The organism is Dolomitihabitans soli (assembly GCF_022213955.1).
Classification (GTDB): Bacteria; Actinomycetota; Actinomycetes; order Streptosporangiales; family Streptosporangiaceae; genus Streptosporangium_A; species Streptosporangium_A soli.
In genome coordinates this window covers 1-102,816 of sequence record NZ_JAKNTW010000038.1, presented here as the reverse complement: position 1 = coordinate 102,816, position 102,816 = coordinate 1, and the positions used below count along the sequence as shown (strand labels likewise).

Sequence of the window (102,816 nt, the reverse complement as noted above, 5' to 3'; positions counted from 1 at the left end):
CCGCCTCGATCACCGCCCGCGCGAACCCCGCGTTCTCCGCCAGAAACCCATAACCAGGATGAACCGCATCAGCACCCGACCGCCGCGCCACATCCAGCAGCTTCTCGACCGACAGATACGACTCCGCCGGCGTCCGCCCACCCAGCGCGTACGCCTCATCGGCCATGGTGACGTGCAACGCGTCGAGATCGTCCACCGAATAGACGGCGACACTGCCGAGGCCGGCGTCCCGGCACGCGCGGATCACGCGCACCGCGATCTCACCCCGGTTGGCGATCAGCACCTTACGCAGCGGCTGGGGGTTGCTCACTGGAGCCCTCCGAGGTTCCGTCAACGCAATCCTTGAGACTGAGTTTCATATGAACGATACTTAGTACCAGCAGGCCGTACAAGCCGCGGATCCGGGAGAATGGCCAGATGCCCAGATCGCCCGTCAGCCGGCGCCTCGCCGAGGCCGCGGTCGCGCTGTTCGGCGAGCGCGGCTACGACGAGACCACCGTGGACGACATCGCGGCGCGGGCGGGGGTGAGCCGGAGCACCTTCTTCCGGCACTACCGGTCCAAGGAAGACGTGATATTTCCGGATCACGATGCGTTGCTGGCGAAGGTGGACGCGCGGCTGCGGGCGTCCACCGCCGACACGGCGATCGTGGCCGTGTGCGACGCGGTCCGCATCGTGCTCGCGCACTACGTCGAGGACGCCGAGGTGTCGCTGCGGCGTTACCGGCTGGTCGGCCAGGTGCCCGCGCTGCGCGACCGCGAGATCGTCAGCGTCGCCCGGTACCAGCGGCTGTTCCGGGAATTCGCCGGCGACTGGCTGGCCGGCTCGCCCGACGCCCCGCTCCGCGCGGAGCTGATGGCCTCCTCGGTGGTGGCCGCGCACAACCAGGTGCTGCGGGGCTGGCTGCGGGCGAACGGCCGGCATGACCCCTTCGCCCCGCTCGACCGCGCCCTGGAGTACGTCATCACGACGTTCCGCCACCTGGAGAAGCCGCGCGACGCCGCCGAACAGGTCGTCGTGGCCACCTTCGCCCGCTCCGCCTCGCCCGACGCCGTCATGGACGCCATCCGCACGCACCTCGAAGAGCGTTAGGCGGCGCGCAGCCCTTCCAGGGTGAGGGTCAGCAGGCGGTCTCCCCTGCCGAGGTCGCCCGCCGCCAGCGAGATGCCGTGGACCAGCTGGAAGAGGTCGTCGACGGTCAGGTCCCGCCGGACGGATCCCGCCTCCCCGGCGCCGGCGAGCAGGCCGGAGGCGGCGGCGGCCATCAGCGCCGAGCAGTCGAAGCCGGACTCCTGCTCGGTGAGCATCATGGTGGCGCCCAGGCCGCGGTCGGTCACGGCGTGTGCCAGCAGTTCGTGCAGCCACGCGGTGAGCGCCTCTCCCGGCGGGAGTTTCGCGGCCAGGTCGCCGGCTCGCGCGCAGAGGGCCTCGATCCTGGTCCTGAACACCGTGGTGAGCAGCGACTCGCGGGTGGGGAAGTGCCGGTAGAGGGTGCCCGGCCCCACGCCGGCCCGGCGGGCGATCTCGTTGAGGGACGCCTCGGGACCTTCCTCGGCGATCACGTCGGTGGCCGCCGCCACGAGGTGGTCCCGGTTACGGCGTGCGTCGGCCCGCATCATCTGGTTTCCAATCGGAGAGCTTCTCCGTATTATAGGCGCAAGTTATCCGGAGACCTTCTCCGGATCATCTTTCAAGGAGACGGCGTGACGAACGTGGAACTCGGGCGTGTGGGCATCTGGACCTTCGCGCTCGACGGGCAGCCGGCCGCCCGGGTGGGCGAGGCCGCGGCCGAGATCGAGGAACTGGGCTACGGGACGCTGTGGTTCGGCGAGGGCTTCGGCCGCGACAGCGTGAGCCAGGCGTGGCTCACCCTGACGGCCACCCGGCGGCTGACGGTGGCCGCCGGGATCGCCAACATCGCCCTGCGCGACCCGATCGCGATGGCCGCCGCCGAACGGTCGATCAACGAGGCCCACCCCGGCAGGTACCTCCTCGGGCTCGGCGGGCACCGGGTGAGCGACACCCCCATCCAGATGAACGGCTATGTCATCCCGAGCCGGGGCAAGGCGGTCGCCACGATGGGCGCCTACCTCGACGCCATGGACGCGATCCCGCTGGACTCCGCGGCCCCCGCGCACCCCCCGCGGCGGATGCTCGCCGCGCTCGGGCCGAAGATGCTGGAGCTCGCCGCGCGGCGGACCCTCGGCGCCCACCCGTACTTCGTGCCGGTGGAACACACCCGGCGGGCGCGCGAGGCGATGGGAACCGGCCCGCTCCTCGCCGTGGAGCAGGCCGTGGTCCTGGACGCAGACCTCGGGAGGGCCCGCGAGGTCGCCCGGCGGCACGTCGGCTTCTACGCCGAGGCCGCCCCGCACCAGGAGGCCAGCCTGCGCAGGCTCGGGTTCGGCGACGCCGACCTCGCGGGCGGCGGGAGCGACCGGCTGGTCGACGCGATCGTGGCGTACGGCGACGCCGGCGCGATCGAGAAGCGGGTCCGCGAGCACTTCGAGGCGGGCGCCGACCACGTGTGCCTCCAGGTCCTGACCGCCGATCCGGCCGCGCTCCCGCTTCGCGAATGGCGCGAACTGGCCTTCCTGGCCGCCTGACGCCGATCGCCGGCCCGCCCGCGTCGCTCTCCGCCACGAGGAACGCGCGGGTACGGCGGGCCACGCGCGGGCGGCCCGCCGTACGAGGGTCAGCGGTAGACGCCGAACTCCCACAGCGAGTAGCCGTAGGCGGTGCCGCGCTGGGTCAGGTTGAGCCGGACGTATCTGGCGGAGGCGGTCAGGTCGAGTCCGTCGAAGCCGCCGTCGCCGGCGGTGACGGTGTGGGCGGTGGTCCAGGATGAGCCGTCGGCCGAGGTCTGGAGCTGGTACGCCTTGCCGTACGCGCCCTCCCAGCCGAGCTGGACGTGCTTGATCGGGGTCACCTGGCCGAGGTCGACCTGAATCCACTGCGGGTCGGCCCACTCGCTGGCCCAGCGGGTGGTGTGGTTCCCGTCGGTGGCCTTTGACGGGAGGAACGGGCCGCCGTCGCCGGTGGGCTGGTAGGAGGAGGCGGTGGTCGGTTTGCCGATCGCCACGTTGACGCCGTCGGGCACCGGCGGCACGACGCGGAACGAGCGCTGCTCGATGCCCACGTTGCCCTGGCCGTCGAAGGCGTAGACGTAGATCTTCCACACGCCCATCTGCTGCGGCGCGGTCACCGAGAACCTGCCGGGCCCGGTCTGGGTGAACCTGACGTGGTCGAAGCCGCGGTTGCCGTTGACGTGCTTGTTGCTCGCCATCAGGTTGTAGCGGACCGGGTCGCCGTCCGGGTCGGACACGGTGGTCGTCACGGTGAACTGCCCGCCCGCGGGGACGCTCGTCTGCGAGCCGACGGTCATCGCGGTGATCTCGGGCGGGGTGTTGGCGGACGCCTGGCCGGAGTACGCCTTCTTCAGCGCGTGGTAGCCGTGCCTGCGCCAGCCGCCGGTGAGGGTGTTCAGCCACACGCCGCCGAAGTCGTTCTCCAGCCCGTAGTGGAACTCGGTGGCGCCGAGCGCGACCCCGGGATGGCCCTTGATCGCGTTCCAGCTCGCCGTGTACTGGTCCCGCTTCTCCAGGTCGGACGGCTCGTCCGGCACCCCGTTCACGTCGTCGGGGACCTCCCACTCACCGTCGGGACCGCCCTCGGTGATGATGTACGGCTTGCCGTACCCGCCGTCGATCCACGCCTGCCTGACCCCGCCGATCGCGCCGTAGGCGTTGACCGCGAGCAGGTCCAGGGCCGGGGAGTGCGCCTTGTAGTAGGACCACGCGCCGGTCCAGGCGTCGGTCGAGGTGACCGGGTGGCCGGCGTCGGCGGCGTGGATGGCCTGGGTGACCTCGTTGACGAACTTGGCGTAGGCGACGCGCCGCTGCTCCACCACGTCGGCGGGCAGGCCGTGGTCCTGCATGGTCAGCAGGACCTCGTTGCCCACGTCCCACATGAGCACGCCCTGGCGTCCCTTGAGCGCGTTGACCCTGGCGACGATCTCGTTCTTGACGTTGGTCTTGTAGGCGGTGTCGTTGACGTAGTCGGCCCCCTGGTTCAGCCAGTGCCCGACGATGACCTTGATGCCGTGCCGCGCGGCCTGGTCCAGCAGCGCCGGGGTGTGCGTGTCGTCCACGCCCCAGATGCGGATGGTGTTGACGCCCATGGCCTTCAGGTCACGCAGGTAACCGTCGCCCGCCGCCTGCGGCGGCCCATAGGTGAGCCCCTTGATCTCGTACGGCGAGCCGTTCACGGTGAGCTGCCAGTTTCCCTGCCCGCCGGTGACCCTGACCGTGCTCGGGCCGGCGGGGACGGGCGGATCGGTCATCGGCGCGGGCGTGGCGCCCTGCCTCCGGGACACCGTGACGGAGTCCACGCTGAGGACTCCGCCCGAGGTGGTGGCCGCCGCGGGCGTGGTGGATCCGGCCACGGCGTTGGGCAGCGAACCGCCGATCGCCAGGTCGAGCCGCAGGTAGAAGCCATGGTGGACGGCGGCCCGCCAGGCGGCGACACCGACCTGGCTCTGCCGTACCACCCAGGTCTGCCTGCCGTCGAGGTAGAAGCGGATCTCCTCGTCGGTCTTCGTCCTGTCGATGATCTGGGTGTACTCGTGGTAGCCGGTCTGGCAGCCCTCGCAGGTGGCCAGGCCGCTGGTGCGGCCGTTGTACTCGTTGCACACGCCGTCGGGGGCGGTGCCGCAGTGCAGCGTGTTGGAGAGCTGGTCGCGGCCGTTGACGTCGGTCATGATGTCGGTCTCGCCGACGCCCGGCCAGTTGTTGTAGTCGCCCCGGTAGGCCGCCCCCGTCGCGCGGAAGCCGGGCCAGTAACCCAGGGGGTTGGCGACGGAGGGCTGCTTGAGCACCGCGCTGAACCTGAGCTGCTCTCCCGGCCGGGGTTCGAAGTCGGTGCGCTGGGTCTCGATCCGGCCCGAGGTCCAGTTGCCCGCGCCGTCCCTGATGGCCTTGATGGAGAGCTTGCCGGTGCCGTCGAGTGAGACGTTGGCGGGGGCGGCGCTCATGGTCTCGACCTCGCCGGTGCCCCAGTTGGCCGGGCCCCCGGGGTACTGGGTGCCGGTGCGCAGCAGCCAGTTCGCGCCGGCGGGCGAGGTGCCCGCCGCGCCGGTGAAGTCGTCCTTCCAGACCTCGGTCCAGTCGCCCGGCCCGGAGTCGGTGCCGGTGTTGACGGCGAACTCCCAGAGGGAGTAGCCGTAGCCGTTGGCCCTGGCCGTGCCGTACATGCGCACGTAACGGCCGCTGCCGGTCACCGCCAGGGTCTGCGTGCCGCCGGGGCCCGTGGTCGTGGAGTAGACGTCCGACCAGGACGATCCGTCGTCGGAGAGCTGGATCTTGAACGCCTTGCCGTACGCGGCCTCCCAGGTCAGCACCACCTGGCAGACCTGCTGGACCGACCCCAGATCCACCCGCAGCCACTGCGGGTCGGCGAACGCGCTCGACCACCGGGTGCCGGCGTCCCCGTCGACCGCCGCCGCGGCGGGAGTGCCCGCTCCCTCCACCGAGGAGGCCGTCACCGGTCTCCCCGCGGCCGCGTTCACCACACCACACGCGGCCGCCGACGCCGGCGGCTGGACCGCCACCAGCGCCGACGCCACTAACGACAGAACAAGCAGGACAGGACTTCGACGTGGACGCACGGGTCTCTCCTCGGAACGGGGGGTGTGGGAGAGCGCTCTCCCGTGCAGCCTGTCCTGCCGGATCGACGGTTGTCAAGACCCGGAAACCTGCCGGAAACGTGGGTTCGGCCGCCATTGACACGTGGGGGGCCCAGCGCTGACCCTGGGTCAGGGAGAGCGCTCTCCCAGACAAGGGGAACCTGACGTGACCGACGAAGATCTCGACCACCTCGTGGAGAAGCTGGACCTGGAGCGGAAGGTGCGGCTGCTCGCCGGGGCGACGGTGTGGCGCACGCACGCCGAGCCGGACATCGGCCTGCGCGCCATGCTGACCTCCGACGGCCCGATCGGCGTACGCGGCGAGGGCTGGGACGAGCGGCGCACCTCGCTGGCGCTGCCCTCCCCCACCGCCCTCGCCGCGACCTGGGACGAGGAACTGGTCGAGCGGCTCGGCGCCCTGCTGGCCGCCGAGGCCAGGCGCGTGTCGGTGGACATCCTGCTCGCGCCCGCGCTCAACCTGCACCGTTCCCCGCTCGGCGGCCGGCACTTCGAGTGCTACTCCGAGGACCCGCTGCTGACCGGCCGGATCGGCGCGGCCTACATCCGGGGGGTGCAGGCGGGCGGGGTGGCGGCGACCGCGAAGCACTACACCGCGAACGACTCGGAGACCGAGCGGCTGACACTCGACGCGCGGGTCGACGAGCAGACCCTCCGCGAGGTGTACCTGGCTCCCTTCGAGGCCGCCGTCGAGGAAGGCGTCTGGGTGGTGATGTCCGCCTACAACGGGGTGAACGGCACGACCATGTCCGAGAGCCCGCTGCTGGACGAGCCACTCAAGGGCGAATGGGGCTTCGACGGGGTGGTGGTCTCCGACTGGGGCGCGATCCGCTCCACGACGGCCTCCGCCAGGGCCGCCCAGGACCTGGCCATGCCGGGCCCCAACGACCACTGGGGGGACGCGCTGGTCGCCGCCGTCCGCGCGGGCGAGGTGCCGGAGAGCGCCATCGACGACAAGGTCCACCGCCTGCTCCGCCTCGCCGTCCGGGTCGGCGCCCTCAACGCCCCGGCCGACCAGCCCCCGCCCGACGGCCCGACGCGGGCCGGCGACACGACGCGGGCCGGCGACGACCTCGCGTTGCTGCGGCGGACCGTGGCGACCGGGAGCGTTCTGCTGCGGAACGAAGGCGGGCTGCTCCCCCTCTCCCCGCCGGACCTGCGGCGGGTCGCGGTGATCGGCCCCAACGCGGCCGTCGCCAGGATCCAGGGCGGCGGCAGCGCCGGGGTGTACCCCGAGGGGGTGGTGTCGCCCCTCGACGGCATCCGCGCCGCCCTCGGGGACACCGCCGAGATCGCGCACGCGCCCGGAGTCACCACCTCCGACCGGCCCACCCCGCTCGACCCGGCCTACGCGGTGAACCCGCGCACCGGCCGGCCCGGCGTCCTGGTCCGGCTGCTGGACGCCGATGGCGCGGAACTGCACGCCGAGCACCGGCTGACCGGCCGCATCCTCGAACCCGCAATGATCGACGGAGCGGTCACGGTCGAGATCAGCGCCCGGCTGCGCCCCGCCGTGGACGGCCGGTGGAACCTGGCCGTCGCCGGCTGGGGCCGGGTACGGCTCGAAGCCGACGGGGAGGTGCTGGTCGACGAGGAGGTCGAGCGCGACACCGACGATCCGGCCACGGTTCACCTCTCCCCGCCCTACCGCCGTGTCCCGCTCCCCCTGACCGCGGGCCGGGAGATCGAGGTGCTCGCGCGGCGCCGGCTCGATCCGGGCTCGGGGCGCGCCTCGGTGCTGGCCGCCGATCCGCCGAAGGCCGACGACGAGACGGGCATCGCCACCGCCGTCGAGCTCGCCCGGACCTGTGACGTCGCCGTCGTGGTGGTCGGCACCACGGAGGAGATCGAGAGCGAGGGCTACGACCGGGTCACCCTCGACCTGCCCGGACGCCAGGACGAGCTGGTCCGCGCCGTGGCCGCGGCCAACCCGAGGACCGTCGTGATCGTCAACTCGGGCGGGCCGGTCACCCTGCCGTGGCGCGAGGAGGTGCCGGCCGTACTGCTGAGCTGGTTCCCCGGCCAGGAGGCGGGGCACGGGCTGGCCGACGTCCTGTTCGGCGTCGCCGAGCCCGGCGGGCGGCTGCCGACCACCTGGAGCGACACGGCCACGGTCGGCACCGCCCCCATGGACGGCAGGCTCGACTACGCGGAGGGCCTGGACCTCGGGCACCGGGCCTGGCTGCGGCGCGGCGACCGCCCGGCCTACTGGTTCGGGCACGGCCTGGGCTACACGTCCTGGTCCTACGAGGCCGTTTCGGCGCCCGAGGAGATCGGGCCGGACCAGCCCTTCCCGGTCCGCGTACGGCTGCGCAACACCGGGGCGCGAGCGGGCCGCGAGATCGTCCAGGTCTATCTCGCGAGGCCGGACTCCACGGTGCGGCGGCCGGTGCGATGGCTCGCGGGGTACGCGCCGGTCGAGGCCGGGCCGGGCGAGGCGACCGAGGTGGAGGTGGAGATCCCGGCGCGGGCCCTGCGGCACTGGGCGGACGGCGGCTGGCGGACCGAGCCGGGGAATCTGACGATCATGGTTGGCCGCTCCGCCAGCGATCTCCCCCTGACTCTGGGGAGAGCGCTCTCCGGTCGTGCTATAACAACCGTATGACTGGTTCCCCGACGCTGGAGGACGTGGCACGGGCGGCCGGCGTCTCCCGCGCCACCGTCTCCCGCGTGATCAACGGCATCCGCAACGTCGATCCCGTGATCCAGGAGACGGTCCGGGAGGCGCTCGCCAGCACCGGCTACGTCCCCAACCAGGCGGCACGCTCCCTGGTGACCCGCCGTTCCGGCGCGATCGCCCTGGTCGTCTCGGGCGCGGGCGGCGACAGCGAGGAGCACCCCTTTCCCAGCAAGGTCTTCGCGGACCCGTTCTTCGGTCGCGTCGCCGACGGGATCGTGGGGTTCCTGCGCCCGCTGGGCATCCATCCGATCCTGATGTTCGCCGAGACGGCGGAGGCGCGCGGCCAGGTTCTGACCTACCTGCGACAGGGCAACGCGGACGGGGCCGTGCTCGTCTCGACCCATGCGGACGACCCGCTGCCGGGGCTCGTCGTCGAGGCGGGACGGCCCGCCGTGCTGTTCGCGCGGCCGTTCGAGCCGATCCCGATCAGCTATGTCGACGTGGCCCACCGGACCGGCGCGAAACTGGCCGCCGACCACCTGATCGCCCGGGGCCGCACCCGGGTGGCGACCATCTCGGGCCCGCTCGACGTCCCGGCCGGGCAGGATCGGCTGGCGGGGTTCAGGGACGCGATGGCCACGCACGGTCATCCCTACATCCCCGCCGCCGAGGGCAACTTCACCCGCGACAGCGGCGAGGCGGCGATGGAGCGCCTGCTCGCCGAGGATCCCGGCCTCGACGGGGTCTTCGCCGCCAACGACCTGATGGCCCAGGGCGCCCTCCAGGCCCTGCGCCACCACGGCAGGCGGGTGCCCGACGACGTCGCGGTGGTCGGCTTCGACGACAGCAGCGCGGCGCTGGCCTGCCGCCCCGCGCTCACCACGGTCCGCCATCCGGTGGAGGACATGGCGGCGGAGATGGGCCGGCTGCTGCTCGCCCACGTCGAGGAGCCCGGCCGCCGGGTGACCTCGATCATCTTCGAGCCGACCCTGGTGGTCAGGGACTCCTCCTGAGCCACGCCCAGCACCGGGTCGGCTCCGGGACCTCGGCGAGAGCCGCGAGGATCTCAGCACCGCCGGCCGACCTCGGCGAACCGGTCGATTCTCGGTCTCCGCGCCCGGCCCGACAGAGGTCCATGCGTCCGAATCCGCGCTGACCGGCACGCGATCTTCGTGCCGTGGAACGCGGCCCCCTACGGCGGGCCGCACCCCCTGCGCATTCCCGATCGACGGAGAGCGCTCTCCGAACGATTCGGCGGAGCGCCGCGACGGGAAACGGTTCTCGATCGCCGCCATCTCACAGCGATGCGGATGAGCATTGACACTCCGGACAGGCCGGGGCACTCTCACTGGAGAGCGCTCTCCCACCCACCGTCCCGAGGAGCCGCCCGTGCGTCCCCCCAGAAGCCCGAAGCCGGCCAGGCCATGACGTATCGCCGCCAGCCGGTGAAGACGACCTCCGCCGGCGTCGCGCTGGCCCTGCTCCTCGCCCAGGGATGCGCGACGGCGCCTCCGGACCCCGCCGTCACGACCCCATCCATAGCGGCCCCGAACGCCCCCGCCCAGACCCCCTCCCTCGCGACCCCGGACACCCCGCCCCAGACCGTCCCGAGCGTCGCCGGCCCGCGAAAGGGCTTCAACGGCACCGACGTCGCCTGGCTCCAGCTCACGATCGCGATGGACGAACAGGCCCTGCTCCTGTTCGACCTGGCCACCGAACACGCCACCGAACACGCCACCGAGCGCGCCGCCGACCCCGCGATCCGGCGGCTGGCCGTACGGCTGCGCGAGGAGCACGCGACCGGGCTCGTCAAGCTCCGGCGAGCGCGCGACCGGGCGGGACTGGACGCGACGAACCCGCACGAGGGACACCTCATGCCCGGCATGGTGACCGCCGCGAACCTGGCCACCCTCCGCAAGGCGACCGGCACCACGTTCGACCGCCTCTTCCTGAAAGCCCTGCGCGACCACCTCGCCCAGACCGCCCTGCTCGCGGGTTCCGCACGAAAGGCGGGCCAGGGCGTGCGAACCCTCGCCAAGGCCGTGGAACGCGAGCGGCGGCACGCGACGACCCTCCTGCCCGGCTGATCCGCACACCCTTGACCTCCCACATACTCGGGTATAAACAAAGGAGAACCAACACGAAACGGTGGTGAAGCCACACCATGTACGCCGAGGAGCGGCAGCAGGAGATCCTGCGCCAGGCGCGGGGCAGCGGCCGGGTCGACGTGGTGACCTTGGCGGAGGAGTTCGCCGTCACCACCGAGACGATCCGCCGCGACCTGACCGCTCTGGAGCGTGCGGGCGTGCTGCGCCGGGTGCACGGCGGCGCCATCCCGGTGGAGCGGCTCGGCTTCGAACCCGCGCTGGCCGCGCGCGACGAGGTGCTGACGGCCGAGAAGGAGCGGATCGCCAAGGCCGCGCTCGGCGAACTGCCCGAGGACGGCGCGATCATCATCGACGCGGGCTCGACCATGGGCCGGTTCGTCCAGGCGCTGCCGATGGACCGCGAACTCACCGTCATCGTCAACTCCCCGCCGCTCGCCACCGCGCTCGCCACCAGGGCCAACCTCAGCGTGATCATGCTGGGCGGCCGGGTGAGGGGCAGGACCCTGGCGACGGTGGACGACTGGGCTCTCCGGCCGCTCGCCGAGTTGCACGTCGACGTGGCGTTCATGGCGACGAACGGCTGCTCGGCCGCCAAGGGGCTGACCACCCCCGATCCCGCCGAAGCGGCGATCAAGCGGGCGATGATCGACGCGGCGGAGCGCAGCGTGCTGCTCGCCGACCACACCAAGTTCACCAACACCTACCTCGCCCGTTTCGCCGCACTGTCGGAGATCGACGTCGTGATCAGCGACGACGGGCTCGATCCGGCCCTCGCGGCCGAGCTGACGGCGGCCGGCCCGGAGGTGCTGCGCGCATGATCCTCACGCTGACGCTCAACCCGAGCCTCGACCGCACGATCGAGGTGAGCGCGCTGAGGAGAGGGGCGGTGATCAGAGCGGGGGCGGCGCACCTCGACCCCGGCGGCAAGGGCGTCAACGTCTCCCGCGCGCTGCTGGCCAACAAGGTCAGGTCGTGCGCGGTCGTGCCGTACGGCGGAGACGAGGGGCGCAGGCTGATCAGCCTGCTGTCCGGCGAGGGCATCGACATGATCACCGTGCGGGTCGCGGGCGTGACCCGGTCCAACATCTCGCTGGCCGAGCCCGACGGGACCGTGACGAAGATCAACGAGCCGGGCACCGCGCTGTCCGCGGCCGACCTGGACACGGTGGCCGAGGCGGTACTCGGCGCGGCCCGCCACGCCGACTGGGTGGTCGCCTCGGGCAGCCTTCCGCCGGAGGTGCCCGCCGACGTCTACGCCCGGCTGTGCCGGAGGTTCGCCGGCGCGGGCATCCACGTCGCGATCGACACCAGCGGGCCGGCGCTGGTCGCGGCGGTGGCGGCGCGGCCCGCTCTGATCAAGCCGAACCGCGAGGAACTCGCGGAGGTCACCGGATCGCCGATCACCTGTCTCGGCGACGCGATCGCGGGGGCGCGCACGCTGCGGGCGATGGGCGCCGGCACCGTGCTCGTCAGCCTCGGCCCCGACGGCGCCGTGCTCCTCCAGGACGAACGGGTCAGTTACGGCAGGTGTCCCGTTCCCGAGCCGCGCAGCACGGTCGGGGCGGGTGACGCCATGCTCGCCGGGTTCCTGGCGGCGGGCGCACGCGGGGAATCCGCACTGGTGGAAGGGCTGGCCTGGGCGACCGCCGCGGTGGGCCTGCCGGGCAGCCGGATGCCGTCGCCCGCCGACATCCATCGCGATCGGGTCCGCATCACACCGGTGGACCCGGCACTGCCGTTGCGGTCCGGGGGCTGACAACGGCGTACCACCCCCCGTCCTCACCCCGGAAGGAGCGCTTCAGATGGCCAACGGCTACACCCCCACGGTCCAGGGGACCGGAACGAAGGCCACCATCCAGCGGATCGGCGGACATCTCGCCGGCATGATCATGCCCAACATCGGCGCGTTCATCGCCTGGGGTCTGATCACCGCGTTGTTCATCCCCACCGGATGGCTGCCGAACGAGTCGTTCGCCGCGCTGGTCGACCCGATCATCAAGTTCCTGCTGCCCATCCTGATCGGCTACACCGGCGGCCGGATGGTCCACGAACAGCGCGGGGCCGTCGTCGGCGCCGTGGCCACCATGGGCGTGATCGTGGGCGCGGACACCCCGATGTTCCTCGGCGCCATGATCATCGGCCCGCTCGCCGCCTACCTGCTGAAGCGGATCGACGCCCTGACCGAGGACCGGATCAAGCCCGGGTTCGAGATGCTGGTGGACAACTTCACCGCCGGCATCGTGGGAGCCGCGATGGCCCTGCTCGGCGCCTGGGGCATCGGGCCGATCGTCAGGACCATCACCGAGGTGGCGGGGAACGGCGTCGACTGGCTGGTGAGCAACCAGCTGCTGCCGGTGGCGTCGGTGCTGATCGAGCCGGCCAAGGTGCTGTTCCTGAACAACGCCATCAACCACGGCGTACTGGGGCCGCTCGGCGTGGCACAGGCCGCGGAGACCGGCAAGTCGATCCTGTACATGCTGGAGTCGAATCCCGGCCCCGGGCTCGGGCTGCTCCTGGCCTACCTGTTCTTCGGCCCCCGCCCGCTGCGTCCCAGCACCCCGGCCGCGATGATCATCCACTTCTTCGGCGGCATCCACGAGATCTACTTCCCCTACGTGCTCATGAAGCCGCGACTGATCCTCGCCGTGATCGCGGGCGGCGCCGCAGGCGTGTTCGTGTTCCTGATCACCGGCTCCGGCCTGGTCGCCACCCCGTCGCCCGGAAGCATCTTCGCCTTCCTGGCGGTCACCCCGAGGGGCGGCTGGCTCGGTGTCATCGCCGGCATCCTCGTCGCCACCGGGGTCTCGTTCCTGGTCGCCGCGGCGCTGCTCGGCTTCGGCCGGGGCGCCAGGCAGGAGGCCCAGGACGAGACGGCAGCGGAGACCGACGCCCAGCAACCCGTCACCAAGGAGGCATGACCCTCATGGCCAGCATCGAGAGCAAGGACATCCGCAAGATCATCGTGGCCTGCGACGCGGGCATGGGCAGCAGCGTGATGCTGGCCAGCCAGGTGCGCAAACAGCTCAAGGGAACGCAGATCCAGGTCGAGCACACCCCCGTGAACTCCATCCCCGACGACGCCGACGTGATCCTCTGCCACGTCGGCCTGGCCGACCGGGCCCGCAAGAGCGCGCCGGGCAGGGTGCTCGTGCCGTTCCAGGTCTTCATCGGCGACCCGGCGGTCACCAAGCTGATCAGCACCATCAAGAGCGGCGGCACCGTCGATGCCTGAGACGGCGCCGCTCCCGCTCGATCCGAGGGCCGTCCGGCTCGACGAGACGGCGGCGGACCGCGACGACGCGATCCGCCAGTGCGGCCGTGCCCTGCTGGAGACCGGCGCGGTCGCCGAGCCGTACATCGCGACCATGCTCGACCGTGAGCGGTCGATCTCCACCTACGTCGGCGAGGGGGTGGCGATTCCGCACGGCACCCTCGCCGGCAAGGACGTCGTGCACCACGACGCGATCTGCGTGCTGCGCTTCCCCGGCGGGGTCGACTGGGACGGCGAACGGGTGACGGTGTGCGTCGGCATCGCCGCCAAGGGCGACGGCCACGTGCGCCTGCTCTCGGAGCTGGCCCGGATCCTGCTCGACCCCGGCAGCGCGCGGGCACTGCGCGCGGCCACCGAGGTCGGCCAGGTGCTCGAACTGCTGCTCCCCACCGCCGGAGAGGACACCGAGAAATGAAGGTCGCCCGTTTCCACGCGCCCGGCGACATCCGCGTGGAGGACGCCCCCGAGCCGGTCGCGGGCCCCGGCGAGGTCAAGATCCGGGTCCGCGACTGCTCCACCTGCGGCACCGACGCCAAGATCTACAAGCACGGCCACCATCACATCAGGCCGCCGAGGGTGATGGGGCACGAGATCGCCGGAGAGGTCGTCGCGGGCCCCGCGGGCTGGCGTCCCGGCGACCGGGTCCAGGTGATCGCCGCCATCCCCTGCGGCCGCTGCGGGGAGTGCCGCCGGGGCCGGATGACGGTGTGCGAGAACCAGGAATCGATGGGCTACCACTACGACGGCGGCTTCGCCGAGTTCATGGTCGTGCCGGCCAAGGTGCTCGCCGTCGACGGCCTCAACCGGATCCCCGAGGGGGTCGGGTTCGCGGAGGCGTCGGTGGCCGAGCCGCTGGCCTGCGTGCTCAACGGCCAGGAACTGGCCGGCGTCGGCACGGGCGACGACGTGGTGATCATCGGCTCCGGCCCGATCGGCTGCCTGCACGTACGGCTGGCCAGGGCGCGCGGCGCGGCGCGGGTCTTCCTGGCCGACATCAATCCCGAGCGGCTGGCCATGGCCGCCGACCTGGTCGCGCCGGACGAGGCGATCCGCGGCGACCAGACCGACGTGGTGGAGGCGGCGCTGAAGCTGACCGGCGGCAAAGGCGCGGACGTGGTGGTCACGGCGGCGGCCTCGGGCGCCGCCCAGCAGCAGGCGATCCAGCTGGCCGCCCGCCGGGGCAGGATCAGTTTCTTCGGCGGTCTGCCCAAGGACGCGCCGATCATCGAGCTCGACTCCAACCTGGTGCACTACCGGGAGCTGATGATCATCGGTGCGAACGGTTCGAGCCCGTCGCACAATGCCCGGGCACTCCAGCTCATCGCCACGGGAGCCGTGCCCGTGGGCGACCTGATCACTCACCGCCTCCCGCTGGAGCAGGTCCTCGACGGGATCGGCATCGTCAGCCGCGGCGAGGCGATCAAGGTCACCGTCGAACCCTGAACCCTCTGGAAGGGAAGTCGCCATGCCGACGAGAACCGTTGCCATCGCCTCCAGCAGCGGCCTGCACGCCAGGCCCGCCAAGATCTTCGTCAGGGCGGCGGCGAAACACGAGGTCGCCGTCCGGATCCGGGTGGGCGACGGCGACCCGGTCCCGGCCAACAGCATGCTCGCCGTACTCGCGCTGGGCGCCACGCACGGCGCGGTCGTGACGCTCGACGCCGAGGGGCCCGGCGCGGAGGAGGCCCTGGCCGCCCTCGCCGACCTGCTGGCCAGGGATCTCGACGCGGGAGAGCCGGCGGGCGCCTGACCCCGGCCTGGTCCGGCTCTCCGTCCGGATTGACCATACTTCGCCGCACGAAGTATGGTCGGCGGTATGGCAAAGGGATCACCTGCCGTCAGCGAGCCGACGTTCTTCATCCTGGCGGCTCTCCTCGACGGCCCGCTGCACGGGCACGGCATCATCAAACAGGTCCTCGCGCTGTCGGAGAACCGGGTGAAACTACCCGTCGGCACGCTGTACGGGGCGCTCGACAGACTGGCCGCCAACGGGCTGATCGCGGTGGAACGCGAGGAGGTCGTCGACGGCAGGCCCAGGCGTTACTTCCGGCTCACCGACGAGGGCGGCACCCTGGTCGCCGCGGAGGCGCTGCGGATGCAGCAGGCCGCCTCGGTGGTGACCGGGCGCACGCTTCCCGGATCGGCGTTCGCGTGACCGTCGGGACGACTTCATCCGCCCGTGTGCTCGAACGGCGCTACCGGCGACTGCTCGTGGCCTACCCGCCGGACTACCGTTCCGGGCACGGCGAGGAGCTGATCGCCACCCTCATGGAGACCGCCGAGCCCCTCCGCTCCGCGCCCTCCCCCACCGAGTCCGCGGCGCTGGTCGCCGGCGGGCTGCGGACCCGTATGATCCAGGCCGCGCGGGGGCCCGCCTGGGACGACGGGATCCACCTCGGTGTCACCGCGCTCGCCGTGGCGTGCTTCGCGTCGCTGGTCCCCTATGCCGGCTCGATCCCGTTGTGGGTGGCGTTGTCGGGGGTCACCACCTGGGCCGTCATACGCGGGCGGGTACGGCTCGCGCTTCCGCTCGTCGTGCTCGTCGCGACCAAGGTGTGCGCCATCGCGGTGGGTTACCCGTGGCTGGACGAGACCCTGTTGCCGATCTTCCCCGACTCGGTCTGGGGCGGTCCCGCGCTGTTCGCCGGGGGTGGTCCCATCGCACCGGTGGCCGCCTACGCGGTGATCTTCCTCGGCCTGGCGACGCTCGCCGTACGGGCGGGGCCGTCGCCGAAACGCTCGTGGCGGTGGTGGCCGGCGGTGCCGCTGCTCGCGGGCGCGAACACGGAGACCTGGTCCGTCGCGGAGCCCACGGGCACGCCGGGCAGGATCGCCCTGGAGATCACACTGCTGCTCCTGGCCGTCTGGGCCGCTCACGTCAACGGCGATCCGCGCTGGGCGATCGCCGCCGGGGTCTACCTGGCGGCGGAGTTCGCCGAACTCGCCGAGGGCCTCGCCTACGCCACCCGCCAGGACCTGGCGCACTGGGGCCTGCTCGTCTTCCTGACCGCCGCCGCCGTCGCGGTGACCCACCGGGCCCGGCGGCACATCCTGCTCTGACCCTTCTCGGACACGGGCGGCGCCGGCACCTCCGGCGCGCCCTTTCACACCCCTGCCCACGAACCGAGGTTTCGCATGCCCAAAATCCCCCTGGCACTGGCACTGGCCGTGGCGTTGCTCGGCCTGCTCACCGCCTGCGGAAACACCGCCACGCAGGCCGGCCGGGAGCCCTCGCCGACCGGACAGGAACCCGAGCGCCGCATCGAGACGATGATCGCCGACTGCATGAAGGAGCAGGGCTTCAAGTACGTCCCCTACGTCGAGCCGTTCTTCGAGGGGACCGACGAGTCGCGCAGGCGGAGCAACGGCGACTACGAGGCGATCAAGAGGTTCCGGGAGAAGAACGGTTACGGGATCTACGCGATCTACGTCTACCCGCAGGAGTTCCACAATCCCATGGTCGAGCCGGACGAGACGGCCAAGCCGAAGGTCGTGAACCCCAACTTCAAGATCCGATCTTCGCTGTCGAAGACCCAGACCCTCGCCTACGAAGACGCGCACGATCGCTGTTACGTCAAGGCCGTGAAGAAGGTGCTGGGCAAGGACGTCAAATCGATGATGGACCGCTTCGAGCAGGCCGACGCGAGGGCGAAGCAGCTCGTCGCCCGGGAGCTCGACGGCGAGCCGCGGCTCGCCGAACTGGCCGCCGCGATGGGATCCTGCCTGAAGGCCAAGGGCTACACGATCGGCTCGACCAAGCCGACCGCGATGGCCGGGCGCGGCCCGAAGCGGTTCAACGACGAGAAGGCGCCGCTCGGCGAGAAGATCCCCGAGGACACCCGCAAGCGGCTGGAGCAGCCGGAGGGCGCACGCTACGAACCCGACCTGAACGCCGACCAGGCCAGGCCGTACCTCGCCAGGGAGATCAAGGACGCCCTCGACGACCTGGAGTGCGGCAAGGAGTTCTACCTCGCATTCCTGCCCGCGGAGCTCAGCGTGCAGCAGCGCGCCTACCGGGAGTTCGGCATGGGGTTCCGGAATTGAGGTCCCCACGCCGGGTGCTCGGCGCCGTCGTCGCCGGCGTGGTGGTGATCGCCGGGGCGGGATGGGCCCTGGGCACGCGACTACGCTCCCCTGCCGACGAGGCCGCGCTCCGCCAGGCCCCCGTGCCCTCCCTCGTCACCGCGCCGGTCGTCAAACGCAAGCTGACCAGCACGGTCGCGGTCAACGGCGCCCTGGAGTACGGCTCGCCGGTGGCGATCTCGCTCGCCGGGGTGGTCGGCGGCGGCTCGGCCACCGGAACGTCCGCCGGCCCGGCCCTCCAGCGGGTCACGCGAGCGCCACGCCGAGGGACGGTCACCGAAGGCAAGGTCCTGATGGAGGTCAACGGCCGGCCGGTGTTCACGCTGCGGGGTTCGGTGCCGATGCACCGGACGATCGGGCCGGGCGCCAGCGGCGCCGACGTCCGCCAGCTCCAGCGGGCACTGCGCAGGATGGGGTACGGCGGGCCCGCGTCGGGTGTGTTCGACGCCGCGACCGCCGCGGCCGTCCAGCGCTGGTACGGCAAGCGGGGTTACCGGGCGCAGGAACCCGATCTGGCCGCCCGGCAGACCCTCGACCAGCTGCGCCAAGCCGTACAGACCGCGGAGGAGGACCTGCTCACCGACCGCAGGGCGCTGGCCGCCTCGAAGGACGTCAAGTTGCTGAAGACGAAGCTCGGCAACGCGCGTGCCGAGTTGCGCACCGCCGAGGCCGACCTCGACGAGGCCGAGGCGCTGGAGGTCGCCCCCGAGGACGCCCGCCAGTTCGAGGAGCTTGGCCGGGCCCTGCGCGGCGCCGAGGAGGAGCTGGCCGCCGCCGAGCAGGCACTCGCGGCGGCGAAGCCGGAGGACGACAAACGGCTGCTGGAGCTGAAGGTGTCCAACGCCAGGGCGAACCTGGCCGCCGCGCGGGCAAGCCTGGAGCTCTTCGCCGAGCAGGCGGCCGATGCCAGGGGCGAACGGCTGGAGGAGCTGCGCACGGCCGTGCGGACCGCGAAGGAGGCGGTGCTCACCGCCGATCAGGCGCTGAAGCAGGCCCGCGAGACCGCCCCGCTCCGGTTGAAGATCGTCAACGGCGGGAGGAACGTGGCGCGCGCCAAGGCGAACCTGGCGGAGTACCGCGAGTCCTACGGCGTCAGCGTCCCGCCCGGCGAGATCGTCTTCCTGCCGAAACTACCCGCCAGGCTCGACCGGACCTCGGTGCAGGCGGGCGCGGCCGTCGGGGGTGCCGTCGGCACGGTGACCAGCTCGACCTTCGCCGTCACCGGGTCGGTCGACGACCAGGAGGCCGAGCTGCTGCGCACCGGGATGAAGGCCGTCATCGAGACCGAGCAGGACAAGCGGTTCCCGGCCAGGCTGACCGCGTTCGGTCCCGGGGCCGAAACCGGTGCGGAGGAGAAGAAGGAGGACGAGGAGGACTCCGCCGATCTCGGATCCGTCCCCGTCCTGCTCACGCCTGCCGCCGCCAAGGGCCTGCGCGCCCTGGCCGGCGTCCCGGTCACCGTGCGGATCTCCGTGGGCGAGACGGACGGCGAGGTGCTCACCGTCCCGGTGGCCGCCGTGGTCACCTCCGCCGACGGCCGGCCCCGCGTGCAGGTGGAGTACGCCACCGACCGCACCCGCGACGTCGAGGTCCGCACCGGCCTGACCGCCGACGGCCAGGTCCAGATCACCGGCGACCTGCGGGAGGGCGACCGCGTCGTGATCGGCAATGGGTGACGCGGTCATCGCGCTGCGGGACGTGTCGCGGGTGTATCCGGCCGAACCGCCGGTACACGCCCTGTCGGAGGTCTCCCTGAGCGTGGGGCGGGGTGACTACGTGGCCATCGTGGGCCCCTCGGGGTCGGGGAAGTCCACCCTGCTCAACACGCTGGGCCTGCTGGACCGGCCCACCTCGGGCTCCTACTTGCTCGACGGGATCGAGACCACGGCGATGAAGGAGGGGGCGCGGACCCGGCTGCGCGGGAGCCGGATCGGGTTCGTCTTCCAGTCCTTCCACCTGCTGCCGCAGCGCACGGTCGTGGAGAACGTGATGCTGGCCGAGATCTACGGGCGGCACCGGCGGCGAGGGCGGCGCGGCCGGGCCGTACAGGCGCTGGAGAAGGTGGGGCTGGGGCACCGCCTGGAGTTCCTGCCCGACCGGCTGTCCGGCGGCGAGCGGCAGCGGGCCGCGATCGCCCGGGCGCTGCTCGGCGAGCCGTCCCTGCTGCTCTGCGACGAGCCGACGGGCAACCTCGACAGTCAGAACACGGGCCTGCTGCTCGACCTGTTCGACGAGTTGCGCGAGCAGGGGCTCACCCTCGTCGTGATCACGCACGAGGACGAGGTGAGCACCCGGGCCACCCGGCGGGTGCGGATCACCGACGGCGTACTGAGTGAGGAGTGAGGTGACTCCTCCGCCCCGTAAACGAGGCGGCTTCTCGCTAAGCCGCTACGGCGTCGCGAAGGGCCAGCCCGGCCCTGAGGATGTTGATCGCCGCGTTGACGTCGGCGTGCGCCTCGTGGCGACACGCCGTACAGGCGAACTCGGCTTGGCTGGGGCGGTTGTCCTTCGCGCAGTGCCCGCAGCGCGAGCACGTGCGGGAGGTGTTGCGAGGGTTCACCGTGATCAGCTCTCGACCGGCACTTTCAGCCTTGTGCGACAGGATCGTCAGGAACACCCCCCAACCCGCGTCCAAGATCGAACGGTTGAGGCCGGACTTCTGCGCGACGTTGACGCCGGGCGCGTCGATCGTGCCGGACGCCGACCGGGTCATATTCGCGACCTTCAGGTCCTCATGCACGATCACGTCATACGTGCGGACCAGCGCGAGCGCGGCCTTGTGCGCACCGTCGAGACGCTGACGGCGAACCTTGCCGTGCAGGGCCGCCACTCGGGCGACCGCCTTACGGCGGCGCTTGCTGCCGCGCTTCTTGCGGGCGAGGTCTCGCTGGGCACCAGCCAGACGCTCGGCCGAAGCGGCGAGGTGGCGCGGGTTGGCCAGATGCTCGCCGCCGCTGGTGGTGGCCAGCGACGCCACACCCAGGTCGATCCCGGCGACCGCTCCCGTTGCGGGCAGGGGTTTCGCGGGCACGTCATCGCAGGAGAGGATCACGAACCAGCGGACGCCTTCCCGCTTCACGCTGATCGTCTTCACGATGCCCCGCACCGGCCGGTGCTGGTGCACCCGGACGTGTCCGACGCCTTGAAGGCGCACGTAGACGGCGGTCGGGTGGTGGGGCTGGGAGCCCCAGCGGCAGCCGTCACCGTCCTTCGGCCACTCAACCGTGTCGAACCGGCCGCGCCCCTTGAAACGCGGGAACCCCGGCGCGTGCCCCTCGCGGACGCGCTTGAAGAACGCCGCGAACGCCTTGTCCAGGCGGCGCAGCGTGGCCTGCTGGGAGGAGAACGACCAACGTCCCTGCCCGCCGGAGTCGTCAGCGCGGATGTGCTTCAACTCGCCGGATTGGTCGCCGTACCGGACGCTCACGCCCGCTTTCCGGTAGGCGGTGCGGCGGTGCTCAAGGGCCGCGTTGTACAGCTGCCGATGATCCTCCAGGCACTGAGCGAGCACCGCCGACTGCGCGCTGGTGGGGCGCAGCAGGAACCTGAACGACCTACGCACGGCCACCGCCCTTGGATGCCCGCTCGTACCGCGTCCGCATGTACCGCTGCACCGTCACGGCGGATACGGCGCCGGCCGTGGCCACGAAGTACGACCGCGACCACAGCGTGGGCAGTCGGGAGTACAGGTGGTGCGAGGTGAAGTCTTCGGACTGGTTCGCCACCTGCGACGGCGAGTTCTTCGGGTGCGGCGCGACGAACAGATGCACGTGGCCGGGCATCACCTCAACCGTCACGACCTCCCAGCCGTGCACACCCGCCTTGGCGCGGATCAACTCCTCAAGGCGGTCCTTCACCCGCCCACCCTGAACCGGGCGGCGGTATTTCGGGCACCACACGACGTGGTATCCGAGGTCATACGCCGCACCGGGGGAGGTGCGCACCTGACGAGCCACCCGATCATCATCACAGTTCCGCACATCCAACGCGCGACGAACGGGGACCTTTGATGCGCAGACCAGGCGGGTCACTGCACGCTCGGGCCTTGGCGGCCCTCCCGCTCCTGATTCCCCCGTCGCCTAAAGGCGACGATCCCCTCGGGAGTAGCTGATGGACCCCCGCGATCTCTGGTCGGAGGCGCTGGCCGGGATGCTCGCCAGGCCGGTGCGCTCGGCGCTCACCACGCTGGGCACCGTGCTCGGCATCACCACCCTCGTCATCACCCTGGGCATCGCCGCGACGGCCGGAAACCAGATCGTCGGCCGGTTCGACGAGCTGACCGCCACCTCCATCACCGTGGAGGTGCCGACGAGCGAGGACGGCCCGCTCGTCGCCTGGGACTCCCCCGGCGAGCTCACCCGGCTGCGCGGTGTGACCGCGGCCGCCGCCGTCGCCCAGAACACGCGGAGCTCCAACCTGTCGGTGCGGTCGAACACCCTGGTGGACCCCACCCGGGTCACCGACCAGAGCCTCGCCGTGGTCGCCGCGACGGCCGGCCTGCCCGGCGCGGTGCTGGGGCGCATGGTCGCGGGCCGCTTCTACGACGAGGGGCACGTACGGCGGCGCGACCGCGTGGTGGTACTCGGCGAGCAGGCGGCGAAGATGCTCGGCGTGACCAGGCTGGAGGGAGCGCCGGCCGTGTTCGTCGGTGACCGCGCCTACACCGTGATCGGTGTGCTGGGCGGGTTCCGGCGCGACCAGGCGCTGTCCACAGCCGTGATCGTGCCGCCCACCGTGGGCCGGGAGTTCGGCCTGAAAGACGTGACCCGGGTGCTGGTCAACACGAGCCTCGGCGCCGCCGAGCTGATCGCGTCGCAGGCCCCGCGGGCGCTCAGTCCCGCCTACTCGGCCCAGCTCCACGTGCTCGCGCCGGCGAGCCCGACCCGGGCACGCGACGCGGTGCAGGACGACGTCAACGGGCTGTTCCTGATCCTCGGCCTGGTCTCGCTGGTCGTCGGCGCGGTCGGCATCGCCAACGTCACGCTGGTCACCGTGATGGAACGCATCGCGGAGATCGGGCTGCGCCGCGCGCTCGGCGCGGCGCGCAGGCACATCGCCGGCCAGTTCCTGCTGGAGTCGACCCTCACGGGCCTGGCGGGCGGGGTGGTGGGGGCGAGTCTCGGGGTGCTCGCCGTGGTCGCCGTCTCCGCCGCCAGGCAGTGGACGCCGGTGCTCGACCTGCGCCTGGCCCTCGCCGCACCGGTCGCCGGCGCCTTGGTGGGCCTGCTCGCCGGGCTGTATCCGGCGCTGCGCGCGGCCAGGATGGAGCCGGTCGAAGCGCTCAGGTGACCACCCGTTGCGGGAGCGGGGGCGGCGTGTTTCAATGCGGGTACGCGAGTGCCGGTGGCCATCTTCTCCAGTCGACGTCAATGCTCGGGCGGGCAGAGTCGCAGGAGGGCGTGCGGCAGACGGCGGCGTCGTGCGCCGCCCTGCCGGGCATCCCGGAGTCCCTTCGGCATGATCCCGGCCGGGCGCAGGGCCGCGCAGTCCGGGCGCCCGCCTGCGGGGGCCCGTACCCCGAAAGGGAATTCGTTGACATCGAGATCCATCGCGGCGATGGTCCTCCGCCGCCGCCTGTGGGTGCTCGCCGTGGCGGTGGTGGTCGCGCTCGTGGCCACAGTCCTCACGCTGCCCCAGCAGGCGACCGCGCACGGCGTGACCATGGTGCCGGGCAGCCGTACCTTCCTGTGCTGGAAGGACGGCCTGCGGGACAACGGCCAGATCATCCCCTACAACCCCGCGTGTGCGGCCGCCGTCGCCCAGGGCGGCACGAACCCCCTCTACAACTGGTTCGGCGTGCTCCGTTCCGACGCGAACGGCCGTACCTCCGGCTACATCCCCGACGGGCAGATCTGCGGCGCGGGAACCACGACGTACGCGGCCTACAACGCGGCCCGCACCGACTGGCCCACGACGCACCTGACCTCGGGCGCGAACATCCAGATCCGGCACAGCAACTGGGCGGCGCATCCCGGCAGGTTCGACCTGTACGTGACGCGTAACGGCTGGAATCCCAGCTCGCCGCTGGCCTGGAGCGATCTGGAGAAGTTCAACACCGTCACGGACCCGCCCCAGTCGGGCGGCGCCGGCGCCCTCAACTACTACCACTGGAACGCGCAGCTGCCCTCGGGGAAGACCGGCAGGCACATCATCTTCGCCCACTGGATCCGCTCCGACAGCCAGGAGAACTTCTACAGCTGCTCCGACGTCCTCTTCGACGGCGGAAACGGCGAGGTCACCGGTGTCGGCCCGGGCGGCACCCCGCCGCCCACCACCCCACCGCCCAACACGCCGACGCCCACCAACCCGCCCACCACGCCGCCGCCGGGCCCGCTCTCGTGCACGGCCACGGTGACCGCCACCAACACCTGGTCGAACGGCTTCCAGGGTGCCGTCACCATCAAGAACAACGGCACGACCCCGATCAACCAATGGTTCGTGCAGTGGTCGATGCCCATGGGCATCACCATCAGTCAAAGCTGGAACGGCACGCACATGCAGAGCGGCCCGACGGCGATGATCCATGCCACGACGTGGAACGCCACCCTCGCGCCGGGTGCGACGGCCACCGCCGGGTTCCTCGCCAACGGGGGGAGTCCGACGTTCAGCGACATAACGTGCGGCTGATCCGGTAGGAAGCGCGCACGGCCGGGCGGGGGGGGGGGGGGGTCCCGCCCGCCCCGCGGGGGGGGTGGTGGGGGGGGGCCCGGTGAGCGGGTCGGCCGGGCCCCGGGCCGGCGGGGCGGGGGTGTCCCGCCCCCCGCCCGGCCGTGCTTTCTGTTCGGGCGGGCCCTTCGCAGGGGCAAGTCGTACCGCGAGCGGTGACCGCTTCTCCAGGCGCACCACCTCCTCGGTCCGACGGAACCCGGCCGCACGGGAGCGCTCCCACGCATGTTGGTCGGGACATTACTTCCGCGACCCGCCCGCATCGAAGCATCGACGCCTTCTCCCCCGGCGACATCGCAGGTCACCCCGCAATCGGGGATGAAAATTTCAGCCCGCACGCCGTACGGTTGACGCGCGGGGCGTTGACGTGGAGCCCCCCGGACTTTTACGTTGACTACCAATGAACGCTAAGCCACTACCACTGAGTGGGAATGAGCGCACCCCGGACGCCGAGCTGCGAGGCATCCGCAAGGTGTACGACAACGGTGCGCGCGGCGTGGAACACCTCGATCTCACCGTGGCCAGAGGGGAGTTCTTCGCGCTGCTCGGACCGTCCGGCTGCGGGAAGAGCACCACGCTGCGCATCCTCGCCGGGCTGGAGGAGCCGACGGCGGGAGAGGTGCTCATCAGGGGGGAGCCGATGCGCGGCCGGCCCTCGCACCGCCGGCCGACCAACATGGTCTTCCAGCGCCTGGCCCTCTTCCCGCACCTCACGGTGGCGCAGAACGTCGCCTTCGGCCCCCGGCTGCACCGCTGGCCGCGCGCGCGGATCGAGAAGACGGTCGCCGCCAAACTGGAACTCGTCGGGCTGTCGGGCTACGGGGATCGCCTCCCCGCCCAGCTCTCCGGCGGGCAGCAGCAACGCGTCGCGATCGCCAGGGCGCTGGCCAACGAGCCCGCCGTACTCCTGCTCGACGAGCCGCTCGGCGCGCTGGACCTGCGGCTGCGCGTCCAGATGCAGCAGGCGCTGAAGCGCATCCAGCACGACTCGGGCACCACGTTCGTCTACGTCACCCACGACCAGGTCGAGGCGCTGACCATGGCGGACCGGATGGCGGTGATGAACGAGGGCCGGATCGAGCAGGTCGGGGCCCCCGCCGACCTCTACCGGGCGCCGGAGACGGTCTTCACCGCGACGTTCCTCGGCGACACGAACCTGTTCGAGGGCTCCCCGCGGGGCGATGTCCTGGACGTGGACGGCGTCGGCATCAAGATCCCCCGGTCCGGCCGTACGGTCTCGGTGCGGCCCGAGCACGTCACGGTCGCCGAGCGGGTCGCTCCCCGGTTCGCCAACCGGTTCCGCGGCCGGCTGGAGGACGTGATCTTCCAGGGGGCGAGCACCCGCTACCACGTCCGGCTGCCGCCGGGGCTGCTGGTGATCGCCGAGCAGCGAGAGGAGACGGGCACGCCCTTCTCCGTCGGGGACGAGGTCGAGATCGGGTGGGATGCCGGCGCCGCCGTCGTCCTGGACAAATGATCATGGAGGCGGCGATGCAGGAACGTTCCATCTCCCGGCGGGGTCTGCTGGCCGGCGCCGCCGGACTCGCGCTCGCCTCGGCGTGCGGCGAGGTCAACCCGGGAGGACCGGCCACCGGGCCGAGCGCGGGCCAGAACGGCTCCGGCGGCAAGCTCAAGGTGACCATGTTCGCCTTCCTCGGCGGCGACCTCGGCAAGATGCCCAAGGAGTTCGCGGCGGAGTACATGCGCTCGCATCCCAGCGTGCAGATCGAGGTCTACGAGCAGTCCAACACGGTCGGCTACACCCGGATGCTGGCGCAGAAGAAGGCCGCGCCCGACCAGCCGCTGGTGAACTTCGGCTTCTTCAACGCGCAGAGCTCGGTGCAGGGCGTCGCGGACCGCATGTGGGCCAAGCTCGACTACTCCGCGATGTTCAACGCGGCCGACATCGACGAGAGGTTCCGGCGCGAGGACGGGTACGGCATCGGCATCGGCGCCGACCAGCTCGGCCTGCTCTACAACCGTGACAAGGCGCCCAAACCGCCCACGTCGTGGTCCGCGCTCTGGGACCACGCCTTCCGCGAGCAGGTCACCTTCCTGCAGTTCCCCTGGTACGCGGTGTTCATGGCCGCCAAGCTGAACGGCGGCGGCCTGTCGAACATGGAGCCCGGCTGGCAGCTCTGGGAACGCGAGGCCAAGCAGATCCGGCTGCTGGTGGAGTCGAATCCGCAGTACCTCAACGTGCTCAGCAACGGCACCGCCACGCTGACCGGCTACTTCGCCGGCACCGGCCAGCAGTGGATCAACTCCGGCGCGCCGCTCAACTACGTGGTGCCCAGCGAGGGCGCGATCCCGCTGCCCGTCTACCTCCAGGCCGTCGAAGGCTCCACGCCCAACCAGCTTGAGGCGATCAACGACATGATCAACGAGATGATCTCCCCCAGATGGTCGCAGCGCTGGGCGGAGACGAGCATCGAGACCCCCGCCAACACCAAGGCGAAGATCCCGGCGGACCTGGCCAGACTCCCGGCCTTCTCCCCGGCGACCAGGAAGGGCTTCATCGACGTCGACTACACCATCGTCGGCACGCACAACGCCGAGTGGCAGCGACGCTGGGAGACCGACATCGCCTCGCGAATCTGAGGGAGGCGGGTTGATGAGGGACCGGTTCGCCCGGCACCGCACGGCCTATCTCCTCGCGGCGCCTGCCATCGTCGTGCTGGCCGTCGTGTTCGTCGGGGCCATGCTCACGCTGCTGGAGTACAGCTTCCACCAGTACGTGCCCGGTGGCGGCGACGTCGGCGGCACCATCGCCACCTGGCGGTCGTTCCTGACCAGCGGCTACCACTGGAACATCGTCTGGGAGACCGTGCAGCTCGGCGTGATCACCACGGTCGCCGCCGTGCTCGTCGGCTATCCCACCGCCTACGCGCTGCACCGCGTCCGCCGCTCCGGCTGGCGTTACGTGGGCATGTTCGTCATCTTCGCGCCGCTGCTGACCAGCGTGGTCGCCAGGACCTACGGCTGGGAGCTGGTACTCGGCGACAGCGGCGCGCTCAACGGCCTGCTCGGCGCCTTCGGTCTGGGCCCGGTCGAGATCCTCTACCAGCGGACCTCGGTCGTCATCGCGCTGGTCCACATCCTGCTCCCCTTCATGGTCTTCCCCATCACCAGCGCGCTCGGCCAGGTCGATCCGGCGCTGGGCGAGGCGGCGGGCGATCTCGGGGCCGGCGCGTGGCGGCGGTTCCGCATGGTCACCCTCCCGTTGACGGCTCCCGGCCTCATCGCGGGGGCGCAGCTCGTCTTCGCGCTGTCGATCAGCTCGTTCGCGACGCCGAGCCTGCTGGGCGGCGGCCGGGTCGCCGTCCTGGCCACCGACATCTACGACAACGTCAACAACGTGGACTGGCCGCTGGCCGCGGTGTCCTCGTACGCCCTGCTGATCCTGGCCGCCGTCGCGCTGGCGCTCTTCGGCTGGACGCAGCGCCGGATGGGACGGGCGGAGCAGGGCGGGGTCACGGCCGGGGCCGCGACCCCGCCGGGCGCGGGCGGCTGGGGGGTGTGGCTGGCGGCGGTCTACGTGTTCGTCCTGCTGCCGCTGGTCATCGTCGTGATCAACTCCTTCTCCTCGGTGTCCTTCGGCACCTGGCCGCCGCCCGGTCTGTCCACCAAGTGGTACGCCAACCTCTTCCAGCAGCCGGGGCTGGGCGCGGCCGCCGTACTCAGCCTGGAGGTGGCGATCTGCGCGACGGCCGTCAGCATGGTCATCGGCACGGCCGCCGCCACCGCCCTCGTACGGCACCGGCCACCGGGCAGACGGGTGCTGGAGACCCTCACCCTGTCCCCCACCGTCGTGCCGAAGGTGGCCTTCGGCTTCGCCGGGTTCATCTACCTGCACCGGCTGGGTCTGTTCGGCGGGATCGGCGGGCTGATCGCCACCCATGTCGTGATCATCCTGCCGTTCGTGGTGATCGTGGTCACCGCCGCGCTGATGCGGGCCGACGTCACCCTGGAGGCCGCCGCCAAGGACCTCGGCGCGGCGCCGCTGCGCGCCTTCCGGCTCGCCACCCTGCCGCAGATCCGGCCGGCGCTGGTCGCCGCCGCCCTGTTCGCCTTCGTGGTCAGCTTCGACGAGATCGACATGACCGTCTTCCTGCTGGCCCCCGACCAGAACACCCTGCCCGTCTGGATGTTCGTCTACATGCAGAAATATCAGGATCCGACGTTGGCCGCCCTCTCCACGCTGCTGATCGCCGCAGCCCTGGTGATCGCGGGCCTGGTCGCCCTGCTGCTGGCCCGCTCCGGCGTCTTCGCGACGCTCACCGGCTCCCGCCGTCCCGCCAAGGAAGGATCTTCCCTATGACCGCCGCCCACACCGTCGAGCAGGTACCCGTCACCACCCTCGCCGGGCATCTGCTGGAGTTGACCGTCCACACCCTGCGCGGCGCGGCTCCCGGCCCGCGCCTGGTGCTGTTCGGCGGCATTCACGGCGACGAGCCGATGGGTTCGGAGACGGTGCGCCGCATCGTCGAGACCATCGACACCGCCGAGCTGAGCGGCACGATCGTCGCGGTCCCCGTCGCCAACCCCTACGCCCTCCAGGCGCTGACCAGGAACACCCCGATCGACGGCGTGAACCTCAACCGGATCTTCCCCGGGACCCGCACGGGCACCGTCACCGAGCAGGTCGCAGCGGTCCTGTGCGAGATCCTCTCGGGCGCCGACCACTTCATCGACTTCCACTCGGGCGGCATCCTGGCCACCGTCGACTACGCCTACATCCACGACGCGGGCGCCGAGATGTCACGCGCGTTCGGCTGCTCCGTCCTCTACAAGGGCAAGCCGTACCCCGGCTCGGCCACCGGCTGGGCGCTGGAGCAGGGGATCGCCTGCATGGTCAGCGAGCTGGGCGGCGGCGGCCAGCGGATCGAGGAGTTCCTGGACAGGGGCATCGGCGGCACCCTCAACGTGCTGCGCGCCCTCGGCATGCTCCCCGGCGCGCCGGTGCCGCCGCCGCCCGGCCAGGTCGTGGTGGAGACTCTCACCGTGCTGCGCCCCACCGTCGGCGGTACGATGCTGTCCAGCTACGGCGCCGCTCAGATCGGCGAGCGGATCCCCAAGGGCACGGTGCTGGCCCGCATCGTCAGCCCCTTCACCTCCGAGGAGCTCGAAGTGCTCACCGCCCCTTACGAGCCGAGCATCCTGGTCCTCGGCCGCGAACCGCTGACCAACGTGACGCCCGGCGACTACGGCCTGATGCTGGCCGACGGCTCGACCGCGAAGCCCGCCTAGCCGTGCGCGGAGGGTCGCTCACCGTACGGCACGCCGCGATCGTCGACCCGGTCGCCGAGTCGGTCCGGCGAGATGTGCGCCTGCGCGTCGAGGACGGGATGATCGCCGAGGTCGCCGCCGACCCCGGCACCCCGGTGGACCCGGCGGAGATCGACGCGTCCGGGCGGTTCGCGCTGCCCGGGCTCATCGACTGCCATGTGCACGTCACCGCCTACACCGCCGACGAGCACGCGCTCACCATGCGGTCGCCCGCCTACGTCACCGCGCACGCGGCGGTGGAGCTCCGTGCCATGCTGCACCGCGGCTTCACGACCGTGCGCGACATGGCGGGCGCGGACGACGGCCTGGCCAGGGCCGTCGACGAAGGGCTGCTGCCCGGCCCGCGGCTGTTCGCCGGCGGCAAGGCCCTCTCCCAGACCGGCGGCCACGGCGACCTGCGCGCCGCCGGGCAACTCCTGTACGACCCGCACCCGTGGACCCCGGGGCTCGGCCGGGTCTGCGACGGCGTCACCGAGGTACGGCGTGCCGTACGGGACGAGGTGCGGCGCGGGGCCCGGCACATCAAGCTCATGTTGTCCGGCGGGGTGTCCAGCCTGACCGACCGGATCGACTCCACGCAGTTCTCCGACGAGGAGATCGCCGCCGCCGTCGAGGAGGCGGCCGCCGCCGGTCTGTACTGCGCCGGGCACGCCTACACCTCGCTCGCGGTGGAACGGGCCCTGCGGCTCGGCGTGCGCACCGTCGAGCACGGCAACCTGATCGACGGACCCGTGCTGGGCCTGTTCCTCGACCGGGACGCCTTCTTCGTGCCCACGCTGGTCACCTATGCCGCGCTCGCCGAGGAGGGGGAACGCCACGGGCTCGCCCCCGAGAGCCATGCCAAGGTCTTCGAGGTGCTCGACGGCGGCCTGCACGCCCTGGAGATCGCCGACCGGGCCGGTGTCGCGATCGCCTTCGGCACCGACCTGCTCGGCCCGATGCGGGTCAGGCAGCCGGCCGAGTTCCGGCTCCGCGCGCAGGTCCAGACCCCGGGCGCGGTCCTGCGCTCCGCCACGACGACCGCCGCCCGGCTGCTCGGCCAGGAGGGGAGACTGGGCGTGCTCGCCCCGGGCGCCCACGGCGACCTGCTCCTGACCCGCCACGATCCGCTCTCCGACGTCACCCGGCTGGCGTCGCCGGAGACGGAGATCACGCTGGTCGTCCAGGCGGGTCACGTCATCCGCTCCTGACCCGCCGCGCGACGAGCCCGGCCTAACGGCGCAGCACCCGCCGTGCCGCGACGGCCGCGCCCAGCAGGCAGCCGCCCGCCACGGCCGCCACCCACCGCCGCTGGCGGGCGATCCGCCGCTGCACCTCGGCGTACGGCACGGTGCTGAACGACACCATCTCGTACCTGGAGACGTAGCGCCCGGGGAGCAGCCGTTCCAGCCCGTGCTCGACCCGCTTCTGGGCGAGGAACACGCGGGAGGCGACCTTGTCGCGCATCTCGATGAAGTTCGCGAGCGCCAGTTCGGCGATGGTGTCCGCGTTGGGCTTGCGCCGCCGTTCGAAGAGGGGCAGCGCGGCGGCGAAGTCGTCGGAGGTCTCCGCCAGGCACCGGTCCAGCTCGACGCAGTCCTCGAAGCCGCAGTTGGCCCCCTGACCGTAGAAGGGGACGATGGCGTGGGCCGCGTCACCGACCAGGGCGACGACCGCGTTCGCGCCGCGCACCTGCCAGGGCGAGCAGCGGATGGTGACCAGGTGGCCGACGGGGTTGTGGCGGTAGTCGTCCTCCAGGCCGGGCATCAGGGCGTGGGCGTCGGGATAGGCGGCGGCGAACACGTCGGCGATCCGGGAGGCGTCGGCGAAGTCACGCTTGGGCCAGAACAGGGTGCAGGTGAACGAGCGGTCGGGGTTCGGCAGGGCGATCATCATGGACCGGCCGCGCGGCCAGATGTGCAGCGCCCCGGGGTCCATGGCGTAGCCGCCGTCGGCGGGCGGGATGCTCAGCTCCTTGTAGCCGTAGTCGAGGAACTCCTGGCTGAAGTCGAACCCCGGTCGCACCTGGAGGGCCGCCCGGACCGCGCTGAAGGCCCCGTCGGCGCCGATCACCACCGGGGAGCGACAGGTCACCCGGCCCTCCGGGGTGTCGAACTCCATCTCGCCGTCGTCCACGTCGAGCCCGACGAGCCGGTGGGAGAAGCGCAGCCGGAGGCCGGGGAGTTCGGCGGCGGCATCGAGGAGGGTGCGGTTCAGGTCGCCGCGGCTGATGGAGTTGATCGCCCGCCTGCCGTCCGCGCTGTAGGGCTGGAAGCTCAGCGTGCCGTCCGGGGCGTGCATCATACGGCCGGGCATCGGCAGGGCGGCCGACAGCACCGCCTGATCCAGGCCGACCCGGCGCAGCGCGTCGACACCCCGCTCGGAGATCGCCAGGTTGATCGACCTGCCGCGCTCCGCGCCCGCCTCCCGCGGGTCGGGCCGCCGCTCGTACAGCGTGACGGTGTGGCCCCGGCGTGCCAGAAAGCACGCCAGCAGGCAGCCGACCAGGCCGGCGCCGACGATCGAGACCTCCACGTGGTCCTCCGTTTCCCTTCGCGGTGTGTACGGCATGCCACGGCCGACCCCCGGGATCGGGCCGCCCGACGCCGCCCCAGACCCGTGGCGGAACGCCCTGGCCCCCGGACCATGACGGGACGCCCTGGCCTCCGAATCGAGGCGGGACGCTCTTCCGAGGTCGCCGGTGCGATCATCGTGCCACCCCTCTCATGGGTGCGCCTCATGATGCGATACCCCCCCGCCGCACGGGAAACGATGAGATCGGCCCGCGTGGGACGCCGCACCCCTGACTTTCGTCGGGGGTGGCGGGTGACGACCGGCAGAGGTGAGCGGTGCCGGCCGCCTAGTAACGTCGCAGCGTGACGAACCACCGGCTTGGCGTGCGTGACGTGGCGCTCTGGGCCCTGCTGGGCCTGCCCGCGGGGCTGTCCCCCGCCGTGCCGTCCTGGTGGGACGAGGGCTCGGACGTCGCCGGGGTCACGATGAGCGTCGTCGGGGTGGCCGCCGTGACGGCCGCGATGCTGCTGCGCCGGCGGTCCCCGCTGACCGCCATGATGATCGCGCTGGCGGCCGGCGCGTGGAGCGTGAACGAGAGCCTGGCCACGGTGGACCCGTGGGGCTTGGAGCAGTTGGACACGATGCGGCTCGGCCCGCTGAACGGGCTCACCCTCGCGATCGTCGTGTTCGGCTACGGGGCCGGCCGCCGGATGGACCGCGCCCGGACCGCCCTGCTGGCCTACGCCGCGATCCTGGGTGGCGGCCTGTTCGCGATCCTCATCGTCTCCTTCGCCCCGGCGGGGAACGCGGCGATCGCCGGCTTCTGGATACCGGTGCTCTCGGGCGCCCTGCTGAGCGGCCTGCTCCCCTATGCGATCGGCCGGATGGCCTGGCAGCGCGCCGAGGCGCGCGTCCGCGAGCGGGAACTGGCGACCGGGCAGGCCAGGCTCCGCGAGCGCAACCGGATCGCCCACGACATGCACGACTCGATCGGCCACGACCTCGCCCTCATCGCGCTCCGCGCCGCCGCCCTGGAGGTCGCGCCCGATCTCGGCGAGCGGCACCGCAGGACCGCCGGTGACCTCAGGATCGCCGCCGCCGACACCACCGAACGCCTCAGGCAGGTCATCGGCGTGCTCCGCGAGGAGGACCGGGCGCCGGTGACCCCGCCGGTGGAGAGCGTCACGGAGATCGTCGAACGGGCCAGGAGATACGGCGTGCGGGCCGAGCTGCGCGGCGACGGCTCGCTTCGCGACCGCACGGCGAGCCGCGTGGTGCAGGAGGCTCTGACCAACGCCACAAAGCACGCGTCCGGGGCTCCCGTGATCATCGAGCTGGCCAGTGCGGGCGCCGAGATCGCGGTGACCGTCACCAACCGCGCCCCCGAGTCGCGGCCCGCCCGCCCGAACGGCGGCGGCCTCGGCCTGATCGGCCTGCACGAGCGCGTACGGCTGGCGGGCGGCACCTTCGAGGCTTCGGCCAGATCCGGCGTGTTCCGCCTCACGGCCCGCTTTCCATCCGGGGACGGAGCACGTTGACCTCCTCCCCCGGTGCACGACGAGAGATCCCGTCTCCCATGGTGAAGGATTCGATGACCCCCATCTGCCGCACCTCCTCCAGACCGGAGGCCCCGACTTCCCCGCCGGCCGGGGCGGGGAACGCCGATCACGTGTACTCCGGGTCGAAACGGTCGGACTCGGCGTCGGAGGAGGTTCGGTGATCCGGGTGTTGCTGGCCGACGACGAGGCCATGATCAGGGCGGGGGTGCGGGCCATCCTCGCCGCCGACCCGGAGATCGAGGTGGTCGCCGAGGCCGGGGACGGACGTGCGGCGGTCGACCAGGTGCTCGCCCACCGGCCGGACGTGGCCCTGCTCGACATCCGGATGCCCGGCCTCGACGGCCTGGCCGCCGCCGCGGAGCTGCGCGTGGTCGCGCCCGGCACGACCGTGGTGATGCTGACCACCTTCGGGGAGGACGAGTACATCGCCAGGGCGCTCGACGAGGGGGTCGGCGGATTCCTTCTCAAGTCCGGCGATCCACGCGAACTGCTGGCCGGCATCCACGCGGTCGCCGACGGCGCCGCCTACCTCTCGCCCCGGATAGCCCAGCGGGTCATCGCGCAGCTCAGCGGCGGCCGGATGAGCCGCGAGGCCGCCGCCCGCGCCCGGATCGCCGCCCTCACCCCCCGCGAGCGCGAGGTGCTGGGCCTGGTCGGCTCCGGGCTCTCCAACGCCCAGATCGCCCGCCGCCTGCACCTGGTGGAAGGCACGGTCAAGGCCCACGTGAGCGCCGTTCTCACCCGTCTGGACGCGGCCAACCGCGTGCAGATCGCGATCATCGCCCACGAGGCCGGCCTGCTGAACCCCTGAGCGCCCGGCACCGGATCACCCTGCCAGCCGGGCGATGATCAGCTCGGCCGTCTCCCGCCAGACGGGGCGCGACGGGTCGATGACCGCGAAGTGATCGCCGGGCCGTTCGAGGTGGACCGCCGCCGCGCCGGCCGCGCGGGCGTACCTGCGGGCCGTGTCGACCAGGTCGGGGTCGTCACCGGCGCCCTGCACGACGAGCTGCGGAACGCCCAGCGGCAGGCGCGTGATCGGGCTGGCGGCGGCGTAGACGTCCGGGAGCGCGTCCGCGGTGCCGCCGAGCGCGCCCTCGACCGCCCCGGCACCGGAGAACCGCCGCTCCGCCTCCACCAGGTCGAGCACACCGGCGAGCGAGACCGCCAGCGCCACCCGGCCGGGCTCGTCGGCGGCGGCCCGGAACGCGAGTTGCCCGCCCGCCGAGTGCCCGAGCAGGACGAGCGGCCCCCGCTCCAGCCCCGCCCGCGCCACGGCGGCGATCCCGGCGGCGACGTCGGCGGTGGTGGCCGCCCACCCGTGCAGGTCGGGACGGCGGTACTCCAGGTTCCAGACCGCGAGACCACGACCGGCGAGATCGATGGCCAGCGCGTCCATCAGGTCGGCCCCCCAGATGGACCGCCAGTAACCGCCGTGCAGCAACACCACCACCGGTGGCCCGCCCACTCGCCCGTCGAACGGCCCGGCCATCGGGTCACCCGGCGGCTCACCCGGCGGGGCGGGCAGCCGCAGGTCCGCCCACTGGTCGAGATGCCCGCCGTACGCGATCCTGCGCGCGGGCACGCGCAGCCGGTGTACGGCGTGCCGCACGGCCCACGTCACTCCCGCGAGGCCCCTGCCGTACAGGTGGGCCGAGCCCTTCGCGACCGGAACGGGCCCGGTGCGGTGGAGGTCGAGCCAGACGGTCCGCCCGGTGTGCGGTCCCGTCCCGGCCATCAGCTCCCTGGCGGCGGGCTCCGGTCCCGGCAGCACCACCAGCGCCTCCTCGGGGACCGCCGTGCCGAGGGCCGCCGCGAGGGCGGTGACGTCGGGCGCGGTCAGGACACGGCCGGTCACGCCGAGCGCGGCGGACTCGCGGTCGGCGAGCTCGCCCACCGACTCGGGACCTGCCGTGAGCCCGGGGCCGATCACCGTCGTGACCCGCATCAGGTGCTCGCGCCCGCGCCGGGCGAGATGGCCGGCCGGTCTGGCGGGGGTTCCTCGGCGTGCACGGCGAAGGGCACCCGGCGGCCGAGCGGCAGCGATTCGATCTCCATACCGGCATCCTCCAGCTTCTCGGCGCGCGATCAAGCTGTGCGCGTTCGAATCGCCGTCGACCAGACGGAGACGCCCGGACCGGGTGCCGTCGGGCAAGCGGGTTTCAGGCGGCGGGCGTCCACGGGACGTAGGCCACCCCAGGGCGCGGAAACAGCAGGGCGGGCACCACCGCGATGCGGACGGGCCGATGTCAGGATGTGATCTCGGGCACGCCTCGCCGGGGGACGATGAGCATGACGAGAAAGCCGATCACGGTGATCACGATCATGGTGAGGAAGACGTTGTGCACCGCGCCGGCCAGGGCCAGCCTGACCCCCTCGACCCCGGGACCGGCGCCGTTCAGTGCGCGGGCGGCCTCGTCGACCGAACCGGCCCGCTCGGCGAGGCTCGCCCCGGCCACCGCCGCGAAGATCGCGGTGCCCAGCGCGCCGCCGGCGATCCGGAAGAACACCACGCCGCCCGTGACCACCCCGCGCTGCCCCCTGCCCACCACGGACTGCGCGCCCACCAGCGTGGAGACCGAGAGCAGGCCGAGTCCCGCGCCGTTGACGAGGGCGCACACCCCGGCGTAGGCGACCGAGGACGACGGTGAGAGCAGGGCGAACATCACTCCGGAGACGAGGACGAGGGTCAGCCCGGTCAGGCCCGTGTCGCGGAAGCCGTACCTCATGTAGAGGCGCGGCGAGAGCGCCGCGGCCACCGGCCACCCGACCGACTGCACCGCCAGCGCGAACCCCGCGGCGACCGCGCCCGCGCCCAGCACGCCCTGCGCGTAGGTCGGCAGGAAGACGGTCGGCGCGATCAGCACCATGCCGACCACCGCGCTGCCCAGGAAGGTGCCGAGCAGCATCCGATCACGCCAGATCCACGGCGGGATCAGCGGCTCGGCGGCCCGCCTCTCCCACCAGCCGAAGCCGGCTGCCAGCGCGATCCCACAGGGGATCAGCCACCAGGCCGCCGTCTGCAGGCCCAGCATGATGGCGACGATCGCACCCGCGAGCAGCGCGGTGCCCGCGAGGTCCAGGCGCTGCGCGTCCGTCCGGAGCGGCACGGTCTCGCGCAGCCAGATCGTGATGACCACCAGGGCGGCGGCGCCCACCGGTAGGTTGAGCAGGAAGATCCACCGCCACGAGGCGAACTCGGAGAGCACTCCGCCGATCGCGGGCCCGGCCAGCGCGGACACCCCCCACACCGTGCCGAACAGGGCGGAGATCCGCCCCCGCTCCTGGATCGGGTAGAGGTCGCCCGCGACGGTCTGCGTGATCGCCTGGATCGCCCCGGCCCCGACGCCCTGTACGGCACGGCCCACGATAAGCATCGGCATGTTCCAGGCCACGCCCGCCAGCAGCGAACCGGCGAGGAAGATCGAGGTGCCCGTGAGGAGCATCGGCTTGCGGCCCCTGACGTCGGCCAGCCTCCCGTAGATCGGTGTGCACACGGCCTGCGTGAGCATGTAGGCGGCGATCACCCAGGGGAAGAGCGAGAACTGGCCGAGGTCGCGGACGACGGCGGGTACGGCGGTCGCCACGATGGTCTGGTCCATCGCCGACAGGGCCATGGTCAGCATGAGCCCGGCTACGACGGGGCCACGACGCGTCACTCGTCACCCTCGGGGTCAAGCACGCCCCAATACAAGCACACGTGACGCCCAATTGGACAAAAGGGTCATCGTTCCCGTCGATCACTGGCTCTGCGGCGGTTGAGGGGTTAGCGTCGGGCCCATGCGCGGTGTTGAGATCACCGGAAAACGGCTGGGGCTGCGCGAAGTGGCCCCCGACGACGTCGACGCGTTGCACGCGGTCTACGGCGACCCGGCCGCCACCGAGCATCTGCCCTTCGAGCCACGCACCCACGAAGAGGTCGCCGAGATCGTGGCCGAGGCGCTGCGGACGGCGGAGACGGAACCCCGCCGGCTCTATGTCCTCGCCGCCACCGAGGTGGACACCGGGGAGGTGATCGGAGTCGCCAGGATCAGCATCGAGATCGACCATCCGCACAGCGCGGAGATCGGCCTCGGCCTGCGGCCCGACCACTGGGGCCGGGGCATGGGCACCGACCTCGTCCGGCTGATGCTCCACCTGGGCTTCACCTCGCTCGGACTGCACAGGCTCTGGGGCGCCCGGTCTCCCGCCAACACCGCCGCCCAGCTCGCCATGCTGGTCGCGGGCATGGTGGAGGAGGGCAGGATCCGCCACCACGTGCGGGCCAGGGGCGCCTGGCGCGACTCCATCGTGCACTCCGCGCTGGAGGACGAATGGGAGGGACACCGTTCCCTGGGGTAGGTGACTCACGACCGACCACGACCATGACGGGACCGCACATGCTATTCGGGGAAGAGCACGTCAAGCGATACCAGGAGACCGACGGCGAGGAGGGCCACGACTGGAACGGCACCGTCACGCTGATCCTCACCACCACCGGCCGCAAGACCGGCAAACGGCGCAACTCCCCGCTCATCTACCAGAAGTACGGCGACGACTACCTGGTCGTCGCGTCCAAGGGCGGCGACGACGCACCACCCCTGTGGTACCTCAACCTCACGGCCGACCCCGAGGTGCAGGTACAGGTCAAGGGCGACAGGTTCACGGCGAGGGCCCGTACGGCGACGCCGGAGGAGAAGGCCGACATGTGGCGGACCATGACCGCCGTCTGGCCCGACTATGACGACTACCAGCGGAAGACGGCCCGGGAGATCCCCGTGGTGGTGCTGGAACGCCAGTCCTGATATCTACCAGATCGCGAAGCATCACGTGATCTGGTAGTCATTTCCGAATGATGCGATTTAAACCGTTGGTAGCCGCCGTGGCAGCCGTACCTCTCGTCGCGGCGTGCGCGCCCGCGGCATCGGAGACCGAGGCGGCGGCCGCGCCTGGGAGCGGTCGGGTCGCCGAGGCGACCCCGACCCCGGCCGCCACCCCGGCCACCACCCCGGCCACCACATCGGCCACCCGTACAGCAGCGCGGCCGAAGCAGCCGAAGGTGCCGCCGGGCACCACCGCCGGTTACGTCGTCTTCGACCGCAAGACCGGAAAGATCACCTCGCATCGGAACTCCCACCGCCCGTTCAGATCGGCCTCGGTGGTCAAGATCTTGATGGCGATCGACTTCCTGGAGTCGAGGAAGTCGGTGACCCCGCAGGACCAGGCCCTGCTCAAGGTCATGCTGCGGGCCAGCGACGACAATGCGGCGACCACCCTGTGGCAGCGCGGCGGCCAGAAGCAGATCATCCAGCGGATGGCCCGCAAGCTGCAGCTCGCCGACACCACCCCGCCGCCCGAGTACAAGCCGGGCTTCTGGGGTTACACCGCGATCAGCGCCTCCGACATCACCCGGACCTACCGCTACCTGCTCGACCGGGCCGACCCCAAGGTCAGCGGTCTCATCCTCGGCCACCTGCGCAAGGCGGCCAAGTGCGGCACCGACGGGTTCGACCAGTCCTTCGGCATCCCGGACGCGGTCCCCCGGCCGTGGGCGGTGAAGCAGGGCTGGTCGGGCTTCGGCACCACGCCTCCCGTCCCGTGCGCCCGCGCCTCCACCACCTCGGTGACCGCCTCCACCACCTCGGTGACCGCCTCCACCACCTCGGTGACCGAGCGGGCCGCCCGCCCCGCCGCGTCGGTGCCCGAACAAGCCGCCCTGCCGGTGGTGCCCGACCTGGGCCGTCCCGTACTCCACACGACGGGGCTGGTCGGCACGGGCGACCGGCTGATCATCGTGCTGCTCACCGCCCACCCGGCCGGCGCGAGCTGGCAGGAATCGGTGAAGCGCACCACCACCCTGGCCAAGGGCCTCTACCTGTACAGCCGCCCGAACTAGATCCCGCCCCGACGCCCCGGCGTTCGCGGCGGGCGGACGGGGGCGCGCCGGCCGGACGTCGAGGCACGGTCGGCGGCGTGTCTGAACTGTGTTCATACGTGAATCGATATCGATCTCTTCCCAATATCCTTATTGGACACCGATCGATCCGCTCTGCTTTGCTCCTGCCCTCTGACGGACGAGAGCAAGGACGTCGCATGACCCACCGCAATCCCCGCCGCTTCCCGACCGCGCTGAAGGCGACCGCGTTGACGGTCGCCCTTCTGGCGGGCGGCGCCGTCTACGGCGGGAGCACCGCCTCGGCCTCGGCCCCGCCGGCAGCGGTGCGCGGGCAGGCGGTCCTCGGCGATCTGCGGGCGCCGTCGACCGGCGAGGCCGCCACCCGGCGGGCGCTACGCGCGCTGGAGGCATCCCACAAGGGACGTATCGGCGGATACGCCATCGACCTGGCCACCGGGAAGACGGTGGCCTACCGGTCGGGCGAGCTCTTCCCGATGCTGTCCACCTTCAAGGCGATGGCCGCCGCCGCCGTGCTGCACAAGGCCCGCACCTCCGACCCGGGACTGATGGAGCGAGTCGTCCGCTGGACGGCCGCGGAGGTGAAGCCGGGCTCCCCGATCACCGAGAACCACGTGGCGGACGGGCTGACCGTCGCCCAGCTGTGCAAGGCGGCCATCACCCGCAGCGACAACACCGCCGGCAACATGCTGCTGAAGCAGCTCGGCGGCCCCGCGGGGCTGACCCGGTACCTCCGCACCCTGAAGGACCCGATCTCCCGCCTGGACCGCTGGGAGACCGAGCTCAACGACTGGACCCCCAAGGAGAGGCGGGACACCACCACTCCCAGGGCGATGGCCCGCGACCTCAGCAAGGTCACGGCCGGTGACGCGCTGAACCCGAAGGACCGGGCGACGCTGAACGGCTGGCTGCGCGCGAGCGAGACCGGCGACGCGCGCATCCGCGCCGGCCTGCCCAAGTCCTGGACCATCGGCGACAAGACCGGCACCGGCAGCGCGTACGGCGTCGCCAACGACATCGCCGTCATCTGGCCCGACAAGGCCGCCGCCCCGATCATCATGTCGATCTACACCAACCGCCGGGCCGCCGACGGCGTCTACGACGACAAGGTCATCGCCGACACCGCCACCATTCTCGCCCGCGGCCTGGGCAGGCTGCCGAAGAACTGACCGTGAACCGGTGACCCGGGCGGCCACACCGGCCCCGAAGACACCGGCCAGAATCACGAACCCCCCTCGTCACCTGGGCGAAGGCCGGCGAAACCGCCGGCCTTCGCCGTGAGTGGCCAGGAACGGACAGTCATCTTGTCAGGCCGCGAACATCGGCAGAGAGTCAGGGGCGTCAGGCACGATCCAGCCCAAAGGAGGAGCAATGAACAGTTCCGTCAACGGGGATCGCAGGGGTACGAAGCCGATGGTCCGGCGTCTGTTATCGGCTGTTCTCGGGATGGTCGCCGTGGCGTTCCTCGTCGCGCCGCCCGCCACCGCGCTGGCGCTGCCGACGCCGAAGGCGTTCGTGTCGAACCTCGACCTGGAGTGCTTCAAGACCAACACGTACCAGCCGCCGGCCACCACGCTCACGCTGCGGCACCTCAACCCGGTGCTCGCCAACCTGCCCGTCGAGCAGGTCAACCTCGGCCCCCGGGAGCAGTTGTGCGTCCCGGTCGCGAAGAACAACGTGCAGCCGCCGACGCCGGCCCTCGACTTCATCAAGTACGTCGACCTGTCGTGCTACCGGATCACCGGGACCTCGGCGAACACGTCGCTCGTGCTCAACCACCTCAACCCGGTGCTCCAGGACCTGCCGCGCAAGCAGGTCGCCGTGAACGTGCCGCAGCACCTGTGCGTCCCGGTCGCGAAGAACAACGTGATCCCGCCCACGGAGGTGCTGTCGCTCGTCTCGCACATCGACCTCAAGTGCTACGGGATCACCCCGAACACCTCGATGAACCGGCAGCTGAGCCTCAGGCAGCTCAACCCGGTCCTGGTCGGGAAGATCCCCACACAGTCCGCGCAGGTCACCTTCTCCCGCCAGCTCTGCGTGCCCGTGCAGAAGGCCGGCGACGTCATTCCGGCCGACGTGCTGAACATCGTGCGGTGGATAGACCTTGAGAAGTACGACATCGTCGCGCCGGCCATCACACCCGTGACCCTCTCCCTGAGGCACCTCAACCCGGTGCTCGGGAATCTTCCGGCCGAGACCGTGACGCTCACCGGAGCGAACCAGCTCGCCGTCCCGGTCGCGAAGAACGGCCAGACCCCGCCCGGCTGACCCCGGTCACCAGGCGCCTGTGCCGGTCGGCGGCCCGACGGCGGCCGACCGGCACAGGTGGGGCTCAGGCGGGGGCCAGGGTCTGCCACCAGCCGTCGACCGGAGGCGGGTCGTCCACGTCGATCCGCTCCCCCGGCCTGGGTACGGCCAGCCGTACGCCCCGGTCCTTCGACTCGCGCCACAGCCGGTCGACCGGGTCCCGCCAGGAGTGGTAGGAGAGCGAGAAGGTGCCCCAGTGCACCGGCAGGAACACCCCGCCGCGCAGGTCGAGGTGGGCGGTGACGGCGTCCTCCGGGCTCATGTGGATGTCGGGCCAGGCGGGGCTGTACGCACCGATCTGGATCAACGTCAGGTCGAAGGGCCCGTGCGCGGCGCCGATCGCCGCGTAGCCGTCGAAGTAGCCGGAGTCACCCGTGTAGAACACCCGCCGCCGCTGTCCGGCGACGACCCAGGAGCTCCACAGGGTCGGGTTGCGCGCCAGGGAACGTCCGGAGAAGTGCCGCGCGGCCGTCGCGACGAACCGCAGGCCCGCGATGACGGCCTCCTCCTCCCAGTCGAGCTCGACGATCCGCGCGGACGGCACGCCCCACTTCTCCAGGTGGGCGCCGATGCCCAGCGGCACCAGGAACGGCACCGCCCGGGTGCGGGTGAGCTCCCGGATCGTGGCCATGTCGAGGTGGTCGTAGTGGTCATGGGAGATCACCACCGCGTCGAGGTGCGGGAGCCGGTCCATCGGCAGCGGCATCGGATGCAGCCGGCGCGGCCCGACCAGCGGGACGGGCGAGCAACGGTCGCTCCACACCGGGTCGAACAGCACCCGGCGTCCCTCGATCTCCACCAGTGCGGTCGCGTGCCCGAACCAGGTGACCTGAAGTCCCTCCGCCGCCGGGCCGCCGGAGCGCGGGGTCACGACCGGCACGGGTACGGCGGGCTTGCGCGTCTGCTTGCCGAAGAGCAGTTCCCGCAGGACCTTCGCCCGCGTTCCCGGCGGCACCACGTCGGCCGGCACCGTGTTGCGGAAAGCGGTCCCGCCGAACTGGGGCGACCGCCGGACCCGTAACGCCCGCTCACCCGAGGGCGCCGCGCCGAGCGAGGCCCTGATGTCCCGTGCCACCCACGCCCCGGCCGCCGCGGCGGCGACCGCGGCCCCCGCCAGGAGCGCGTACGACCCTTTTCTCGCCATTAGGCCCCCTGATGTCGATATATCGCGAATATGGCTAACCACATCCTGCCTAACCAACGCCTCACTGGCGCACGAGCGGTGGCCCAGCGGGCCGAATACCGCGCTGGACGGCAGGTAGGAGGGCATATCCGCACCCCCAGGAGGGCACGGACCGAACGTAGGACGAACCCGTGCAACGCGTTCGCCACATGCGGGGACTGGACCGATGGAAACGCGACGTCATCACCAGCAGCACCACCGACCGCGACGACGGCGGATGGCGTCGCACGATGCGGCTCCAGGACCTCGCCGAGACGTCGTGGGCGGTCTGCGAGTCCACGGACGGCGCCGCACATTGCGAGGTGGTTCAGGGCGGCCACCGGAATCTGTGGGACGAGGTCCAGGCCGCCTACACGGGTGGGTCAAGGCGGGCATGCCCGGACGGGACCGGTTCGGGATGCCGCTGCTGCCAGAAGCGAAGGCGTTGCTGGTGATCGGGCTGCATGCGGACCGGCGCGAGGTCCAGGCCAGGGCCAGAGCGCAAGGGATGAAGGTCTTCTTCGTGGACCCGGAAGGGCTGTGGGAGAACGGCGTCTTCAAGGCATACCCGATCGAGGGTGCTCGCAACGGCGACACCGTGGTCCGGCAGGCCGCCATCCCCGCGCTGGAGCGGCTGTGCGGCCTTCTGCGGCTCCAGGTCTGATCGGTTTTCCAGCATGCCGGGGAACCACCCCCGGGGCGCGGTAGCTTTCTGGGGCGCACGCCTCTGTGCGTCCCAGAAACCACAACGAACAGGATCTACGATGCGTGTTTCCGTGATCGGTTGCGGCCACCTCGGCGCCCCCCACGCCGCGGCGATGGCCGAACTCGGCCACGAGGTGATCGGCGTCGAGCTGGATGCCGAGAAGTGCCGGGCTCTGGGGGCGGGAAAGCCGCCCTTCTACGAAGCCAGCTTCGAGGAACTGCTGGTCAAGCACACCGGTTCCGGGCGGCTCCGCTTCACCACCGACATGCGGGAGGCTGCGGACTTCGCCGACCTGCACTTCGTGTCGGTTGGTACGCCACTACGTAAGGACGGCAACGGCTACGACGTGGCCCAGGTGATCGGCGCCGTACGGTCGCTCGTCCCGCTGCTGTCCAGGCCCGCCACAATCGTCGGGAAGAGCACGGTCACGGTCGGCACCGTCGCACGTCTCCAGGAGATCATCGACACCGACGCGCAGGTCCCGGGTGTGGACCTGGTGTGGAACCCGGAGTTCCTGCGTGAGGGCCACGCCGTGCAGGACTCGCTGTTCCCCGACCGGATCGTGGCCGGCCTGACGTCCCCCCAGGCTCGCGCCGCGATTGAAGAGGTGTACGCGCCGATCCTCGCCCGCGGGGACGTGGCGTTGATCGTCACGGACCCGCCCACGGCAGAGGTTCTGAAGTCGGCCGCGAACGCGTTCCTCACCACCAAGATTTCGTTCATCAACGCGATGGCCCAGGTGTGCGACATCGCCGGCGCCGATGTGAACGCCGTGGCGTACGGCATCGGCATCGACCCGCGGATCGGGCACGGCGGGATGCGGCCGGGCATCGGCTACGGCGGTGGGTGCCTGCCCAAGGACGTGGCCGCGTTCACGCACCGCGTCGGCGAGTTGGGCGCGCAGGAAGCGCACCAGCTGCTGTCGGCCGTCGAGGCGGTCAACGCCGGCCGTGCCCCGGCGGCGGTCACGCTGATCGAAAAGGCGCACGGCAGCCCGATCAGCGGTCGCACCATCGCGCTCCTCGGCGCCGCCTTCAAGGCCGGGACCAGCGACGTGCGTGACTCTCCCGCCCTGCGTCTGGCGGGGCTACTGGTGGAGCGCGGCGCGCGGCCGGTCATCTACGATCCCGAAGCGCTCGCCGCCGCCCGCATGCTGCACCCTGAGTTGGCATACGCCGAGACTGTCGAGCAGGCCGTCACGGGTGCGGATCTGGTCGTGCTGGCCACGGAGTGGCCGGAGTTCACCTCTGACCCCAAGCTCCCCATCGCGGCCGCCGATCTGGTGGCCAGCAGGGTGCTGGTGGATGTGCGCAACGCCGTCGAGTCGGACGCGTGGGTCGCCGCCGGGTGGGAGGTGTGGCAGCTCGGCCGCCCACCCCGGCGCTAGCAAGTGATCAAAGCTCCCAGCGGTCTCGTTGGGTATTCCTCACAGATCGGAGAGTCGGCATGGACGACATGCTGTGGACGAAGGTCAGGGAACTACGCGGCAGGGACGAGCGGCGCAGCGGCGCCCCCGGCCCGGCCCTGGAACTTCTACTGGTGGCCAAGGTCACCGAGGAAGCCAACGAGGCCGCTGAGCTGTACCGGCGGCTGAAGGGCTGGGGCACCGACGGGACCGCCACGGCGACGCTGCCCCAGGTCCGGGACGAGCTGTGCGCGGCCATCATGGCGGGCATGGTGGCCCTGGACAGGATCTCGCCGGACGGTGACGCCGGCGAGTGGTGGCAGCGGTACCTGGACTACGGATACCAGCGGGCCAAAACAGAGAACTCCCCACACCAGCCGGACGCCACCCGTCACGATATGTGATCAGGAAGCTCGACGTCGACCCGGCTCTGTGGCCCCTCCAGACCCGCAACCTCATCGTGGAACCAAGCAGCACCGGCCGGGAGTGGGCGGTCATCACCGCCCAGCAGCACCGGTCAGCTGTCGACTCGGTAGTGGACTGGGGTGCAGGTCGAGGCGCGGCTCCGCTGACACACTGCTCGCTCTATCTGCGGTAACGATCAAGCAGGAGCGGCTGATACGACAGTGTGCGTATCCTCTCCCGGTTCCGCCGGCCGCCGCTCTCCACCTGGTTCGATCGCCGGAAACGCGCCGAGGACATCCCTCTACCCGCGTTGCGAGCACCGCGCCCGGCTACATGGTGGATTTTGCCGGCGGCCGTCCTGGTGGCCGCCGGCGTGGCCGGCAGCCTGTGGTGGCTCCTGGCCACCATGCCCCCGGCTGCCCCGGACGCCACGAACACCTACAACGAGACCCTCCGCACCGCACTGGCCGCTGGCGCGGGCGTCGGCGCAGCCATCACCCTGATGCTCGCGTTCCGTCGGCAACGCCACCAGGAACTCACCGCGCTCCGCACCGACCACGACGCCACCGAACGCCGCGTCACCGAACTCTTCACCAAGGCCGTCGAGCAGCTCGGCAACGATAAGGCGCCCGTCCGGCTGGGCGGGCTCTACTCTCTCGAACGGCTTGCCCAGGACAATCCTGACCATCGGCAGACCATCGTCAACGTCATCTGTGCCTATCTGCGTATGCCTTACGCCCCTCCCCCCGGGGAAAGCGGCCAAGACGAGAGGCCGTCAGTACCGCGTATCACCATCGCCGGAGCGTCCAAGCTCTCCTCAGGACATGGCTCGCACGAGGAGAGACAGGTCCGCCTCACCGCCCAGCGCATCCTCCAAGAACACTTGCGAGACGATCGACCGCCCGAGGAACGCGAGTCCGTCCCAACGGGGAATCCCTTCTGGCCAGGCAAGAGTCTCGATCTCACTGGTGCCACGCTGATCAACATCAACTTCACAGGATGCCGCTTCGTCACCGTGGACTGCTCAGGCGCGACGTTCAATGGGCCCGCCGGATTCGGGGGGGCGACCTTCAACGGGACCGCCAGGTTCGGAGAGGTGACCTTCAACGGGACCGCCGCGTTCGAAGGCGTTACCTTCAACGGGCTCGCCGCGTTCGGGGAGGCGACCTTCAACGGGTCCGCCGGGTTCGGGGGGACGACCTTCAGCGAACGCGTCTGGTTCGAGGGGACGACCTTCAACGGGTCCGGCTGGTTCGGGGGGGCGACCTTCAACGGGCCCGGCTGGTTCGGGGAGGCGACCTTCAACGGGCCCGCCGGATTCGGGAAGGCGACCTTCAACGAGAGCGCCGGGTTCAGGAAGGCGACCTTCAACGAGAGCGCCAGGTTCAGGAAGGCGAACTTCAACGGGCCCGCCTGGTTCGGGGAGGCGAACTTCAACGGGCCCGCCGGATTCGGGAAGGCGACCTTCAGCGAAAGCGCCACGTTTATCCAAGCGACCTTCAGCAAGAGCGCCTGGTTCGGGGCGGTGACCTTCAGTGAACGCGTCAGGTTCAGGAAGGCGACCTTCAACGGGCCCGCCGGGTTCGAGGAAGCGACATTCAACGGGCCCGCCGGGTTCGAGGAGGCGAACTTCAACGGGCCCGCCGGGTTCGAGGAGGCGAACTTCAACGGGCCCGCTGCGTTCGAGGAGGCAACCTTCAGCAAGCGCGCCAGGTTCACGAAGGCGACCTTCAACGAGAGCGCCGGGTTCACGAAGGCGACCTTTAAACGCATCGACTTCAATCAGGCGCACGCCGCCTATGAGATTGAGCATGCATGGCCTGCGGGCTGGTGTGTACGGGTAGAGCCGGATGGCGTCGGCCGCTTGGAGCATATGCCTGACCAGGGTGCCCCTGAGGCCGGTGAACAGGCATCCCCTGGCGGCGGCTAGGCGCGCCGGTTGCGTTCCCCGACAACGAGCAGCCCAGGGGGCCAGGTCACCGTCACCGGGCGAGGTTGGCGAGCATGTCGGGTAGTTCCGCTTCGTGCACTACGGCAAGGCGCCTGGTGGCCCGGGTGATCGCCACGTAGAGATCGTGACCTCCCTTGGGCGACTGGGCGAGGATCTCGTCAGGAGCCACGACCACGACGGCGTCGAACTCCAGGCCCTTGGACTGGGTCACGGTGAGCACCACCACCGGCGCCTCGAGATCGACCTCGGCGGACCCGGTATGACGCGCGTCAGGAACGATGACGGCCAGCCGCCCTTCGCCGATCGCGGCGAGCTCGGACTCCACCACGTCCGCGAACCCGAGTGACGTCTGCCGGATGGCGCGAGGCGGAGTCCCGCCGGTGCGGACCGACTCCGGGGGTACCTGGTCAGGAGCCACGGCGCGCAGGACGTCGGCGGCCACGTCCATGATCTCGGCCGGGGTCCGATAATTGATCATCAGTCGCTCCTCGCGCCAGCGGTCTCCGGCATAGGGAGTCAGCACCTCTTCCCAGGTGCGGGCGCCCGCCGCCGATCCCGTCTGGGCGATGTCGCCGACCACGGTCAGTGAGCGGGTCGGGATGCGCCGCATGACCGAACGCCAGGCCATCGCCGACAGTTCCTGGGCCTCATCGACGATCACGTGACCGTAGACCCACGTCCGGTCGGCGGCTGCGCGCTGGGCGATGGTCAGTGCCGGGCCGCGGTCGTGGTGGCGTTCGGCCAGGGTGCCGACGTCCAGCAGGTCGCCGAGCCTCGCCCCGGCCTCGTCCAGGATTTCGAAGTCGTCGCTGTAGGTCAGCACGTCCTGGGCGTAGGCCCGTTCGTCGCGCCGTTCGGCGGCGTTGGCCCGATCCCGTTCCTCATCGCCGGTCAGGTCGGCGCCGAGCAGCTCGGCGGCCTCGTCGAGCAGCGGCACGTCACCCACCGTCCACGGCGCACCCGGCGGACGCAGCAGCTCCCCGGTCTCACCGGCATCCAGACCCGCCGAGAGCATCGCCTCCCAGTCGGCCAGCAGTTCGCCGACCAGTCGCTCCGGGGTGAGGATCGGCCACAGCTCGTCCACCGCCTGCCGTACCGTCGGCTGCTGCCACAGCACCCGGCACGCCTCCCGCAGCGTCTCCTCCTCGTCGACCCGCATCTCCTCCTCGTCGGGCGGCAGCTCCAGCCATGAGTCGCCGCCGTCGGGCAGCGTCACCCCCAGCTCCTCCTCATCCATCAGCCGCTCGTACTGCTCGGCCTCGGCGGTGGCCAGCGCCCGCAGCATGTCGAGCACGAACACGTGCCGGGCCTCGTTGTGCGGGCTGCGCAGCGCACGGGCGCGGTCGCGGGCGATGACGCAGGTGTCGTGGTCTACGCGGAGCGTCGACCAGTCGACCACGACTTCCTTGCCGCCGCGCACCGACGTCCGAGCGGCGATCTTGACCTCGAGGTCCCCTTCGGGGACCCGCTGCCGATCTCGTACGGCTCCCGCCAGCACCTCGGCCATCCGCAGGTCACCCTTGATCACAGCCTGAGACGGGCCATCCGCCGCCGTCGCCGCGATGCCCGGATAGAGCCGCCCGAGTGTGGTCCTCACCACATCGCTCTCGCCGAGGGAGGGCAGCACCTGCTCGATGTAGCGGGAGAACAGGTCGTTGGGCCCGATGATGAGGACACCCCTGCGCTCCAGGACGTCCCTGTGCGTGTAGAGCAGGTAGGCGGCGCGGTGCAGCGCGGCAACCGTCTTACCGGTGCCGGGACCGCCCTGGACCACGAGGGTCCCGTGCAGGCCCGAGCGGATCACGCGGTCCTGCTCGATCTGGATGGTGGCCACCACCTCGCTCATCTTGCCGGTCCGCGCCCGGCGCAGCGTCGCCAGAAGCGCGGCCTCCCCGACCAGCGACCGGCGGTCGGCGTCGCTCATCCGATCGAGGTCGAACACCTCGTCGTCGACGCCGACCACGGTCCGGTTGCGGGTGTGCAGGTGGCGGCGCCGTACCAGCGAACCCGGGTTGCCGGGGGTGGCGGTGTAGAACGGGCGGGAGGCCGGGGCCCGCCAGTCGATCAGGACCGGCTCGCCGTCGCCGTCGCGCAACCCGATCCTGCCGATGTAGAGGGTCTCGCCGCCGGAGTCGTCGATCCGGCCGAAGCACAGGCCGTGCTCCACCCCGTTGAGTTGGGCGAGGCGCCTGGCGTACTCGCCGGAGAACATCTCCCGCTCGACCATGCCCCGAGCGGTGCCGACACCGGGACTGCGGTGCGCCTCCCCCAGAGACGTCTCGGCCCGCTCACGCGCCTCGTCGAGGTGGCAGTACAGCATGGTGATGTAGGACTGCTCGGCTTCGATCTGAGGGCTTGACACTTGACGACTCGACATGGCCTTGGTATGCTCCTTTTACTGGGAGTTCTGTCCGCTTTCCGCGTCATAGCGTTAAGATAACGAGTATAGACCGTCCCACATGCCGATGCACCGGCCGGCCGTACAGCCCACTGGCTCCGGTTGAACACCTCGCGACTCCAGCGTTCACCTGTTGTAAGGACGTCGCCGCGCCGTACCGATCCTGCTCGCATCTGCACAGTCGGCCGGACGATCACGGATATGGCGGAGGCACCGGGTCGGTCTCACCCAGCAGTTCGAGGATCATCGAGCGTTGCACCTGGTAAACGTGCCGCTCGTAGCGGCTCAGGCCAGGGCCCTCCTCGCGCAAGAAGTCGACGAAGGTCGAGTGATAGACGGAGTACAGCGGCTCCTGGTGCTCAGCACTCCAGCGGACGTTGAGGAACTGGCGCCATTCTCCGACGACGTGGCGGGCGATCGTCTCATCGACGCCATCGGGCGTGAAGTTGGTCCACGACCCGATTGGGACGGGCTCGCGCATGACCGCGAGACAGCGGAGCGCGGTCTCGTAATGGCCGGCGAGGGTCGAGGGCCATCGGTCCTTCATGACCTGCCAGTGCATCCGGTAGTAGGCGCGCAGGCCGATCGGGAGATTCCGTGGGTCGCCGAGGGCCTCGGGACTCAGTTTGCCGGTACGGATGTCGTCCAGGACGTGGACGACGTAGAGGAAGTTGCCTTCGCTGTGCAGCGTGAGGATCTCAGCCAGTTCGGCGGGAGTCGTCTGCCAGGGAACCGGCTCGCCGGGTGTACTCAGGCGGGCCCGGACGTATTGGGCGATGTCGTGGAGGTTCTCCGCTGAGTCGTCGGCGAGGTGGAGATCGTGGCGGTGGTCGACGACGAGGAAGTCATCGGCGAGTTCCCGGCTGGTCGCGATGACATACGTGTGCGGGGGAAGGACTCTGGGCAGGTGGAGCCTGTTGCCGCCGTGCTCCGGGTCCTCCGCCTCATCGAGCGCGTCGATGGCGATGACCAGGGGATTTTCCTCGTCCGCCGACGCAGCGGCGAGCCGGAGCACCCGTGACAGGTGGGCGCTTGAGGGTGTCTCCGTGAGCAGTGCGTGTGACAGGCCGTGTCGCGCGACGAGCTGGGCGCAGACGCCGACGTAGAACTCCACCGGCGAGGTCGTCCCCTCGCTGCGGCTGTTGAAGTGGTGGATGTAGCCGCGCTGGGCGACCAGGTACGCCAGGAGAGAGGTCTTCCCGATGCCCGGCTCGCCGGTGATGATCACGTAACCGGAGTCGAGGCCGGCGAGTGCGTGGTCGATTCGGGTGATGAACTGCGTTCTGCCGACGAAGTGGCGGGAACGCTCCGCGATGAGCGTGCCGAATCCGGACGGGGAGTGGCCGGGTCCCCGCGCGTGCTCTTCGATGGCCCGCAGCAGCGCCAGGGTCTCGTCGATCCTGCCCAGCATGGGCTCAAGGCGCGTGAGCGCCGCGACGGAGCGCGCGCTGAGCTCGAAGATCCTGCTGAAATGGGCGTAGGCGGCAAAGGGGGCGAGTTCGCCACCGGCCATCGCGTCCCTGGCGACCCCGTCGGTGATCCAGAACGTGAGCGCGTCGGCGAGCTGTGAGCGGTCCAAGGGGAACGCGTCAAGTTCCGTGGTGGTGTCGATCAGGGCGTGCACCAGATCGCCGACCTCCAGGAAGTCGGTTCCGTCGCCTATTTCCGCACGGTGTTCGCGGATTATCTTGGCCACTTCTTTCCGCTGGCCGGTGGTGAGCCCTTCGCCTGCGGTATCGACGGCCTTCTCGATGGCGGAGTTGACGATCCGGCGGAATGCACGTTCCTGGCCGCCGCCGAGAATCCTGCGGCCGGTGCTCCGGGCCAGAGCATCGCCGGATTTGGCGGTGAGCCATCCCAGCAGAGCGTCGAGAAGGTCGAGCGATCCGAAGATCATGAAAACCTCGTGCAAGGGGGAAACGGCGGCGGGTCGAGAGCCCTTGGGTTAGTCTCAATTCTATTAGGTGCGAGGACATTTATTCGCTGAAAAGGGAACGATGCGCCATCCCGCGAGCCTAGGAATCGCGTTGCGTGAAGTGATGTACCACGCGGCGCGCGTCGGAGACGGGGAAACGCTCTACAGGTTCGCCCGATCGGTTCGTTACTGGGCCGTGCGACTCGGTCTTCCCGACCCGGGCCGGCTCGACGCCGACTGGCGGCTCGTCGAGGGGCCGGACGTCGAGGCGTTGTCGGCGGTGATCCGCCAGTATCACCACCTGCTGGCCGTACCGGATCAGCCCTGGCAGTGGCGGGCCCGTGCCATCCTGCTCTACGCCGGAGGGCGCCCGGGACTGGAGGAGATCGTAGCGGACGGCGCGGCGGCGCTGAAGGCGCCGTGGCTGCGGAGTGTAGGGGAGATACCGTCCAGCTCGACGGTCAGCCCTGTATCGACCGCCTCCTTGGGCAGGGCGAAGTACCGGCGTTTCGTCGCCCTGCCGGACGGAGAGCGGGTCGTGGCGCTGCATCTGGGCGGGACCGTCTCGATGCACGATCTGTCGGCCAGGGAGACCACGACCCTGCAGGTGCCGCGCGAGGTCACGTTCAGGGACCTGGCCGCCAGCCCGGACGGCCGCTGGGTGGCCGTACTCGGCGCAGAGACGCTCGACTTCTATCGGCCGGCGGAGGAGGGTTGTTCAACCGTCGCAGTGGACTACGGGCAGTTGCGGTGTGTCGCGGCCTCCCCCGACGGGACGCGGTGCGTGGCGGCGGGAACCCAGGTGCACTTCTACGACGAGAACGGGGTGAGGCTCCGCCTGCGCCGGCCGTTCTCCCGCTTCGTCGCGGACCTGCTCTTCGGCCGGGGCGACATGATCGGGACGAGCATCACCTCCCTCCACCCGCCGCCCGCCCTGGCTCTCGCAGCGTCCTGTGCCTTTCTTTCCCATGTGCTTTTCGGCTTTTCCTTCAGCAGCAGCGTGATGGTTTACCTTGCCGTTGTGGTGGCTCTTTTCGCGGTCGCCGTGACGCGCGCGTATGGCATCGTGCGGCGCCGCAGGAGCCTGTCCGACCCGGGCGTCGCCTTCGCCTCGGCTTGTTTCTCCCCTGATGGACGGACCTTGGCCACCGCCGACTCCAAAGGACGGGTCCAGCTCTGGTCCGTAGAGCGCGGCAGCCTCCTGAAGACCCTTTCCGGAGTGGTCGAGCCGCACCTCTCCGCGATGACCTTCGACCCGTGCGGGACGTGGCTCGCCCTGGTCGACTGGAACGGCACGCTATCGATCTGGGACCTCGTCTCCGGGCAGCACCAGGTGTTCCACGCGGACGGAGAGGCGTTGCCGTTCACCTTCGTCTCCTGCGCTCCGCAGGGCGACCTGCTCGCCTACGGGGCGGGGAACCTGGTCAACCTCCGGAGGCTGACCAGAGGCGAGGATGGCACGCTCCGTGTCACGCGGGCCCCGAGCCTCGTCCTGTCGTCCACACCGCGTGCCGTCGAGTTCGTGGAGGGCGGGGCCCTGCTCATGGTCGTCTGCCTGGAAGGCGGCAGCGTCCGGTTCTGGGACCGGGAGGCCCTGCTCGCCCGGGAACCCACGAGTAGCGGCGCCCAGACTGTGCGCGACGTGTGTTTCTCCCCCGACGGCACGTGGCTGGCACTCGCCGCCGAACCCGGGGAGGTTTTCGTCCGAAGAGCCGACGGTGCGGAACAGGCTCGCCTTCCGGCGGACGTTGACGCGCTCACCTGCCTGGCCATGGCCCGCGATGGCACGTGGTTCGCCAGCGGAGGGAGCAATGGCGCCGTACGGCTGTGGGACCCCCGGGGGAGACCGGTACGCCTTCTCTCCGGCGAGCCCGCCGAAGACTTCGGGACGGTCGACATGCAGATCACCGATGACGGCCGCATCGTCGTCGGCTGCACTGACGGCACGGTCCGGATCTGGAGCGCGTCGGGAAGATTCGAAGGCGGGTTCCCCGTACCGACCTCCGCAAAGGACAGATCAAGCAGCCTGCCCGACTTTGCCCGTGTCCGCTTGGTGGACGGCGGCGAGGCCTTCGCGGTGGCGGGGACCGACGGCGTTGTCCACATCGTCGACTCCTCGACGTTGCGGGTGCTCGACCAACTCCGCCCGGGGCCGCCTCACTCCCCGGACGTCGACGGACCGGACGACCATGTCGTGAGCCTGTCGGCATCCCCGGACGGACGCCTGCTGGCGGCCGGGCGCTGGAACGGCGGGATAACGTGCTGGCACCGAGACGCCGCGGACGCCGCCCTCATCCTCCCGGCCCAGGACGGTCACGTGTCCGGCATGGCCTTCTCGCCGGACTGCCGACTGCTCGCGAGCCTGGCCGATGAGACCCTTCAGGTGTGGGATGTGCGCACCGGCTCCAGCGTGTTGTCCGTTCCGGTCGAGGGCAGCCTGGCGAGGTGCGCATGGTCGCCGGACGGGCGGCGGATCGCGTGCGCCGGCCGCAATGGTTTCCATCTGTTCGAGCTACGGGGCTTTGAGCCCTAGACGCGCCGGGGTTCTGAGAAGGCTTGATCGCGATCGCCGTATCGTCGTCACGTCCAGCTCATAGGTGATCAGGATGGTCGGGTGCCGCGTGAACGTCGCCACCCCTCCGACGCAGACGCGATGAACCTTGGAGCGCGTCCTGTCGTACCTGTGATGGGCAACGGACGGGAGAGACCATGCATCAGCGTCTTCTCGCGGCGGCAGGCGTCGCGTTGATCGGCTTGCTCAGCGCCTGTGCCGCCGCGGCGGAGGACGGCCCGCCGACCGCCGTCTCCGCCGCGCCGGCGGAGATCACCGCGCCGGCGGAGGCCACCGCGCACAACGGCGCCGACATCCGGTTCTCGCGTGAGATGATCCCGCACCACCTGCAGATGATCGAGCTCGCCGAACTCGTGGAGAGCCGCACCACCGACCCGTTCGTCGTGGAGACGGCCGAGAAGGTCACGGCCGGGGCGAACGAGGAACTCGACCAGATGACCGGCTGGTTGAAGCTGTGGAACGTCCCGCCGCCCACCGCCGAGGCCCACGAAGGGCACAGCATGCCGGGAATGCTGACGCCCGGGGAGATCGCCATGCTGGAGAAGTCCTCGGGCGCCACCTTCGACCGGCTCTGGCTCCGCCTGGTCTCCCGTCACCTGGGGCACGGCGTCGAGATGGCCGAACGCGCCCTGGCCACCGGCCGCCACACGCCGACCACGATGCTCGCCGGGAAAGTCGTCACCGCGGAACGCGAGGAGATCGAGCAGATCGGCGAACACCTCAGAAAGTGATCAGCGGTTCTCCCACGAGGTCGGCGATGAAGTTGACGAAGAAGAAGCCGAAGAACAGGAAGTTCAGCACCAGGACCAGGTAGTGCCACCAGCGGGGGCGCGCGGCCTTCGGCAGCCGGCTGTTCAGGTAGATGAGCAGGAACGGGTAGATCAGCGCGCCCAGGTTCGACATGTTGGCCGACCACTGGACCAGGCTCACCGGCAGCGCGAAGTGCAGGATGACCGCGATGACGATCAGCAGGCCGATCATGAACGGGTAGTAGAACCTGCGCGGGTCGCCCTCGATGAGCCTGCGGAGCCGGGGGCTGGTGGAGTGCGCGGCGTCGGTCGCCACCCTGACCATCGCCTCGAAGATGCCGAGCTGGGTCGAGAAGAGGATCAGTACGCCGAGGATCAGGGCGACGTAGAACATCCCCCTGCCGTACTCCTGGTTCAGCGCGCCGGCCACGAAGGTCGGCACGTTGGCCTGGGTGGGTTTGGTGCCCGTGATCTCCACCGCGCGGGCCATCAGGATCGTGGGCAGCAGCATGCCGAGCATCGCGCCGACGAAGAAGACTCCCCACATGTCGACCAGCAGCAGGCGGTACCACCGCTTCCACAGCCCGGCGTTGCGCGCGTCGTCGGGGAAGGTCACGCCGCTGGCCAGGATCTCCTTGCGCTCCCCGCGCAGGCCCGAGAGGAACCCCACCCGGTGGCCCATGCCGTAGCCCTTGTCCCGGTAGTGGCCCATGACGTACCAGTTGAGGCCGGAGGCGAGCGCGGTGAAGCCGGCCAGGCCGCCGAGCTGGGTCGCGGTGATGCCCGCGGGCGGCGCGGCGGGGGTGACGAAGCCGAGGATCGCGTCCCACCACTGGCCGAAGGGCACCACGAAGATGTCGATGACCAGCAGCGCGACCAGGATGGTGCCGACCATGACCCAGTTGGCCAGTTCGAGGGCGCGGCTGATCCGGCGGGCCGCCGCGGTGATCAGGAAGACGACGACGAGCAGCGCGATCGCCCACAGCCGGGGCTCCTCCGCGCCGGCGGGCGCGATCTCACCGTGGACCAGGGCGTAGAGGCCCTGTCCCGCCGAGGCCGCCCACCCGCCCGCAATGAACGCGAAGATCACGATGAAGACGGAGAGGGGCACCCAGAGCAGGTATCCCGGCGGCACCCGCCCCCACCCGACGACCGGGGCCTCCCCCGTCGCCATGACGTAGCGCGAGCACTCCACGTTGTAGAACGTCTGCAGCACGGCGGAGACCAGGATCACCCAGCCGACGCCGACGAAACCGTACTGCCCGACCGCCTGCGGGCCGAGCAGCCATTCGCCGCTGCCGATCGAGATGCCGAGCGCGATCAGGCTCGGCCCGACGGCGAACTTGAACAGCTCCTTGACGCCGATCCTGCGGACCTTGAAGACCTCCTCCGGTTCGGGAAGGTCGGCGATCACGAGTTCTGGGCGGCTGACTCCGAGTTGACGTGTCTTCGGGCCTTCGGCCATGCGGGGGCCTCCTGGGTCACACCCCCGAATGCACCGGTCTTTGATCCGAGCTTGATCCCAACAGGCCGCAAAGGCAAGAGTCAAATGTGATCGAAGTCACATCAGCCAGACGATCCCCGCCAGCCGGCCGGTCAGACGTTCGCGCCGGTGCGAGAACAGCGCGCCGGTCTCGATCGTGCAGCGGTCGTCGTGCCGTACGTCGCCGACCCCGGCCCTGGCGAGCTGCGCGGCGATCCCGGCCCGCAGATCGAGCGCCGGAGTGCCCCAGCTCGTCGTGGACCACGTCTCGGGCACCGCCCGCGCCGCGTCCTCCCGCATCTCCGCCGGCACCTCGTAGCACCGCCCGCACGCCGCCGGGCCGATCACCGCGGTCGCCGCCGCCAGGTCCGCGCCGCGCCGCGCCATCTCCTCCACCAGCGCCGTGGCCACCCCCGCCAGCGTGCCGGGACGGCCGGAGTGCGCGGCGCCGATCACCCCGTTCACCGGGTCGGCGACCAGCACGGGCGCGCAGTCGGCGGCCAGCACCGCGAGGCCCACCCCCGACCGGTCGGTCACGACTCCGTCGAGCGGCGGCGGGTCGTCCCCGAAGGGCTCGGTCACGTAGGCGACGTCCGCGCTGTGCACCTGCCTCAGGAACACCAGCCGCTGGACCCCCAGCTCGGCCGCCGTCTTGGCGCGGTTCTCCGCGACCGCCGCCGGATCGTCGCCGACGAGCCCGCCGAGGTTCCTGCTGTCGTACGGCGGAGCGCTGACCCCGCCGTGCCGGTCCGTGAAGACCATCCTGGCCCGGTCGATGGAGATCATTTCACCCGCCGGTAGAGGTCGGCGGTCCGCGTCGCGATCCGCTCCCAGGAGAAGTGCTCCACGGCCCTCGCGCGTCCCGCCTTGCCCATCGTGGCCGCGCGCCCGGGGTCGCCGAGGAGCTCGTTGATCCGCTCGGCCAGGTCGGCCGCGAACCCGGCCGGATCGTGCGGCGTGCCGTCCAGGGCCGCGTCGATCGGGACCAGCAGCCCGGTCGCGCCGTCGGCGACCACCTCGGGGATGCCGCCGGTCGCGGTGGCCACCACGGCCGTCTCGCAGGCCATCGCCTCCAGGTTGACGATGCCCATCGGCTCGTAGACCGAGGGGCAGACGAACACCGTGGCGTGCGACAGGATCTGGATCACCTCGCTGCGGGGCAGCATCTCCGAGATCCACACCACGCCCTCCCGGCCGAGGCCGTCGACCAGCGAGCTGACCTCGGCGGCGATCTCGGGCGTGTCCGGGGCGCCGGCGCACAGCACGAGCTGGGCGGCGGGGTCGAGGTCACGGGCGGCGTGCAGGAGGTGGACCAGGCCCTTCTGCCGGGTGATCCGCCCGACGAAGACGGCGTACGGCCGGGCGGGATCGATGCCGTGCTTGACGAGGATGCCGGTGCCGTGGTCGGGGGCGTACTCGGCGGTGTCGATGCCGTTGTGGATCACCGTCACCTTTTCGGGGGAAATTTCGGGATATGTCGCTAGGACGTCTCTTCGCATTCCCTCCGACACCGCCACCACCGCGTCCGCCGCCAGCAGCGCCGTGCGCTCCGCCCAGCTCGACAGCGTGTAACCGCCGCCGAGTTGCTCCGCCTTCCAGGGCCGCAGCGGCTCCAGGCTGTGCGTGGTGACCACGTGCGCCGCGCCGTACAACATCTTCGCCACGTGCCCGGCGAAGTTGGCGTACCAGGTGTGGCTGTGGACCACGTCGGCCCCCTGGCACGCGGCGGCCATCTCCAGGTCGACCCCGAGCACCTGCAACGCGGGATTCGCCGTCGCCAGCTTCGCCGGCACCCGGTACGCGTCCACGCCCGCCTCCGGCCGCGCCGCCCCGAAACACCGCACCCGCACGTCGGCCAGTGCTCTCAGTTCCCGCGCGAGGTACTCGACATGCACTCCCGCACCGCCGTACACCTCGGGCGGATACTCCCGGCTAAGCAGATCCACTCGCATACCCGAACCCTAACCGTCTCCCTCCCCGCCGCCCCACCCGAACACCCTTCATCACTGGTGGACCACGCGCCGGACGAACCGCCACATACCGACCAATGCCATCGCCTGGCGATGTTCCCCGGCACACCGCCGGGGACCCTGGGCGGTGCACCGGGGAACTTGTGCGTGTCGGGGATGTTTCGCCGGGATTGGGAGGGTTATCGTCCAGGCTATGACGACGCCCAATGTCCTCGCGATCGTCCTCGCCGGTGGCGAGGGTAAGAGGTTGATGCCGCTGACGGCGGACCGGGCGAAACCGGCGGTGCCCTTCGGTGGAATCTATCGCCTGGTCGACTTCGTGCTGTCGAACCTGGCGAACGGCCAATATCTGAAGATCGTCGTACTCACCCAGTACAAGAACCACAGCCTCGACCGGCACATCTCGCGGACCTGGCGCCTGTCGGCCATGCTCGGCAACTACGTCACGCCCGTGCCCGCCCAGCAACGACTCGGCCCGCGCTGGTTCTCCGGCTCGGCGGACGCCCTCTTCCAGAACCTCAACCTGATCTACGACGAACTGCCCGAGCACGTGATCGTCTTCGGCGCCGACCACATCTACCGGATGGATCCCCGGCAGATGGTGCAGCAGCACGTGGACAGCGGCGCCGACGTCACCGTGGCGGCCATCAGGCAGCCGATCTCGCTGGCCGACCAGTTCGGGGTGATCGAGACCGACCCGGCGGGCCGGAAGATCGTCGCCTTCAGGGAGAAGCCGATCGACGCCGTCGGCCTGCCGGACGCCCCCGACCAGGTCTACGCCTCCATGGGCAACTACGTCTTCCGGGCCCAGGCCATGATCGACGCCGTGCGCGAGGACGCCCTCGACCCGACGAGCAAGCACGACCTCGGCGGGAACATCATCCCGATGCTGGTCAAGTCGGGCGGCGCGGAGGTGTACGACTTCGCCGACAACGTGGTCCCCGGCTCCTCGGAACGCGACCGCGGCTACTGGCGCGACGTCGGCACCCTGGACGCCTACTACGAGGCGCACATGGACCTGATCTCCGCCCACCCCGTCTTCAACCTCTACAACGACCGCTGGCCCATCTACACCGGCCACGATCCCCTGCCGCCGGCCAAGTTCGTGCACAACGAGGGGGACCGGGTCGGCCGGGCGCTCGACTCCCTGGTCTCGCCCGGCGTGATCGTCTCGGGGGGCACGGCGGTGGGGTCCATCCTGTCGCCCAGGGTGATCCTGCACTCCCACTCCCATGTGGAGGACTCCGTGCTGATGGACAGCGTCAAGATCGGCCGTGGCGCCATGGTCCGCCGCGCCATCATCGACAAGAACGTCGTCATCCCCGACGGCGCCCGCATCGGCTTCGACCTCGACCTCGACCGGACCCGGTACGCCGTCACCAGGTCGGGCGTCGTCGTCATCGGCAAGAACGAGGTGATCGACCGCTGAGCCCCGCCATGGAGTGACGCGACACGGGGTATCCCCTCTTCCGAAACCGGGCGGCCGACATCCCGGCCGGCCGGTAGGCTCCCCCGGCCGGGCAGGCACGACGCCGCCCGCACGGCTTCCCCCGAGGAGGGCGGTCAGGTGCGCCACATGGTGATCACGGCGGTGCTGGGGCTGTGTCTGACGTCGGCGGCCTGCTCGACCGCCGCCGCCCCCGAGCCGGCGGCGGTCGATCCCCTTGCCGTCGTCGTGCCCAGCGGCTTCAAGGCGGCGGGCGGCCCCGGCAACGGGTTCCTGGTCGCGGTCCCGACCGACTGGGTCGTGCTCGACCTGACCAAGGACGACGTGGACCAGGGTCTCCGCCGGGCGGGCCTGTCGGGGACGACGCTGGAGCAGACCAGGCAGGGGTTGAAGGCGCTGATCCCCGGCAAGGGCGTGTGGGCCGCGGATCCGGGCTCGGCGGCGCGGTCGCCCGGCGCCCTTCCCACCAACCTCAACGGATTCTGCCAGGCCGGCGGCGGCAAGCGGGCGAGCCTGCTGATCGAGGAGGCCAAGCGCGATCTGGGCCGGCTGAAGGCGGAGATCGTCGAGTCCGGCGAGGTGACCATCGGAGCCGGCCGGGCGGTGCGCATCACCTACACGTTCGGCTCCGCCGAGACCGGCGTCAAGGGCACCCAGTACCACGTGCCGCACAAGGGCAGGACGTGCGTCGTCACGCTCAGCACCGACCAGGACGGCCGCCAGGAACTGTTCGACCGGATCGGCAGGACGGTCCGCCCGTTGTGATCCTTGTGCACTAAAGTTCGGCTGTGCGTAGATCACGACCGTTCTGGCGGCTCTCCCCGGCCGAGCGCCAGGTCTGGGACGCCTATCCCACGGGGGCGTGGGTCGATCTCCGGACCGGCGACCGCGAGCGTGACGACCCGGCGAACGGCGAGTCGTGGGGGGCCGAGCGCACGATCCGGGCTGAGGTGCTGACGGCCCTGCTGCTCGGCGCCAGAGAACCCGAGCCCGGCCGCACCCCCGGTCTCCGCCTGGCGGGGGCCACCGTCGCCGGCCCGCTCGACCTGTCCGACGCCCAGGTCACCGCCAAGGTGCACCTGCTCAACTGCCATCTGCCGGACATCGTCGACCTCACCGACGCGACCACCCGGGGCGTGCGCCTGCGCGGCTGCGACATCCTGCGGGTGCGCGGCGCCCGCTCGAAGATCGACGGCCTGTTCGAGCTCGACGGGAGCACGGTCCACCGGGGCATCCGGCTGGACAACGCACACATCACCGGCCAGTTCCGGCTCTCACACGCCAAGATCACCGCGCCGCAGCAGCACGATCCCCCCGGGAACCATTCGCAGGACATCCGCAAGCCGTACTCCAAGGCCGAGATGAAGGAGCGCGGATACGTCAAGGACGGCTGGGCGCTGTGGGCCGGCGGCATGACCGTCGACGGCGGCGCCTTCCTGCGCGGGCTCCGCACGGAGGGCGGGCTGCGGCTGATCGGCGCCCGCTTCAACGGCGGCCTCTACCTGCGCGACGCCGTGATCAAGGGCATCGGGGAGCACGCGGTCAACGCCGACCATCTCCAGGCGACCGCGGCCGAGTTCCACTCCGGCTTCACCGCGGACGGCACCGTACGGCTGCGCGGCGCGCGGATCACCGGGGTGCTCTCCTTCGACGACGCCACGGTGCGGGCGACCGGCCGGGCCCTGCACCTGAGCCACATGCAGGTGGACGAGCTCATCCTGACCACCGCCGGCGTGACGGGCGAGGTCAACCTGGCCTACTCCCGGATCGGCGTGCTGCTCGACCGTCCGGACGTCTATCCCGAGCACGTGCACCTCAACGGGCTGAGCTACGAGTCGTTGCGCGGCGACTGGACCCCCACCCAGCGGCTCGACTGGCTCGCCCGCGATCCGGAGGGCTACCGGCCCCAGCCGTACGAGCAGCTCGCCACGTGGTACCGGCGGATCGGTCACGAGCCCGACGCGCGGCGGGTGCTGCTGGCCAAGCAGCGCGCCCGCCGCCGTAGCCTGCGGCTGCCCGGCCGCGGCTGGGGACGCCTGCTGGATCTGATGGTCGGGTACGGCTACCGCCCGTGGCTGGCCGGGGCGTGGGCGGGACTGCTGCTGGCGACCGGCACCGCGGTCTTCTCGATGCACAACCCGGTGCAGATCGACCCGGAGGAGACGCGCAGCTTCAACGCGTTCGTCTACACGCTGGACCTGCTGGTCCCGGTGAGCGTGTTCGAGCAGCGCGCCGCGTGGGAGCCGGTCGGGTGGACCCAGTGGCTGGCCAACGCGCTCATCGTGGCCGGCTGGATCCTGGCGACCGCGCTGATCGCCGGGGCCGCCCGGGTGCTGCGCCCGCCCTCAGCGCCCTGAGGGCGGCTCCTCCACCACCCGGAAGCGGGGCAGCGCCTCCGGGTGCTTCTCGCGGATGTGGGTGATCAGGTGCTCGCGGGCGTCGCACTTGAGGTCCCAGGCGCTGGCCGAGTCGGCGGCGCTCATCAGCGCGCGCAGCTCCACCAGGCCGTTCGGCAGCATGTCGGTGACCTGGAGGGTCCAGTCCTTCTGGTCCCAGAGGGGGTTCCCGCGCAGGAAGTGGTACAGCTCGGTGCGCAACTCCTCGACCGGCACCGACCAGTCGACGCGTAGCACCACGTGCCCGATGACCCGGCTGCCGTGCCTGGTCCAGTTCTCGAACGGGTTCTGCGTGAAGTAGGAGACGGGCAGCACCAGCCGCCGCTCGTCCCACAGCCGCAGCACCACGTAGGTGAGGGTCAGCTCCTCGATCCTGCCCCACTCGTTCTCCACCACGACCACGTCGTCGAGCCGGAGCGCGTCGCTGAAGGCGAGTTGCAGCCCGGCGAACAGGTTGCCCAGCATCGACTGGGCGGCGATGCCCGCGACGACGCCGATGATGCCCGCGGAGGCGAGCAGCCCGGCGCCGAGCGCGCGCACGGCGGGGAAGGTGAACAGCATGGCGCCGAGCGCCACCACGATGACCACCGCGGCGGCCACCCGGCGCACCAGGGTGATCTGGGTCCGGATCCGGCGGGCGCGGCGGTTGCGGTTGCCGTCGCCCTCGACCGCGACCAGCCGTTCCAGGACCTGGTCGGTGACCGCGTAGGCGGCCTGGATCACCAGCCAGGTGACGCAGCCGATCAGCAGCAGGTCCAGGGCTCGCTCCACCGCCCCGCCGGCCGAGTCCGGCAGGTAGACCGAGTTCGCCGTCGCCACCGCGGCGGTGGCGAATCCGGGCCAGGTGCATCGTCGTACCAACGGCTCGGCCGGCCCCCAGCGGGGGCCGATCAGCCGGGAACGGAGAACGCGGCGCACCACCTCCACCGCCGCCACGGCGAGGAGGACGGTCACGACCAGAGCGATCCAGTTGGGCACGGGCGACACCAGCGAAACCTCCTGTAGTCAGCTCCCCACCACAATGCCCCATTTGCGACTTTAGAACGATTCGTCGAAGGCTACCTCGCCCTCCACCGCCACCTGGTAAGCCGACACCCTGCGCTCGAAGAAGTTGGCCAGCTCCTGAACGTCCTGCAACTCCATGAACGCGAACGGATTGGCGGAGCCGTACCTGCCGGGCAGGCCGAGCCTGGCGAGCCGCTGGTCGGCGACGTACTCCAGGTACTCCCGCATCCGCGCGACGCTCATCCCGTCCCGCTCGTCCCCGCACAGGTCCCGCGCGAAGGCCAGCTCCGCCTCGACCGCCTCCCGCATCATCTCGGCGACCCGCTCGCCCAGCTCGTCGTCGAACAGGTCCGGCTCCTCCGCGCGTACGGTGTCCACCACGCTGAAGGCGAACTCCATGTGCATGGACTCGTCGCGGAACACCCAGTTCGTGCCGGTGGCCAGCCCGCCGAGCAGGCCCCGCGAGCGGAACCAGTAGACGTAGGCGAACGCGCCGTAGAAGAACAGCCCCTCGATGCAGGCGGCGAAGCAGATCAGGTTGAGCAGGAAGGACTTCCGGTCCTCCCGCGTCTCCAGCCGGTCCAGCCCGCCGATCGAGTCGATCCACTTGAAGCAGAACTCCGCCTTGTCGCGGATCGACGGGATGTGCTCGACGGCGGCGAACGCCTTGACCCGCTCGTCGTGGTCGGGCAGATAGGTGTCCAGCAGCGTCAGATAGAACTGGACGTGCACGGCCTCCTCATACAGCTGCCTGCTGAGATACAGCCGCGCCTCGGGCGCGTTGACGTGCCGGTAGAGGTTGAGCACCAGGTTGTTGGCCACGATCGAGTCGCCGGTGGCGAAGAACGCGACCAGCCGGTTGATCAGGTGCCGTTCCCGGTCGGTCATCTTGGCCAGGTCCGCGAGGTCGGAGTTGAGGTCCACCTCCTCGACCGTCCAGGTGTTGCGGATGGCCGCGCGGTAGCGCTCGTAGAAGTCCGGGTAGCGCATCGGCCGCAGGGTCAGGTCCATGCCGGGGTCGAGCAGCATCACTGGCACGCCTCACAGATCTCGGGGTTCTCCAGGGAGCAGGCGATCGCGTCGGCCGGCGCCACGGTCGTCTGGGCGATCCTCGTGGCGGGCCGGGATCGCAGGTAGTAGGTCGTCTTCAGGCCGGCCTTCCAGGCGTAGGCGTACATCGAGGACAGCTTCCCGATGGTCGGCGTGGCCATGAACAGGTTCAGGGACTGGCTCTGGTCGATGTACGGCTGGCGGGCGGCGGCCATGTCGATCAGCGCCTTCTGCGGCAGCTCCCAGGCCGTTCGGTAGAGCTCCTTGAGCTCGGCCGGGATCTGCGGGATGTCCTGGATCGAGCCGTCCGCCCGCTTGATCGCGTCCCTGATCGCCTGGGTCCACAGCCCGCGGGCCTGGAGGTCGCTCACGAGGTACCGGTTGACCTGGAGGAACTCTCCCGACAGGGTCTCCCGCTTGAAGATGTTCGACACCTGGGGCTCGATGCACTCGTAGCACCCGGCGATCGAGGCGATCGTCGCGGTGGGCGCGATGGCGATCATCAGCGAGTTCCGCAGCCCGGTCGCCGCGACGCGCTCCCGCAGGGCCGTCCACTCGGGCGAGCGGGCGGCGTCGTAGTGGTCGGGATGCAGCACGCCCGCCGCCGCCCGCGTCGCCGCGTACGCCGGGTGCGCGCCCAGCTCGGCGGCCAGTTCCGCCGACGCCTGGTAGGCGGCCAGCGCGATCTCCTCGGCGATCCGGGTGGACAGCTCCCCGGCGGCCGGTGAGTCGAAGGGCAGCCGCAGCGTGAAGAAGACGTCGGCCAGGCCCATCACGCCGAGGCCCACCGGGCGCCACCGGGTGTTGGCGGCCTCGGCCTCGGGGGTGGGGTAGAAGCCCTTGTCGATGGTCCGGTCGAGGAAGCGGACGGCGGTGCGGACGGTACCGCGGAGTCCGGGCCAGTCGATCGCGTCGGCGGGGGCCCGCACGCCCGCGGCGGGGGTGCGCAGGTGGGCGGCGAGGTTGATGGAGCCGAGGTTGCAGACGGCCGTCTGGGAGTCGCTGGTGACCTCCAGGATCTCGGTGCAGAGGTTGGAGAGGTGGATGACGTTCTCCGGGCGGGCGGTCTGGTTGGAGGTGCGGTTGGCGGCGTCCTTGAAGGTCATCCAGCCGTTGCCGGTCTGGGCGAGGGTGCGCATCATCCGGCGATAGAGGGACCGTGCCGGGATTTGGCGGATATATCGTCCTTCGTTCTCCGCCGCCCGATATGCCGCATCAAACGCGTCACCCCAGAGGTCGACCAGCTCGGGCACCTCCTTCGGGTCGAACAGCGACCACGGCCCGTCCGCCTCGACCCTGCGCATGAACTCGTCGGGGATCCAGTTGGCCAGGTTGAGGTTGTGGGTCCGCCGGGCGTCCTCGCCGGTGTTGTCGCGGAGCTCCAGGAACTCCTCGACGTCGGCGTGCCACGGCTCCAGGTAGACGCAGGCCGCGCCCTTGCGACGGCCCCCCTGGTTGACGGCGGCGACCGAGGAGTCAAGGGTGCGCAGCCAGGGGATGACGCCGTTGGAGTGCCCGTTGGTGCCACGGATCAACGACCCGCGCGAGCGCACCCGGCTCCACCCGATCCCGATCCCCCCGGCGTACTTCGACAATCGCGCCACCTGGGCGTACCTCTCATAGATGCTCTCCAGCTCGTCGCGCGGTGAGTCGAGCAGGAAGCAGGAGGAGAGCTGCGGGCGGCGCGCGCCCGAGTTGAACAGCGTGGGCGAGCTGGGCAGGTAGGACAGCGTGGACATCAGCCCGTACAGCTCGGCCGCCTCGGCCACGGTCTCGGCCAGCCCGCAGGCGACCCGGAGGAAGAAGTGCTGCGGCCGTTCGAGCACCTTGCGGGTGACGGGGTGGCGCAGCAGGTAGCGGTCGTAGACCGTGCGCAGCCCGAAGTACTCGAACCGGTCGTCGGCGGCGTCGGCGACCAGCGCGTCCAGCTCGGCCGCCCGCGCCGCGACGAACGCCGCGAGGGCGTCCTGGATCAGCCCGGCGGCATGGGACGCGGCGATCGACTCCGAGAACTCCCCGACCCCCTGTGACGCCGCCTCCTCCGCGATCTCGTCGGCCAGCAGGCGCGCGGCGACCCTGGAGTTCTCCGGCTCGGTGATCACCCGGGCAGCGGCCTCCTCGATGGCCTGCCGCCGGTGCACCGGTGTCATGACGTTCGTCACGTGCTGTCTCCCTAGCGAGCTCGTCCTCACGAGGGCACACGTGACAGGGGCGTGCCGGCACGCCCTCGTCCCGCGGGCTCCCCCTCGAGGCCCTGGACCAGTACGCGTCCCCGTTCGGACGCGCGCGTGTCACCGGCAGGTCTTCGGACTCGCGGGCATCGCTCCTGATCACCAGGTGCGGCCTACTGGCCGTCGCTTCCCGGGCATGCTGCGCGCCCAGTGCTCAAATGACGGCGGTCGTTCCCGCTCACCGCTGCGGGGCAGCCCCGGACTCCCACCGGGTTCCCTCTTACCTCGCCCTCACGGGCGAACCAGCAACGAAAAGGATCCTACATCTAGTGCCCATTGACGCAACCACCCCTACAACTTGTGTCGGGCCGGTATAGCAACCCCAGATCTCGCAGTACGGCACGCAACCGTGCCGCCTCGCCGCCGAGCCACTGCGCGAACCCGTCACCGGTGAGATGGATCCTCGGCCACCCGTTGGCCCGGCACGCCTCCCGCCAGTACGGCGAGCCGTCGAGCCGGTCGCACAGGTCGACCGCGCCCGCCCGCTCCTCCTCGCCCATCACCCGCGGCCCCAGCACCCCGCACCAGTCGGCGAAGTCGACCCGCACACCGGACTCCCGCAGGGTCGGCGCGTCGATCCCGTCGAGCCGCTCGGCGGAGGAGACGGCCAGCGCCCTGGCCTGCCCCCGGGCGAGCCGGGCGCGCCAGTCGCCCACCCGGCCGATGGCGGCGGCGGCCCGGCCGCCGAGCAGCGCGGCCGCCGCCTGGTCGCCGCCCGGGTAACCCGCGTACTCGATGCGCCTGGCGTCCACCCCCAGGCCCTGGGCGATCATCCCGAACAGCAGGTGCTCGGCCCCGCCCGGCGGCCCGCCCGCCACCAGCAGCCCGTCGGCGTCGGCGCGGAGGGAGTCGGCGAACTGCTCGAACCCGCGCAACCGCGAGGCCGCGGGCACGACGAGCACCTCGCGGTCGCCGACCAGCCGGGCGAGCGGGGTGGCCGAGTCGAGCACGCCACCCACGGCCTCCATCTCGGCGGCGGCCAGCATCGGCAGGCCGGTAACGAGCCACCGGGAACCCGCCCACGCCGCCGGGGCGGCGGTTCCGCCGGGCCCGCCCAGCACCGCCGCCGCCACCGCGGCCGGGGACCCGTGCCGGCGGGTCACCTCGACGCCGCGCACCAGCCGGCCCTCGCGCAGCGCCCCGGCGAGCGCTCCCGCGACCGCCTCCCACTCCTGCCTGGCCGAGGTCGCCGCCACGATGGTCAGCCGGGTCATCGCGTGCGGTGCCGTACCGCAGCCTGAGGCGACGGCGGTGGCGACACCCGCCCCAAGCGCGATGAACCGCCGCCGACGCATGGCAACCCCCTTGAATCCCCCGCACTCAAGGTTACCAAAACATCACAGTCAGCTACATGCCGGACTCACTCGACGGTGACGCTCTTGGCGAGGTTGCGCGGCTTGTCCACATCGCGCTCCAGCGTCACGGCAGCGTGGTAGGCGAGCAGTTGCAGCGGGATGGTCAGCAGGATCGGGTCCAGCTCGGTCTCGTTCTTGGGGATCACCAGACAGTCGTCGGCCAGCTTGGCCTCCGCCGCGCGATGGCCGATCATCAGCACCTGGCCGCCGCGCGCCCGGATCTCACCCAGCGTCGTGAGGTTCTTGTCGAGCAGCTCGTCGTCGGGGACGATCGCCACGGTCGGCATGTCGGGGCCGATCAGCGCCAGCGGTCCGTGCTTGAGCTCGCTCGCCGGATACGCCTCCGCGTGGACGTAGGAGATCTCCTTGAGCTTCTGGGCGCCCTCGCGGGCCACCGGGTAGCCGCGGACCCGGCCGACGAACATCATGCTGGGATGGCCGGCGTACTTCCTGGCCAGGGCGGCGATCTCCGGCTCCAGGGCGAGGATCTCGGCGAGCTGGCCGGGGAGCTTGCGCAGCCCGTCGCAGATCCGGCGGCCGTCGGCGGGCGACAGGTCGTGCACCCGGCCGAAGTGCAGCGCGAGCAGCGCGAACGCGACCGCCGTGGAGGTGAACGCCTTGGTGGAGGCGACCGAGACCTCGGGCCCCGCGTGCAGGTAGACACCGCCGTCGACCTCGCGGGCGATGGCGCTGCCCACGGTGTTGACGATGCCGAGCACCCGGCCGCCCTTGCGCTTCAGCTCCTGCACGGCGGCGAGCGTGTCGTAGGTCTCGCCCGACTGGCTGATCGCCACATACAGGGTGTCGTGCTCGACGACGGGATTGCGGTAGCGGAACTCGCTGGCGGGCTCGGCGTCGGCCGGGATGCGGGCCAGCTCCTCGATGAGCTGCGCGCCGATCTGGCCGGAGTAGTAGGCGGACCCGCAGCCGATGATCTTCACCCGGCGGAACGCGCGGGTCTCGTGCGGGGTGAGGTTGAGCCCGCCGAGGTGGGCGATGTGGAAGCGCTCGTCGAGCCGCCCGCGCAGCGTGCGGGCCACGGTCTCGGGCTGCTCGGAGATCTCCTTGAGGAGGTAGTGCTCGTAGCCGCCGGTGTCGTAGTGGCCCGCGTCCCAGTCGACGGTCAGCGTTTCCTTGGCGGTCTCGCGGGCGTCCATCGTGAACGTGTGGAAGCCGTCGGCCCGCAGCACCGCCAGCTCGCCGTCCTCCAGGTGCACGACCTGGCGGGTGTAGCGGACCAGCGCGGCCACGTCGGACGCGGCGAACATCTCCTTCTCGCCGATGCCCAGCACGATCGGGCTGCCGTTGCGGGCCACGACGACCTCGCCCGGACGCTCGGCGTCGAGGACGGCGATGCCGTACGTGCCGACGATCCGCTTCAGCGCGGTCCTGACCGCCTCCTCCAGCGTGTCGGTGTCCTTCACGGTGCGGGCGACCAGGTGGGCGATCACCTCGGAGTCGGTCTCGGAGATGAAGGTGGCTCCGTCGGCGGTGAGCTTGGCGCGCAGCTCGTCGGCGTTCTCGATGATCCCGTTGTGCACGACCGCGATCCGCTCGGCGCCGTCGAGGTGCGGGTGGGCGTTGACGTCGCTGGGCACGCCGTGGGTGGCCCAGCGGGTGTGGCCGATGCCGAGCCCGCCCTTGAACCTGCTGGGCACGGCGGCCGCCAGATCGGCGACCCTGCCCTTGACCTTGCGCATCTTCAGGCCCCGGTTGACCACCGCCACCCCCGCGGAGTCGTAGCCCCGGTACTCCAGGCGGGCGAGCCCCTCAAGCAAGATCGGCGCCGCGTCCTTCGGCCCTACGTAGGCGACAATTCCGCACATCGAGCGCTCCCTTAGCCGTAGACGATCCTGCGGAGCTGCCGCACGGACAGCCCGGGTGCCGCGACCCGCCGCAACGGCAGTTCGCCGGCGATCCTGGTGAAGATCTCCTCATTCGCCAGACCACGGGCCTTGAGCTCCCCGTGGCGGCGCCGTACGAACTCCTCCACCGGTTCGGAGAAGAACGCCAGCACGTCGGCGACGACCCGCGCCGCCTCGCCGGGGCCGAGCGCGCTCGTCCGGGTGAGATGGGTGATCAGTTCTTCGTGAGGATGCCGTGTCTGTGACACAGAGCAGGACCTTACGCAGCCCGGACCATGAACACCAAGTTTTCTGCCCGATTTCGGGCAGGATCACGCCGATTCACGTTTCGGAGGTTAGTCATCCCCAGAAAGGGACATCAGTAACTCCGTGGATTCAACAAGGTTCAGGGAGTAACCATGCGCCTCTGGGTCGCCGCAGCCCTCCCGATGCTCGTCTCGGCGAGCACCGCCGTACCAGGGCCCGCCGCCCTCCCCCCGCTCGCCTCGGCGAGCACCGCCGTACCGCCGGGGCCCGCGGCCGGCGCCCGGCTGGCCGCCTACGCCGAGGCGGCACGGGCGTACGGCGTGCCGGAGAGCGTCCTGCTCGCCGTCTCCTACCTGCACTCCCGGTGGGACACGCACGCGGGACGACCCAGCACCTCGGGCGGGTTCGGCCCGATGCACCTGATCGACGCGCGGGCCGTCACCACCGGCCCCGCGCACGCGCACGGTTCGCCGGACCGCCGCGGCGACGACAGCCGCCCCGCCCTCCGCCCCCGCGCCGCTCACCACGTCCCCGCGGCGACCGTCGACACCGTACGGCAGGCCGCGCGCCTCACCGGACTCGGCGTCGCGACCCTGCGCTCGGACCCGGCGGCCAACATCAGGGGCGGCGCGGCCCTGCTCGCCGACCGGCAGCGCCGGCTCGGCAGACCGCTGCCTGCCGAGCCCGCCGACTGGTACGACGCGGTCGCCGCCTACGCCTCCGACGGGTTCGCCAGGGAGGTCTACGCGACGATTAGGTCGGGCGCCGCGCGCACCACCGACGACGGGCAGGCCGTACGGCTGGCGCCCACGTCCGTCCCCCTGCGGCCCGCGGAACGCCGGGCGCCGGCGGGCCGGGCGGAGTGCCCGGCGACGGTCTCCTGCCAGTGGATGCCGGGCGCGTACCGGAAGACGGGCAACGGCGGCTACGGCAACCACGACCGGATGAACACGCCCAGGAAGATCGACTACATCATCATCCACGACGGCGAGACCAGCTACGACGCGATGACCAAGCTGAGCCGCAACCCCCGCTACGTGAGCTGGCACTACACGCTGCGCTCGCGCGACGGCCAGATCGCCCAGCACGTCAGGAACCGCGACATCGCCTGGCACTGCGGCAACTGGTACTTCAACTCCCGCTCGATCGGCCTCGAACACGAGGGCTACCTGGCCAGGGGAGGCGCCTGGTACACCGAGGCGATGTACCGCTCCTCGGCCGCCCTGGTCCGCCATCTGGCCGGCAAGCACGGCATCCCGCTCGACCGCGCGCACATCCTCGGCCACGACAACGTGCCCGGCGTCTCGCCGGCGACCGTGGCCGGCATGCACGACGACCCCGGCCCCTACTGGGACTGGGCCCACTACTTCGAACTGCTCGGCGCGCCCCTCGGCGGCGCCGCGCCCCGCGACGACTCCGCGCCGGTCGCCGACCCCGCCGATCCCTCGTGGGACGCCGGCTCCCCGGCCGGGGAGCCGGAATGGGACGGCGTTCCCCCGCCGACCCTGGACCTGCTCTCGGACCCGTCCTCCGACCCGTCCTCGGGCCTGCCCGCGGAGATCGGCGGCGACGAGCCGTGGCGCGCGGTACGGCGGGTCGCGCGAACGTCCCCCGCCTCCGTCGTGATCCTGCCCGACTACCAGACGCACCGGCCCTACTTCACCGGCTGCGTCGCGGGCAAACCCGGCAAGGCGTGCCCCGCCGCCGGCGCCGCCTCCGTCTGGCTGCACACCGCGCCCCGCAACGACGCGCCCCTGGTCAGGGACATCGGCAAGCACCCCGGGAGCGGGTCCACCCGCAGCGTCTACGACCACGCCGCCCGAGCCTCCACCGGCCAGCGCTACGCCGTCGCCGGGCGCAGCGGCGACTGGACCGCCATCTGGTATCTCGGCCACCCCGCCTGGTTCCACAACCCGGCGAGCGCCCCCACCGCCGAGCCGTACGCCACGAAGGTCGTCACCCCCCGCCGCGCCTCCGTCCCCTTGTACGGCAGGGCCTACCCCGGGCGCGCCGCCTATCCCCGGCGCGTGCCCTTCCAGAAACTCGTCCCGCTCCAGTACCGCCTGCGCGCCGGCCAGAGCTACACGGTCGGCCTGACCGTCCGGTCCAGCTACCTCCGCGCCGGTTCCTTCAACCCCGCCCGGCACGTCGCCGTCCAGGGAAGGCTGACCTATCACCAGATCCAGTTCGGGCATCGCGTGATGTTCGTCAAGGCCGCGGACGTGCGGCAGACCACCTCCTGACCGCGATAGACTCATCGCACAGGCTTTTGCGGACGTGGCTCAGTGGTAGAGCATCACCTTGCCAAGGTGAGGGTCGCGGGTTCGAATCCCGTCGTCCGCTCGGACAACACCCCGGTGGAGTGGCCGAGAGGCGAGGCAGCGGCCTGCAAAGCCGCGTACACGGGTTCAAATCCCGTCTCCACCTCAGGGACTCCGGCACTCCCGGAGTCCGCTAAAGTTAGGTCAAGCGCCAAGGGCTTCCGCCCAAAGCGATCACGCGGACGTGGCTCAGTGGTAGAGCATCACCTTGCCAAGGTGAGGGTCGCGGGTTCGAATCCCGTCGTCCGCTCTGTATCATCGGGGCGATTAGCTCAGTGGGAGAGCGCTACCTTGACACGGTAGAGGCCACTGGTTCAATCCCAGTATCGCCCACCAGTGCCCATAGCAGATATGGGCTGACCTGGTCAGACGGCCGCCAAAGTCCCAGTTTCGAGGGCCTTGGCGGCCTCTTCGTTTCTGCGGCCGGTCGCCGCTTGCGTCTCGGTCCCACGCTCCGGGGAAGCCCGCCCGTAGCCGGCCGGGGCGGCGTGGTCCAGGGCTCAGCGCGACCGTGTGATCTTCGGCGACGTTCGTGACAGCAGGTCGCAGGGCATTACCTGCGCCCCTTCCGGCGGATCTTGATGTCGCGCATGTCCGTCACCGCGACCTGCAAGATCTCGTACGCGTGCCCATGCACGTCGAGCGCCACCATGGCCCGCAGCGCCGCGTCGTCCTCGTCGTCGTCGGGCCCGGCGGGCACCTGGCAGCGGAAGGTGAACGCGGACACGCTGTGGTCATGGGTGAACGCGCCGGCCTCGGTGTAGGCGGCACCGCTCACCGCCAGGACGGCCGCCCGGCCGGCGTCGTCGAGCCCCTTGAACTTCCCCCGGATCGTCACTCTGAACACTGTCAACCCTTTCGTACGGCATAGCCGAGGACGCGCTCGCCGAGCAGGCCCTCCACGACGTCCAGCAACTCCAGAACAGCGGTGGCGATCTCGTCTGGACGTTCGCCCGCAGAGGTCCGGTCGCCGATCTCGGAAAGGATCAGCGCGTGCACGGACCCGATGTGCCAGGCGACCGCGCGCGGCAGCGGATCGTCCGGCGCGGCGCCGGCCTCCCCGGCCAGCACGACGGCCAGCTCGTCCGTCATCTGCCGGCCGAGCTCCACCAGCCGGGCCGTCAGCGTGGGGGCGGCCCGCATCATCTCAAGGACGCGCCCGAACCCCTCGCTCAGCCCCACCACTCGCGCACGTCCCCGCACCTCCGCACGCAGCCGTGCCAGCACCGCGCCCGCCGCGGACTCCCCCGGCGGTCGCTGCCGCACGATGTCCGCGAGCCGCTGCCGGGACGCCTCCTCCGGCGGCAGCACGAGATCTTCCTTGACCTCGAAGTAGTTGTAGACGGTGTTCACCGACACCTCGGCGGCCGCCGCGACCTCGGCGATCGTGACGTGCTCGAAGCCACGCGCCACGAACAGGCCCAGGGCCACGTCACAGATGCGCTGCCTGGTCTGCCGCTTCTTCCGCTCCCGCAGTCCTTCTCGCACGCACGAAGCCTAGCGAAAACTTTAAGTTGACTACAAATTTGCACTGCACTGCAATATGCTAAATAACGATCACCAGGGCATGATCGTCGCCTATGTGGTGCCGGCGGCCGGACGCGACGATCAGGCGCAGGTCAGCGCGCCGCACGCGGCTCGGTCACGGTGCGCTTCGAGGATGTGGTGATCAGAACCGTCGGCGCGAGCGGTCGTCATCCGGGGCTTCGAGGGCAGGTCCGTACCGCGCCAGTGTCGGCGCGCCCTCGGCCGCCCGCCTCCGGGAGATCCGCCGCCCCGACCGGTAGGTTCGGGACTGTGCACGATCCGCCCGCCCAAGCGCTCCCGATGACCCATCCGGGACTGGCCGATGGGCCGATCTACCTCGATTACAACGCCACCACCCCGGTGGATCCGCGCGCCCTGGAGGCGGCGCTGCCGTACCTGGTCCAGCATTTCGGCAACCCCTCCAGCGGTCATCATTATGCGCAGGCGCCGCGCACGGCGGTCGAGCTGGCGCGTGGGCGGCTCGCGGGGTTGCTGGGCGCGCGGCCGGAGGAGATCGTCTTCACCGGCGGCGGGTCCGAGGCCGACACCCTCGCGATCCGAGGAGCCGCGCTGGCCCGCCCACGCCGCCACCTCGTCACCCAGCCGACCGAGCATCCGGCCGTCATCGAGACCTGCCGCGGTCTGGAGGCCGACGGGTTCTCGATCACCTGGCTGCCGGTCGACCGCTTCGGCGGTGTCGACCCCGCCGACCTGGACGCGGTCATCGGCGAGGAGACCGCGCTGGTGTCCGTCGCCTACGGCAACAGCGAGACCGGCACCCTGCAGCCCATCGCCGAACTGGCCGCCATCGCCCGAAGGCACGGGGCGCTGTTCCACACCGACGCCGCCCAGGCCGTCGGCCGGGTCGGCATCGACGTCGACGGCCTCGGGGTCGATCTGCTGACCGTCGCCGGGCACAAGATGTACGCCCCGAAAGGCGTCGGCGCCCTGTACGTCCGATCCGGCGTCCCGCTGCACCCCCTCATCCACGGCGGCGGCCAGGAGGGCGGGATGCGGGCCGGCACGGAGAACGTCGCGCTCATCGCCGCGCTCGGCGTCGCGGCCGAGACGGCCCGCCTCGAACTGCCCGGCAGCGAGGCCCGGCTGGCGGGCCTGCGCGACCTGCTGCACCGCGAGCTGGAGCGGCTCCTGCCCGGCCGGGTCCGGCTGCACGGTCATCCGGTGCGGCGACTGCCCGGCACCCTCAACGTCGGCATCGACGGCATCCTCGGCAGGCGGCTGCTCGCCGCGGTCGGGGAGATCGCCGCCGCCACCGGCTCGGCCTGCCACGAGGGCGCCGACTCCCCCTCGGCCGTCCTGACCGCGATGGGCCTGCCGGCCGAGCGGGCCCTCTCCGCCCTGCGGCTGTCGCTCGGCCGATGGACCACGACGCAGGACGTACGGCGAGCCGCCGGGCTGATCGCACGAGCGGTCACGGCCGGCCACGCCGACATTCACCCCTGATCACTCACGAGCCGGGATCAGGCCGAGGAAACACGCGCTCGGCGCGGCCGCTCCACCGCCTGGTGAACTGATCATCAAGAGCTACCCGGTGGTGGCCGGCGCGGGCATCTCCGCCTTCTCCGGCGAGTTCCGCCCCACCATGTTCTCCCCCACCCAGACCGAGACGTTCAGCAACGGCGCCCGGGTCACCTGGTTCACCCGGACATGACCCCCGTCACCCGGCTGCGGGGGAACTCCACCGGCGGACGCCTCGTTGATATGATCATGAAGAGGGCAACATGATCGCGCGCGACGAGGACCGGGCCAAGCTGGGGGCCAAGCTCGCCGCACAGCCGGATGTGCGGCGGGTGCGCCGGCCGGTGACCCCCGGCGGGTCCGCCGGGTTCGACCTCGCCTACGTGCGTGGCGGGCCGCGCTCGGCGTGCCCGCTGCTGGTGATCCCGGGCGGGCCGGGGCTGGCCTCCGTCCTGCCGTACCGGTCGCTGCGGGCCGAGGCCGCGGCGCGCGGGCTCGACGTGGTCATGGTCGAACATCGCGGGGTCGGACTGTCCCGCCGGGACGACGCGGGAACCGACCTCCCGCCCGCCGCGCTCACCGTGGACCAGGTCGTGGACGATCTCGCCGCCGTGCTCGACGACTGCGGCGTGGATCAGGCGGTGGTGTACGGCTCGTCCTACGGCACCTACCTCGCCCAGGGCCTCGGCGTCCGGCATCCGGAGCGGATCGCCGCGATGGTGCTCGACTCGCCGATGATCACCGCTCGGGACGACGAGACCGTGCGGGACAACATGCGGCGTCTCCTCTGGGACGGCCGGGAGCCGCACACCGCCGTGGTGGCGGAGAAGCTGCGGCGGCTCGTCGACGACGGCGTGGTGCCGGCCGAGGAGACCGGCGCGGCCGTCCAGGTGGCCTACGAGTTCGGCGGCGCCGGACATCTCGAACGGCTGCTCGACCTGCTCGCCTCCGGACGCGGGCGGCGGACCTGGACGTGGCTGGCCGGGCTGGGGGTCGACGAGGGCGACAAGGTCAGCCGCTATCTGATGGAGTTCGACCTGGTCGGCGTGATCGCCTTCCGTGAGCTGGGCTTCCGCCCGCGCCCCGACGGCCTGCCGCTGGATCCCAACCTGTCGTTCCTCCGAACGGGCGAGAGGTTCCCGCCGTTCGAGGCCGAGCCGTACGATCTGCCGGCCGCGCTGCCGGGGTTCGGCTGGCCGACGGCGGTCATCTCGGGCTCGCGGGACCTGCGCACGCCCCGGGTGATCGCCGAACGGATCATCGGGCTGCTTCCCGACGGGGTCCTGGTCCCCCTCGACCTCGGCCACAGCGCCCTGGACACGCACCGGCGGGCGGCCCTGCACGTCGCCCACGCCGTCGCCGAGGGCGCCCACCGGCGGCTGCCCCAGCTCACCGCGCGGATCGACGCGCTTCCCCGCCTCGGACCGTCGCGCCTGCTGGGCCCGCTGCTCGCCGCCCGCCTCACCGCCGAACGTCTGCTCCCGCCCGCACCCCGCGTCAAACGCTGAACCTCGTCCGGCCCCATCCGGCCGGGCCGAACTGCTGGTCTCCGAGGGGTCCGCGGGTGAGAATCGGGCCATGAGCGATGGTCACCCGTACGTCGGCGCGCGTGTTCCGCGCCGGGAGGACGCCCGGCTGGTCCAGGGGCGTGGGCGGTTCGTGGCGGACGTCACCCTTGCCGGGATGACGTACGCGGCCGTGGTGCGCAGCCCGATCGCGCACGGGCGGCTGATCCGGTGCGACGTCAAGGACGCGCTGGCCGCCGAGGAGGTGCTCGACGTCCTGACGCCCGCCGACGCGGCCGGCGTGCTGCTGCCCTGCGTGTCGCTGGCCCCCGGCCAGCGGGAGACGAGCTACCCGGTGCTGACGGAGACGATCCGCTACGCCGGCCAGCCCGTCGCGCTGGTGGTCGCCCGGACCGAGGCGGCGGCCCGGGACGCGGCGGAGCTGATCGACCTCGACTTCGCGGAGCTGCCGGCGGTGATCGACGTACGGGCCGCGCTCGCCGAGGACGCGCCGCTGCTCTACCCCGACTGGGGCACCAACCTGCTCACCGACTTCCCCGTGGGCGACCCGGCCGCCGACTGCGAGGCGGCGCTCGGCGCGGCGGAGCATGTGGTGGAGCTGACGACCCGGCTGGCCCGGGTCGCGCCGTACCCGATGGAGCCGCGCGGCGTCGTGGCCTCGTTCGCCGACGGCGCGCTCACCGTGTGGGCCGGCACCCAGGCCGGCCATCACGTCCGCGACCACGTCGCCGGGGCGCTGGGGCTCGACCACGACCAGGTCCGCGTGCTGTCGTGCGACGTCGGCGGCGGCTTCGGCGGCAAGGAGCACGTCTACCCGGACGAGACGCTGGTCTGCCTGGCCGCGGTACGGCTGGGCCGGCCCGTGCGGTGGATCGAGACCCGGAGCGAGCACCTGTCGGCGACCCTGCCCGCACGTGACGCCGTGCACCGGGCCCGGCTGGGCTTCGACGGCGACGGCCGGTTCCGCGCGCTGCACTGCGACATCCTCGGCGACATCGGCGCGCACCCGTCCAACGTGGGCATCTCCCCGCTGGCGGTGACGGCGGTGACCCTGCCGGGCCCCTACCGGTTCGACGTGGCGGGCGTGCGGATCCGCGCGGCCGTGACGACCACCACCCCGACCGGCTCCTACCGCGGCTTCGGCCAGCCCGAGGCGACCTGGACCCGGGAACGGCTGGTGGACCAGGCCGCGCGGCTCCTGGGCGTGGACCCGTTCGAGTTGCGGCTGCGCAACCTGCTGCGTGCCGACGAGCTGCCCCACGTCAGCCGCACCGGCCAGCCGTACGACTCGGGCGACTTCCCCGCGGCGGTGGCGGCGCTGCGCGCGAAGGTCCGGGTACGGCCGGCGGACGACGGGAGGCGGCGCGGCGTCGGGTTCTCCTGCCATGTGGAGGCCACCGGCATGGGGAACTCTGCGGAGATGCGGCTGGCGGGCGTCCAGTCCGGCGGGTACGAGACGACGATGCTGCGGATGGAGCAGGACACCTCGGTGGTGGTCTCCTCCGGCGTCGCCGCGATCGGCCAGGGCATCGAGACCACGCTGGCCCAGCTCGCCGCCGACCACGTGGGCGTCCCGTTCGAACGGGTGCGGGTACGGCTGGGCGACACCGCGGCCACGCCATACTCCCCGGTCGGCGCGATCGCCAGCCGGTCGCTCGCACTCGGCGGCGCGGCACTCATCCAGGCGGCCGTACGGCTGCGCCAGAAGATCATGACGATCGCCGCCCACCAGCTGGAGGCGGCTCCCGGCGACGTGCAGATCGTGGGCGACGCCGTGCAGGTCAAGGGCGACCCGTCGGCGCGCCGTACGCTGGCGGAGATCGCGGTCTCGGCCTGGCGGGCGTGGGACCTGCCGGAAGGGGTCTCCCCCGGCCTGGAGGAGCGGGTGACCTATGATCCGCCCGCCTACACCTTCGCCTTCGGCGCGCACGCGGCGGCGGTGGCCGTCGATCCGGAGACGGGGGCGGTCGAGGTCGAGGGCTACTGGGTGGTCAACGACTGCGGGATCGTGGTGAACCCGGCGATCGTCGAAGGGCAGATCCGCGGCGGGGTGGTCCAGGGGATCGGGATGGCGTTGTCCGAGGAGGTGGTCTACTCGGCCGACGGCCAGCCGGTCACGGACTATCTGCCGCTCACCGCGTCGGACGTGCCACCCGTCGAGGTGGAGCTGATGCAGACCCCCTCGCCGGTGACGCCCGGCGGCATGAAGGGCGTGGGCGAGGCCGGGATCATCGGCCCGCCGGCCGCCGTGGGCAACGCCGTAGCCGCCGCCCTCCCGGAGATCGCCGACCGGATCACCGCCACTCCGCTGACCCCGTCCGTGATCTGGGAGGGTCTGGCCGGAACCGTCCGCCCCGGCCAGACCCGGACGGGTCAGACGCCGAACGGCGCCGCGTAGCCGATGGTGCCGCTCGGCACCGGCCCAGCGCCGGCGCCGACATGGCAACGGGTCAGCAACACGTATCCGGCGACGGCGTCCCGAATAAAGCCACCGGCTTCCCTCCCTATCGGGTCGACATAAATCCACTTACGTGCCAGTAAATAGCCGATCGTGTCGATATCGGCTTATTCTTAAGGAGTCCCGGCAAGACCGCGCCCCACCCCGCCCCACAGTAGCTCGCAAATGGTGATCAAGTCGTCGCAGACTGTGAATGACCTGCGATGATGACCTAGGAAGGGTGGTATAAGAGTAGGCACCTTGGTCGTCAGTCTCAGCACTCTCGCGAGAGTGGAGCGCTGGTGGCGGCAGGGCGACCGACCCGTAGCAGACAACATAAGGCAGCGACCTAAATGGCACCGGATCAAGCGGGCGGCACGCTCGTCGAGCCCAAAAACAGCGACTGTCCCTGGGACGATTTCGACTCCCACTCCTATTACACGCACAATTACGGTGTCCTGCGCGACGAGGATCGCAAGATCATCGAACAGGTTCGCGACTTCTTCGCCGGCATCCGGGACGTCTACAACGCCAGAGGCCTCGACGTGGGGACCGGCCCCAACCTCTACCCCGCGCTCGCGATGCTGCCGTTGTGCAAGGAGATCACCCTCTGGGAGCACTCCCGGGCCAACGTCGAGTGGCTGCAGAACGAGGTGCGCGGCCACTCCCCGACGTGGAACCCCTTCTGGGAGGTCCTCACCGAGAAGGGCCGCTACCAGAGCGTCGGCGACTCACGCCAGGCCCTCGCCCGCCGGGCCAAGGTCCACAAGGGAAGCATCTTCGACCTGCCGCGCGCCGAGTGGGACGTCGGCACGATGTTCTTCGTCGCGGACTCCATCACCAGTTCGAAGCAGGAATTCACGCGGGCGATCAGCAAATTCGTCGGCGCCCTCCGCCCGGGCGCGCCGTTCGCGATCGCCTTCATGGAGAACTCCACGGGTTACCAGGCCGGCAATCAATTGTTCCCGGCGATCAGGGTCGACGAGGGGATCGCACGCCGGAAGCTGGAGCCGTACGCGCCGGACGTAATCGTGAGCCATATTGATAGTGACGGCTTGCTGCGTGATGGATATAGCGGGATGATTCTGGCGCACGGTCGGCTTCGCAAGTGAAGTAACCTTCCCGGGGAGGTCCTGCGCCTATGAAACTGCAGCCACGCCAGCAGCTTCTCGAGGTCTGGAGGGCGGTTTCCCGGACCTCGACGCACGACGGCCGGTGGACGTGGGGCGGGCGGGACGGTTCGAATTCCATTTCGGACACTGAACAACTTTTGTGCCTTATGTTCCCTGCTTCCGAATTGACCGGATTCAAAATCGATGTGCCCGACGAGACCGCCGAGGACGTCCTCGAATCCCTCACCGCGCTCGGCGACAGCATCGAAGTCCCCAAAACTCTCATTCGCGTCATCAGGGAGTATCTCGACAATTACACCAGCGAGGACGGCCGGCCGCTGTTCGCCGGCGGCAGCTACTTCAAGTCGAACGACCCCGCCCAGGACGTCACCAAGGAGCAGCAGGACCTCGACGTCGTCGACTCGTTCTCGATGTCGGTGACCCTGATGCTGAGCATCCTGGGCTTCCTGAAGGTCTTCCGCCGGAGCGTCCGCCGGGAGGAGCTCCTCCGGGAGATCCTCGACGTGGAGTCGCGCGCCAGCAAGCGGCTGTCGGCGGCCATGGTCAACCTGCTGCGCAGCTTCACCATCAACGCCTTCGACCCCGGCTCTCCCCAGGGCCGGGTGCTCATCCGCTCGGTCAACCAGACCGGCTCCCCCGACCGCCGGGTGATCGAGGACCTGCAGCGGCAGCTCACCGGTGTCCGGGCCGGCCTGCGCGACCTGACGATCGGGTCCGGGCAGGTCGACCTCGACAACCCCAACCTGCTGTTCGAGTGCGGCTGGAGCTGGGGCATCGTGCAGGACGCCCCCTTGGTGGAGACGGACCTCGACGTGGGACCGCCGGCCGGCGGCATCGCGCCCAACCTGCCCTTCCTCTACTTCACCGTGATCGCGCTGACCAGCATCACCGACCTGTTCTCCGAGCGCACTCGCGTGCTCGGCCTGCTCGACGACGACCAGCAGCAGCTCGCCAACGCCCTCCAGCGCCGGTGGGACCTGACCCAGGCCTACTGGTCGCGGATCGCCATGTTCGGGCGCGGGCGCTGGCCGCTGGAGGACATCCCGTGGCGCACCACCGACGACGCCGAGTCCGACTACTTCTCGCTCCTCGTCACCGCCATGGTGGTGGAGAACCTGCTGCGCACCCGAGCCAGCGACACGGTCCTCAACCGCGTCGCCGGCGTGCTCGACGAACTCGCCATCCGGGCCCGGATCACCCGCCGGGCCATCAAGGACGACCCCACGGTGCGGATGCACTCGCCGGGGGTGATCTACCAGCTCGACGGCAGCGACGCCATCGGGCCGTCGATGCACTGGCTCATCTCCGACTTCGCCATCACCCTGCTCAAACGCACGATGGGCGTGGCCTCGATCGCGCAGAGCACCCAGACGCGTGAGCGGCTGCTGTCGCTCGCCGACGAGATCTGGGTGCACATCCACAAACGCCGCTGCGGGAACGGCGTGGGCCGGGACCTGTGGGACCAGCCGTCCAACGTCTTCGCGGACATCGAACCGGCCAGCGAGGTCCCCTCGTGGTACTTCACGGAACGGGTGGTCGAGTTCCTGGTCTCCGCGGCCAAGACCAGCGAGGCCGACCCGATCCGCAGCCCGATGCTCTCCGACATCGCCGGCGAGATGCTGAGCGAGGCCGAGCACCTCTACGACCAGGAACAGCTCATCTGGGCGACCAGTTCGGGGCAGGCGCTCCAGCCCAAACTGCGGAGCATCGAGGGCAACCTCCAGCGTGCGCGGGCGATCGTGCGGGCGCGTCCCGGCAGCGCGATGGCCCTGATCAACGAGTCCCTCCGCGACCTCGAACTACTGGCGCTGGCCCGGGAGAACGCCGCGGGGGCGAACTGACGATGCTGGTTTTCGCGATCAGTGACAAAGGCGGCACCGGCCGCTCGGTCACCAGTAGCAACATCGTGTACCGCCGCGCGCTGAGGGGCAACGACGTCTGCTACCTCGACTTCGACTTCGGCTCGCCCACCGCCGGCGCGATCTTCAACGTGAGCACGGCCGAGCGTGGCACCGACCGCGGCGGCATGCACTCCTACCTGCAGGAGAAGGTCGCGGAGCCGTACCGCGTCGACGTCTGGACCAGCTCCGACCGGAGCGCGCTGCGCGGCAAGCCGCCGGGGGCGGGGCAACTGGTCCTGTTGCCCGGCGATTCCAGCGGCGGCGAGTTCCCCACCGTGCCGAGCGTCGTCCAGCAGTGCGTGCGGCTGTTCCTGCGCCTGGACGAGGAGTTCGACCTGTGCCTGGTCGACCTCAGCGCGGGCCGTTCCTACGCCGCCGACATGGTCCTCGCCGCCACTGCCCGCCCGGAGCTCGCGGCCATCCCCTTCCGCTGGCTGGTCTACCACCGCTGGACCAGGCAGCACATCATCGCCGCCGCCGGGCTCGTGTACGAGCGGCGCGGACTCCTCGACGTGGGCGCGGCGCACGGCCACGACAAGCGGCGCCTGGCCGAGCAGATCCGCTTCGTGCGCACGGCCGTCGTCGAGCCGAGCTCCCCCGACCTCTCGGCGCTGCGCTCCACCCAGCTCGCCTGGCTCGACGAGTGCAACCGCGACCTGCACGAACTGGCCGGGCGCAACCGGGTCGGCCGTACGGCCATGCTGGGCAAGGTCCCGCTCGACCCGGTGCTGCAGTGGCGAGAGCAGATCATCGTCGACGAGGACGTCTACGCCAGCCAGATCGCCAACGAGGGCACGACGAGGGCCTTCGACGACCTGGCCACGAAGATCTTCGACGAGCGCGCCTGGGAGGGTCTGTGAGATCCGCCTTCACCGAGGAGACCGCGGAACGCCGGGTGGAGTCGACCCCGCTCTCCCACGTCTCCATCGAGCTGGGCCACCTCTACATGGAAGACTACGCCAAGGGGTTCGAGCACATCCGCGCCCAGTTCCGCCTGGTCGCGCCGTGGGTCGAGACGGTCCGCTCCTCGGTGGGCGGCAAGGCGCGGGTGAGCACCTGCTTCCTCATCGACGACTACTTCAGCCAGTTCGGCTCCCCGGACGCGGTCGTGCCCATGGTGATCGCGGCGGCGGGCGAGACCGGCCTCACGATCGACTATCTGGCCAGGGAGGCGGGCTGCGCCCGGTCGGGCGAGGTGGACGTGGCGAGGCTCGTCCTGGACCGGATCGTCGCGGACCCGGCCCCGGGCACGAACGGCGCGCGCCCGCCGCTGGTCAAGAGCGGCTGGCTCTGCAACGGCCGGCGGGGCCCGGAGGCCGGCGGATTCGAGGCCATGGGCGCGGAGGCCCAGTGGCATCCACCCGTCCAGAACGCGGCCAGACGACATTCGATCTTCGTCGACGTGGAGCTCTGGGACGAGCCGGACGGCGCCCGCGTGTGGTCGTGTCCCTATCTCGCCTCGGTCTGGCAGCTGATGCGGCTCGGCCTGCTCAGAGACCACGGCAAGCCGGTCGTCCGGCCCGTTCCGGCGGCGGAGACCTTACCCTCCGACTGGGAGACGCTGCCGTCCCTCGTCCAGCTGAACCCGAAGGCCCAGCCGTTCTCCGCCTACCGGACCGCCTCGGTCCTCCCCTCCCGCTTCCTCCCCGTCGAGCTGGCGGTGCGCACGATCCTCAGCCAGGTCGCCGTCGACCCTGAGGTGCTCCACCAGGTGGCCGGCCGCGCCCATGGCGAAAGACTTCAGCTCGCCGATGAGCTGGTCGACCGAGTCTCCTACGTGTTCCTGTAGGCACCGTCCAGGAGACCAGATGCTGATAATGGGGGAAGTACACACCGGGCTCCTGCGCAATCTGGGAGAGCTCTCCGAGACCGAGTGCCGGGAGGTCCTGCGGCTGACCTCGGGCGAGGAACCGCGCACCTGGCAGCGCCCGCTGCTCTACGCGATCTCCCCCGACGTCCTCACCGGGGTCGACTGCCGCCTGCCCAGCTCGTCGGGCGCGCGGATCAGAGGCACCGGAACCGTGTCCCACCGGGCCACGATCGTCGGCGGGCGCGTCCTGCAGGGCTCGTCCTACACCACGCTCCTGCGGTCGGACAGCGACCAGCGGCTCCCCTGGTCGCACTACCTCGCCGCCCCAGGCGTCGTCGAGGTGTACGGCAGGCCGCGCTGGCAGGACATGGCCGACGGCTTCGTCACCCCCGAACCGCCGATGGACGTCCTGAACGTCGGAGCCATCAGCGGCCGGCTGATGGGCGCCGTACAGGACTCGGCACGGCTGGACCGCAAGACCCCGTTCAAGACGACCCGCACCCGGCTGCGCTGGCTGTTCGAGCGGGACGACGCCCGCGGCGACGGCCGCCCGGCCATGCGGCTCACCCTCGGCAGGGACACGATGCGCACGCTGCGCTTCACCGGGGAGCCGACGACCGACGTGGTCGCCTTCTGTGAGGACCTGGCGCTCCACGACTGGCTGCTCACCACCCTGCAGACCCTCATCCAGCGGGCGCTCATCGGCACCGCGGCGCCCGCGCAGATCGCCGCGAGGCTGTCACCCGCGATCGACCATCTCCTGCATCTGTGGATGCCGGGCGCCAGGGTCGAGGAGCCCTTCCTGCCTTTCTGGGAGGAGCTGGAAAGGCATCCGGGTTTCACCCGGCAATGGACGTCATCCGTGGCGAGAATCCGCGACCAGATAACGGTCAACACCTTGTCTCTTCTAAGTGTGACAGAGAGCAGGCGAGAAGCAGATGGAGATCCCTCCCCGCGCCGAGGTGTTCCCCAAGACCGTACGCAAAGTCATTCTCACCCTGTTCGTCGGCGGATCTTCTTTCGCGCTGACCAACGTTCTCGTCGCCGATCCTGATCTCATCTGGAGCATCACCCTTTCCGTCTTCATCGGCGGTGTGGTGTTCGTGGTGCAGTTCCTGGTCGATTCCGACAATCAGCTGGAGGCGGTCCGCGAGGAGCAACTTCAGCACCACCACTCGTTGCAGCTGCTGATGGACAGCGGCTTCAACCGGATCAACGAGGCCACGGAGCTCTTCGGGCTGGTGGAGTCGTCGGCCCTGCAGACCGACGTGATCACCCAGTTCGTGCGCAACGCCACCGGGCTGGGCATCGAGACGCCCGAGCTGGTGCAGAACCTCGCGCAGTCGGAGATCGCCCGGGTGTCCCACTTCCTGCGCGAACTGGGCGAGGGCAGCGTGATCCAGGAGGGTGAGGACCGCGAGTGGCTGCTCGGCCTGTCAAGGCACGCCACCAGGTCCATCGACGCGGTCAGCATTCCCACCGTCGACGCCGGCGCCTGGGACCTGGAGGGCGGGTTCTGGACCACCGACCTCGGGCTGCGGTATCTCCAGGTCCAGCGTGACCGGGTGCACAAGGGCGTCCGGATCCGGCGGATCTTCGTTCTGGACCGTTCCGACCGTCCCGACGAGGAGGTGTTCAGGCGCATCTACAAATGGCAGTCGGAGATCCGCATCGAGGTGCGGGTGCTCGATCCCGCCACGATCCCGACGACCCTGCGCGGCTGGCTCTCCGACTTCGTGGTGTTCGACGAGGTGGTCAGCTACGAGACGACTCCGGGGCCGGACGTCGGCGAGGGGATGCACATGATCATGAACACCCAGCTCGTCCTCGAACAGGCCCGGGTACGGGCCATGACCGAGCGGTTCAACGTTCTGTGGGACTCGGCCCGATCGCTGACCTGACCCGCGCGGGATCGCACAGCGCGAGCAGGTCCCGGGTGGCCGCGTCCGTTCCGCCGGGATCCAGCAGGCCGCCGACCAGTTCCGCGGTGACCGGCGCCAGGGTGATGCCGAGCCCCGCGTGCCCCGTGGCGAGGATCAGCCGGCCGTACCGGTCGGCGGGGCCGATGAACGGGATGCCGTCCACGCTGCCCGGCCGTACGCCCGACCAGTGCCGTCGCATCCGCCAGGAGGCCGCGGACGGGGCGAGCGCGGCGAGGCCGTGCCGGATCATCGCGAGGTTCCCCGGGGTGGGGACTGTGTCGGACCGGCCCCGCTCGTGGGTCACGCCGACCGCCAGCCGCCCGTCGTTCCTCGGCACGGCGTAGATGTCCCTGCCCTCCACGGAGGCGTAGACGTGGTGGCGCATCGGGTAGCCGCCGGCGCCGGGGGCGATCACCTCGATCGCCTCCCCCTTGATCGGGAAGAGCTGGCCGGCGTGGTCCGGGGCGAGGGAGCCGCTGAGGTGCCCGCCGGCCACGATGACGTGGCCGGACTCGATCCGGGTGCCGTCGTCCAGGTGGACGGCGACGCCGTGCGGGCTCGCGTCGACCCGGGTGGCCCGCGTGCCCAGCCTGATCCGCACCCCCGGATCCAGCCACAGGGCCGCGGACAGCGCGGCCATCAGCCGCCGCGGTTCGAGGGCGAGCTCGGCCGGCAGGTGGAATCCGCCCCGGACCTGCCGGCTGATCAGCGGCTCCGCCCGCAGCACCTCATGCCGGAGCAGGGGTTCGGCCCGTGCTCCGGTGGCCTGCCAGCGCGGCACGATCCGCTCGTGCAAACGGATCATCTCGGCATCGTCGAGCGCGATCTGGAGCGCACCGGCGGTCAGCAGCGGCACCTCGATGCCGGACAGCCCGATGACGGCGGCCACCCACGCCGGATACAGCTCGCGGCTCCGTTTCACCAGCTCGCGCAGTGGACCCAGGCACAGTTCGTCGGTCTCCGTGATGATGCCGCCCATCGCCGCGGAGGAAGCGCCGTTGCCGAGCCGCTGCCCTTTCTCAACGATCACCACGCGGCGGCCTTCGGCGGTGAGCCGTTGGGCGATGGCACAGCCGACGATTCCTCCACCCGCGATGGTCACGTCACAGGTTTCACGCACGCGCGACTCCTCGCCAGCCCGCTGTGCTCTTTTCCCTCGTGAACCGCCAGCCCCGTTCCTTCCTCATCGAGGCATTTGCGTCAGAAATGACGATATCGCGATAAAGCAATGTGGAGGAGGGTTGCACCGGCGGATAATTCCCTTCCTCTCAAAAGTCGTGAACCTTCGAGCAGTTCGGCGAGTCTTACTCAACAGCAGATCACTACCAGGGGGGTCACACCATGTCGCGCACGCTCGCCACAGCCACGCTCGCCGCCGTCCTCACCACCGCCCTGGCCGCCACACCCGCCACGGCCGCGTCGACACCCCCACCCGTCCTGTACGGCTTCGCCTGGGCCGACGGAGCCGGCACCCTGCGCATCACACCGGCCAAGGCGAAACTCGTCAAGCAGTACGGCGTGCTGCGCCACCGGCTCACGCCCATCCCCGGCGCCAAGGAGCGGCGGATCGGCTACCGGGGCGCCGACTTCCGCAGGGTCACGGCCGAGTGCGACCTCAAGGAGACCGAGGGCGTCGTCAAGGTGGACAAGAAGGGCCTGGGCACGACCCGTTGCGCGGACGGCGACCTGACGTTCGCGCTCCGGCTCGACCCCGTGCCGGTCAGGGTGTCGCTCGGCGCGACGACCCGGATCCACGAACTGCTCGCCGACCAGGGCGACCCCACGACCGCCCTCGGCACGATCAAGCGGGTGACCGACACGACGCTCCTGTTCACCCGGAACGGAAAAACGACCAAGCTCGGCTACACCGCCCTGTCATTCAGCCGGGTGACCAGGAAGTGCGGGGACCGCTGGCTCAGCAACCACGTCAACGCGGGCCGCGACGGCCTCGGCACCAAGGACTGCCGCACCGCCGACTTCACCAAGGCCCTCAAGCGGCTCAAGTATCCCGTCCTCGCCAAAGTGGATCACCTCCCGCTGAGCGGCAACCTGATCCAGGTGTGGGAGGTCTTCGGCGACGCGTGACTCTCCCGGGCCCGATCGCCCGGACGTGAACCTGCCCGGCGGGCGATCACCGGCCGTCTGGACGACCGACCGGGCCATGGCGGCGACGGGGCACGAGCCGCCGCGTCACCCGCCGGCGGCCTCGACCGCCGGAGGGCGCGAGGGGACGCTGCTGTCGCGCACGCGCAGTTCGGTCTTCAGCTCCACCGTGCTCGGCGCGCGCTTCGGCTCGCGCACCCGCTCCAACAACAGCTGCGCCGCGGTCCGCCCCAGGTCGTAGGTCGGCTGGGCGACCGTGGTCAGCGACGGCCGCACCAGGTGCGCCCAGGGGATGTCGTCGAACCCGACGACGCCGAAGTCGTCGGGCACCCGTACGCCCGAGTCGACCAGGCAGTCCATGACTCCGACGGTCATCAGGCCGTTCGCGGCGAACACCGCGTCCGGCTCTACGCCCTCGGCACGGCAGACGGCCACGCGCGAACCGGCGGCGGCACCCCTCCGAGCATGCCTCGTAGCGCCCTCCGGCGGGCCGGGGAACGCGAAGGCGTTCGAAGATCGTGACGTTGTCCCGGCCGCCGCCCTCGCATACGGCCCGCGGGCCGTACCTCGTCGCCGCGCCCTCACACCAAGGGGTCCGTCGGCCAGGCCCGGTTGCGGACCCTGCCTCGCTCTCGGCGCGTTCGAAATAGGGGTTAGAGGCATGACGTCGGCCGGCTCCCTGCGCGTTCGAAGTAGGGGGTCAGAGGCGTTCGAGGATCGTGACGTTGGCCTGGCCGCCGCCCTCGCACATGGTCTGCAGGCCGTACCTGGCTCCGGTGCGTTCCAGCTCATGCAGGAGGCTGGTCATCAGGCGGGCTCCGGTGGCCCCGAGGGGGTGGCCGAGCGCGATGGCGCCGCCGTTGGGGTTGACCCGGGCGGGGTCGGCGCCCGTTTCCCTGAGCCAGGCCAGCACGACCGGGGCGAACGCCTCGTTGATCTCCACGGAGTCGATGTCGCCGATGGACATGCCGGCCTTCTTCAGTGCGTACGCCGTGGCGGGGATGGGCGCGGAGAGCATCCGGACGGGGTCCTCGCCGCGTGCCGACACGTGGTGGACGCGGGCGCGGGGACGCAGGCCGTGCGCCCGTACCGCCGCTTCGGATGCGATCAGCAGGGCCGCGGCGCCGTCGGAGATCTGGGACGCCACGGCCGCCGTCAGCCGGCCGCCCTCCCGGAGCGGTCGCAGGGCGGCCATCCGGGCAGGCGTGGTGTCCCGGCGCGGGCCTTCGTCGGTCGCGCACTCCCCCAGCGGCACGATCTCCCGGTCGAACCGTCCCTCGTCGATCGCCCGGATCGCCCGCCGGTGCGACTCGTAGGCGAAGACCTCCATCTCGGCGCGGGAGATGTCCCACCGGTCGGCGATCATCTCGGCACCCCGGAACTGCGAGATCTCCTGCTCGCCGTACCGGGCCTGCCAGCCGGTCGAGCCGGCGTACGGCCCGCCGGTGAGGCCGAGGGGTTCGACCGCCCCCAGGGAGGCGTAGCCGATGGGGATCCGCGACATGTTCTGCACGCCGCCGGCGACCACCAGGTCGGTGGTGCCCGAGAGCACGGCCTGCGCGGCGAAGTGGATCGCCTGCTGGGAGGAGCCGCACTGGCGGTCGACGGTGACGCCGGGCACCTCCTCGGGCAGCCCGGCGGCCAGCCAGCAGGTGCGCGCGATGTCCCCGGACTGCGGGCCGACGGTGTCCACGCAGCCGAAGATGACGTCCTCCACCGCCGCCGGGTCGATCCCGGTGCGCGCCATCAACGCGGTCAGCACGTGCGCGCCGAGGTCGGCGGGATGAATCGGCGACAGGCCACCGCCTCGCCTGCCCACGGGGGTGCGGACCGCTCCGACGATGTACGCCTCGGCCATCGCTGCTCCTCAGGTCGTCTGGATCCCGTCAAGGATCATGGTGAGGTACTGCCCGGCGATCTCGTCGGCGGACAACCGGCCGTCCCTCCGGTACCAGCCGGCGGCGACCCAGACGGTGTCGCGGAGGAAACGGTAGATCAGGCCGGTGTCCAGGCCGACGCGGAACGTGCCGTCCAGGACTCCGCGGTCCAGCACGGCCAGCCACATCTCCCTGAACCGCCGCTGCGAGTCGAGCAGGTAGGCGAAGCGGGGATTCGTCCCGAGGTGTTTGGACTCGTTCTGATAGATCACGACGGCCGGGCGATGCCTGTCGATCATCCGGAACGACTCGATGATCAGCTCTTGGAAGGTGTCCCGGGTGTCGAGGCCGGCGTCCAGCACCCGGTCGTAGGCCGCCCACAGGTCGGTGAGGAACGACGAGAGGATCTCGTCGGCGATCGACTCCTTGGAGTCGAAGTGGTAGTAGAGGCTGCCGCCCAGCATGCCCGCCGCCTCGGCCACCTCTCTGACCGTGGTGGCGGCGTATCCCCGGGCCGCGAACACCTCCGCCGCCGTGCCGAGCAGTTCGGCGCGCCGCTCCGCCCGTGCGGTCGTGGTGCTCTCGGAGTCTCGGCGTCGTGGGCTCATCGGCAGGCGGACCTCTCAGGGATGCTGGCTGGAGACCGAGACGACCTCGCCCGTCAGATAGGAGGAGTAGTCGCTCGCGAGGAAGACGATAACGTTGGCGACCTCCCACGGCTCCGCGTGCCGTCCGAACGCCTCCTTCGCGGTCAGCTCGGCCAGCAGTTCCGCCGTGGTGACCTTGGCCAGATGGGGATGCATCGCCAGCGACGGCGCGACCGCGTTCACCCGCACGCCGTACGGCGCGGCCTCGATCGCCGCGCACCTGGTCAGGGCCATGACGCCGGCCTTGGCCGCCGCGTAGTGCGCCTGTCCCTCCTGTGCCCGCCAGCCGGCCACCGAGGCGTTGTTCACGATCACGCCCCGGCCCCTCGGCTGCATCCGGGCCAGCGCGGCACGGGTGCACCGCATCGTTCCGGTCAGCGTCACGTCCAGCACCCTGGCCCACTGCTCGTCGGCCATCTCCACGAGCTTCGCCGTACCGCCGAGACCGGCGTTGTTGACCACCACGTCGACCGGCCCGACGCGCCGCTCGGCCACCGCGAACAGGTTCTGCACCTGTTCCTCCGAGGTCACGTCGCACGGCACCGCGGTCACCCGGCCGGGTCCGGCCAGGCGGCCGAGCGCGGCGCGGGTCTCCTTCAGCCGCCGCTCGTGGGCGTCGCTGACCACGACGTGCGCGCCCTCCTCCAGCAGGCGGCGGGCGCAGGCGCCGCCGATGCCGGTGCCCGCGGCGGCGGTCACCACCGCCACCCGGCCGTCCAGCAGGCCGTGCCCCGGCACGTACGACGGCGTCATGGCCGCGCCTCCTTCTCGACCGGGTTCCCGCCCTCAACCGCCCCCCGGCTCGCCACCGGACATCCGCCGTCCACCGGCCCCCGGCTCGCCACCAGGTTCCGGCCGAGCCCGCCCAGGACGTCGGCGGCCATGGAGACGATCTCGTCGATCAGGTCCTCGCAGGAGGGCAGGTCGTCGATGAGCGCCACGACCTGCCCCGAGGCCAGCACCCCGAGGTCGGGCCTGCCGTCCACCATCGCCGCCTTGAGCAGCATCGGCGTGTTGGCGGCCATCAGCACCTGGGGCCAGGTGAGCTCCCTGCCGTGCTTCATGGCCAGGCCGTCGCGGATCAGGCCCGGCCACGACAGGCCGGACAGGCGGCGGAACCTGGCGGCGTTGCGGGCCGCGCGGACCAGCCCGGAGACGCGGCCCGCGCGTTCCAGCGCGTCCACCAGCGGGGTCCGGAGCACGCGGTGCGGCATGCCGTCGACCTGGCGCGTCACCACGGTCTCCGCCATGCCGAGGTAGAGCCGCTTGACCGGGTCGGGGACCGTGCTTTCACGGGTGAGCAGGAACCTGGTGCCCATCGCCACACCCGCCGCGCCGTACGCCAGGGCCGCCGCCAGCCCGCGCCCGTCGAAGAACCCGCCCGCGGCGATCACCGGTATGCCGACCGCGTCCACGACCTGTGGCAGCAGCAGCGTGGTGGCGACCGGCCCGGTGTGGCCGCCGCCCTCGCCACCCTGGACCAGCACCGCGTCGGCCCCCCACGCCTCGACCTTCTCCGCGTGCCGCCTGGCGCCGACCGAGGGGATCACCACGACGCCCGCGTCCTTCAGCCTGGCGATCAGCTCCCGGCTGGGGGCCAGCGCGAACGAGGCCACCTTCACCCGCTCCGCGATCAGCAGGTCGGCACGGTCCCGCGCGTCGAAGGCGTCGGCGCGCAGATTCACCCCGAAGGGTGCTCCGGTGCGCGCGCGGACCTCCGCTATGGCGGCGGCGAGCCGGTCGAGGGTCATCGTGGCGGCGGCGAGGATGCCCAGGCCACCGGCGTTCGCGACGGCGGAGACCAGCCGCGGCCCGGCCACCCAGCCCATGCCGGTCTGCACGACGGGATGCCGGACCCCGGTGAGCCGGGTCAGCGGGGTGTCCAGCACCTGCCCGATCACGTCGGACCCTCCCACACCCTGGAACACCGCACCCCGGCGAACCGGGTCAGCGGGGTGTCCAGCACCTGCCCGATCACGTCGGACCCCCCTCGCGCACGGCACCCTGGAACACCGCACCCCGGTGAACCGGAACGACGAAGCGGCCGGCACCAACCCGAAACGACACCCCGGTAAACCGGGACGGCGGCCTGCCCAGCACTTGTGCGGTCACGTCCGGACCTCCCGTTCGCGGAGAGCGCCGGGGTCGAGGACGTCGCGGATCAGCCGTAGTTCCTCCGGCGTGGGCTGCCGGGTCTCCGGCACGTCACCGTCGATCACGAGCCGGCAGCCGGTGGCCGCCACGACCTGCTCGACGGTCGTCCCCGGGTGGACGGAGGCCAGCCGCATCCTCCCGTCGGGCGTGCCGAAGTCGAGCACGCACAGGTCGGTGACCACGCGGCGCAGACCGTGGAACCGCGCCGCCCGCGGGCCCAGCGCCGCCGCCCTGGCCGAGCCGACACCGCTGACCAGGTCCACCGCCGGGACGAACACCCGGGTGGAGTGCCTGGGGATCCAGTAGCTGGTGGGGTTGCAGATCGTGTTGCCCGGTGCGCCCCGCACGCCGAGGAGCTGCGACTCCGGCCGGGCCCAGTCGCCGATCGCGGAGATGTTGGCGTTGCCGTGCCCGTCGAGCTGCGCGGCGCCCATCATCACGTGCCGCCGCCCGTTCTGCACCAGCCACAGGTGGTCGCGGAACGGCAGCCAGCCCTCGGCGGGGCCCGCGGGTCCTCCGATGGGAGCCGGTTCGGCGGTCAGCAGCGCGCCGCCGTCGGTGGTCAGCAGGCCGGGCTCGAAGGTGAGCCTGGCCAGCCTGGCCCCGAGGGCCGAGCAGGTGCCCATCGCCGCCGCCAGGATCTCACCGTCGCCGCGCCACGCCTCGGCACAGGCGACCACACAGACCTCGGCCCGCGTCGCCGCCCCGGCACTCCCCGCTCCCGGCGAGCGCGCCGTCTCCCGGCCGAGCGTCACCGCGTCTCCCCTCGGTCCGACGGCCTCGCCACGCCTCCCGGCATCACCGCGCCGTCCAGCGTCACCGTGCCTTCCAGCGTCACCGCGTCTCCCCTCGGTCCGACAGCATCGCCATTCCTTCCGGCATCGCCACGCCTGCCTCCTCGGGCCGGCACGCCGGCGCGTGCTTTCGAGGCCCGCGTGTCACCGTCGTTCCTCCTCGTGCCAGCGCCGCACCTGCTCCTGGTAGGCGGCCTCGTCCCCGGTCAGGAAGCGGTCCGTGAACGCCGCCCAGGTCTCCCGGCCGGCCGCGGCGCCGGCGTAGTGCCGCTGGAACGCCTCGTCGCGAGCGTGGTCGGGGCCGCAGTCGGTGAAGTGGCCGCCGCCCGGCGTCTCCACCACTCCGGTCACGTGCATCCGGCTGACCAGCAGCGTCTGCGGCGGGCCGGCGAGCCCGCCCGGGTCCACCAGGCGCTCGCAGCTCAGGTAGCAGCGGGCGGCGGCCTTGGCGAACAGGTCGTCCAGGTAGGGATCGGGGCCGAGGTACTGGCCGTTGCCGCGCGTGTCGGCCCGGTCCAGGTGCACGAGCGCCACGTCCAGCGCCAGCGCGGGCACCGCGACCAGTTCCTCCCCGTCCTCGTACGGCGAGCGGACCGTGCGCAGCCCCGGGTTGATCCGCATGACATCGGAGCCCAGCCCCGCCCGGGTCGGCAGGAACGGCAGCCGGTGCGCCGCCGCGAGCAGGCCGAACATGAACATGCCCTCGTCGTACTCGGTGAACTCGACGGCCCCGCGCTGCCGTGCGGCTCTGAAGTGCGGTTCGAGCGGGATGGAGTCGAGTGTGACGAAGGGGGCGATCAGCCTGCGGACCTTCCCGGCGGCGCACAGCAGGCCCACGTCGGCTCCGCCGCACGACACGATCGTGAGGTCCTCGACGGGGGACCGGCAGATCGCGCGGACCAGGGCCATCGGCTTGCGGCGCGAGCCCCAGCCGCCGATGCCGACCGTCATGCCGTTCTCCAGCGAGCCCGCGACCTCCTCGGCCGTCATCGTCTTGGTCACTCCGGCTCCTCGGCGAGGAAGGCGTCACGGTGCCGGTCGCCCGCGCCGGTCAGGGTGAGTTCGTAGGTGAAGCCCTGTTCGAAGCGGTAGCTGCGCTCGACGTCGATCGGGTCGATGCCGTTCAGCGACTCCTTGGCCCGGCGGATCACGTAGGGGTCCTTGGCGGCGATCTGGCGGGCGACCTCGAAGGCGGCGGCGCGGAGCCGTCCGGCGGGGACCACCTCCAGCACGGAGCCGAAGGCGTGCAGTTCGGCGGCGCCGACGTTGCGGCAGGTGTAGACCATCGCGCGGACGAGATGCTGGGGAACGAGCCGGGCCAGGTGGGTCGCCGCGCCGAGCGCTCCGCGGGCCACCTCTGGGAGGCCGAAGTAGGCGTCCTCGGCGGCGATCACGATGTCGGCGTTGCCCGCCAGGCCGACGCCGCCGCCCAGGCAGAACCCGTGCACGGCGGCGATGACCGGAACCTCGCATCCGTAGACGGCCGCGAACGCGGCGAAGCAGCCCCGGTTGGCGCCCACCAGGGCGTCGAAGCCGGTGGCGGCCTGCGTCTCCTTGAGATCGATCCCGGCGTTGAAGCCCTTGCCCAGCGCGCGCAGCACCACCACGCGGGTCCGCTGGTCGCGCCCGGCCGACCGGACGGCGTGCGCCAGGTCGAACCAGCCCCGTACGGGCAGCGCGTTGACCGGCGGCAGGTCCATGACGATCTCGGCGATCCCGTCGTCGTGGTTCGTGGTGGAGATGCCCATCCGCTCGTCCTTCCACCAAACATTTGTTAGAAAGTAAGATAGCAAGCCACCGGAGGGAAAGCGATGGACTTCAGCGGCCGGGCGGTGCTGGTCACCGGCGGGACCAGGGGGATCGGCCACGCGATCGCGGAGGCGTTCCTCGCGGCGGGGGCCGAGGTGGTCGTCGGCGGGCGCCGGGAACCCGGCGCCCTGCCCCGCGCCGGAGAGCGGTCCGCCCGTTTCGTCGCGGCGGACATCCGGGACGCCACGGCCGCCGCCGGGCTGGTGGAGCGGGCGGCGGACCACCTCGGGCGGCTCGACGTGCTCGTCAACAACGCCGGCGGCTCGCCGGCCGCGGCGGCGGACACGATCTCCCCGCGGCTCGTGGAGAAGGTCGTCGCCCTCAACCTGCTCGCGCCCTTCTACGTCGCGCAGCCGGCCAACGCGATCATGCAGGGCCAGCGGACCGGCGGCGCCATCGTCAACATCGGCAGCGTCGCCGCCCACGATCCGCAACCGGGCACCGCCGCCTACTCCGCGGCCAAGGCCGGGCTCCTCGCGCTCACCCGGGCCCTCGCCCTCGAATGGGCGCCGAAGGTGCGGGTCAACCACATCACCACCGGGCTGGTCCGGACCGAGGCGGCGGCCTCCTTCTACGACGGGGCCCCGATCGGGGAGCTGATCCCGATGGGCCGGATGGCGACGCCCGCCGACGTGGCCGGCGCCTGCCTCTATCTCGCCGGCGACCTCTCCCCCTACGTCACGGGCGCGGACCTCGCCGTCCACGGCGGCGGCGAGTTCCCCGCCCGGCATCTGGCCGTCTCACCGGGCGTCCCGGGAGCGTGAATCCCGTGGCCGAAGACGCCTGTCAGGCCGGTGCACGGCGCCCGCCGTACCGCTGAGGTCGGCGAAGACCAGTCTCGGCGAGGGGCGCCCGTGCCGGACGGCACGCCTCGGCGGGGTGGAACGATGGCCTGGTGAGCACGCCACGAAGACCGGGTGACGAAGCAGGTGCGCTGGAGGTGGCGATCCTTGTCGGGTTGCAGGGATCGGGCAAGAGCACGTTCTACCGCCAGGCGCTGGAGGCGACCCACGTCCACGTGAGCAAGGACGACTTCCGCAAGGCCCGGCACCGGCAGCGGCGTCAGCTCCGTCTGATCCACGAGGCGTTGGAGCAGGGCCGCAGCGTGGCGGTGGACAACACCAACCCCTCGCCCGAGGAGTGGCGGCCGCTCATCGACGTGGCCGCCGAGCACGGGGCGCGGGTGACCGGGTACTGGTTCCCGCCCGACGTGGACGGGTCGCTCGCGCGCAACGCCGTACGAGAGGGGCGGGCGCGGGTGCCCGAGGTCGGCGTCTTCGCGACGCTGGGACGCCTGCGCCGCCCGCGCCCGGACGACGGGTTCGACCGGCTGTTCACGGTCGGGTTCGACGGCCGCGGCGGTTTCTCGATACGAGAGGATGAGGCGTGAACCAAAACGAGCTGGAAGCCAGGATGCGGGCTCGGGAGTGGTTCCACTCGCTCACGCTGCCGCCCGGTTCCTGGGCGATCATCCGGGTGGACGGCCGCCGTTTCTCCCGCTTCACCGAGCCGCGTTTCGACAAGCCCTTCGACGCGCGTTTCTCGGCGCTCATGGCGACGACCGCGCAATCCCTGCTGGAGGAGCTCGGCGGGCGTTACGCGTACGCCGAGAGCGACGAGATCTCCGTCGTGCTGCCGCCGGACTTCGACCTGTTCAGCCGCGAGGTGGAGAAGCTGGTGTCCATCTCCGCCGCCGTCGCCGCCGCGGCCTTCACCCATGCCGCCGGGGCGCCCGTGCACTTCGACAGCCGCATCTGGCTGGGCAACACCATCGAGGACGTCGTCGACTACCTGTCCTGGCGGCAGGCCGACGCCGCCCGCTGCGCGCTCAACGGCTGGTGCTACTGGACCCTGCGGGAGAACGGCAGCTCCCAGCGCGACGCCGGGCGGATCCTGGAACGCACCACCGTCGCCGACAAGAACGAGTTGCTGTTCCAGCACGGCGTCAACTTCAACGAGCTGCCCGCCTGGCAACGCCGGGGTGTCGGCCTGTGGTGGGAGACCTACGATCACCCCGGCCACGACCCGATCCGCGGCATCGACGTCATCGCCCGCAGACGCCGCCTGCACGTGGAACGGGACCTGCCGATGAAGGCCGCCTACCGGCAGCTCGTCGAACGGCTGATCAGTCCGCCCGTCGCGGACTGACGGCGGGACGACGCGGCGCGTTCGGCGGGCAACGGACCTGCGGGACCTCCGCGCGGGGTAACTTGGGGCCGGTGAAGGATCAGAATGCGCGGCCCCTGGAGGGCTCACCGGCGACCGGCCCGGTCACGGGCACGAACACGGCCCGGTGGCGTGGGCGGCTGGTGGCGGTGCCACTGGTCGGGCTGACCGTGGTGATCTCCGGCTGCGGGGGCTCCCCGGGACCGACCCCCGCGGCCGCCGCCCAGGAGGTGACCCGGTCCGCCGAGAAGCGGCCGGCCCCGGCACGGTCCGCGGAGCGGCCCCCGTCCCCGGCGCCCATCCCGCCGGCGCCCGACGTGGCCATCCCCGGCGACCCGTCCCGGCTCGCCGGAGACCTGGTCAAGACCACCGCCGACCTCCGCCAGGCCATCGACGGCTGGACCGGCAAGAACGACCCCGCCCCCGAGCCGGTGGTCCTGCTCGCACTGCACCAGCAGCGCGTCTACCGCCACCTGGCCCGCAATCCCAAGCTCGCGGCCCGCACCTACGCGGAGCTGCCGAAGGCGCTGGCCGGGCAGGCGAAGGACAACGTGAAGGCCACCAGCAACCTGCGCTCCCTGGTCCGGCCGCTCACCGGAACCGCGAAGTTCCGGGTCCGGCCGCCCGAGCCCGCCGGCGACCTGCTCCGCGCCTTCCGGAAGGCGGAGCGCCGGTTCGGGGTCGAATGGGAGGTGCTGGCGGCGGTGATGTTCGTCGAGACCAAGTTCGGCCGCGTCCGGTCGCCCAGCCACACCGGCGCCAAGGGGCCCATGCAGTTCATGCCGGGCACCTGGAAGGCGTACGGCATGGGCGGCGACGTGCACGACACCGATGATGCCCTGCTCGCCGCCGCCAACTACCTGCACGCCTCAGGTGCGCCGGGTGACTACCGCCGCGCGCTGTACGCGTACAACCACTCCTACGCCTACGTCGACGCGGTCCTCCTCCACGCCCGCCAGATGAAGCGGGACATCCGTAATTTCTACGCCTACTACAACTGGCAGGTGTTCGTGATCACCACGCGCGGCGACCGCCGCCTCACCGGCCCCGAGCCACGGTGACCGGCCGGGTCACGGCGTGGCCTTGTCGGGGCGTTCGGAGATGCGGACGAAGCTGACGATCGGTGCGCCCTTGCGTGCGGCGAAGCGCACGTTGAGCTGGCCGTCGGTGACCTTCACGGTGTGCTGCCTGGTGACCGCCGTGTACGTGCCCGCCTCCAGGGCCAGGTCGAGGGCCGGGATCGCGAGCTGGCCCTCGACGATGACGTCGAAGACTCGTGAGCCCATCGGCATCGACCGGGTCTCGGCGAAGCCCAGCTCCACCGTGTAGGTGCCGGCCGGCACCTTGTCGAAGCGGTATTCCAGCATGTTCTCGCGGGCCCGCTTGAACAGCTCCTGTTCGGTGGTGCCCGCGATGGTCCGGCTGGAGGTGGTCGTACGGGTCGAGGTGGCGACGTAGCCGTGGCCGCCCTGGGTGTACTTGCGGTCGACGGTCCAGCGGTCCCCGGTGCCGTCGACGATCTCCTTGGAGCCCGCCGCGTCCACCGCGACCTGGTGCGCGGGCACCACGACCGTGACGGTGATCTCGATGACCGGCTGCCGGCCGCTGGCCGAGCGGACGATCAGCTTGCCGGTGCGCATTCCGCCCGGCTGGACGCCGGTGCTGGAGATGGTCGCCGTCAGTTTCGCGGTCTGGTTCTTGGCGAGTTGCCCCGAGGCCGGGGTGACGGTCAGCCAGCCGCCCTGGGCGGGGTCGGTCGTGACCGTGTAGGCGGTCGCCGTGCCCAGGTTGGACAGGTCGACCGTACGCGTCCGGCTGGAGTTCGCCGGCGCGACCACGCTCAGCTCCGCCAGTGAGGCGCTGACCCTGCCGGTCACCAGAGCGGTGTCGATCTTGGTGACGACGGTCGGTGCGACGGTGACCTCCTGGGTGAAGGTGCCGTAGTGCTCCTTGGACACCTCAACCGCGTAGTCGCCGGCCAGCACCTGCCCGGTGAACGTGCCGTCGGCGGCGGTGGTGAACGTGGCCACGTCTCCCACCTTCACCGACGCGCCCGCCAGCGGCTCGCCGTCGTTGGCGTCGGTGACGACGCCGGTCACCAGGCCGTGCCTGCTGGCGGTGAACGTCACCCCCTGCCCGCTGCTGATCGCGGCGGAGTCGCGGGAGTACTGCAGGCCGTCGGTGCCGCCCGCGCTCTCGATCCCGACCGTGGCGCTGGTGCCCTGGTCGCGCTCGCTCTCGATGTCCTTGTAGCGGTAGGAGATCGAGCCGTCCTCACCGAGCAGCACCGAGAACGACAGCCGCTGAGCCGCCTCCGAGTAGAACCGGACGTTGCGCCACTCGATCACGAACGTACGGCGCGGCGCGGTGCCGGTGGTCGCGGTGTAGATCCCCGCCTCGGCGTCGACCACCAGGTCGTCCCAGTAGGGGTACACCGCGAGGTTCGGCGTCGCGACCGAGGGCAGCGCGCCGTTCCCCGCCGTGGTGACCCGGTCCGCGGCGAAGGTGGCGAAGCCGTTGGTGGCGATCCAGGCCCGGGACTGGGCCGCGCCGTAGAACGGCACCGCGAACGGCAGCGTGACCTGCGCCGCCTCGTCGTCGCCGGTGAGCGCGTGCTTCTCGGTGCCCGCCACGTACGGCTGGGCGCCGCTCGCGCAGGTGTAGCCGAAGCCGTCGCCGCGCAGTGGCAGCTCGACGTCCTTGGTCACGTCTCCGGTCACCTCGACCGGCACCGTGGTGCCGGCTCCGCAGCGCGACCGCGGCGTGACCTGGAGACTGTGGGAGCCCTGCGGCAGCGTCAGCTGGTAGCGGCCCGCGCCGTCGGTGACGGCGCTGACCGGCGTGCCGGTCGCGGCCACGGTGACGCCCGGCTCCGGGGTGCCCGCGATGGTCACCGTGCCGGACACCACGCCGGTCGCCTGCCGCGTCAGCGCGATGTCCGTGACGACGGTCTGGTCGCCGACGACGGTCGCGGTCGCGACCCCCTCGTCGTAGCCGAACCTGGTCACGGTGATCTCGTAGTCGCCGGGAAGCAGCCGCGGGACGCTGAAGGTCCCGTCCTGCGCGGTGCCCGCCGTACGGCTGAGCGGGCCGGAGATCGTCAGCGTGGCGCCGGCGACCGGGGTGCCGCCGGCCGTGACCGTGCCCTTCAGCTCGCCGAGGGCCTCCCGGGGCGCGGCCCGGACCGCGGCGAGCGCGTCGAGGCGGCCCTCGCCCCAGACGTTGTTGTCGGTGGCGGTCCCCCCGCAGCTGGTGTCGTTGACGTCGATCGCGGTCCCGTCGAGCAGGGACCGGGTGGCGGCGATGTTCCCCTGCAGCCGGGGCGCGGCCGACCAGATCAGCGCCACCGTGGCCGCCACGTGCGGCGAGGCCATGGAGGTACCCGTGTAGCTGTCGTAGGTGTTACCGGGCACGGAGGAGCGCACGTTCACGGCTGGCGCGGACAGGTTCGGCTTGATCTCGCCGTTCTCGCCCTCGCCCTTGCTGGAGCGGTTGTAGACCACGTTGTTCACGTCGAATCCACCGCTGCTGTAACTGGCCACGTACTGTCCGGGCGATCCGCTGGTACGGCAGGCCGGGCCCTCGTTGCCGTTGGCGAACATCGGGAAGATGCCCGCGTTCACCCACGCGTCCACGGTCGGCTTGTACCAGGGGTCGAAGCCGTCACCGCCCCAGGAGTTGTTGACGATGTCGGGCGCGAGGTCCGGGCGCGGGTTCTGACCGGCCAGGTCGGTGGGGGCGAGCACCCACTGGCCGGCGGCCAGCAGGGACGCGTCGGTGCACGTGTTGACCTCGCAGCCCTTGGCGGCGATCCATTTGGCGGCGGGCGCGACGCCGATGCCGCCCGCGCCGACCATGGTGCCCATGACGTGGGTGCCGTGGCCGTTGTTGTCACACGGCGCGTTGGTCGGGCAGATCCGGGCGGGGTCGAACCAGTTGTAGTCGTGGTCCACGGTGCCGTCGGGCTGCTTGCCGCGGTAGGCGGCGGCGATCTCCGGGTGGTCGAACTGCGCGCCGGAGTCGATGTGGGCCACCACCAGGCCCTCTCCCCGGTCGCCCAGCTCGCTCCAGACGCCGGGGGCGTTGATCCGGTCGACGTTCCACTCGACGGCGTTGACCTTGGCCACCGGTGTGCCCGGCACGGGTTTGGGCAGCGACAGCGTCCGGACGGGATCGATCCGGTCCACCTCGGGCAGCTTGGCGATCTCGCCCGCCAGCTTGGCGTCACCGGTGACCTTGACCGCGTTGACGATCCAGAAGGGGGTGAACTCGGCCTGCTGCGCCTTGAGCAGCGCTCTCAGGTCCGCCTGCGAGGTCTTGGCGTGCTCGGTCTTCGCGGTGAAGACCGACTGCGCCTTGTCGTCCTTGGTGACCGCCCTGCGTGCGGCGGAAAGATCTGCTTCGCCCTTCATCCGAACCCAGAAGGTGGATTTATCGCTGCGCTCCAACTCGGAGAGCACCGCATCGCTGATCTTGTCGGGAGCGGGTGCGGCCTGCGCCGTTCCCTGGGGGATGAGGAGGCCGAGGACGGCGAGCACGGAGACGAGGACCGTGCGCCAGTGCCGGGAAGTACGGGACACATGCACTCCTTAGCGGGACTGTGATCTTTTACAGTCACGCCGAGAAGAATGAAGCCCATTTATCGACTTTTCAAGAGGGTTTAGAGGCGGAAGCATCCTATGTCAGGAAATTTCGATTACCAGTTTCCGGACTTCAGTAATGCGCCCGGCTAACGGCTTATTACGGTCGCCCATAATGACGACTGGAACCGTTTGACCACTGGCGCGACCGCCGTCAGGGCGGGCCGCCTCGATCCCCCGGCGCGGGCGGCCGTCCGGGGGGGGGGGGGGGGCGGGGGCGGGGGGGGGCACGCCCGGCGCCCCCCCCCCCCCCCCCGCGCGCCGCG

The 102,816-nt window shown here is 71.1% G+C and carries 87 protein-coding genes, 4 tRNA genes and 1 riboswitch; of the genes, 59 read left to right on the top strand and 32 right to left on the bottom strand.

What is annotated here, in order from left to right; genetic code table 11:
- Window positions 1-292, bottom strand: a 292-nt coding sequence (locus MBA17_RS43270; protein WP_274386862.1) for a biotin carboxylase N-terminal domain-containing protein, incomplete at its 3' end; no start/stop codon positions are given.
- A gap of 125 nt (window positions 293-417) precedes the next feature.
- Here MBA17_RS43270 and MBA17_RS43265 point away from each other — a divergent pair.
- Window positions 418-1,092 (top strand): TetR/AcrR family transcriptional regulator, encoded by a 675-nt coding sequence (locus tag MBA17_RS43265; RefSeq protein WP_238503796.1) that lies wholly within the window; start codon window positions 418-420, stop codon window positions 1,090-1,092.
- On the opposite strand, the gene MBA17_RS43260 is transcribed toward MBA17_RS43265, so the two are convergent.
- The gene (locus MBA17_RS43260; RefSeq protein ID WP_238503795.1) at window positions 1,089-1,619 is read right to left on the bottom strand and encodes a TetR/AcrR family transcriptional regulator; all 531 of its coding nucleotides are present in this window, start codon (window positions 1,617-1,619) and stop codon (window positions 1,089-1,091) included. The genes MBA17_RS43265 and MBA17_RS43260 overlap by 4 nt on opposite strands.
- Window positions 1,620-1,703: 84 nt before the next feature.
- Here MBA17_RS43260 and MBA17_RS43255 point away from each other — a divergent pair, with 84 nt between their 5' ends.
- Window positions 1,704-2,606 (top strand): TIGR03620 family F420-dependent LLM class oxidoreductase, encoded by a 903-nt coding sequence (locus tag MBA17_RS43255; RefSeq protein ID WP_238503794.1) that lies wholly within the window; start codon window positions 1,704-1,706, stop codon window positions 2,604-2,606.
- 89 nt (window positions 2,607-2,695) lie between these two features.
- Here the strand turns inward: MBA17_RS43255 and MBA17_RS43250 are convergent, their stop codons facing one another.
- The gene (locus MBA17_RS43250) at window positions 2,696-5,623 is read right to left on the bottom strand and encodes a discoidin domain-containing protein (RefSeq protein WP_238503792.1); all 2,928 of its coding nucleotides are present in this window, start codon (window positions 5,621-5,623) and stop codon (window positions 2,696-2,698) included.
- Window positions 5,624-5,849: 226 nt separating this feature from the next.
- On the opposite strand from MBA17_RS43250, the gene MBA17_RS43245 reads away from it, so the two are divergent.
- The 15 genes from MBA17_RS43245 (at window position 5,850) to MBA17_RS43175 (ending at window position 20,126) form a co-directional block, all read left to right on the top strand.
- Window positions 5,850-8,306: a glycoside hydrolase family 3 C-terminal domain-containing protein gene (locus tag MBA17_RS43245; protein ID WP_238503790.1), complete on the top strand. Its 2,457-nt coding sequence runs from the start codon at window positions 5,850-5,852 to the stop codon at window positions 8,304-8,306.
- Entirely contained in the window at window positions 8,303-9,334 is a 1,032-nt protein-coding gene (locus MBA17_RS43240; RefSeq protein ID WP_238503789.1) for a LacI family DNA-binding transcriptional regulator, read from the top strand. Before MBA17_RS43245 ends, MBA17_RS43240 begins: the two co-directional genes overlap by 4 nt.
- Window positions 9,335-9,745: 411 nt before the next feature.
- Window positions 9,746-10,408 carry a DUF305 domain-containing protein gene (locus MBA17_RS43235; RefSeq protein WP_238503788.1) on the top strand — a complete coding sequence of 221 codons (663 nt, stop codon included), beginning with the start codon at window positions 9,746-9,748 and terminating at the stop codon, window positions 10,406-10,408.
- Between the two features lie 77 nt (window positions 10,409-10,485).
- A complete protein-coding gene (locus MBA17_RS43230; protein WP_238503785.1) occupies window positions 10,486-11,247 on the top strand; it encodes a DeoR/GlpR family DNA-binding transcription regulator in 762 nt (253 codons plus the stop codon).
- On the top strand, window positions 11,244-12,185 hold the full coding sequence (gene pfkB, locus MBA17_RS43225; RefSeq protein ID WP_238503783.1) for a 1-phosphofructokinase: 942 nt from the start codon (window positions 11,244-11,246) through the stop codon (window positions 12,183-12,185). The genes MBA17_RS43230 and pfkB overlap by 4 nt, the downstream gene beginning before the upstream one ends.
- 46 nt (window positions 12,186-12,231) lie before the next feature.
- A complete protein-coding gene (gene mtlA / locus MBA17_RS43220; protein WP_238503779.1) occupies window positions 12,232-13,347 on the top strand; it encodes a mannitol-specific PTS transporter subunit IIC in 1,116 nt (371 codons plus the stop codon).
- 5 nt (window positions 13,348-13,352) lie between these two features.
- Window positions 13,353-13,661 (top strand): PTS sugar transporter subunit IIBC family protein, encoded by a 309-nt coding sequence (locus MBA17_RS43215; RefSeq protein ID WP_238503777.1) that lies wholly within the window; start codon window positions 13,353-13,355, stop codon window positions 13,659-13,661.
- A complete protein-coding gene (locus tag MBA17_RS43210) occupies window positions 13,654-14,115 on the top strand; it encodes a PTS mannitol transporter subunit IIA (protein ID WP_238503775.1) in 462 nt (153 codons plus the stop codon). The genes MBA17_RS43215 and MBA17_RS43210 overlap by 8 nt, the downstream gene beginning before the upstream one ends.
- Entirely contained in the window at window positions 14,112-15,143 is a 1,032-nt protein-coding gene (locus MBA17_RS43205; RefSeq protein WP_238503768.1) for a zinc-dependent dehydrogenase, read from the top strand. Before MBA17_RS43210 ends, MBA17_RS43205 begins: the two co-directional genes overlap by 4 nt.
- A gap of 22 nt (window positions 15,144-15,165) precedes the next feature.
- Window positions 15,166-15,450, top strand: a complete 285-nt coding sequence (locus tag MBA17_RS43200) for an HPr family phosphocarrier protein (RefSeq protein WP_238503765.1) — start codon at window positions 15,166-15,168, stop codon at window positions 15,448-15,450.
- Between the two features lie 66 nt (window positions 15,451-15,516).
- Window positions 15,517-15,855: a PadR family transcriptional regulator gene (locus MBA17_RS43195; RefSeq protein WP_238503762.1), complete on the top strand. Its 339-nt coding sequence runs from the start codon at window positions 15,517-15,519 to the stop codon at window positions 15,853-15,855.
- On the top strand, window positions 15,852-16,760 hold the full coding sequence (locus MBA17_RS43190) for a hypothetical protein (RefSeq protein WP_238503760.1): 909 nt from the start codon (window positions 15,852-15,854) through the stop codon (window positions 16,758-16,760). The genes MBA17_RS43195 and MBA17_RS43190 overlap by 4 nt, the downstream gene beginning before the upstream one ends.
- Window positions 16,761-16,835: 75 nt before the next feature.
- Window positions 16,836-17,744 carry a hypothetical protein gene (locus MBA17_RS43185; RefSeq protein WP_238503759.1) on the top strand — a complete coding sequence of 303 codons (909 nt, stop codon included), beginning with the start codon at window positions 16,836-16,838 and terminating at the stop codon, window positions 17,742-17,744.
- Entirely contained in the window at window positions 17,741-19,459 is a 1,719-nt protein-coding gene (locus MBA17_RS43180) for a peptidoglycan-binding protein (RefSeq protein WP_238503757.1), read from the top strand. The genes MBA17_RS43185 and MBA17_RS43180 overlap by 4 nt, the downstream gene beginning before the upstream one ends.
- A complete protein-coding gene (locus MBA17_RS43175) occupies window positions 19,452-20,126 on the top strand; it encodes an ABC transporter ATP-binding protein (RefSeq protein WP_238503756.1) in 675 nt (224 codons plus the stop codon). The genes MBA17_RS43180 and MBA17_RS43175 overlap by 8 nt, the downstream gene beginning before the upstream one ends.
- Before the next feature lie 37 nt (window positions 20,127-20,163).
- Here the strand turns inward: MBA17_RS43175 and MBA17_RS43170 are convergent, their stop codons facing one another.
- Window positions 20,164-21,345, bottom strand: coding sequence for an RNA-guided endonuclease InsQ/TnpB family protein (locus tag MBA17_RS43170; protein ID WP_238503755.1), 1,182 nt, complete (start codon window positions 21,343-21,345; stop codon window positions 20,164-20,166).
- Window positions 21,338-21,739, bottom strand: coding sequence for an IS200/IS605 family transposase (tnpA, locus tag MBA17_RS43165; protein WP_238503754.1), 402 nt, complete (start codon window positions 21,737-21,739; stop codon window positions 21,338-21,340). The genes MBA17_RS43170 and tnpA overlap by 8 nt, the downstream gene beginning before the upstream one ends.
- Before the next feature lie 154 nt (window positions 21,740-21,893).
- On the opposite strand from tnpA, the gene MBA17_RS43160 reads away from it, so the two are divergent.
- From MBA17_RS43160 to MBA17_RS43130, 7 genes are all read left to right on the top strand, one after another.
- Window positions 21,894-23,072 carry an ABC transporter permease gene (locus MBA17_RS43160; protein ID WP_238503753.1) on the top strand — a complete coding sequence of 393 codons (1,179 nt, stop codon included), beginning with the start codon at window positions 21,894-21,896 and terminating at the stop codon, window positions 23,070-23,072.
- A 243-nt stretch (window positions 23,073-23,315) separates the two neighbouring features.
- Entirely contained in the window at window positions 23,316-24,410 is a 1,095-nt protein-coding gene (locus MBA17_RS43155) for a lytic polysaccharide monooxygenase auxiliary activity family 9 protein (RefSeq protein ID WP_238503752.1), read from the top strand.
- Window positions 24,411-24,849: 439 nt separating this feature from the next.
- Complete coding sequence (locus MBA17_RS43150) at window positions 24,850-25,926, top strand: ABC transporter ATP-binding protein (protein ID WP_238503751.1); 1,077 nt, start codon at window positions 24,850-24,852, stop codon at window positions 25,924-25,926.
- A gap of 14 nt (window positions 25,927-25,940) precedes the next feature.
- Window positions 25,941-27,050: an ABC transporter substrate-binding protein gene (locus MBA17_RS43145; RefSeq protein WP_238503750.1), complete on the top strand. Its 1,110-nt coding sequence runs from the start codon at window positions 25,941-25,943 to the stop codon at window positions 27,048-27,050.
- Between the two features lie 13 nt (window positions 27,051-27,063).
- On the top strand, window positions 27,064-28,770 hold the full coding sequence (locus MBA17_RS43140; RefSeq protein ID WP_238503748.1) for an ABC transporter permease subunit: 1,707 nt from the start codon (window positions 27,064-27,066) through the stop codon (window positions 28,768-28,770).
- Complete coding sequence (locus tag MBA17_RS43135) at window positions 28,767-29,699, top strand: succinylglutamate desuccinylase/aspartoacylase family protein (RefSeq protein WP_238503746.1); 933 nt, start codon at window positions 28,767-28,769, stop codon at window positions 29,697-29,699. Before MBA17_RS43140 ends, MBA17_RS43135 begins: the two co-directional genes overlap by 4 nt.
- Before the next feature lie 2 nt (window positions 29,700-29,701).
- Window positions 29,702-30,928: a metal-dependent hydrolase family protein gene (locus MBA17_RS43130; RefSeq protein ID WP_238503744.1), complete on the top strand. Its 1,227-nt coding sequence runs from the start codon at window positions 29,702-29,704 to the stop codon at window positions 30,926-30,928.
- Between the two features lie 22 nt (window positions 30,929-30,950).
- On the opposite strand, the gene MBA17_RS43125 is transcribed toward MBA17_RS43130, so the two are convergent.
- Window positions 30,951-32,252 (bottom strand): FAD-dependent oxidoreductase, encoded by a 1,302-nt coding sequence (locus tag MBA17_RS43125; protein ID WP_238503742.1) that lies wholly within the window; start codon window positions 32,250-32,252, stop codon window positions 30,951-30,953.
- A 341-nt stretch (window positions 32,253-32,593) separates the two neighbouring features.
- On the opposite strand from MBA17_RS43125, the gene MBA17_RS50790 reads away from it, so the two are divergent.
- On the top strand, window positions 32,594-33,769 hold the full coding sequence (locus MBA17_RS50790; protein ID WP_238503740.1) for a sensor histidine kinase: 1,176 nt from the start codon (window positions 32,594-32,596) through the stop codon (window positions 33,767-33,769).
- A gap of 178 nt (window positions 33,770-33,947) precedes the next feature.
- Window positions 33,948-34,601 carry a response regulator gene (locus MBA17_RS43115; RefSeq protein WP_238503736.1) on the top strand — a complete coding sequence of 218 codons (654 nt, stop codon included), beginning with the start codon at window positions 33,948-33,950 and terminating at the stop codon, window positions 34,599-34,601.
- A gap of 15 nt (window positions 34,602-34,616) precedes the next feature.
- Here MBA17_RS43115 and MBA17_RS43110 read toward each other — a convergent pair whose 3' ends face one another.
- Both MBA17_RS43110 and MBA17_RS43105 read right to left on the bottom strand, forming a co-directional pair.
- On the bottom strand, window positions 34,617-35,738 hold the full coding sequence (locus MBA17_RS43110; protein WP_238503735.1) for an alpha/beta hydrolase family protein: 1,122 nt from the start codon (window positions 35,736-35,738) through the stop codon (window positions 34,617-34,619).
- Window positions 35,739-36,039: 301 nt separating this feature from the next.
- On the bottom strand, window positions 36,040-37,449 hold the full coding sequence (locus tag MBA17_RS43105; RefSeq protein ID WP_238503734.1) for an MFS transporter: 1,410 nt from the start codon (window positions 37,447-37,449) through the stop codon (window positions 36,040-36,042).
- 121 nt (window positions 37,450-37,570) lie between these two features.
- On the opposite strand from MBA17_RS43105, the gene MBA17_RS43100 reads away from it, so the two are divergent.
- The 5 genes from MBA17_RS43100 to MBA17_RS43080 all read left to right on the top strand — a co-directional run bounded on the left by MBA17_RS43100 (window position 37,571) and on the right by MBA17_RS43080 (window position 41,954).
- Window positions 37,571-38,131: a GNAT family N-acetyltransferase gene (locus tag MBA17_RS43100; protein WP_238503733.1), complete on the top strand. Its 561-nt coding sequence runs from the start codon at window positions 37,571-37,573 to the stop codon at window positions 38,129-38,131.
- A 38-nt stretch (window positions 38,132-38,169) separates the two neighbouring features.
- Complete coding sequence (locus MBA17_RS43095; protein ID WP_238503732.1) at window positions 38,170-38,574, top strand: nitroreductase family deazaflavin-dependent oxidoreductase; 405 nt, start codon at window positions 38,170-38,172, stop codon at window positions 38,572-38,574.
- A 77-nt stretch (window positions 38,575-38,651) separates the two neighbouring features.
- Complete coding sequence (locus tag MBA17_RS43090; RefSeq protein ID WP_238503731.1) at window positions 38,652-39,665, top strand: serine hydrolase; 1,014 nt, start codon at window positions 38,652-38,654, stop codon at window positions 39,663-39,665.
- A 197-nt stretch (window positions 39,666-39,862) separates the two neighbouring features.
- Window positions 39,863-40,852, top strand: a complete 990-nt coding sequence (gene bla, locus MBA17_RS43085; RefSeq protein WP_238503730.1) for a class A beta-lactamase — start codon at window positions 39,863-39,865, stop codon at window positions 40,850-40,852.
- 202 nt (window positions 40,853-41,054) lie between these two features.
- A complete protein-coding gene (locus tag MBA17_RS43080; RefSeq protein ID WP_238503729.1) occupies window positions 41,055-41,954 on the top strand; it encodes a hypothetical protein in 900 nt (299 codons plus the stop codon).
- Window positions 41,955-42,018: 64 nt separating this feature from the next.
- Here MBA17_RS43080 and MBA17_RS43075 read toward each other — a convergent pair whose 3' ends face one another.
- Window positions 42,019-43,137: an MBL fold metallo-hydrolase gene (locus tag MBA17_RS43075; RefSeq protein WP_238503728.1), complete on the bottom strand. Its 1,119-nt coding sequence runs from the start codon at window positions 43,135-43,137 to the stop codon at window positions 42,019-42,021.
- 412 nt (window positions 43,138-43,549) lie between these two features.
- Here MBA17_RS43075 and MBA17_RS43070 point away from each other — a divergent pair, with 412 nt between their 5' ends.
- The 4 genes from MBA17_RS43070 (at window position 43,550) to MBA17_RS43055 (ending at window position 47,601) form a co-directional block, all read left to right on the top strand.
- Window positions 43,550-43,819, top strand: coding sequence for a hypothetical protein (locus MBA17_RS43070; protein ID WP_238503726.1), 270 nt, complete (start codon window positions 43,550-43,552; stop codon window positions 43,817-43,819).
- 100 nt (window positions 43,820-43,919) lie between these two features.
- Entirely contained in the window at window positions 43,920-45,248 is a 1,329-nt protein-coding gene (locus MBA17_RS43065; RefSeq protein ID WP_238503724.1) for a UDP-glucose dehydrogenase family protein, read from the top strand.
- A 59-nt stretch (window positions 45,249-45,307) separates the two neighbouring features.
- Window positions 45,308-45,670, top strand: coding sequence for a nucleoside triphosphate pyrophosphohydrolase family protein (locus MBA17_RS43060; protein WP_238503723.1), 363 nt, complete (start codon window positions 45,308-45,310; stop codon window positions 45,668-45,670).
- Window positions 45,671-46,014: 344 nt separating this feature from the next.
- The gene (locus tag MBA17_RS43055) at window positions 46,015-47,601 is read left to right on the top strand and encodes a pentapeptide repeat-containing protein (RefSeq protein ID WP_238503722.1); all 1,587 of its coding nucleotides are present in this window, start codon (window positions 46,015-46,017) and stop codon (window positions 47,599-47,601) included.
- Between the two features lie 52 nt (window positions 47,602-47,653).
- Here the strand turns inward: MBA17_RS43055 and MBA17_RS43050 are convergent, their stop codons facing one another.
- Together MBA17_RS43050 and MBA17_RS43045 are read right to left on the bottom strand one after the other, a co-directional pair.
- Window positions 47,654-49,999 (bottom strand): HelD family protein, encoded by a 2,346-nt coding sequence (locus MBA17_RS43050; RefSeq protein WP_238503721.1) that lies wholly within the window; start codon window positions 49,997-49,999, stop codon window positions 47,654-47,656.
- A 214-nt stretch (window positions 50,000-50,213) separates the two neighbouring features.
- Window positions 50,214-51,917: an ATP-binding protein gene (locus MBA17_RS43045; RefSeq protein ID WP_238503720.1), complete on the bottom strand. Its 1,704-nt coding sequence runs from the start codon at window positions 51,915-51,917 to the stop codon at window positions 50,214-50,216.
- A 139-nt stretch (window positions 51,918-52,056) separates the two neighbouring features.
- Here MBA17_RS43045 and MBA17_RS43040 point away from each other — a divergent pair, with 139 nt between their 5' ends.
- Together MBA17_RS43040 and MBA17_RS43035 are read left to right on the top strand one after the other, a co-directional pair.
- Window positions 52,057-54,468, top strand: a complete 2,412-nt coding sequence (locus MBA17_RS43040; RefSeq protein WP_238503801.1) for a WD40 repeat domain-containing protein — start codon at window positions 52,057-52,059, stop codon at window positions 54,466-54,468.
- Window positions 54,469-54,644: 176 nt separating this feature from the next.
- Window positions 54,645-55,238 (top strand): DUF305 domain-containing protein, encoded by a 594-nt coding sequence (locus MBA17_RS43035; RefSeq protein WP_238503719.1) that lies wholly within the window; start codon window positions 54,645-54,647, stop codon window positions 55,236-55,238.
- On the opposite strand, the gene MBA17_RS43030 is transcribed toward MBA17_RS43035, so the two are convergent.
- From MBA17_RS43030 to glgA, 3 genes are all read right to left on the bottom strand, one after another.
- Entirely contained in the window at window positions 55,228-56,721 is a 1,494-nt protein-coding gene (locus MBA17_RS43030; RefSeq protein ID WP_238503718.1) for an Nramp family divalent metal transporter, read from the bottom strand. The genes MBA17_RS43035 and MBA17_RS43030 overlap by 11 nt on opposite strands.
- Before the next feature lie 96 nt (window positions 56,722-56,817).
- On the bottom strand, window positions 56,818-57,525 hold the full coding sequence (pgeF, locus tag MBA17_RS43025) for a peptidoglycan editing factor PgeF (RefSeq protein ID WP_238503717.1): 708 nt from the start codon (window positions 57,523-57,525) through the stop codon (window positions 56,818-56,820).
- Entirely contained in the window at window positions 57,522-58,691 is a 1,170-nt protein-coding gene (glgA, locus tag MBA17_RS43020; RefSeq protein WP_238503716.1) for a glycogen synthase, read from the bottom strand. Before glgA ends, pgeF begins: the two co-directional genes overlap by 4 nt.
- A gap of 211 nt (window positions 58,692-58,902) precedes the next feature.
- On the opposite strand from glgA, the gene glgC reads away from it, so the two are divergent.
- The 3 genes from glgC to MBA17_RS43005 all read left to right on the top strand — a co-directional run bounded on the left by glgC (window position 58,903) and on the right by MBA17_RS43005 (window position 62,513).
- Window positions 58,903-60,138 carry a glucose-1-phosphate adenylyltransferase gene (gene glgC / locus MBA17_RS43015; RefSeq protein WP_238503715.1) on the top strand — a complete coding sequence of 412 codons (1,236 nt, stop codon included), beginning with the start codon at window positions 58,903-58,905 and terminating at the stop codon, window positions 60,136-60,138.
- Window positions 60,139-60,276: 138 nt separating this feature from the next.
- Entirely contained in the window at window positions 60,277-60,921 is a 645-nt protein-coding gene (locus MBA17_RS43010; protein ID WP_238503714.1) for a hypothetical protein, read from the top strand.
- Between the two features lie 23 nt (window positions 60,922-60,944).
- Complete coding sequence (locus tag MBA17_RS43005; protein WP_238503713.1) at window positions 60,945-62,513, top strand: hypothetical protein; 1,569 nt, start codon at window positions 60,945-60,947, stop codon at window positions 62,511-62,513.
- Here the strand turns inward: MBA17_RS43005 and MBA17_RS43000 are convergent.
- From MBA17_RS43000 to MBA17_RS42975, 6 genes are all read right to left on the bottom strand, one after another.
- On the bottom strand, window positions 62,502-63,539 hold the full coding sequence (locus MBA17_RS43000) for a mechanosensitive ion channel family protein (RefSeq protein ID WP_238503712.1): 1,038 nt from the start codon (window positions 63,537-63,539) through the stop codon (window positions 62,502-62,504). The two genes, MBA17_RS43005 and MBA17_RS43000, sit on opposite strands and share 12 nt — an antisense overlap.
- A gap of 51 nt (window positions 63,540-63,590) precedes the next feature.
- Window positions 63,591-64,586 carry a ribonucleotide-diphosphate reductase subunit beta gene (locus MBA17_RS42995; RefSeq protein ID WP_238503711.1) on the bottom strand — a complete coding sequence of 332 codons (996 nt, stop codon included), beginning with the start codon at window positions 64,584-64,586 and terminating at the stop codon, window positions 63,591-63,593.
- Window positions 64,586-66,769, bottom strand: coding sequence for a ribonucleoside-diphosphate reductase subunit alpha (locus MBA17_RS42990; RefSeq protein WP_238503710.1), 2,184 nt, complete (start codon window positions 66,767-66,769; stop codon window positions 64,586-64,588). The genes MBA17_RS42995 and MBA17_RS42990 overlap by 1 nt, the downstream gene beginning before the upstream one ends.
- A gap of 117 nt (window positions 66,770-66,886) precedes the next feature.
- Window positions 66,887-67,100: riboswitch (cobalamin riboswitch) on the bottom strand.
- 4 nt (window positions 67,101-67,104) lie between these two features.
- Window positions 67,105-68,133: a tripartite tricarboxylate transporter substrate-binding protein gene (locus tag MBA17_RS42985; RefSeq protein WP_238503709.1), complete on the bottom strand. Its 1,029-nt coding sequence runs from the start codon at window positions 68,131-68,133 to the stop codon at window positions 67,105-67,107.
- A 65-nt stretch (window positions 68,134-68,198) separates the two neighbouring features.
- Entirely contained in the window at window positions 68,199-70,019 is a 1,821-nt protein-coding gene (gene glmS, locus MBA17_RS42980) for a glutamine--fructose-6-phosphate transaminase (isomerizing) (protein WP_238503708.1), read from the bottom strand.
- Window positions 70,020-70,030: 11 nt separating this feature from the next.
- On the bottom strand, window positions 70,031-70,306 hold the full coding sequence (locus MBA17_RS42975; RefSeq protein ID WP_238503707.1) for a hypothetical protein: 276 nt from the start codon (window positions 70,304-70,306) through the stop codon (window positions 70,031-70,033).
- Window positions 70,307-70,456: 150 nt separating this feature from the next.
- On the opposite strand from MBA17_RS42975, the gene MBA17_RS42970 reads away from it, so the two are divergent.
- From MBA17_RS42970 to MBA17_RS42950, 5 genes are all read left to right on the top strand, one after another.
- Complete coding sequence (locus MBA17_RS42970; RefSeq protein ID WP_238503706.1) at window positions 70,457-72,547, top strand: N-acetylmuramoyl-L-alanine amidase; 2,091 nt, start codon at window positions 70,457-70,459, stop codon at window positions 72,545-72,547.
- Between the two features lie 28 nt (window positions 72,548-72,575).
- Window positions 72,576-72,647, top strand: a tRNA-Gly gene (locus MBA17_RS42965).
- 13 nt (window positions 72,648-72,660) lie between these two features.
- Window positions 72,661-72,731 (top strand) — tRNA-Cys (locus MBA17_RS42960).
- 72 nt (window positions 72,732-72,803) lie between these two features.
- Window positions 72,804-72,875, top strand: a tRNA-Gly gene (locus MBA17_RS42955).
- A gap of 11 nt (window positions 72,876-72,886) precedes the next feature.
- A tRNA-Val gene (locus MBA17_RS42950) sits at window positions 72,887-72,961 on the top strand.
- Between the two features lie 217 nt (window positions 72,962-73,178).
- Here the strand turns inward: MBA17_RS42950 and MBA17_RS42945 are convergent.
- The gene (locus MBA17_RS42945; RefSeq protein ID WP_238503705.1) at window positions 73,179-73,463 is read right to left on the bottom strand and encodes a DUF6204 family protein; all 285 of its coding nucleotides are present in this window, start codon (window positions 73,461-73,463) and stop codon (window positions 73,179-73,181) included.
- 11 nt (window positions 73,464-73,474) lie between these two features.
- On the bottom strand, window positions 73,475-74,113 hold the full coding sequence (locus MBA17_RS42940) for a TetR/AcrR family transcriptional regulator (RefSeq protein WP_238503704.1): 639 nt from the start codon (window positions 74,111-74,113) through the stop codon (window positions 73,475-73,477).
- Between the two features lie 309 nt (window positions 74,114-74,422).
- Here MBA17_RS42940 and MBA17_RS42935 point away from each other — a divergent pair, with 309 nt between their 5' ends.
- The 9 genes from MBA17_RS42935 to MBA17_RS42895 all read left to right on the top strand — a co-directional run bounded on the left by MBA17_RS42935 (window position 74,423) and on the right by MBA17_RS42895 (window position 86,339).
- A complete protein-coding gene (locus MBA17_RS42935; RefSeq protein ID WP_238503703.1) occupies window positions 74,423-75,616 on the top strand; it encodes a cysteine desulfurase family protein in 1,194 nt (397 codons plus the stop codon).
- A gap of 278 nt (window positions 75,617-75,894) precedes the next feature.
- Window positions 75,895-77,139: an alpha/beta fold hydrolase gene (locus MBA17_RS42930; RefSeq protein WP_238503701.1), complete on the top strand. Its 1,245-nt coding sequence runs from the start codon at window positions 75,895-75,897 to the stop codon at window positions 77,137-77,139.
- Between the two features lie 70 nt (window positions 77,140-77,209).
- Entirely contained in the window at window positions 77,210-79,555 is a 2,346-nt protein-coding gene (locus tag MBA17_RS42925) for a xanthine dehydrogenase family protein molybdopterin-binding subunit (RefSeq protein WP_238503699.1), read from the top strand.
- Window positions 79,556-79,947: 392 nt separating this feature from the next.
- Complete coding sequence (locus tag MBA17_RS42920) at window positions 79,948-80,706, top strand: SCO2525 family SAM-dependent methyltransferase (protein ID WP_238503697.1); 759 nt, start codon at window positions 79,948-79,950, stop codon at window positions 80,704-80,706.
- 29 nt (window positions 80,707-80,735) lie between these two features.
- Window positions 80,736-82,568 carry an SCO2524 family protein gene (locus tag MBA17_RS42915; protein ID WP_238503695.1) on the top strand — a complete coding sequence of 611 codons (1,833 nt, stop codon included), beginning with the start codon at window positions 80,736-80,738 and terminating at the stop codon, window positions 82,566-82,568.
- Between the two features lie 2 nt (window positions 82,569-82,570).
- The gene (locus tag MBA17_RS42910; protein WP_238503694.1) at window positions 82,571-83,488 is read left to right on the top strand and encodes an SCO2523 family variant P-loop protein; all 918 of its coding nucleotides are present in this window, start codon (window positions 82,571-82,573) and stop codon (window positions 83,486-83,488) included.
- Window positions 83,485-84,417 (top strand): SCO2522 family protein, encoded by a 933-nt coding sequence (locus MBA17_RS42905; protein ID WP_238503693.1) that lies wholly within the window; start codon window positions 83,485-83,487, stop codon window positions 84,415-84,417. Before MBA17_RS42910 ends, MBA17_RS42905 begins: the two co-directional genes overlap by 4 nt.
- A 19-nt stretch (window positions 84,418-84,436) precedes the next feature.
- Window positions 84,437-85,492: an SCO2521 family protein gene (locus tag MBA17_RS42900; RefSeq protein WP_238503692.1), complete on the top strand. Its 1,056-nt coding sequence runs from the start codon at window positions 84,437-84,439 to the stop codon at window positions 85,490-85,492.
- The gene (locus tag MBA17_RS42895; RefSeq protein ID WP_238503691.1) at window positions 85,377-86,339 is read left to right on the top strand and encodes a hypothetical protein; all 963 of its coding nucleotides are present in this window, start codon (window positions 85,377-85,379) and stop codon (window positions 86,337-86,339) included. The genes MBA17_RS42900 and MBA17_RS42895 overlap by 116 nt, the downstream gene beginning before the upstream one ends.
- Here the strand turns inward: MBA17_RS42895 and MBA17_RS42890 are convergent.
- Window positions 86,302-87,480, bottom strand: a complete 1,179-nt coding sequence (locus MBA17_RS42890; RefSeq protein ID WP_238503690.1) for an NAD(P)/FAD-dependent oxidoreductase — start codon at window positions 87,478-87,480, stop codon at window positions 86,302-86,304. The two genes, MBA17_RS42895 and MBA17_RS42890, sit on opposite strands and share 38 nt — an antisense overlap.
- 221 nt (window positions 87,481-87,701) lie before the next feature.
- Here MBA17_RS42890 and MBA17_RS42885 point away from each other — a divergent pair, with 221 nt between their 5' ends.
- Entirely contained in the window at window positions 87,702-88,445 is a 744-nt protein-coding gene (locus MBA17_RS42885; RefSeq protein WP_238503689.1) for a hypothetical protein, read from the top strand.
- A gap of 105 nt (window positions 88,446-88,550) precedes the next feature.
- Here the strand turns inward: MBA17_RS42885 and MBA17_RS42880 are convergent, their stop codons facing one another.
- From MBA17_RS42880 to MBA17_RS42845, 8 genes are all read right to left on the bottom strand, one after another.
- A complete protein-coding gene (locus MBA17_RS42880) occupies window positions 88,551-89,126 on the bottom strand; it encodes a substrate-binding domain-containing protein (protein ID WP_238503688.1) in 576 nt (191 codons plus the stop codon).
- A gap of 37 nt (window positions 89,127-89,163) precedes the next feature.
- A complete protein-coding gene (locus MBA17_RS42875; RefSeq protein ID WP_238503687.1) occupies window positions 89,164-90,321 on the bottom strand; it encodes an acetyl-CoA C-acetyltransferase in 1,158 nt (385 codons plus the stop codon).
- Between the two features lie 9 nt (window positions 90,322-90,330).
- Window positions 90,331-90,948: a TetR/AcrR family transcriptional regulator gene (locus tag MBA17_RS42870; protein ID WP_238503686.1), complete on the bottom strand. Its 618-nt coding sequence runs from the start codon at window positions 90,946-90,948 to the stop codon at window positions 90,331-90,333.
- A 15-nt stretch (window positions 90,949-90,963) separates the two neighbouring features.
- Window positions 90,964-91,740: an SDR family oxidoreductase gene (locus MBA17_RS42865; RefSeq protein WP_238503685.1), complete on the bottom strand. Its 777-nt coding sequence runs from the start codon at window positions 91,738-91,740 to the stop codon at window positions 90,964-90,966.
- Complete coding sequence (locus tag MBA17_RS42860; protein ID WP_238503799.1) at window positions 91,737-92,885, bottom strand: NAD(P)H-dependent flavin oxidoreductase; 1,149 nt, start codon at window positions 92,883-92,885, stop codon at window positions 91,737-91,739. Before MBA17_RS42860 ends, MBA17_RS42865 begins: the two co-directional genes overlap by 4 nt.
- A gap of 210 nt (window positions 92,886-93,095) precedes the next feature.
- Window positions 93,096-93,896 carry a CoA-transferase subunit beta gene (locus MBA17_RS42855; protein ID WP_238503683.1) on the bottom strand — a complete coding sequence of 267 codons (801 nt, stop codon included), beginning with the start codon at window positions 93,894-93,896 and terminating at the stop codon, window positions 93,096-93,098.
- A gap of 183 nt (window positions 93,897-94,079) precedes the next feature.
- A complete protein-coding gene (locus MBA17_RS42850) occupies window positions 94,080-94,925 on the bottom strand; it encodes a CoA transferase subunit A (RefSeq protein ID WP_238503797.1) in 846 nt (281 codons plus the stop codon).
- A gap of 8 nt (window positions 94,926-94,933) precedes the next feature.
- Entirely contained in the window at window positions 94,934-95,683 is a 750-nt protein-coding gene (locus tag MBA17_RS42845; RefSeq protein ID WP_238503682.1) for an enoyl-CoA hydratase family protein, read from the bottom strand.
- A gap of 63 nt (window positions 95,684-95,746) precedes the next feature.
- Between MBA17_RS42845 and MBA17_RS42840 the strand changes: the two genes are divergently transcribed.
- From MBA17_RS42840 to MBA17_RS42825, 4 genes are all read left to right on the top strand, one after another.
- The gene (locus MBA17_RS42840) at window positions 95,747-96,508 is read left to right on the top strand and encodes an SDR family oxidoreductase (RefSeq protein ID WP_238503681.1); all 762 of its coding nucleotides are present in this window, start codon (window positions 95,747-95,749) and stop codon (window positions 96,506-96,508) included.
- Window positions 96,509-96,639: 131 nt separating this feature from the next.
- On the top strand, window positions 96,640-97,134 hold the full coding sequence (locus MBA17_RS42835; RefSeq protein WP_238503680.1) for an AAA family ATPase: 495 nt from the start codon (window positions 96,640-96,642) through the stop codon (window positions 97,132-97,134).
- Window positions 97,131-97,892 carry a tRNA(His) guanylyltransferase Thg1 family protein gene (locus MBA17_RS42830; RefSeq protein WP_238503679.1) on the top strand — a complete coding sequence of 254 codons (762 nt, stop codon included), beginning with the start codon at window positions 97,131-97,133 and terminating at the stop codon, window positions 97,890-97,892. The genes MBA17_RS42835 and MBA17_RS42830 overlap by 4 nt, the downstream gene beginning before the upstream one ends.
- Before the next feature lie 71 nt (window positions 97,893-97,963).
- Window positions 97,964-98,971, top strand: coding sequence for a lytic transglycosylase domain-containing protein (locus MBA17_RS42825; protein WP_238503678.1), 1,008 nt, complete (start codon window positions 97,964-97,966; stop codon window positions 98,969-98,971).
- 9 nt (window positions 98,972-98,980) lie between these two features.
- Here the strand turns inward: MBA17_RS42825 and MBA17_RS42820 are convergent, their stop codons facing one another.
- Window positions 98,981-102,490: a S8 family serine peptidase gene (locus MBA17_RS42820; protein ID WP_238503677.1), complete on the bottom strand. Its 3,510-nt coding sequence runs from the start codon at window positions 102,488-102,490 to the stop codon at window positions 98,981-98,983.
- Between the last annotated feature and the right edge of the window lie 326 nt (window positions 102,491-102,816).

Excerpts from the sequence above, each read along its gene's own strand:
- MBA17_RS43240 (WP_238503789.1), top strand. The coding sequence starts at position 8,303 with ATGACTGGTTCCCCGACGCTGGAGGACGTGGCACGGGCGGCCGGCGTC.
- MBA17_RS42985 (WP_238503709.1), bottom strand. The coding sequence starts at position 68,133 with ATGCGTCGGCGGCGGTTCATCGCGCTTGGGGCGGGTGTCGCCACCGCC.
- MBA17_RS42900 (WP_238503692.1), top strand. The coding sequence starts at position 84,437 with ATGCTGATAATGGGGGAAGTACACACCGGGCTCCTGCGCAATCTGGGA.
- MBA17_RS42845 (WP_238503682.1), bottom strand. The coding sequence starts at position 95,683 with ATGGGCATCTCCACCACGAACCACGACGACGGGATCGCCGAGATCGTC.
- pgeF (WP_238503717.1), bottom strand. The coding sequence starts at position 57,525 with ATGATCTCCATCGACCGGGCCAGGATGGTCTTCACGGACCGGCACGGC.
- MBA17_RS43260 (WP_238503795.1), bottom strand. The coding sequence starts at position 1,619 with ATGATGCGGGCCGACGCACGCCGTAACCGGGACCACCTCGTGGCGGCG.
- MBA17_RS43150 (WP_238503751.1), top strand. The coding sequence starts at position 24,850 with ATGAACGCTAAGCCACTACCACTGAGTGGGAATGAGCGCACCCCGGAC.
- MBA17_RS43045 (WP_238503720.1), bottom strand. The coding sequence starts at position 51,917 with ATGATCTTCGGATCGCTCGACCTTCTCGACGCTCTGCTGGGATGGCTC.
- MBA17_RS43215 (WP_238503777.1), top strand. The coding sequence starts at position 13,353 with ATGGCCAGCATCGAGAGCAAGGACATCCGCAAGATCATCGTGGCCTGC.
- MBA17_RS43100 (WP_238503733.1), top strand. The coding sequence starts at position 37,571 with ATGCGCGGTGTTGAGATCACCGGAAAACGGCTGGGGCTGCGCGAAGTG.
- MBA17_RS42915 (WP_238503695.1), top strand. The coding sequence starts at position 80,736 with ATGAAACTGCAGCCACGCCAGCAGCTTCTCGAGGTCTGGAGGGCGGTT.
- MBA17_RS42875 (WP_238503687.1), bottom strand. The coding sequence starts at position 90,321 with ATGGCCGAGGCGTACATCGTCGGAGCGGTCCGCACCCCCGTGGGCAGG.
- MBA17_RS43135 (WP_238503746.1), top strand. The coding sequence starts at position 28,767 with ATGACCGCCGCCCACACCGTCGAGCAGGTACCCGTCACCACCCTCGCC.
- MBA17_RS43065 (WP_238503724.1), top strand. The coding sequence starts at position 43,920 with ATGCGTGTTTCCGTGATCGGTTGCGGCCACCTCGGCGCCCCCCACGCC.
- MBA17_RS42865 (WP_238503685.1), bottom strand. The coding sequence starts at position 91,740 with ATGACGCCGTCGTACGTGCCGGGGCACGGCCTGCTGGACGGCCGGGTG.
- MBA17_RS43205 (WP_238503768.1), top strand. The coding sequence starts at position 14,112 with ATGAAGGTCGCCCGTTTCCACGCGCCCGGCGACATCCGCGTGGAGGAC.
- MBA17_RS42870 (WP_238503686.1), bottom strand. The coding sequence starts at position 90,948 with ATGAGCCCACGACGCCGAGACTCCGAGAGCACCACGACCGCACGGGCG.
- MBA17_RS42925 (WP_238503699.1), top strand. The coding sequence starts at position 77,210 with ATGAGCGATGGTCACCCGTACGTCGGCGCGCGTGTTCCGCGCCGGGAG.
- MBA17_RS43200 (WP_238503765.1), top strand. The coding sequence starts at position 15,166 with ATGCCGACGAGAACCGTTGCCATCGCCTCCAGCAGCGGCCTGCACGCC.
- glgC (WP_238503715.1), top strand. The coding sequence starts at position 58,903 with ATGACGACGCCCAATGTCCTCGCGATCGTCCTCGCCGGTGGCGAGGGT.
- MBA17_RS43230 (WP_238503785.1), top strand. The coding sequence starts at position 10,486 with ATGTACGCCGAGGAGCGGCAGCAGGAGATCCTGCGCCAGGCGCGGGGC.
- mtlA (WP_238503779.1), top strand. The coding sequence starts at position 12,232 with ATGGCCAACGGCTACACCCCCACGGTCCAGGGGACCGGAACGAAGGCC.
- MBA17_RS43175 (WP_238503756.1), top strand. The coding sequence starts at position 19,452 with ATGGGTGACGCGGTCATCGCGCTGCGGGACGTGTCGCGGGTGTATCCG.
- MBA17_RS43110 (WP_238503735.1), bottom strand. The coding sequence starts at position 35,738 with ATGCGGGTCACGACGGTGATCGGCCCCGGGCTCACGGCAGGTCCCGAG.
- MBA17_RS42895 (WP_238503691.1), top strand. The coding sequence starts at position 85,377 with ATGGAGATCCCTCCCCGCGCCGAGGTGTTCCCCAAGACCGTACGCAAA.
- MBA17_RS42920 (WP_238503697.1), top strand. The coding sequence starts at position 79,948 with ATGGCACCGGATCAAGCGGGCGGCACGCTCGTCGAGCCCAAAAACAGC.
- glmS (WP_238503708.1), bottom strand. The coding sequence starts at position 70,019 with ATGTGCGGAATTGTCGCCTACGTAGGGCCGAAGGACGCGGCGCCGATC.
- MBA17_RS43195 (WP_238503762.1), top strand. The coding sequence starts at position 15,517 with ATGGCAAAGGGATCACCTGCCGTCAGCGAGCCGACGTTCTTCATCCTG.
- MBA17_RS42930 (WP_238503701.1), top strand. The coding sequence starts at position 75,895 with ATGATCGCGCGCGACGAGGACCGGGCCAAGCTGGGGGCCAAGCTCGCC.
- MBA17_RS43160 (WP_238503753.1), top strand. The coding sequence starts at position 21,894 with ATGGACCCCCGCGATCTCTGGTCGGAGGCGCTGGCCGGGATGCTCGCC.
- MBA17_RS42910 (WP_238503694.1), top strand. The coding sequence starts at position 82,571 with ATGCTGGTTTTCGCGATCAGTGACAAAGGCGGCACCGGCCGCTCGGTC.
- MBA17_RS43140 (WP_238503748.1), top strand. The coding sequence starts at position 27,064 with ATGAGGGACCGGTTCGCCCGGCACCGCACGGCCTATCTCCTCGCGGCG.
- MBA17_RS43030 (WP_238503718.1), bottom strand. The coding sequence starts at position 56,721 with ATGGCCGAAGGCCCGAAGACACGTCAACTCGGAGTCAGCCGCCCAGAA.
- MBA17_RS42970 (WP_238503706.1), top strand. The coding sequence starts at position 70,457 with ATGCGCCTCTGGGTCGCCGCAGCCCTCCCGATGCTCGTCTCGGCGAGC.
- MBA17_RS42885 (WP_238503689.1), top strand. The coding sequence starts at position 87,702 with ATGTCGCGCACGCTCGCCACAGCCACGCTCGCCGCCGTCCTCACCACC.
- MBA17_RS43035 (WP_238503719.1), top strand. The coding sequence starts at position 54,645 with ATGCATCAGCGTCTTCTCGCGGCGGCAGGCGTCGCGTTGATCGGCTTG.
- pfkB (WP_238503783.1), top strand. The coding sequence starts at position 11,244 with ATGATCCTCACGCTGACGCTCAACCCGAGCCTCGACCGCACGATCGAG.
- MBA17_RS43070 (WP_238503726.1), top strand. The coding sequence starts at position 43,550 with ATGCCCGGACGGGACCGGTTCGGGATGCCGCTGCTGCCAGAAGCGAAG.
- MBA17_RS42840 (WP_238503681.1), top strand. The coding sequence starts at position 95,747 with ATGGACTTCAGCGGCCGGGCGGTGCTGGTCACCGGCGGGACCAGGGGG.
- MBA17_RS42880 (WP_238503688.1), bottom strand. The coding sequence starts at position 89,126 with ATGCCTCTAACCCCTATTTCGAACGCGCCGAGAGCGAGGCAGGGTCCG.
- MBA17_RS43145 (WP_238503750.1), top strand. The coding sequence starts at position 25,941 with ATGCAGGAACGTTCCATCTCCCGGCGGGGTCTGCTGGCCGGCGCCGCC.
- MBA17_RS43210 (WP_238503775.1), top strand. The coding sequence starts at position 13,654 with ATGCCTGAGACGGCGCCGCTCCCGCTCGATCCGAGGGCCGTCCGGCTC.
- MBA17_RS43265 (WP_238503796.1), top strand. The coding sequence starts at position 418 with ATGCCCAGATCGCCCGTCAGCCGGCGCCTCGCCGAGGCCGCGGTCGCG.
- MBA17_RS43235 (WP_238503788.1), top strand. The coding sequence starts at position 9,746 with ATGACGTATCGCCGCCAGCCGGTGAAGACGACCTCCGCCGGCGTCGCG.
- MBA17_RS43060 (WP_238503723.1), top strand. The coding sequence starts at position 45,308 with ATGGACGACATGCTGTGGACGAAGGTCAGGGAACTACGCGGCAGGGAC.
- MBA17_RS43050 (WP_238503721.1), bottom strand. The coding sequence starts at position 49,999 with ATGTCGAGTCGTCAAGTGTCAAGCCCTCAGATCGAAGCCGAGCAGTCC.
- MBA17_RS42995 (WP_238503711.1), bottom strand. The coding sequence starts at position 64,586 with ATGCTGCTCGACCCCGGCATGGACCTGACCCTGCGGCCGATGCGCTAC.
- MBA17_RS43185 (WP_238503759.1), top strand. The coding sequence starts at position 16,836 with ATGCCCAAAATCCCCCTGGCACTGGCACTGGCCGTGGCGTTGCTCGGC.
- MBA17_RS43075 (WP_238503728.1), bottom strand. The coding sequence starts at position 43,137 with ATGGCGAGAAAAGGGTCGTACGCGCTCCTGGCGGGGGCCGCGGTCGCC.
- MBA17_RS43080 (WP_238503729.1), top strand. The coding sequence starts at position 41,055 with ATGAACAGTTCCGTCAACGGGGATCGCAGGGGTACGAAGCCGATGGTC.
- MBA17_RS43095 (WP_238503732.1), top strand. The coding sequence starts at position 38,170 with ATGCTATTCGGGGAAGAGCACGTCAAGCGATACCAGGAGACCGACGGC.
- bla (WP_238503730.1), top strand. The coding sequence starts at position 39,863 with ATGACCCACCGCAATCCCCGCCGCTTCCCGACCGCGCTGAAGGCGACC.
- glgA (WP_238503716.1), bottom strand. The coding sequence starts at position 58,691 with ATGCGAGTGGATCTGCTTAGCCGGGAGTATCCGCCCGAGGTGTACGGC.
- MBA17_RS42850 (WP_238503797.1), bottom strand. The coding sequence starts at position 94,925 with ATGACGGCCGAGGAGGTCGCGGGCTCGCTGGAGAACGGCATGACGGTC.